Consider the following 92,585-nt stretch of genomic DNA (forward strand, 5'->3'; position numbering starts at 1 on the left):
CAAAACCCTGAAAAATCCTGATCTGGATTTTTCAGCAGCTCTGAAACCCTATGTTTTTATAGCTTATTCTCGCCTTCACTCAGAGAAAAAACTTTCAGCGCCAGCCTTTTGAAGCACCTCAAACTCGACTTGTGCCGTCAAATTGGGCGCTGCTGCCGCTTCGATCCGCGCTTTTTGCGCCGACTCGGGAGAATCCAGGCGGAATCGGCGTGAATCACTGCGACTCGTTTTGCGCACTTCCCATATAGATGACGGATTTCAGCGGTAGCTGGCCAAATACCAGATCAAACCGCCTATTGATTCCCCGCGGCCCCAGTCCGGTCTGCCTGTTCGGCTTTAACCCCGCCTTGATCATCGCGGCCGCAAGTTCATGCGGCTTTATAAACATGTCGGGGTCATGGGTGCCTTTGGGCAATAGACCCAACATATCCTCTGCCACCGTTATGGTCGCCAGCTTTGCAATCGGGTTGCGGTTGATCGTGTCATATAGAAAGATACCGCCCGGTTTGAGAACGCGGCAGACCTCTGACAACACTTTGGGCAGATCGGCCACGTGTTCCAACACATCCACACAGACAACAATGTCAAAGCTGGCGTCCGCGTAGGGCAGTGCCTCCCCTACCCCGACATCATAGGTAATGTTGCGATCTTGCGCGTGGGCACGGGCAGCGGCGATTGCGTCTTTTGCAGGGTCGATGCCTGTTACATCTGCGCCGCGGTCGTCGATCGCTTCGGCCATAAAGCCGCCAGCACATCCAAGGTCCAGGACGGCCTTGCCCTGCCATTCGGTGAGTTTGTCGAAATAGCGCAGGCGGGCGGGCACCATGTTCTTGAGCGTGCGGACCCAGCGGATGTCGTCAGACCACCACCGGGCCGCGACGTCGTCATATATATCCAGATTGTTGCGTTGTCTGTTCGTCATGCCTTGGCCCCTGCTGCATCTCTATGCCCTCAGACATAGGCCGCGCGGCAGGGGGACAAGCAGATCAGTCGTTTCGCCGCACGCGGGCTGCGGATTTATCAGCAAAGGCCGCAAGCCTTGCGCGGGCGTCTGGCTGTGTATTCACAACCCCTGCCACCACAGCCTCGGCATAAGCGGCGTCCATGGCCGACATATTCTGCATATGGCTCACGGCAGAGCAGATCGCAAAGTTCGACAGCGGCAGGTTTTGCGCCGCCTTGCGGGCCAGATCCATCGCGGCATCCAGACTGGAGCCGTCTACTATATACTGTGCCAATCCCAGATCGACAGCTTCCTGCCCCTGATAGACGCGGCCCGTCAGCATCATGTCGATCATCCGCGCCTTACCAACCAGATCGGTCACACGGATCGTGGCCCCGCCCCCGGTAAACAGACCACGCTGGCCTTCGGGCAGGGCGAAGTATGCGCTTTGGTCCATCACACGCACATGGGCCGAGCTTGCCAACTCCAAGCCCCCGCCCACCACGGCACCTTGCAACGCGGCGATGACAGGGACGCCTCCGTATTCCATTTTGTTGAACGCTTCGTGCCAGCGCAGGCAGACGTGCATGAAGTCTGCGGGGCTGCGGTCTTCATCGTGATGCTCGATCAGATCAAGGCCCGCGCAGAAGTGATCCCCCGCCCCCGCAAGCACCACGGCACGCACACCCGCACGGGGGGCTGCCGAGAAGAAATCAACCAGCTCTTCGATCGTGTCGATGTCCAACGCATTGCGCTTTGCGGGACGGTTGAGCGTCACCACCCAAACACCATCATCATGCACCTCAATCGCGAGGTTCTTGAAACGGGCAATATCAATGGTGAGCGTCATGGCGGTATCCCTATTCAATCAAATCAATTGTCAGACATTTGGTGTGCTATTTTGCAGGCGAACTCAAGGCCGAGTTACGTGCCGCTACGTCACGCTTCGGCTTCGGCTACGGCAAGGCGGGCCATTTCAAGTGCGGCTTCGCGCGTTTCGGCGACAGCGATAAACAGACCGTTGTGGCAAAACTTGGCGCCTTTGACGCCGCAAGCCTCTTCCAACTCGCCGTCCGTCAGCCCCGCCCATGCTTTGGGCAGGTCTGCGCGCTGCTCGAAGCTGTCGCCCTGGATGCGGATGCCGCCAATGGCCCAGTCGCTGTCACGCGGATTAACGACGAACAGCATATGGTCTGCGCCAGCGTCCTCAATCGCGGCGCGGAAGGGCATGCCCATGGGCAGTTCCAAAACGCGGTTCGGGCCTGCTTCCTCAATGGCCTTTGTCACCATCGCATGGGCGCGGCGTTTGGCGGCTTTGCCGTTGATCGACCCTTCGATGAATGCCCGCGCGATGGGCAAAGCCGCAACAAAGCCTGCGTCATCAGCGCCAGCGTCGTTGTTATCAAAGACAGGTTTCAGCGTTCCCAACAACGCCGGCAGTGTCAGGCTGGCCAATTGCCCCGCCGTGGCAGGTGCCAGCGCTCCGTTATCCACCAGATCAACGGGCACAACAAAGCTCTTGTCAAAGCTGGCGTGTACATCTTCTATATCCACTTCCGGCACATCCAGCGCGCGCAGATAGTCGCGGCCATATTGCGCCCAGATCAACCCGAACGAGCTGTAGGGCTGGCCGTCTTCGCGCAGCGGGTTGGGGCGTTGGTGATGATCGAAAATCTGTGCTTCGGCATCGAACACACGACCTACGTCATAGATGATCTTGCCGGGTGCGGGCGTCGTCCAATCGCGGTCACGGGTGCGCAGCAGCTCGGCTTGGGGAAACAAGCGTTGCAGGATGACCGTGGACAACAGCTCATCCGCGTGAAAGCCGCCGGAATGGGTGACGAGGTGGGTGATGGTCATCTGGCGTACTCTATATATAGGAGGGATCGGTTGCGGTAGTGAGTAGCGAGGGGCCGCACGGGGATCAATCCCTGACGCCTACCAGATCGCGCGATAAAGCTGCACGATCTCGTCTTGGGTCGGCACGCGGGGGTTGTTCTGCGGTGAGCCGGAGGCCAGCGCCTGCCCCGCCATCAGCGTCAACATCGCGTCATCCGCCACATGCCCGAGGCTGGAGGGATTTGGCACTTTGAGATCGTCGTTGAGACGGGTTAGCCCCTCGACCAGCTTTTCACTGGCCACTGCATCACTGTCGCCCCTCTGCGCCATGCCCATCACGCGGGCACAAGTGGCATAGCGCGCAGGTGCTGCGCCGATGGAAAAGCGTGTGAGTTCGGGCAGCAGCATCGCATTCGACAAGCCATGCGCCACATGAAAATGCGCGCCAATCGGGCGGCTCATCCCGTGGACGAGGGCGACAGAGGCGTTGGAAAAGGCCATCCCCGCCTGGGATGCGGCCAGCATCAGCGCACTACGCGCTTCGGCGTTTTCAGGATCGGCAACGGCAGTGCGGACATGGGTGGCAATTGCGGGCATCGCGGCCAGCGCGAATGCATCGGCATAATCAAACGCCTTGCGGCTCACGTAGGCTTCGATTGCGTGGGTCAGGCTATCAACGGCGGTATCCGCCGTGATGCGGGCGGGCTTGGTGATGGTGAACGTCCAGTCAATCAACGCCGCGGTTGCCACGCAGGCCAGACCCGACAGGTTGTATTTTTCGGGGCTTTGAGTGTCGGTAATGACGCACCAGCGTGTCAGCTCGGACCCTGTACCGCCTGTGGTGGGGATTGCGATGACGGGCGGGCCGCAGCGGTCAATCTGGCGGGGCGCTTTGTAATCGCGCACGTGGCCTTCGTTCACGCTCATGAAGCTGATGGCTTTGGCGGTGTCCATCGGGCTGCCGCCACCAAAGCCGATGATGCAGTCGAAATCCCCTGCACGCCACACAGCAAGGCCCGCGTCTACGCACAGATCTGTGGGGTCTTCGACCACGCCGTCAAAGATATCCGAGCGGATATGCGCGGCATCCAGACTATCGGTGATAACCTGCACATGACCAAGGGCGACAAGGTTGGTATCCGTCACGATCAGCGGGCGCGACAGGCCCAGCTGTGTCAGAACCTCTGCCACCTCTGCCGCCACGCCACCACCGATACGAATGATGCGGGGGGACTGAACGCGGCCGATGGTCTGAGGCGTCATCGGCGTTAGTGTGTCCAGGCGCCGCGACGGTCGGTCGCAAAATTCTCGGCGTAACCGCCCGCACGGATGTTCGGCTTGCGGCGGTTTGGCTCTTGGACCTGTGCGTCGATGCCGTTTTCCACGGCATAGTCGACCGCGTCTTGCTTGGTCGCGAATTCCAGCTTGATCTGGCTTTGCGTGTCCGACGACGAGGTCCAGCCCATCAGCGGATCCACTTCGCGTGCGCTGTCTTGTGCAAATTCCAGCACCCACTTGTTGGTCTTGGCAGTGCCAGAGGACATGGCAGTACGGGCAGGTTGGTAGATTCGCGCGCGCATGAAAGCTCTCCGTGGTTGGCTAAACCCGATATGGCACGCAGGCGGGCGCGGATCAAGAGCGCGCTCTGCTGACAGTTTCTGACATGTGAACGCGTGCCATGCCTTGAACACCCGCGCAAACACCGCATCTATAGAAGCAACACCAGCCGGAGACTGCCCCATGCCCTATGCTCATTCCGACAAAAGCGATGCAACGTCCAAGGCCGTGCTGGCCAACCCCGCCCCCGATGTGCGCACCCGCCCAAAGCTGGAAGGCGGGATCACGTTCAAACTGGCGACAGAGTTCGAACCCGCAGGCGACCAGCCCACCGCGATTGCGGAGCTGAGCGAGGGCATCCGCAACGGCGAGCGTGACCAAGTGCTGCTGGGCGCGACAGGCACCGGCAAGACCTTTACCATGGCCAAGATGATCGAGGAAACACAGCGCCCCGCGATCATCCTTGCGCCGAACAAAACGCTGGCCGCGCAGCTTTATGGTGAGTTCAAAGGTTTCTTTCCCGACAATGCGGTCGAATATTTCGTCAGCTACTATGACTACTACCAGCCCGAGGCTTATGTCGCCCGCAGCGACACGTTTATCGAAAAAGAGAGCCAGATCAACGAGCAGATCGACCGGATGCGCCACTCGGCCACGCGGGCCTTGTTGGAGCGGGATGATGTGATCATCGTGGCCTCTGTCTCGTGCATCTACGGGATCGGCAGCGTCGAAACCTATGGCGCGATGACGCAGGATTTGAAGGTCGGCAACTCATACGACCAGCGGCAGGTGATCGCCGATTTGGTGGCGCAGGCCTACAAACGCAACGATGCCGCCTTCCAGCGCGGCTGTTTCCGCGTGCGCGGCGATAGCCTTGAAATCTTCCCCGCCCACTTGGATGACCGCGCATGGCGCTTGTCCTTCTTTGGCGAAGAGTTGGAGGCGATTACCGAGTTCGATCCACTGACAGGGGAGAAGACCGGCACGATGCAGCAAATCCGCGTTTACGCGAACTCCCACTATGTCACGCCCAAGCCGACGATGAACCAAGCGGTGATCGGCATCAAGAAAGAGCTGCGAATGCGGCTGGATCAACTGGTGGCAGACGGCAAACTGCTGGAGGCGCAGCGGCTGGAGCAGCGCACCAACTTTGATCTGGAGATGCTGGAAGCCACAGGCGTATGCAACGGGATCGAGAACTACTCACGCTATCTGACGGGCCGCGCCCCGGGTGAGCCCCCCCCCACCCTGTTCGAATTCATCCCCGACAACGCGATTGTCTTTGCCGACGAAAGCCACGTCTCCGTTCCGCAGATCGGCGGCATGTATAAGGGTGACTTCAGACGCAAGATGACGCTGGCCGAACACGGCTTTCGCCTGCCGTCCTGTATGGATAACCGCCCCCTCAAGTTCGAGGAATGGGACGCCATGCGCCCGCAGTCGGTCTTTGTCTCCGCCACCCCCGCCGATTGGGAGTTGGAGCAGACGGGCGGTGTGTTCACCGAACAGATCATCCGCCCCACCGGCCTGATTGATCCCGTGATCGAGATACGGCCCGTCGAGATGCAGGTCGACGATCTGCTGGACGAAGTGCGCAAAGTTGCCGCCGACGGGATGCGGACACTGTGTACCACGCTCACCAAACGCATGGCCGAGGACCTGACCGAGTACATGCACGAACAGGGCATTCGCGTGCGCTACATGCACAGCGATATTGATACGATCGAGCGGATCGAGATTTTGCGCGATCTGCGCCTTGGCGCCTTTGACGTGCTGATCGGGATCAACCTGCTGCGCGAAGGTTTGGACATTCCCGAATGTGGGTTGGTCGCTATTCTGGATGCGGATAAGGAAGGCTTCCTGCGCTCGGAAACCTCCCTGATCCAGACCATCGGCCGTGCGGCGCGTAATGCCGAAGGCCGCGTGATCATGTATGCCGACCGCATCACAGGCTCGATGGAGCGTGCGATGGGTGAGACAGAGCGCCGCCGCGCCAAGCAGTTGGCCTATAACGAGGAACACGGCATCACGCCGATGACGGTGAAAAAGAATGTCGAGGATATTCTGGCAGGGCTCTATAAAGGCGACACTGACCAATCCCGCGTCACTGCCAAAATCGACAACCCTCTGGCGGGGGGTAATCTGCAAACCGTGCTCGAAGGGCTGCGCACCGACATGCGCAAAGCTGCCGAGAACCTCGAGTTTGAAGAGGCCGCACGCCTGCGTGACGAGGTGAAACGGCTTGAGGCGGTGGACCTCACTATCGCGGATGATCCGATGGCGCGGCAATATGCTGTGGAGAAGGCCGTGGTCGACGCCAAGAAATCATCGGGCCGCAGCACGATGGGTCGCGGCGGAATGCGCGGCGGGGTGAAACGGCGCGGACGGTAATGCAGACTGGCCGCTAAATCGGTACGGCGCGAAGCTTTTTGGAGAACTGCACCCGCCCGCCTTTCACAATCCGCCCCGTGACCAGCGTGTCGGTGCGCAGCTGCGGATAGGTTTTGCGCCAGTCGTGGAAGCGGTCGTTGGTGACGATCTGGATAGACGTCCCAACCGCCGCCTCTAGCAACAGCGCATCTGCCTGCGTCCCTTTGGGTGCGATAACGATCCGCGTCTGAGCGGACAATTCATCCAACATATCCTGCGTCAAATGCCGATGAATGCTGTGGTCGAAATAGACCGTCGGCACAAAACGGCGGGCTCGCAAAGCGCGGGTGACAAGCGATGGCATCGCCGCATCCCGCTGCCCGCCGCGCCAGAACACGACATTCGATCCATCCACGGCAATCTCGCCTTCCATATTCAAAACCCTAGCTTTTGGGGAACTATAACGCATTCCGCGTGTTGTGTTGCCGAGACGCAAAAAACAAAAGGACCACACGACATGGAATATGGCATACTCGCAACGTTGATTTTGATCGCCGACATTTACGCAATCTACAATGTTCTGACCTCCCGCGCATCAGGCTTGAGCAAGATCTTGTGGACCGTCGGCATCGTAGTATTCCCCGTGGTCGGCTTCATCGTATGGCTCATCACTGGCCCGCGCGGTGGCGCTGTCCGCGCATAGGCGTACTGACCCAGACCAATTGCCAAAAGGCGCGGCTGTATGGCTGCGCCTTTTTTTGTATTTTCAGCTTGGTAACTCTTTGTTAACGGCTGTTAACCAAACTGACGGGTAGGAGACCTACCCCCGTGCAAATCAAACTTATCTTTGTGGTGCTTTTGATGGTGCTGTCGCTTCCTGCAAACGCTGGCCCTTGGCTGCGCGAGAAAGGCAGCGTTTTCACCTCTGTTTCTGTGGCTACCACCTATAATCTGGATATGGGCAACCGGACGTATCTGGAATACGGGGCAACGGAAAAAACGACGTTGATTGTGGATGTCGGCATTCTGCGCCCGCGCCTTAACCCCAACGCGGGATATGCCACTTTATCCTTCCGCCGTGCGCTCAGCGCGCCGGATGCCACGTCGAAATGGGCCTATGAATTGGGCTTTGGCGCGGGGTGGATCGGCTCTGAGACGGCACCATTGCTGCGGGCGGGCCTGACGTGGGGCCGCGGGATGCAATGGGGGGACAAGTCCGGTTGGGCTACCGTGGATGCCTCAATGATCTGGGAATTCGGCTATGACCGCCACGCGACGAAGGTCGACGCGACCGTTGGTGTGAACTTTACCGATGTCACCACAGGCATGCTGCAACTCTATACCGCACATGTGGATTCAGACACGATCGCCACGATCGCGCCGTCGCTTGTGTTCAACCCGAAGGCCTCAAAATTCCGCATTCAGGTCGGCACCGAAAGCCAGATCGGGCAGATCAAAAACACAGCCCTGAAAATAGGGCTGTGGCGTGAGTTTTGATACGGCCCCGACGCCCTGCCACGCCGGAGCCAGCGTGGCCTAGACCACGTCGTTGTCCATCCGTGCGGTCACGGCAATCTTGCCGCGCACGGGTTCGGACCAGATGACATGCACTTGATCGGCATTGCCGCCCTGCTGCGCACGCACAAAGGGGTTGTCATAGTTCAGCGCGTTGGCTGCGTTGCGCACGCCGCCGCGCACGACCACCGCATCCACGCTGAGTGAGCGGGCAGAGAACGGCAGCCCGTCCCCGGTCTCGACCACCCATGTCTGCGCATTTGTGTTGTTCTGGTATTCGATCAGATGCGGGTTCGCGACAGGCGTACTGATCCCGTGGAACGAGTTCCCGACAAAACTGATGTTGCGCATGCGGGTATAGTTGAGATCCGCAAAGCTGGTGTCCACACGTTCTGCCCGCTGCACAAAACCGTTGATGCTGCGGAAGCGGTTGCCCGACACGTTCAGCCCGTTCACAAAATGCCCAGCGCCGTAGGGCTTGATGATCAGGAAGCTGAACGCGGTCGACACATTGCCAGACAGGAAGATGTTGCTGGTAATATCGAGCGCGCTGAACGAAAAGCCGCCGCTGAATTCTGGCGTGGGGTCACGCTCGTTCGTCCACTCAAAGAACGCGTTGTCCACATAGTTGTTGGTGAACACGACCGAGGCATAAGCCTCGGCCATTACCACGCCCGCCGAACGGATGCCCCCCGACACGGTATCCCCTTGGAAAAAGTGGTTTCCGACAATCAGGTGGTTCTGCCCCGTCATCACCGCAAAGTGGCGGAAGCGCTCGGCGCGGCAATTGCGAATCTTTGCGTCATTGGCGTTCACATTGAGCGCGATGGTTTTGCGTTGCGATACAGGCAAATCATTCTCGGACGACAGGAACTGGCACCGCTCGACAAACATGCCCTGACAGCCGCCCCCCATCGAGGTAATCCCGCGATCTTTTGGCGTCGTGATAAAACAATCGCGCACGGTGAAAATCGTGCCTGCATTGGCCAGCATTATTCCGCTGCACAGCTCTTGGCACTGGAATTCGATATTGTGCATCACAAACTTCGAAATCACATCAAAGCCGCTGAAATCGAGCATGTACTTATACCGCTCAAAGGCAAAGTTTTGCGTGCCTGCGGCATCATACAGCGGGCCATTCAACGTCAATTCGTTCGCCGCGATGTTCTTGTCGCGCACGTAAATCTCACGCCCCACGCCTGCGCCACTCACCCGTGAGCCGATAGCGATGTTGGCAACATTCGACACATTGGTCAGGGTGCGCGGGTTGTTGGGGTTATAGGTCGCCTGCTCGATCAGCGTCGTGGTGTCCCAATCGCCGCCCGTCAACGCGATCAATTGCCCGTTGTGGATGGCGCGCCGCGTCTCATAGCGCGTGCGGTTGGGCACGGCGGCTTGCAGGTCCACAGGCTCTGTCAGGGCGACCTTGCGGCCGCACAAGTCCAGCGATTCGTGATCCGAATTGTTCAGAAGCGCCTGAAACGCCTTGCGAAAAGCCAGCTCTTCATTCTCGAAAGCCTCAATGTAATTGGCCAGATCAAAGTTGCGGCGCAGCAGCAGAATGGCCGCCGTTGGCATGGTCAGACGCCCAACAAACTTCACCGGCGTATCAAAGGTCAGATTGCCAGTGATGTTAAACACGCCCTCCGAGATCAGCACAGTGCGCCCGTTGGCCGCCGAATTCGCCGCCTCGAACGCAGCGGTGTCATCGGCCACCCCGTCGCCAATCGCGCCAAAGTCGCGCACATCCACGGTTGAGACGAGATCACCCAGAAACAGGCTCGATACATCCGTGATCTCAAGGTCGTCGACCCGCACAACGCCGCCGTTCTGGCCCAGCAGATCGATGCCGAAATGCCCGTAGTCGGCAAACCGCCCCCAGACCATATCAACCCCGTCGCGGTTACCGATACCGACAATCGCGCTCACCTCGACCACGTCGCCATAGGATGTAATCGGAACCGTCTCCCCCACAGTCGTCACACCAGCCAGCGCGTTGCCATTGGCTTGCGCCGCAAAGGCCGCGATCCGGACCGAGGGGAGATTCCCGCTCAGCGCTTTGATACGCGCCGTAATCTTGATGTAGCAGCCCGGCTCAATCGGGGTCTGCCCCTTGTACCGCAGCCGCTGGGTGCTGTCGGTTTTCAGGATCTCGATAGCACCACCAAAATCCTGATCGGCAGGAATGAATGCGGCATTGCCCGAAGTGGCATAGCTTGGCGACCCTTGGGTACCATCGCCGTTGGAATAGGCCGCCAAGCCCTCGGAATAGGGGGCGGGCGTAAGTGTTGTTGTGGTCATAGGTATCCCTTTCGCGCTTCTCCGGCGCAACTGCCGGACATAAGCGAGGGAAGTACCAATCTGGGATTAAAGCGCCTCTATAGCACCGTAACGGTGGCGTTGCAGATCAAACCGCTGCCCCTGGCGCATCAAGGACTTGCACACCGTTGATGCGCCAGCCGTCTGTTGTCTCCAACATACGGTATTCCAGATAGTGAAACGCGCCTTTTGCGTCTGCGATCTGGATGCGCTGGAAATAGGTGCCGCCTTCTTCGCGCAGCTCCAGATAATCAATCGCGGCAGGGCGCCAGACCATCGGATAGCCTTGGGTCACCATGCGGCCAAAATTCTGCGGCGACTGGAACAAGCGCTGCAAATTAGGGCTGGCAAAGGTAAAGGCGGTGGCGAAATCATCGGCCTTGAACGCCTCGAACTGCTGGTTGATCGTTGCGCGAATATCTGCGTCTTGCGCAAAGGCGCTGAACGCGCCTGCCGCCACAATTACCGCTGCCAAAAGAACCGTTTTCATATCGTGTCCTCCGTCTTGTGTGGGACATGACGTAATCCACACAAGCCGAAGGGCAAGAAATCAGCCCGCGACCAGCTTGCCCGCCAGGGCATCATCAATAAGCGCAATCGTTTCATCCACACCGTAAAGTGCGATAAACCCTCCAAAGCGTGGCCCCTGCGACGCGCCCAAAAGAACCTCGTAGAGGGCCGTGAACCAGTCGCGCAGCGGATCGAACCGTTCACGACCGCAGGCAAAGACCTCGGACTGCAGTGCCTCGGCGTCCAGCCCCCCCTTCCATGCGGCAAGGCGCGTGCGCAAGTCGCTCAGGGCTTCACGCTCCAAATCGCTGGGCGCGCGGAAGGTTTTTTCCGGTTTCACAAAGTCATTGTAATAGCGCACGGCATAGCCCGCCGCGGCGTCCATACCGGGGTTGCTTTCTGGTGTGGCCTCGGGCGCATAGCGCTGGATAAAGCCCCAAAGCTGGTCCTTGTCCTCGGCCGAGGAGACAGAGGCGAGGTTCAGCAACATCGAGAAAGGAACAACCATATCGGACTTTGGCACATCGCCGCTGTGGATATGCCAGACGGGGTTGTTCAGCTGCGCTTTGATGTCTTGACCCTCATAGGCGCGCAGCTGCTGGTGGTATTCATCGACGGCCTTGGGGATCACGTCGAAATACATGCGCTTGGCCGTCTTCGGCTTGAGATACATGAAATACGATAGCGATTCCGCGCTTGCATAGGTCAGCCATTCGTCGATGGTCAGCCCGTTGCCCGAGGTCTTGGAAATCTTGTGACCGTCCTGATCCAGAAACAGCTCATAGCTGAAATGCTCGGGCGCACGGGCGCCGAGGATGCGGCAGATTTTGTCGTAGATCGGCGTGTTGGTCGAGTGATCCTTGCCGTACATCTCGAAGTCCACACCAAGGGCCGCCCAGCGCGCGCCAAAGTCGGGCTTCCATTGCAGTTTCACATTGCCGCCCGTGACAGGCAGGGTCATTTCCTCACCGTCTTCGGTGTCAAAGGTGATCGTGCCGGCTTTGGCATCGACGGATTTCATCGGCACATACATGACCCGACCGCTTTCCGGGTGGATGGGCAGGAAGATGGAATAGGTCTGGCGACGTTCTTCGCGCAAAGAGGCCAGCATGACCTCCATAATCTCGTCGTATTTTTCGACGGCGCGCATCAGGATTTCGTCGAACTGGCCCGTGCCATAGAATTCGGTGGCCGAGATAAACTCGTACTCGAATCCGAAGGTATCCAGAAACGTGCGCAGCCGCGCATTGTTGTGGTGGCCAAAGCTGTCGTGCGTGCCGAACGGATCGGGCACGGACGTGAGCGGGCGCTGCAAATGCTCGGTCAGGCTTTCAGGGTTGGGCACATTGCTGGGCACTTTGCGCATACCGTCCAGATCGTCCGAGAAACACACAAGCCGCGTGGGAATGTCGCTGATCACCTCGAACGCGCGGCGGATCATGGTTGTGCGTGCGACCTCACCAAAAGTGCCGATATGGGGCAGGCCCGAGGGGCCATAGCCCGTCTCGAACAACACATGACCTTTTTCGGGTGTCTTCCCGCCAAAGCGTTTGAGCACGCGGCGCGCTTCTTCAAAGGGCCACGCTTTGCTTTGCATTGCTGCATCCCGCATCTCAGACATATCAGACTTCCCGAAAATCATCTGCGCATTATCGCGCACCTGCGGCTTCATCTATTGCGCAAGGGCCATGCCGTCAATATTCTGCGATACGACCCGTCAGGCGCAAAGGATTACCCCCGATGACAAACGACCCTTCTTTGGCGCTGAGCGCGCAGGACAGTCTGGTAGCTGTTATGGTGGCGGTGTCCGCATCGGATGGCGACATGGGAACAACCGAACTGATCAAGATACAGACAGCGGTGAACATCCTGCCGATCTTTGCCGGTTTTGACATGGACCGGATCAAGACGGTGAGCCAGATGGTGTTTGATCTGTTTGAGTTGGAGGACGGGCTGGACGCCTTGTTTGGCCTGATCAAAGAGGCGTTGCCGGACCGTTTGAACGAGACAGCCTATGCGCTGGCTTGTGATGTGGCGGCTGCGGACGGAACGCTGGAAGAGGCAGAATTGCGGCTGCTGGAAGAGATCCGCTATGAGCTGGAGATTGACCGCTTGCATGCCGCAGCGATCGAGCGTGGCGCACGGGCGCGGCATTTGACCTGAGTGTTTGATGCGGGCGGTGTTGGGGGGGGGGAGGCCAGCCCCCTTGGCCCGTTGGTCCAATTCCCCCGAAGGATTTAAGGCCAGAAAAAATAGTGGGACGGCACGTTAGGCTCCGTACAGGACGCCCCAGCGTTCGATGAGCTGTTGCTGCATGCGTTTGGCGCGGCGGTTCCAGCTGATACCGCCTGCGGGCGCTTCGCGTTCGGCCCGCGTGAGGGTGGCACGGATGGATGTGTCGGCGGCAAAGATCGCAAAGGCCATTTCCGTGCCGTCCGGTCCCGTGAGATACCCCGCGAGAGACGAGACAAAATTGAGGGTGCCCGTTTTTGCATCAACCTTGATCGGGTGGTCTTTTATCACGCGGCGCTTTTCGTCGCGCATGGCGATGGGTTTTAGGATCTCGCGCAGGCCCTTGCTGTGGACCTCGACCAATGCCTTTACCATGTCGTTTGCCGTAACGCGGCTGTCATCCCCGAGGCCAGAGTGATCAACCAGTGAAACGCTTTGCATACCGATATTGGCGCGGGCCCAATCGTTCATGTGCTCTGCCGAGGCTTTGAGGCTGTCTACTTTGTGCCCCAGTGCATCTGTTGCCGCGAGGCCCATCATTTCTGCCGTCAGGTTTGTGGACCATTTCAGCATGTCGCGCAGGATGCGGCGCAGCGTGGGGCTTTGATGTCGAACGAGGACTTCGCCTGTGGGCTTGGTTGCGATCATTTTGGGCGCCCCGAGGCGGATGCCCTGAGAACCTGCGAGGCTTTGGAAGACCTCACCTGCGTAGAGGCCCGGTTTGCGCACAGGAAGCCAGCGCGATCCGCTGCCGCCCAATGCACCGCGTGCGACGGTCCATGCATCGATGCCGCCGCGGTCTTCGTAAGTGTAGACTGGCGATGACCTGTCGCGGATTTGCATCGCGGCCATGCGCACGGCGGGGCGATATTTCTCTGTGCGGCCTTCCATCGTGATGTTGTATTTGCCGCTGGCGCGTTTCCATTCGAAATGCACGCGGTTGTAGTTCAGCGCGAGGCCCGACACGCCGGGGTTATACCCCACCTGATCGGGTTGTTTGGGGTCAATGCGTGGCAGGCTGGGGATTGCGCCTTCGTACACTTTGAATGCGCCGCGCACCCCGATGATGCCTGCGGCCTTCAGGTCTGACGCCATCGCGGCCAGCGCATCAGTATCAAGTGTCGAATCGTTACCGCCCATCAGGACCAGATCGCCCATGATCTCGCCCTCGACGACGCCACCTGTGGCCAATAGCCGGGTTTCAAATCTGTGATCGGGCCCTAGCGCGTCCAGTGCGTAAAGCGCGGTGATCGCCTTGGCGACGCTGGCAGGCGGGCGGGCGACGGCGGCGTCTTGGGCCTCCAGACCTTGGCCCGTTGTGGCATTGGACACCGCAAACGAGACTTTGCCCCGAAGCTTTGCCTCGCCCAGAATTGTATCGGCGCTGCGCACGGCACGTTTGAAGAAATCTTCACCGCGCAGAACGGGGCGCAAAGAGGACACGGGCGGCGCAGCCATTGCGGGCGCGGCGCCCGCAATGGTCAGTGCAGCAGCCGATCCAAGGAACTGGCGTCTTGAGAATTTCCGTTTCATGGCCAAGACGTACCGCATCTGGCCGCCTGCCTACAAGCGCCGTTAAAATACCGTTCACCTCTGTGTCGTCGCGTGATAGCGCAAAGGCATGCAACGCGCTGTCCTGATCATGTTTTTAGCGATGTCGATGATCCCTGCGGGAGACAGCGCGGGCAAGCTGTTGTCAGGGACATATGCCGTTGCGCCGCTTTTTGTGGCGTGGTCGCGATTTGCGATTGGTGCGCTGCTGATTGCCCCGTTTGCCCCGCGCAGCGCGTGGGGGTTGCTGCGTGACTGGCGCATCTGGCTGCGGGCTTGTGTGTTGGCCGCAGGCATCAGCTGCATCCAGACCGCGTTGCAGACCGAAGAAATCGCCACAGTTTTTGCCGCGTTCTTTATCGGGCCGTTGGTCAGTTATGTACTGGCCGTGATTTTCCTGCGTGAACCCGTGACAACGGCGCGAACGGCCTTGGTGGTTGCAGGCTTCATCGGCGTGCTGATCGTTGTGAGGCCAGGAATGGGGGCCAGTGCGGGCGTGCTTTGGGCTGTTGCGGCGGGGTGTTGTTATGGAGTGTTTCTGACAATGTCACGCTGGCTGGGTGCGCTTGGCACGCCGATCGCGATGACGTTCATCCAACTGTTGATTGCGGCATTGTTGCTTGCCCCGTTCGGAATGCTCCACCTGCCGCAGATGTCTGGCGCGATCTCGGCGCTTACGGCTACTTCTGCGCTGTTCTCGATGTTGGGGAATCTGTTGTTGCTCTATGCTTACGGGCTCGCACCTGCCACGCGGCTGGCGCCGCTTGTGTATTTCCAGCTGGTGGCGGCCGTTGCTTTGGGCTGGCTAATCTTTGGTGATCTGCCCGATATGTGGACGTGGCTCGGGCTGGCCGTCATCCTGGGCGCGGGCCTCGCTTCGGCGCGGCTACGCTGACCAATCGCCTGCGGCACGGATCGCAGAGGACGACACATCCATCATCGGGACATTCACAAAGCACCACGCAGGCGCGTGGGCACGCGCAAGTCGCCGACTGAAACGCCCCGGTATCCGGTAGGGTGAAAACAGGGACGCCGCCCGACTTGTCCGCGCCGAGATACGATCACCAGGGCGGGCCAAAACCCCCATCGGCACAGACATGATGATATCGCGCCAATCCTGCCATAAATGGAATTGCGCCAGATTGTCCGCGCCCATCAGCCAGACAAACCGCTGCGCCGGATATAGCTGCTGCAACGCCCGCAATGTCTGCGCGGTATAGCGTGTGCCTAGACGCTGCTCGATCCCTGTGACCTGTACGCGGGGATGTTGCAGCACGTGCCGCGCTTGGTTGATGCGCGTCTGCATCGGGGCGGGGCCATGCTCTTTCAACGGGTTGCCGGGGCTGACCAGCCACCAGACCTGATCCAGCCCGAACCGTTTCAAAGCCTCACGCGTGATATGGGCGTGGCCTGCGTGAGCGGGATCAAAAGATCCGCCCAAAAGGCCGATCACCTGCCCTTTTGCAGCATATGGAATGTCATACCGCACTTGGGCAGCCCTTTCACAGACGGCGCGCAGATATCGCGGTGCCTGCCGCCCTACCTAACGGCAATGCTTGCGCAGGGCAAATAGCGCCAAACGGCGCAGCATCGCCATGTGCCGTTGATCTTGTAGCCTGCGGCAGATATTGCAGCATCAACACAAGACAAACATCAGGAGCGCATCATGGCCGCCTATCAATACGTCTATCACATGCAAGGGGTCTCCAAGACCTATCCCGGCGGCAAGAAATGCTTTGAGAACATCCACCTCAACTTCCTCCCCGGTGTGAAAATCGGTGTGGTCGGCGTCAACGGCGCAGGCAAATCCACGCTGATGAAAATTATGGCCGGTCTGGACAAGGACTATACAGGTGAGGCCTGGGTCGCCGAGGGCGCCAAAGTCGGCTATCTCCCGCAGGAGCCGAAGTTGGACGAAACCCTGACCGTGCGTGAAAACGTGATGCTGGGTGTTGCAGGCAAAAAGGCGATCCTTGATCGTTATAACGAGCTGGCGATGAACTACTCGGACGAAACAGCGGACGAGATGGCCGCCCTGCAAGACCAGATCGACGCCGAGAACCTGTGGGACCTCGACAGCCAGATCGACGTCTCGATGGAGGCACTGCGCTGCCCGCCCGATGACGCCGATATTGCCAACCTGTCGGGCGGCGAAGCACGCCGCGTGGCGCTGTGCAAACTGCTGCTCGAAGCGCCTGAAATGCTGCTGCTCGATGAGCCGACCAACCACCTTGATGCGGAAACGATCGCGTGGCTGCAACAGCACCTGATCGCCTATAAAGGCACGATCCTGATCGTCACCCACGACCGGTATTTCCTCGATGACATCACCACATGGATTCTGGAACTGGACCGTGGCCGCGGTGTCCCGAACGAGGGGAACTATTCGGACTGGCTGGAAGCCAAGGCCAAGCGTCTGTCGCAAGAATCGCGTGAGGACAAATCACGTCAGAAAACGCTTGAGCGTGAACTTGAGTGGATGCGCCAGGGCGCCAAGGCCCGCCAGTCGAAATCCAAAGCGCGGATCAAATCCTATAACGAATTGGCCGACCAGTCAGAGCGCGAAAAGCTGACGCGGGCACAGATCGTCATCCCGAATGGCCAGCGTCTGGGCGGCAAGGTGATCGACGTCGAAGGGCTGACCAAAGCAATGGGCGACAAGCTTCTGGTCGAGAATCTCGAGTTCTCACTGCCGCCCGGTGGCATTGTCGGCGTGATCGGCCCCAACGGTGCGGGCAAATCGACACTGTTCAAGATGCTGACAGGGCAGGAACAGCCCGACTCAGGCACGGTCGAGATCGGCGATACCGTTCAACTGTCCTATGTCGACCAGTCCCGCGATGATCTGAACCCCGATGACAACGTCTGGCAGGCGATCACCGGCGGGGCCGAATTGATTCAGCTGGGCGACGCCGAAGTGAACTCCCGCGCCTATTGCTCGTCGTTCAACTTTAAAGGCGGCGACCAGCAGAAAAAGGTCGGCCTGCTGTCAGGTGGGGAGCGCAACCGCGTCCACATGGCACGTCTGCTGAAATCAGGCGGCAACGTGCTGCTGCTCGATGAACCGACGAACGATCTGGATGTAGAAACGCTGCGGGCACTCGAAGACGCCTTGGTTGATTTTGCGGGCTGCGCTGTGGTCATCTCGCACGATCGCTTCTTCCTTGACCGTATCTGCACCCACATCCTTGCCTTTGAGGGCGAGGCCCATGTGGAGTGGTTTGAGGGCAACTTCGAGGACTATGAAGAAGACAAAAAGCGCCGTCTGGGTGCCGATGCCCTTGAGCCAAAGCGCCTCAAGCATAAGAAGTTCATGCGCTAGGCTGCGCATATTTCGCATTACTCTACAGATAGTTAGGGCGGCCATCAGGTCGCCCTTTTCTACGTCAATGGCAAAGCGGGCGGGCATTTCCCCCGTGGCACGCCAGCGCACGGCCCCCATATTACACATATGAACAGACGATTTTTCCTAAGCGCGCTTTCTGCCGTGACTGTCGCCCCTGCCCTGCCCGCACTGGCCGCGCCTGTCGCACCGCACCACATGAAAGTCGCAAGTATCATTGCGCGGGCGCACAACCGCTGCACGCCCGAAATGTTAGTGCGCCACCTAAAGGTCACACCAGACGTTGCCAGCGGCATTCAGGCGCAGCTGCTGCGCCAAGGGATCATCACCGCACCCGTTTCAGGCGTATCGCTTGCGACGAACCCCACCAACAGCCACTGCATCCCGAACGAAGCGATGAAGCCCAACAATCTGCTGCAAAAAGCCGCCAAGCTGCGCGAGAAACTGGCCGAACTGGAGGCAGAGGTTGCCCCCGCTCAGCCAGAAGAAATCCGAACCGACAGCCGCTTGAACAACCCGTCTACCTCGTAAGGGTCGGCCTGCACAGCCAGATCGGGACGGCGCTGGAAGCTGCGCATCGCATCCGCGGCGGCCTTTCCCGACCAAAACGGCGGCCCCTCTATCCGCTGAAGTTTCAGGGTCAGCGGCGTCGGCTGCCCCATTGTAAAATTGTCCCAGCTCTTTGCCAGTCCCGCGTTCGCGGCGCGTTGGGTTGCGCCCATGTCGATCTGCCCATGTGCATGCCCCACACCAATAAACGCGCCCCGCCCCGCATAGGCAAATCGTGTCTCGTCCGTATCCAGAACGTCACTCAATACGGCGGCTGCGGCCTCTATTCCTGCACGAAATTGCGCGGGCCTGCTGCCGCGGAAAAATCCCAAAGCATTGTCGATCTGGACGCTGAACATCGTCACCTCGTACAGCGCATCTGCACGGCGCAGCAGCTCGTTCTCCATTGCCAAAAACCCTTTGACACCCGCGTTGGGTTTCAGGTCAAAACGTGCGTCAAATGACACTTCGGTCAATTGGCTCAGCTCTCCGACGGCATCGGCGTGCATTGCCTCGCGTTGGCGGCTGTCGCCCAACATGGCGGCCAGCCTGATCCGCGTGACCAATTCGAGCGTGTCGAAAGGCTTGCTTACAAAATCTGTGGCACCCGCCTCGAACGCACGGGCCATCATGTCGCCTGCGCGGCTGGCCGTTATCATAAGGACAGGCGTTGCGCGGTATCTGGGCCGTTGGCGCAGACTGCGGCACACTTCTATGCCGCTGGTGCCGGGCAACATCACATCAAGCAAGAAGATGTCATAGGGCCGGCTCGCGACCTCGATCAATTCCAATGCGTCCTCGGCACTGGTGGCAAAGGTAATATCGTCCAGCCCGCTGCTCTCTAGCGCCGTACCCAACATGTCCAACACAACCGGATCATCATCAACCGCCAAAATACGCATCTTTGCGCCCCCTTATCGTCCACCAAACGTCACTCATGGCGCGGTATGCCGCACAATCTGGGCAAGCCTGCGGCACGCGGGTGATCTGCAAAGGAAAAATCCAGCCGTTTTTAGTTGAAAAAGCGGTATTCCACGACCTGTCTATAGGGAGTGTCAGGCTCCAGAATTGCGCTGGGGAATGCAGCATTGTTCGGCGCATCGGGCCATCCCTGCGCCTCAAGTGCGACGCCCGAACGGGGGCCTGCACCTGCCGCAATGCTGCGCCCGTCATATATGTGAAGGGCGGGTTGCGTGGTCCAGATCTCCATCCGTGGCGCGCCTGCGCCCGCGCTTAACCGTCCGGCAAATGCGAGCGGCCCACAGGGCGCGTCATGCAAACACAGGCTGTTGTCAAAGGCCGCATCCCCCAAAAGGCGCGGCTTGGTAAAGTCGAACGCCGTTCCCGCAACCGGCGCGATTTCACCCGTGGGCAGGGCATCCGCATCCGAGGGCAGGTACGATTGCGCAGGCGATTCCAGCGCGTGTTGGTCAATGCGCCCCGTCCCGCGCAAATTAAAATACGGGTGATGACACAGGTTCACCAAAGTCTGCGCATCGCTGTGCGCTTCAAGGGTAAGTGTCAACGTCGACGGAGCGCGTACCTCGTACCGCGCCGTGACCTCCAGCGTTCCGGGGTACCCGCCCGCGCCCGCCGGACTGGTCAACGACAAGGTAACGGACTCTGCGCAAAGCGCCGTGATCCGCCAGTCCTGATGCGAAAACCCGTCAGGCCCGCCGTGCAGATGATGCGGTGCCGCGTTCACAGGCAACTGCAAAGGCGCGCCCTCGATTGCTGTGCGCCCATTGGCGATCCGCCCCGCCACACGCCCGACAACAGCCCCCGCGTACAGCGCGCGCGCGCTGCCGCGATACGCCGCATCGGGAAGGGACAGGACAAGAGGATTCGCAAAAGGATCAAGGCGCAGATCCTGAAGTGTCGCGCCAAAGCGCAAAATTCGGGCGCGCAACAAACCTGCGCCAATCCACACCGCATCCTCTTCTGAGGGGGTCATATTATCATTTTTACGCAACATCTTAACCTCGCCTGGCCCGCCCCCACCCTGCACGACTACAACTGGCAGTTCTACGCCAATTGCCCTGTTGACGCTTGAAAAAACCGAAGGACCATGCCATATGAAGGGTCAGCTACGTTATCTTTATCCAGACCACTGTCTCCGCACCTGCGTTCAGTCTCTCGATTACAGACCGACCAAGCCGGGCCATCGCACTACCGCGGATGGCATACTACTTAGGAGACTACGGAATGGCTACTGGCACCGTAAAATGGTTTAACACAACAAAAGGCTTCGGCTTTATCGCACCCGATGGCGGCAGCAAAGACGTGTTCGTACACATCTCAGCTGTTGAGCGCGCTGGCCTCACAGGTCTGGCCGACAACCAGAAAGTGACTTTCGACATCGAAGCAGGCCGTGACGGCCGCGAGTCCGCGACAAACATCGCGCTTGCATAAATCCTTGGGCGGCTTTTTGCCGCTCACGTAGATTTCACAAAATTTTGACCGGCCATTCTGCAACGAGTGGCCGGTTTTTGCTTGCTTGGGCTTGATTAAACACGCCCGTTTACGCCATTAGTGGTAGAAACGCTGTAGAAGGACCCTACATATGCACCGTCGCACCTTTATCGCCAGCACTGCCGCTGCCACCGCACTGCCCCAGCTTGTGTCCGCCCAGGCGGCCGCTTTTGACCCGACGCCCCAAGAGGTTCGAATCAAGAAATCCTATAAAGTTGGCGAATTGCTGATCCTGCCGCGCAGCTACTACCTGTATTTCGTGACCGACAAAGGCATCGCCCGCCGCTACGGCGTTGGCGTCGGCAAAGCGGGTCTGGAATTCACAGGCTCCGCCACCATCGCGGTCAAGAAAGAGTGGCCCACATGGCGCCCCACCAACGAGATGATTGAACGGAACCCAGCCGCGTACAAACGCTTTATCGGCAACACCGAAGCGCAACCAGGCGGGCCAGACAACCCGTTGGGTGCCCGCGCACTGTACCTGTTCCAAGGCGGCAAAGACACTTATTTCCGCATCCACGGGACAACAGCACCAAAATCCATTGGCCGCTCAGTCTCCAACGGCTGTATCCGCATGCTGAACGCGCACGTCAAAGACCTGTACCAGCGTGTGCCAATCGGCACGACTGTTACCGTTCTTTAAGGGTACAATACTTCAGAAGATCAAAGGCCGGTGTTCTCACCGGCCTTTTTTTATTGCGATGAGATCAAGTCGAAGACACACCACCGCCCAACCACTCACACTCGGACGCTCCACGCAATTGCACCCATGGAATGGCGCCCAGCGAAAAACCCAAGCGACCAGAAACAAAAAAAGGGCCGGCACAACCGCACCGGCCCCTCTGTCATCAATCCGCAGCGTTTACTTCAGCGCAGCATCCGTGATCGCAGAGGTCCACGCGCCTTCAGGCTGCTTGGAGATCACCGGATCAGAACCACCCGCCAGCAGCGTATCGACTGTCCGCTGGAAGTCAGCCTCAACCAATGCGCCGTCCGACCCTGCAGTCAGTTTGGCGATCTCTTTCATCATCCGCACTTGGGCTTCTTCCGATTGCGCACCGGATTCGTCGTTCTCGATCACAATTGCGCCCGCTTCTTCTGGATTGTCTTCAGCGTACTTCCAGCCCTTCATCGAAGCCCGCACAAAGCGCACCATTTTGTCGACAAAAACCGGATCCTCAAGGTTCTCTTCCAGCACATAAATGCCATCCTCAAGCGTGGCGACACCTTGGTCTTCGTACTTGAACGTCACCAGCTCATCCGGGTTCACGCCCGCATCCAGAACCTGACCATATTCGTTATAGGTCATGGTCGAGATACAGTCCGCCTCACGCTGCAACAGCGGGTCGACGTTGAACCCTTGCTTGAGAACGGTAACGCCGTCCTCACCACCATCGGTGCTGATCCCTTCCTGAGACATCCACGACAGGAACGGGTATTCGTTACCAAAGAACCAGACGCCGATCGTCTTGCCTTTAAAGTCCTGCACACCCGTAATGCCGGTATCTTTCCAGCAGGTCAGCATCAGACCGGATGTCTTGAACGGCTGCGCGATGTTCACCACTGGCAGACCCTTTTCGCGCGCAGCAAGCGCACTTGGCATCCAGTTCAGCATCGCATCCGCACCTCCCCCTGCCAAAACCTGCGGCGGAGCAATATCAGGCCCGCCGGACAAAATCGTCACGTCCAGACCTTCCTCTTCATAGAATCCTTTGTCTGCAGCAACGTAATAGCCCGCAAACTGCGATTGCGTGACCCACTGCAATTGCAGCGTCACAGTGTTTGCGTGACCATCAGCAAAAGCAGGCGTGCCGCCCATCGTTGCGGCACATGCCGCTGCCATCATAAATTTCTTCATCGTTCGACCTCCAAGTCGGTTGGTTAATACTGTGCCCCGCTTAGGCGGGATCGTGGTTATCGTTGCGAAGGGTGCCAAAAAGTCACCCGCTTTTCTATCCAAGTCATAACGCCATAGAACGCACTACCCGCCAACGCCGCCACAACAATCTCGGCCCAGACCAGATCAAGCGCAAGCTGCCCAAAGCTGGTCGAGATGCGAAACCCCATCCCAACAGTAGGTGAGCCGAAAAATTCAGCAACAATCGCGCCGATCAGCGCAAGCGTGGTCCCGATCTTGAGCCCGTTAAAAATGAACGGCATCGCTGCAGGCAGGCGCAGCTTGAACAGTGTCGCCCAATACCCCGCCGCATAAGTCCGCATCAGATCGCGCTGCATAACGCTGGTATCTTTCAGCCCCGCAACCGTGTTCACAAGGATAGGAAAGAAAACCATAACCGCGACCACGGCCGCCTTGGATTCCCACCCACTCCCGAGCCATTTGACCAAAATCGGGGCCGTCCCCACAATCGGCAGCGCCGCCATAAAACTGCCCACAGGCAAAATTCCACGGGTCAGAAACGCCGACCGATCCGCAAGCACGGCCACACCAAACGCCGCCAAAGTGCCCGCGATATACCCGCTCAACGCACCCTTCAAAACAGTCTGCTGGAAATCCGCCCACAACATCGGACCTTCCGACATCAACCGTGCAACCACAGCCGAAGGCGCGGGCAGGATCACAGGGTTTACCTCAAACCCACGCACCAAAAGTTCCCAGACGATTACAATGGTCAGACCAAAAATCGCAGGCACCACGACCCGTACCCAAACGCGATCGGACGCAGGACCATTGGACAGCACAACATTCAGCCACCACCCAGCAGCCCAGATTACAATGGCCATAACAATCCACATCATGCTGCTGCCATCCCCATGCGCCGAAGGGTCAGCCGCTCAACCGCGCTGAAAATCCCGACCAAAGCCGCAGCCGTCAGCGCCGCTGCAAACAAAGCAGCCCAACTCACAAGCGGTTGGCCATATTGGTCCCCCACCAACATCCGCGCGCCAAACCCCGCTCGCGCACCCGTCGGCAGCTCCGCCACAATCGTCCCCACCAACGAGGCCGATATGCCAATTTTCAACGAGGCAAAAAGATAGGGCGCAGAAGCGGGCAACCGCAGCGCCCAAAACCCCTGCGACCCCGACGCATTGTAAGTCCGCAACAGATCAAGCTGCATCGCAGACGGGCTGCGCAACCCCTTCACCATGCCGACAACAACGGGAAAGAATGATAAATACGCCGCGATCAACGACTTCGGCAAAAGCCCCTGAACCCCCATCGAGCCCAAGACAACAATCACCATCGGTGCCAGCGCCAGAATAGGAATCGTCTGGCTTACAATCGCCCATGGCATGACCGAACGGTCCATCACCCGACTGTAAACAATGCCTACAGCCAGCAAAATCCCCATCCCAGTTCCAATCGCAAACCCCAACAATGTCGGCGCCAGCGTCACCCAGCCATGATAGACAAGCGACCTCTTCGACGTGATTTTCTTTTCAAAAATAGTCGCATACATCTCGCCCGCCACCTGATGCGGACTGGGCAACCTTGGTCGCTTGAACGTATAAGTCTGTGGAATGATCCCCACATTGCGCAGCGCAAGTGCCACACCACTTAGTTCCTGCCGCTCCTTGGGCGTTTCAGGTTGCACAACAACCCCGCTACGTTGCGCCTGATCCGCAACCAGATGCATGTTCATCGGCACAACAGCCAGCAACCAGATGCCCAAAATCGCACCAATAACACACAGAACCGGACCAACAGATCTCACACCGCCCCCCGCTTCATTTTGCCGGCTAAACTCAATCCCACAGACACCCCACACACACCATCAAAGTTCATCCCCAAGTGGGATGGCGGGCGGGGTGCCGCGGAACGCGCACGTCGCATGACATCACTCATCCAGATGCCCCGCACGCAGCCCCTCACGCACACGGTGCGCAATCTGCAAAAACTCGGGGCTGTCCCGAATGTCCAAGGGGCGCTCACGCGGCAAGGTACTCTCGATCACATCCGTAATCCGCCCGGGCCGCGGGCTCATCACCACAATCTTCGTGCTCAGATACACCGCCTCGGGGATCGAGTGCGTGACAAAGGCAATCGTCTTGCCCGTCCGGTCCCACAGTTTAAGCAATTGCTCATTCAAATGATCCCGCACAATCTCGTCCAGCGCACCAAACGGCTCATCCATCAACAAGATATCGGCGTTAAACGCCAGCGCCCGCGCAATGCTCGCCCGCTGCTGCATCCCGCCACTCAACTGCCACGGAAACTTCTTCTCGAACCCGCTCAGCTCCACCAGCTCCAGCACCTTCGCAACCCGCTCCGCATGCTCGGCCTTCGGCACGCCCATAATCTCCAGCGGCAACCGGATATTCCCGCCAATCGTGCGCCACGGGTACAGCCCCGCCGCCTGAAACACATAGCCATAGGCCCGCGCCTCACGCGCTTGCGCGGGGGTGACACCATTCACTGTAATCTCCCCCCCCGTAGGCTGCTCCAAATCCGCCATCACCCGCAGGAAAGTCGTCTTCCCACAGCCCGAAGGCCCAATAAAGCTGACAAAATCCCCCTGCTTGATGTCCAGATCAACACCCTTGAGCGCATGGACAGGGCCGTCATTCGTCTCGAAAGTCAGGTCGAGGTTTTTAGCTGAGATCACCTTTGTTGGATCGCTCATATTAGGACTCCTCCACAACGTCAAAACGTGTCGTTGGGAAAAACTTAGTTATCATATAAATCAGTAAACCACCCAAAGCAGCGCTAAACATGACTAACCTTTGAGTTTTCAAAGTCCGTTGCCAGTCTCCAAAACCCTCTGGCACACCACCCGTAAGTATTTCAAAAGAATATAAAAACCCACCATCGTTAAACACACCGACAACTATTGCGAGGGAGAAGCTAACAATAAGTGATGCAAGAATGATTTCTGGGTTAGGAAGACTCTTTCGCCTGCGCAAACAGGAATATCCAAACCAAATTCCAACCGCTCCGATGAAAAAGTCCCATATATCGAACACACCATCGGTGTAGATCGGCAGCAGCAGTAACGCTAGGACAGTTACGAGAACTCCCCTCAACCCCAACTCTTGGTAAAACAAATTCAAGGTATCAAATCCCCGCCGGAATATTCAACGGATCACGCTTGATCATCTTGGGCGAATTCAACTCTTTCCACTTACTCAGCGCCACATTTGCACTCGGGAATGCAGGCCGCGGTACAAACCGCCCGCGCCCGGGATTAGGCTGCGAGTTCTGCCCCCACGCCCAGATCACTTCCCCACGCGACAGCGTAAACCGCGACTGCGCCCGCACCTCGAACCCTTCAAACACGTTGTAATCCAGAACCGAATGGTGGTTCGCAGGCGAGATCGTCTTGGTGATCTTCGGATCCCAAACAACAATATCCGCATCCGCCCCTTCCACCAGCGCCCCTTTGCGCGGGTAGATGTTCAAAATCTTCGCAACATTGGTCGAGGTGGCAGCCACAAATTCGTTCATCGTCAACCGCCCCGTCTCGACCCCTTCGGTCCACAGCACGGCCAGGCGTTCCTCTAACCCGTTCGAGCCGTTCGGAATGATCCGGAAATCATCGCGCCCCGCCCGCTTCTGCTCGGTCGAGAACGCCGCGTGGTCCGTCGCCACCACCTGCAAGCTCCCCGCCTGCAAGCCAGCCCACAGACTGTCCTGATGGTCCTTGCTGCGGAACGGCGGTGACATCACCCGCCGCGCCGCATGGTCCCAATCCTTGTTGAAATACTCGCTCTCATCGAGCGTCAGGAACTGGATCAACGGCTCGCCGTAAACACGCATCCCCTTTTGCCGCGCACGGCGAATGGCCTCGTGCGTCTGCTCACAGGACACATGCACGATGTACAAAGGCACCCCCGCCGTATCCGCAATCGTGATCGCACGGTTGGCAGCCTCGCCCTCCAACTCGGGCGGGCGGGAATAGGCATGCCCCTCCGGCCCCGTAATCCCCTGATCGAAATACTTCTGCTGCAACTCGGCGACCAGATCACCGTTCTCCGCATGCACCATCGGCAGCGCACCCAGCTCCGCACAACGCTTGAAGGAGGCGAACATCTCGTCGTCTTCAATCATCAACGCGCCTTTATAGGCCATGAAATGCTTGAAGGAGTTCACCCCCATGTCTACCGCGTCTTTCATCTCGTTAAAGACGTTCTCGTCCCAACCCGTGATCGCCATGTGATAGCCCACGTCCGAGCAAATCTGCGGCGCGCTTTTCCGGTGCCACTCATTGATCGCATTCTTGATCGAGCCATCGGCGCCGGGCAGGCAGAAATCCACAACCATCGTGGTCCCGCCACAGGCCGCAGCCCAGGTCCCGCTCTCGAATGTCTCGGCGGCGGTGGTCCCCATGAACGGCATTTCCAGATGCGTATGCGGATCAATCCCGCCGGGGATCACATAGGCCCCCTCCGCGTCGATATACTCGTCGCCCTTCAGGTCCTCGCCAATGCGAACGATCTTCTCGCCCTCGATCAAAATATCCGCTTTCCACGTGCGGTCTGCCGTCACAACGGTACCGCCCTTGATAACCTTACTCATCTGAATCTCCCCAAAACCTAGCGATCAATTCGCCTATTTTTTCTGGCCATAAATCCTCCGGGGTCTGGGGCTGGCCCCAGTCCTCCCGCAGCCTCAAACGCTACCCAACAATCTCCGCCGTCTCGACAACCGCATGCATCAGCACATCTGCCCCCGCCATCGCCCATTCCTTGGTGATCTCTTCCGCCTCGTTATGGCTCAACCCGTCCACACACGGACACATCACCATCGCCGTCGGGGCCACACGGTTGATCCAGCACGCGTCATGCCCCGCGCCTGAAATCAGGTTCATGTGGGAATAACCCAGCCGTTCCGCTGCGTTGCGCACCGCCGTGACACACCCCTCGTCAAAGGCCACGGGATCAAACCCGCCGACCTTTTCAAACTCAATCTCCAGCCCCATCTCGTCGGCAACCCTCTGCCCCTCGACACGCAGCCGCGCCTCCATATCCTCGATCACGCTCAGATCGGGCGAGCGGAAATCAACCGTAAACACGACCTTGCCGGGGATCACATTGCGCGAGTTGGGGAAGACGTCGATATGGCCCGCAGCCCCGACGGCGTGGGGTGCATGGCTCCATGCGATCTCGTCCACCTTGTCCAATATCCGCGCCATACCCAGCCCAGCGTTCTTGCGCATCGGCATCGGGGTCGAGCCTGTATGCGCGTCCTTGCCCGTGACCGTCACTTGCGTCCACGATAGACCCTGCCCATGCGTGACCACACCGATGTCACGGCCCTCGGCCTCCAGTATCGGACCTTGTTCGATGTGCAGCTCAAAAAAGGCATGCATCTTGCGCGCGCCCACTTCTTCTTCGCCACGCCAGCCGATGCGCGTCAGCTCATCGCCAAAGGATTTGCCCTCGGCGTCCTTGCGGGCATAGGCCCAATCTTGCGTGTGGATGCCCGCAAACACACCCGACGACAGCATCGCAGGGGCATAGCGCGTGCCTTCTTCATTGGTGAAATTTGTCACCACAATCGGGTGCCTCGTCTGGATGCCCAGATCATTCATCGTGCGCAGAATTTCCAATCCGCCCAGAACACCCAGCACCCCGTCGTACTTCCCGCCCGTCGGCTGGGTATCAAGGTGGCTGCCAACATAAACGGGCAGCGCCTCAGGGTCCGTGCCTTCCCGACGGGCAAACATATTCCCCATCTGGTCAAGGCCCATGGTACAACCCGCGTCCTCACACCACTTCTGGAACAACGCACGCCCTTCGGCGTCCGCATCCGTCAGCGTCTGGCGGTTATTGCCCCCCGCCACACCGGGGCCAATCTGCGCCATCTCCATCAAGCTGTCCCAAAGACGGTCAGGGTTAACTTTAAGGTTCTGTCCCGGCGCTGGCATTGGTTGGCTCCTGTCTATGATCAGATCGCAATGCTGTTGCGACCGTAAATTTTACCAATTGGTAAAGAGACGATCACTCCTCCCTTCATGTCTGTCAAGAACTGCTTTAGAAACAGGCACAGAGGCTTTTGCGTTTTGCCTAATTTTACAGCATCTGGTGGAGCATACCGTGACGACCCCCCCAACCAAAAAGCCAAGCCGCATCCAAATGCGCAACCGCCGCCTGATTCTGGACGCCGCCCTTGTTGTGTTTTCGCGTGACGGTTACGGCGGTGCGACCCTCGACAGCATCGCCACAGGCGCTGGCCTTAGCAAACCCAACCTTCTTTATTACTTCGACAGCAAAACCGCGATCTATGTCACCCTACTGAGCCAACTACTAGAGACATGGCTGGACCCGTTGATCGAGCTTGATCCAGACGGTGATCCGGTTGAGGAACTGCTGGGATACGTTCGGCACAAACTGGACATGTCGCTGGAGCTTCCCGATGAAAGCAAACTCTTTGCAGGCGAAATGCTGCAAGGCGCGCCGCGTATCATGAACCACCTGCAAGATGAGCTGAAACCGCTCTTTGACCGCAAATGTGCGATCATCCAGAACTGGATCGACGCGGGCAAACTTGCCCCTGTTGACCCCCCGCATCTGATCTTTTCAATCTGGGCAGCAACGCAACACTACGCCGACTTCGGCGCGCAGGTCAGCGTCCTGCTGGGCGGCGAGAACCCCAGCGTCCGCGCCGCAGCCCATCTAGAGCAAATGTTCCGCAAGGTGCTCCAGCCGCAGACGCCCTAGGCGTTAACCACTCCGCATGATCTGACATGCCCGTTAATGGTTTGTTGAGAGATTCGGCACCAGTTTAGCCTTGGGTGGCGGGCTTTCTTTGCAGAGAAGGAAGCGAAAATGGCTTTGAATATTCCAATAAACTTGATGAGCGCAGGCACCCCGCCCGCGTCATCCCAGACCGCTGAGCCCCAGACAGGTCCGGAACAAAGCGCATCGGTGCAGCCCTCGGCGCAATCATCGGCAAGCGGCGATGCCGCCGGCAACAACAACAACAACAGCAGTGGCCAAGCCAGCAGCGAACAGCAGGCCGCCACGCGCAGGGCCTCACGGGCAGTGCCGGATTCGGTCGTGACCGCACAGGCAAAAGAAGGCGCAGCCGATGTTGTCGACGAAAGGCGGCAAGGGGCAGTACGGGCACAGGACGCGGCCCGCACCAAGGCGCTTATTGATGCGATTGCCGTGACCCCTGCCGACAAAGGCGGCCTGTTGGACCGCCCGAAAGAGGTCGACCGCTACGCACCGCCCGACCCTCTCCCAACCGCGCCAATCCTTGCAAAAGCACCGCCAACGGCGATTAAACCACCAGCGGAGTGAGCGCCGCGTCCCTTACTCCGCCGCAGTGGCCGAGGGATTGTTGGGATGCGTTGTCCAGTTGGCATAGACATCTTCAACAACCTTGCCTGTGCGCGGATCGGTTGTTCCGGGCTCCATCTCGACCATGGTGATGCAGTTTTCGACGGGGCAGACTTCGACACACAGGTTGCACGCAACGCATTCTTCGTCGATCACACTGAACGTGCGGTCCTCGGACATGGCAATCGCTTGGTGCGAGGTATCTTCGCAGGCGGCAAAGCAGCGCCCGCAGCTGATGCAGTCGTCCTGATTGATCGACGCCTTGCTCACGTAGTTGAGGTTCAGATACTGCCAGTCGGTCGTGTTGGGTACAGCAGCGCCCATAAAGTCCTGTATCGAGGTGTGGCCCTTTTCGTCCATCCATTCGGACAGACCGCTGATCATCTCTTGGACCACCTTGAAACCATAGGTCATCGCCGCCGTGCAGACCTGCACGTTGCCGCAGCCCATGGTGATAAATTCTGCCGCATCGCGCCATGTGGTGACACCGCCGATCCCGCTGATCGGCAGACCCGCCGTGGCGGGCGCGCGCGCGATTTCCGAAACCATGCTCAGCGCGATGGGTTTGACCGCAGGGCCGCAATAGCCGCCGTGCGATCCCTTGCCATCAATGCTTGGTTCGGGTGACATGCTGTCCAGATCGACCGAGATGATAGAGTTGATCGTGTTGATCAGGCTCACCGCATCCGCCCCGCCGCGCTTGGCGGCGGCGGCAGGTTGGCGGACGTCCGTGATGTTCGGCGTCAGCTTTACGATCACGGGTTTTGAGTAATACTGCTTGCACCACCGCGTGACCATTTCGATGTATTCGGGCACTTGGCCCACGGCCGCGCCCATGCCCCGCTCGCTCATGCCATGCGGGCAGCCAAAGTTCAGCTCGATCCCGTCGGCGCCTGTCGCTTCGACCTTTGGCAGGATGTCTTTCCACGCCTGCTCCTCGCACGGCACCATGATGCTCACGATCAGGGCGCGGTCGGGGTAGTCGGCTTTGACGCGGGTGATCTCGTCCAGATTGGTTTGCAGATCACGGTCGGTGATCAGCTCGATGTTGTTGAGGCCCAGCACGCGGCGGTCCGCCCCGTGGATCACGCCGTAGCGCGGGCCGTTTACATTGACGACAGGCGGGCCTTCCATGCCCAGCGTCTTCCAGACGACCCCGCCCCAGCCTGCCTCGAATGCACGCCGCACGTTGTATTCTTTATCCGTCGGCGGAGCCGAGGCCAGCCAGAACGGGTTGGGAGACTTAATACCCAGAAAGTCAGTTGTCAGATCAGCCATCCTATGCGCTCCCGCTCAAAACCATGTGAATATCCATCGCCGCATCGCGCCCTTCGGCCACGGCTGTCACCGTCAGGTCATCCCCGCCCGAGGCGCAATCGCCCCCTGCCCAGACACCCTGCACGCTGGTGCGGCCCGTGCCGTCCACCGCGATCTTACGCCCCTGCAAATCGGGCAACCCGTCCCCCTCCAGCGTCTGGCCGATGGCCTTGAACACCTGATCCGCCGCAAGGCGCAGGGTTTCTCCGGTGGGCTGCATGTCATCGCCGACATAGTCGAATTCGATCTCGCGCACAGAACCGTTGCCGTGCACGGCCTTCGGCGTCGCGTGGGTCACGATCCGCACGCCTTTGGAGGCAGCGAGGTCTTGTTCGAACACGCTCGCGTTCATTCGGTCGCGGCCACGGCGGTAGACCAGCGTGACGTTCAGCGCCCCCAGAAGTTTGGATTGCACAGCGGCATCAACGGCGGTCATCCCGCCGCCAATCACCACCACGTCACGGCCCACAGGCACGCTTGCCACATCGCTTGCCTGCCGCAGGTCAGCGATAAAATCGACCGCATCCAACACGCCTTCCTTATCCTCACCTGCTGCACCCAGCGCATTAACGCCCGTCAGCCCCATACCAAGGAAGACCGCGTCGAAATCACTGCGCAAGGCATCGAGGCTCAGGTCAGCGCCCAGCGCCTTGCCCGTCTCAATCGTGATACCGCCGATTTTCAGCAGCCAGTCGACCTCGCCCTGCGCAAAGTTGTCGGGGGTTTTGTAGGTCGCAATGCCGTATTCGTTCAAACCGCCCGCCTTGGCGCGTGCGTCATAGACCACAACATCGTGGCCCAGCATCGCGAGACGGTGCGCAGCGCTCAGACCCGCAGGGCCAGCGCCGACAACGGCAACGCGCTTGCCTGTTGGCTCGGCACGGGTGAAAGGGTGGATGCCCTGTTCTTGCAGATGGTCAGTGGCGAAACGTTGCAGCTGGCCGATCAGCACCGGCTTGCCCTCTGCCGCTTCGCGCACACAGGCCTCTTCACACAGCTGTTCTGTCGGGCAAACACGTGCGCACATGCCGCCCATGATGTTCTGGCTCAGGATCGTTTTGGCCGCCGCATCGGGCGTGCCTGTCGCGATCTGGCGGATGAACATCGGGATGTCGATATCCGTCGGGCAGGCCGTGATGCAGGGTGCATCGTGGCAAAAGTAACAGCGGTCGGCGGCAACAACGGCTTCATGCCCGCCCAGCGGCGGATGCAGGTCCGAAAAATGGGCCTCATAGGTTTCGGGGGGCAAGCGCCCTGCCTGCACACCCGCGTCAAATACCTTGTTTGCCATGCGCAATTCCTTTGCGAAAACCGTTCTTTCGCATCACGCTGGCATAGGTCTATTTTTTTATCAACTGGTAAAATTTATTCACAGGCATTTCCGCAGAAGGCCTGCCTAAAATTCAGGCACTGCGCTAGGGCGACACTTTGTCGATCAGTTTCAGGGCCTGTGGCCCGATGCCCTCGACGATCCGCAAGACCCCTTCGGGGTTGGGGTGGATGCCGTCATCCTGAAACCATTCGCGGGCCTGCGCAGGGCTGGGGATGGTGCCATCCTCGCTCAGACCGATAAAAAAGCTTTCCAGGAAAAGCGCGCCATAGGTCTGCGCCAGCTCGGGATACAAAGCGTCGAAATCCGCTTTGTACTCGGGGCCAAAGTTCCCCGGAGCCTGCATCCCGATCAACAACACCTCAACCTGCGCGGCCTGTGCGGCCTGAAGAATGCCCTCGATATTACTGCGGGCCTGCGCGGGGTCGAGCCCGCGCAACAAATCATTCCCGCCCAGTGTAACGATCAGCGCATCCACCTGCGGCTCCAACGTCCAACCGATCCGCGACAAGCCCCCCGCCGTGGTATCGCCAGACACGCCAGCATTGATCAACGTCACATCCACCGCGCCGTTTTCGTGCAGCCAGTTTTCTAGCTGCGGCACGAACCCGTCCTTTTGTTGCAGGCCGTAGCCTTGGGTCAGGCTGTCCCCAAGGGCGGCGATGACCACGCCGTCCGCCTGCGCAGCACCGCCGAAAAGCGCAGCCCAAATAAGAAGAATGCCTGTCAAAGCCTTGCGCATTCGCATATTCCCTCCATATCCCATTGAGACGCCACCAAAGGGCCCTCTCATGAGCTATCCAATATTCTCTCTTAAAGATGCAGCCCTACGCCTGAATGGCAATGCCGGACCCGTAGATATTCTGCACGGCATCTCGATGGAGGTCGCTGCGGGCGAAAGCATCGGGCTGATCGGGCCTTCAGGGTCGGGCAAATCATCGCTGTTGATGGTAATGGGCGGACTGGAGCAGGCAACAGGCGGCAGCGTCCAAGCGATGGGCGAGGATTTGACGGCGATGAACGAGGACGCGCTGGCGCGGTTTCGCCGTGACCGGATGGGCATTGTGTTCCAGTCCTTTCACCTGATCCCGACGATGACCGCATTGGAGAATGTCGCCACCCCGCTGGAACTGGCCGGTCACGAAGACGCCTTTTCCCGAGCTGAGGCCGCGTTGCAGACCGTGGGCCTTGGGGCGCGGATGGGGCACTACCCCGCGCAGATGTCGGGCGGCGAGCAGCAGCGCGTGGCCCTTGCCCGCGCCACCGCCCCGCGCCCTGCGATATTGCTGGCGGATGAACCGACAGGGAACCTCGACAGTGCCAATGGCGAGGCGATCATGGATCTGCTGTTTGATCTGCGCGACCGGCACGGCGCGACTTTGGTGTTGGTCACCCACTCGGACGCGCTGGCGGACCGCTGCGACCGTGTCATCACCCTGCGCGACGGGCGCATCGCAACATGAGCCTGCGTCTGGCCGCGACATTTGCCCGCCGTGAATTGCGCGGCGGGTTGCAAGGGTTCCGTTTGTTTCTGGCCTGTCTTGCGCTTGGGGTGGCCGCAATTGCGGCGGTCGGCTCTGTCCGTGCTGGGATCGAGGCGGGGCTGGCCCGCGAGGGTGCCGCCCTGTTGGGCGGCGATGCAGAGCTTGAGCTGACCTACCGTTTCGCAAATGACGACGAACTGGAGTGGATGAGCGCGCAAGCCACTGCTGTCTCCGAGGTTGCCGACTTCCGCTCAATGGCGGCGGCGGGCGACGACCGGGCACTGACGCAGGTGAAAGCGGTTGATGACCTATATCCGCTGGTCGGATCGGTCGCGCTTGATCCTGATATGCCGCTGGCTGATGCTTTGGCCGTGCAAGACGGCGTGCCGGGTGCTGTGATGGAACGGGCGCTCATCGACCGCCTCGGCCTTCGGCTCGGGGACGCCTTCGCTTTGGGCACGCAAGCCTTCACGCTGCGCGCTGAAATCACGCGTGAGCCTGACAGCGCGGGCGCGGGCTTTGCGCTGGGGCCGCGGACCTTGGTGCTGCGCGACAGCCTTGAGGCCTCGGGCCTGCTGGCCCCCGGTACGTTGTTCAACAGCAAATACCGCCTGACTCTGCCTGAAGGCACGGCCATCCCCGAACTGGAAGACGCCGCCGCCGAGACCTTTGCCAACAGCGGTATGCGCTGGCGCGATGCCCGCAATGGCGCGCCCGGTGTGGCGCAATTTGTTGATCGGCTGAGCGCGTTTTTGATCCTTGTAGGGCTGTCGGGTCTGGCTGTGGGTGGCGTTGGCGTATCAGCTGCGGTGCGCAGCTATCTAAGCCGCAAGACCGAAGTTATCGCGACCCTGCGTGCCCTCGGGGCCAACCGCTCGACCATCTTTCAGACCTATTTCATCCAGATCGGTATCCTGTCCCTACTGGGCGTCACCATCGGCCTGATCCTTGGCGCGGCGGCCCCCATTGCCCTTGCCCCCGTGCTTGAGGCGCGTCTGCCGATCCCTGCCGCCTTTGCCATCTATCCCGCCCCGCTGACCGAGGCGGCGCTTTATGGCCTGCTCACCGCGTTTATCTTCACCCTTTGGCCGCTGGCCCGCACCGACCGTGTGCGTGCTGCCACCCTGTTTCGCGATTCGTGGGACGGGGCAAGCCGCCTGCCCGCGCTGCCCTTTATCGCAGCCACGGTGAGTGCGGTGGTCGTCCTTGTCGCATTGGCAGGTTGGTTCAACGGCAACTGGTTCCTGACGCTGTGGACCTTGGGCGGGATTGCGGGCGCATTGGCGCTGCTGACGCTTGCCGCATTTCTGATCCGCATCGCGGCGCGCCGCCTCAGCCACCGTTTGCGCGGGCGGCCCCGCTGGCGGTGGGCGATGGCCGCGATTGGCGGCACAGGAGAGGGCGCGGGCGCTGTTGTGTTGTCTCTGGGTCTGGGTCTGTCAGTACTAGCCGCCGTGGGCCAGATCGACGGCAACCTGCGGCAGGCGATTGCGGGCAACCTGCCCGATGTCGCCCCCAGCTATTTCTTTGTTGATATCCAGAAAAACCAGATGGCAGGCTATACCGAACGGCTAGAGTCCGACCCCGCCGTCAGCCGCATCGACAGCGCACCGATGCTGCGCGGTGTTGTGACCATGATCAATGGCCGCCCCGCTGTGGAAACAGGCGGCGACCACTGGGCGCTGACGGGTGACCGTGGGCTGACATATGCGGCCCAACCCGGCGACAAGGCCGTGATCACCGACGGCGCGTGGTGGCCCGCCGACTACGCTGGCCCCCCGCAGATCAGTGTGGCGCGTGAAGAGGCCGAGGAGATCGGCCTGACTCTTGGCGACACCGTGACATTCAACATCCTTGGCCGCGACATCCAAGGCACGATCACCAGCTTTCAGGAGGTCGACTTTTCCACAGCTGGCCTTGGCTTTGTCTTTACCCTGAACCCTGCTGCGTTGCAGGGCGCGCCGCATACCTTCATCTCGACCGTTTATGCCGAGCCAGAGGCCGAGGCGCAGATTCTGCGGGATTTGGCGCAGGAGTTCCCCAACATCACAGCGGTCCGCGTGAAGGATGCGATCGCGCGGGTGGCCGATGTGCTGGCAGGGCTGGCAGCAGCCACATCTTATGGCGCTGCGGCTACGCTACTGACGGGCTTTCTGGTGCTGATCGGCGCTGCGGCGGCAGGGGCCGATGCGCGCACCTATGAGGCCGCGATGCTCAAGACAATGGGGGCCACGCGGCGGATGATCGCGGCCAGCTTTATCTTGCGGGCAGCCTTGTTAGGCTTTGCGGCGGGGGCGGTTGCCTTGCTGGCGGGTGGATTGGGCGGCTGGGCCGTCAGCACCTTTGTGATGAAAACCAGCTATTCGGTGATCTGGCCCTCAGCGCTCAGCATCATCGCGGGCGGTATCATTGCCACCGTGCTTGCGGGGCTGGGCTTTGCCCGCCGTGCGCTGCAAGCCCGCCCTGCCCAAGTCCTGCGCGGGCGGGAGTAACCGCCCCCAGTTCCCCCTTTGCCTCAATTGCACAGCGGCGTACCATAGATTGAAACAAGGAGTGCCCCCATGTCCGATACCGACACAACACCCGAACCATCTGTCCCTGCAACGCTGCCGCCTGCTCTGACGCCTGCACAGCGCCGCCAAGTCATCAATATCGTGCGCCGCGCCGCCCGCGCCGAGATCATGCCCCGCTTCCGCCGCCTCTCCGACGGCGAGATTCGCACTAAGTCGGGCGCCGATGATCTGGTCACCGATGCCGACACCCGTGCCGAGGCGATGATCACCCGTGCGCTGCAAATTGCATTCCCCTCTGCGCTGGTCATCGGCGAAGAGGCTGTCGCATCCAAACCCGCCGCGCTTGAGGGTATCGCCGAGGCGCAGCTGGCCTTTGTGATTGATCCCGTGGACGGTACATGGAATTTCGCCCGCGGCCTGCCAATGTTCGGGGTGATTATTGCCGCCACGCGTTTTGGCAAACCTGTATTCGGGCTGATCTATGATCCCGTCGGCGATGACTGGGCCATTGCGGACGAACAGATCACGCCGCAACTTCAACGCCCCATCGGCCCCGCAAAAGAGCTGAGGGTTGCGGACGCCAAACCGATGGAAGAACTGTCAGGGATCATCCCACTGCATCTGTTCCCCGCACAACACCGCGCCCAACTGGCCGCGACCTTCCCGGGGTTCGGGCGGGTCAACACATTGCGCTGTTCGGCGCATGAATACCGTATGCTGGCGCAGGGCCACATCGATTTCAGCCTGACCGCGCTGCTGCACCCGTGGGACCATGCGGCGGGCGCGTTGATTGCACAGCGGGCCGGCGCGCATGTGGAAATGCTCGACGGTGGTGACTATTCCGCCAGCCGCCACGAAGGCCATCTGCTGATCGCGCCAGACAAGGTGACATGGAGCAAGCTGAAAAAGCAGTTCAGCTTTTTGATCGCAGAGCCAGAGGCCGAATAGGCCCTAGCGGATGAACTTCTGATAGGCCGCTTCGGACATAAACTCGTCCAGAGCGGCCGTGTCCTCCACACTCATCTTGAACAACCAACCGTCGCCTTGGGCATCCTCGGACAAGGTTTCGGGCGCGTCGATCAGCGGGGTGTTCACCTCGGCGATCTCACCGTCCAGCGGGGCCAGCACGTCGATCGCGTCGTCGTCGCCCTCGATCACCACAACCGGATCATCGACCGAGACCACATCGCCCTCTTCAGGCAATTCGATATATTTGGGATCGCCCAACTGCTCAATCGCGTAAGAGCTGAGGCCCACGGTAATCTCGTCTTCGCCGTCCTCGACCCGCAGCCACAAATGTTCTTCGGTAAATTTCATCGCTATTGCCCTTCCGCGTTTGCCCCGTTTTGTCAAAGCTGCGCCGGTTTTTCAATCCGCTGCTTGTGCGCTTGCGCGGACGGTGCCGCGGTGATTAGGTAGATCGGAATTGATCAATGCAAAGGCCCCCAATGCATCCTTGTTTCTTCGGCTACGGCAGCCTCGTGAACCGCGACACCCACAGCTATACCGCCGCCTCGCGGGCGCGGCTGGCGGGATGGCGGCGTAGATGGGTCTATACCGAAAGCCGCGGCTTGGCGTTTCTGAGCGTGGTTCCCGATGCACACACCAGCATTGACGGGCTGATCGCCGAGGTGCCGAATGCCGACTGGGCCGCATTGGACGCCCGCGAATACGGGTATGAACGGATTGCTTCGGGCGACAGCGTGACCCACCCCCGCGATGCGGCAACGCAGGTTTCGCATTATTCCGTGCCGCAACATACCTGGGTCGCGGGCGCGGATCAGCACATCCTGCTCAGCTATCTTGATGTGGTGGTTCAGGGGTATCTGCGCGAATTCGGCGCAGGCGGTGTGGCCGAATTTTTCGCCACCACAGACGGGTGGGATACGACAGTCCTGAATGATCGCGCCGCGCCGAGGTATCCCCGCGCCCAAAGCCTGAGCACGCAGGAAACCGCATTGGTGGATCAGCATATGGCCCTGCGCAATGTCACCATCACGCAAGGCTAAGGCGGTTTAACCGCGGGCTTTGACGACCTGCAACAGCGGCATCACGGCGGACATATCCGGCCCGTGTGCCTGACCCGTCAGCGCCTTGCGCAGGGGCATAAACAGGCCTTTGCCCTTGCGGCCTGTCGCCTCTTTCACCGCCGACGTCCAAGCGCCCCATGTGTCGCCGTCAAAGGGTGCATCGGGCAGCAAGGTCATGGCTTGGGCCACAAAGTCGCGGTCCTCATCGTCGATGACGGGCTCCGCACCATTGGCGAACATGGTCCACCATGGGCCAAGGTCGTGCAGGGTTGTGATGTTGTCGCGGGTCACGTTCCAGAACTGCGTCGCCAGATCGTCAGGCACACCCAGCGCAGCAACCGCATCCGCCACATCCGCCACGTCCAGCGTTTGCAGATATTTCGCCGTCAGCGGCTTGAGGTCCTCTGCGTCGAACTTGGTCGGGGCCGAGCCAAATCGCGAGATGTCGAACCCTTCGATCAACGCATCCATTTCGGTGCGCAACTCAACAGGATCAGAGGAGCCAAGACGCGACATCAGGCTCAGCAATGCCTGCGGGGCAATCCCCGCCTCGCGCAGGTCCTTGAGCGCAAGCGTGCCAAGACGCTTTGACAACGCCTCACCCTGCGGGCCGGTCAGCAACGAGTGGTGCGCAAAAGACGGCACAGTGCCGCCCAGCGCCTGCATGATCTGGATTTGCGTGCCTGTATTGGTCACGTGGTCAGAGCCGCGCACGACGTGGGTCACGCCCATCTCTGTGTCGTCGACCACGCTGGCCAGCGTATAAAGGATTTGCCCGTCACCACGGATCAGCACAGGGTCAGACACAGACGCGCCGTCGATGCTCACATCACCAAGGATACCATCGTTCCAGACGATCCGCTCATGCTTCAGCTTGAAGCGCCAGACGCCATCGCCACGCTCGGCGCGCAGGGCGGCCTTTTCGTCGTCCGACAGCGCCAGTGCGGCACGGTCGTACACGGGCGGCTTGCCCATGTTGAGCTGTTTCTTGCGCTTGAGGTCAAGCTCGGTCGGGGTCTCGAAAGCTTCATAGAAGCGGTCCATATCGCGCAGCTCTTGGGCGGCAGCGTGGTATTTCTCCAACCGCAGGGATTGCCGCTCGACTCGGTCCCAATGGATGCCCAGCCACTCAAGATCGCGTTTGATTCCGTCGACATATTCTTCTTTCGAGCGGTTGGGATCGGTGTCATCGATCCGCAAAATGAACTCGCCCCCTGCTTTGCGGGCAATCAGGTAGTTCATCAGCGCGGTGCGCAGGTTGCCAACGTGAATCCAGCCAGTGGGGGACGGGGCGAAGCGGGTAATGGTTTTATCGGACATATATGCCTCCTGTTGCCGCGCTTGCTGTCACAGGCTTGCGGGTTTGTCCAGTTGGAGGTGGTTAACGCCCGCGACCCGCCTTCAGGCGATCAAGCGCATAGGACAGATGTTCGGTGCGAAAGGAATGACCGCCCTCGAACAGGCAAAGCTCTAATGCGGCGCCCGTGTCGTTGGTGCTGCGGGTACATTCAAGCGGGCCTTCTGTTGCCTCGCTCAGCGGGCCGAAGTTTCCGTGGTCGGAATAATGTGCCAGCGCTTGCGGCACCTCGCCCTGCTTTGTCGGGCCAATCTGACGCCCCAGCAACGGCACGGTTCCGTCACGATCTCCGTGAATGTGGATGATGCTGGCCACGGGAAAGGCGCAGCTGTAGGGCGGCTCAAGCCAGTAGGTGCCCGAAAACGGGACAAAGCCAGTGAATAACTCAGGCCGCGCGCAGGCAAGGCTCCAGACAAGCATCCCCCCCGCACTAAAACCCGAGGCGACCAGTTGCGCAGGATCAATCCCGAACCGCGTTTGGGTGTCTTTGATCACCTGCTCGATGTAGGCGAATTCGGCCGCCCCCGTGCTGTCAGGCGTGCGCGGACCATTGGGCAGGTCCCATGAACCGTTGACCCCCTGCAAAGCGATCAATGCAAGCCCCTGTTCATGCACCATACGGCGCAAACTGCCGTTGCGCATCACGCCCGCCGCAGTGCCACGGTAGCCATGCGCCCAGACCACTGCCCCCATAGGCGGGCCGCTCCCTTCGGGCAGTGAAATGCGGTAGACCCGCTCGCCCACAGTGCAGTCGCTGTCTGCCCCGCAGGCCTGCGCCATGGGCGCAAGGACCATCGCAAAAAGAATAAACAAAGACCGCATCTCTATCTCCAACACTATACCAAATGTGCACCGCGCAATGGGCTTCGCAAATCACAGCCGCGTGTGGCACACCTTAGGAACAGGCGCTCTACCTCTCCAAGTGTGCAGAGTTTTCAAAAACTCTGCACCCAAATTTTTCAAAAAATTTGGCGCACGTCCTCAGTTCGGGTCGCGCCAGCGGTTGGCAATGGGATAGCGACGGTCGAGCCAGAACGCCCCCTTCGTCAGGCGCGGGCCGGGTGCTGACTGAAAGCGTTTATACTCGGAAATATAGATCAGATGCTCGACCTTCTTGGCCACATCGCGGTCAAAGCCTGCGGCCACGCAATCGGCAATCGCGCCGTCATTATCCACCAATATCTCCAGCATCGCGTCCAGCTCTGGATAATCGGGCAGGCTGTCGCTGTCTTTCTGGTCCTCGCGCAGCTCGGCCGAGGGCGCTTTGGTGATGATGTTCTCGGGGATGACACGGCCCTCAGGCCCCCTCATCCAGTCGGCGTGGTTTGCATTGCGCCAGCGGCACGTCTCGAACACGCGCATTTTATACAGGTCCTTGATCGGATTATAGCCGCCCGCCATGTCGCCATAGATCGTGGCATAGCCCACCGCGACCTCGGATTTATTGCCCGTGGTCAGCAGCATTTCACCGAACTTGTTGCTCAGCGCCATTAACAACAGACCGCGCAGGCGGCTTTGGATGTTTTCCTCGGTCAGGTCGGGCTGGGTGCCCTCAAACAGCGGGGCGAGTGTTGCGGTAATCGCGTCACGCCCCTGTTTGATCGGAACATAGTCGTAACGTGCGCCCAATGCTTTGGCGCATTGCTCTGCATCATCCAATGACGCTTGCGACGTATATTCGGACGGGAGCATCACACAGCGCACGTTCTCCGCGCCCAGCGCGTCCACGGCGATTGTTGCAACCAGCGCCGAATCAATGCCGCCAGACATGCCCAGAAGCACCTTTTTGAATCCCGTCTTGCGCATATAATCGCGCAAGCCTTGCACCATCACGCGGTAATCTTGCGCGTAGGGGCCAGCGTGGGTGACCTTCTCACCCTCCACGATCCGCCAGCCCTCTGACCCACGCTCCAGATCGACATGTTGGGTCACGGCATCAAACGCTGGCATCTGGAACGCCAGCTTGCCACCGGGGTTCAGGCCAAAGCTGGCCCCGTCAAATATCTGGTCATCCTGACCGCCCACCATATTGAGGTAAATCAGCGGCAGGTCGGTCTCGACCACGCGGCTGACCATGTGGCTAAGGCGTGTATCGAATTTGCCGCGGTAGTAGGGCGATCCGTTTGGCACCAGCAAAAACTCGGCCCCTGTTTCGGCCAATGTCTCGGCCACGTCTTCGTGCCAGGCATCCTCGCAGATCGGGCTGCCGATGCGGGTGTTGCCCACGGAATAAGGACCGCCCAGCGGCCCGCTGTCGAAAATGCGCACCTCGTCAAAGACTGTCTCGTTGGGGAGGTGATGTTTCAGGACGCGTGACGCGACCTTGCCACCTTTGAGAATCAGATATGCGTTATAAAGCGCGTCGCCCTCGGCCACGGGTGCCCCGATAGCCAGCGCCGGACCGTCCGCACAATCGTGGGCCAGTGCCTCGATATGGGCATCGACATCACGCTGGAACGCGGGTTTCATCACCAGATCCTGCGCATTGTAGCCGGCGATAAACATCTCGGGCAGAGCTACCAGATCGGCACCCGCTGCACGCCCCTCTTCCCATGCAGCACGCGCTTGGGCGGCGTTGCCTGCGACATCGCCAACGGTCGGGTTAAGCTGCGCCAGGGTGATGCGAAACCGCTCTGCCATGATAGGTCCTCTCGAAATACACGTACCGATGTAGCAGATCACCGCCTAAGGGAAAGCCCGCAAGGCACAATCGCGGCAATTGGACATTGCCCCTTCGGGCCTGCCCGCCTACTCTGCGCTGGAACCTTGCGGGCGGTCCGTGCCCGCGCCAGATGACAGGACGCCCATGACCCGACCCACCCTGATCCTTGCCGCCGCCTTAGTGCCACTGATGTTGAGCCCTGCGTTTGCGCAGAACACCCAAGTATTGAGCAAGCAATATGATGATGGCGGCGTCTATGAAGGGACGTTCAAAGACGGCCTGCAACACGGCCAAGGCACCTATACCCTGCCCAACGGCTACGAATACACGGGCCAGTGGGTAGAGGGAGAGATCAAAGGCACAGGCACAGCACGCTTTCCCAATGGCTCGGTCTACGAGGGGGAGTTCTCGAAGGGCAAACCCGAAGGCATCGGCAAGATCATCATGGCCGATGGCGGCACCTATGAAGGCGAATGGCAGGCGGGCACTATCGTCGGCCAAGGCGTGGCCATCCACGCCAGCGGCGAACGCTATGAAGGCGGGTTCCGCAATGGCAAGCGCCACGGCAAGGGCGTGCTGGCGATGCCTTCCGGCTATGAATACAAAGGCGACTGGGTCGACGGCCAAGCCACTGGACAGGCCGTCATCAAGGACGCCGAAGGCGCGGTCTATGAAGGCACTGTCGTCAACGGCGCACGCGCCGGCGAAGGCAAGCTGACCCACCCCGAAGGCTTCACGCTGGAGGGGACATGGGCCGATGGCCAGCTCAACGGCAAAGGCAAGATCGTTCAGGCCAACGGCGACACCTACGAGGGCGATCTGGTTGCGGGCAAGCGCGAAGGCAACGGCACCTCGACCACCGCCGCGGGCGACACCTATACGGGCGCATTCCTGAACGACCGCCGCCACGGCACGGGCACGTTCAACAGCGCGGATGGCGACAAATACGAGGGCGCATGGGCCAACGGCTTTTACGACGGCCAGGGCGTGATTACCTACCCCGACGGATCGGTCCACACGGGCATGTTCAAAGAGGGGCTCGCCGAAGGGCCGGGCAAGGTGACATATCCCGACGGGTCAACCTATGAAGGGGATTGGGTCGCAGGCGTGATTGAGGGGCAAGGCATCGCAACCTACCCGGACGGCATCGTCTATGAAGGCGGGTTCGCGAATGCCCGCCCCGATGGCAAAGGCACGCTGACCTACAGTGACGGCCGCACCTATGTTGGCGACTGGAAGGCCGGCCTGCGCGATGGCACCGGCACCACAACCTACCCCGATGGCACCGTTTATGAGGGCCAGTTCAAGAATGGCCGCCGCGAAGGCACAGGCAAGATCGTAATGGCCAGCGGCTTTATCTACGACGGCGAATGGAACGGCGGCGAAATCGAGGGCGCAGGCACAGCCACCTACGCCAACGGCGATGTCTATGTCGGTCAATTCAAGGATGGCACACGTCAGGGTGCTGGCACGATGACATATGCCACGGGCGAAAAAGCCTCGGGTGAGTGGGAAAACGGCGCATTGGCAAACGCCGCGCAAACTCCAGCAGCGGAAACCGCCACCGATTAAGCGGGTGTTGCAAACCGCGCATCAAAGGCAGCACGCCCTTTCGGGGTGAACGTCACTGCGCGGCTTTTGCCGCTCCGCTTGGCCCAGCCCAGCGCCTCCATCCGCGCCAACATCGCACGGCCCAAGCTGCCTGACAAATGCGTGCGCCGTGCGCTCCAGTCCAGGCAGCTGCGGCACAGCACCGTGCGCGTTTTTTGCAGGCTGACCAGATCAATGCCAAACTCCGTCACGAAAGCGGCACCTGCCTCTGTCAATGACACCTTGTCCTCTGCTTCACGCAGATACCCGTTGCCCAGCATCGCATCATACATCGCAATGCCGCGTGCGCCCGCAAGATGGTTGTAACACACCCGCGCTTCGCGCAGCGCGTCGTCGCGTGGTCCGGTCCGCGTGCGCAGATGCCCCTGCCCAGCGGCAAGTCCCATCAGCGCCTCCAGCACGCCTGCCACCTCTGGCCCGCTGAGCGAAATGTATTTGTGCCGCCCCGATTTGCGCGCATGGGTCAGCCCGCCCGCTTCCAGCTTCGCCAGATGCGCACTGGCGGTTTGCACGGTTACGCCTGCCTCTGCCGCAAGCTCGGTTGCGGTAAGGGCCTTACCACTCATCAACGCGCCAAGGATGTTGGCGCGGGCGGGATCGCCGATCAGCGCGGCGATGCGGGCAATGTCCGGACCTTCTTTCATACTTCGACCGTAGGCGAAGCATCGGCGCACGGCAAGCTGCTAGGACACGGCAGCACATATGGAAGGACACGTCATGCTTACCTGCATTATCCGCTATCACATCGACCCCACCAAAAAGGCCCAGTTCGGAAAATACGCCCGCAATTGGGGCACCGCCATCCCGCGCTGCGGCGCCGACCTAGTGGGCTATTACGCCCCGCACGAAGGGTCCTCGACACTGGCCTACGGCATCTACAACATCCCGTCACTGGCGGAATACGAGACCTACCGCGCCCGCCTTGCCGCTGACCCGCTGGGCCGCGAGAACTATAATTTTGCCCAACGCGAGAAATTCCTCTTGCGCGAGGACCGCACCTTCCTCACCCTCGCCTCTGGCCCACACGGAGAGAAACGATGATCGCAGTGATATTCGAAGTCATGCCAGACCCCGACCGCAAGGCCGACTATCTGGACATGGCCGCCCAAATGCGCCCGCTGGTGGACGAGATCGACGGCTTTATTTCGGTCGAACGCTTCCAAAGCCTGACAAACCCCGACAAGCTGCTATCGCTGTCCTTCTTCCGCGATGAAGAAGCCATTGACCAGTGGCGCCGCCTGACCAAACACCGCGCGGCACAATCCGCAGGCCGCGCAGGCATGTTCACCGATTACCACCTGCGCATCGCCCATGTGATCCGCGACTACGGTCTGTTTGACCGCAGCGAGGCGCCCAGCGACAGCAAGGCCGAGCATGGATAAGGGGCCTAGACCACCTCACCCGAATCCAGCTTTGCCAGCACTGCATCCGCATCGGCCAGCACGGTCTTGCGCCGCTCCTCGTCCATACGGTCCCACGTGCGGTACATGTTCCCCATCCGCGCATTGTTTGAAAACCGCTCGCGGTGACGATCAAGGAAATGCCAGTAAAGCGTGTTGAACGGGCACGCCCCCTCGCCCGTTTTCTGGCTGACCTTGTATGCGCAGCCTTTGCAGTAATCCGACATGCGGTTGATATAAGCCCCGCTAGAGACATAGGGCTTGGACGCAATCACACCGCCATCGGCAAACTGGCTCATCCCGACGACATTGGGCGCTTCGACCCACTCGAACGCATCGGCATAGACCTCCAGATACCAATCCGAGACCTGACCCGGATCAATCCCCGCCAGCAGCGCAAAGTTGCCGGTCACCATCAGGCGCTGGATATGGTGGGCGTAGGCCTCGCGCGCGGTTTGACCTACGGCGGCCTCCATACAGGCCATCTTTGTCTCGCCGCCCCAATAGACGGCGGGCAGGTCGCGGGTCTGTCTCAAGCGGTTGCGCTTGGCATAATCGGGACCTTCCAGAAAATATATGCCGCGCACGTATTCACGCCAGCCGATGATCTGGCGGATGAACCCCTCTACCGCATTGATCGGGGCGTCCCCCGCGACATAGGCCGCCTCCGCCGCCTGACAGACCTCCAAAGGCTCCAACAATCCGATGTTCAGATAGGGCGAAATGATCGCGTGATACAGGAAGTCCTCGCCCCGCAGCATGGCATCCTGATAGTCGCCAAAGGTCGGCAGCGCATGTTTGATGAAATGCGCCAATGCCTCCAACGCCTGCGCCCGCGTCGTGGCAAACCAGAAGGGACGCAGATCGCCAAAGTGGCCGTCAAACTGCGCCTCGACCAGCCCCAGCACATCGCCCGTTACATTGTCCGGCTCAAACCTCAGCGGGCCCTTGGGGGCAATATCACCCGGCGCAGGCTTACGGTTGTCGTGGTCGAAATTCCACTGCCCGCCTGCGGGCTTGTCGCCCTCCATCAGCAAGCCCGTCTTGCGCCGCATCTCGCGATAAAAATACTCCATCCGCAGCGCCTTGCGGCCGTCGGCCCACGCCTCGAACTCGCCATGAGACGCCAGAAAGCGGTCATCGCCCAAAATGCGCGTTTTAATCGGCGCGTGGGTCAGCTTGTTGATCAAGCGCCATTCGCCCGGCTCGGTGCAAATCACCTCCTCTGCGCCCGTCTGCTCGGCCCGCCGCAAGAGTTCACCAACGATCGAACCTGCGTTGGCGGTGTCGTCCAACTGCGCATAGGCCACGGTCCAGCCCGCATCCTCAAGCGCCGCCGCAAACTTGCGCATCGCGGTAAAGACAAGCGCGATCTTCTTGGGATGGTGGCGCACATATGTTGCCTCCTCCATCACCTCGGCCATCACAACCGTATCGGTTTCCTTATCACCTTCAGCCAGCGCACTCAGATTTTGGGACAGCTGATCCCCCAATACCAAAATCAACCTACTCACCACACTACCTCCGCCCCGCTCCAATCGAAAAACCCACCTGTTTGTGCGGGACCTAAGCGCGCCATCACAGCCATCAAATTCTCCGCCGCCTCCGTTGCTGGCACAGCTGGATGCCGCCCCAGATATTTGGCCGTGAACGGCGTCTCAACCGTGCCGGGATGTAGGGCCACACAAGCCAACTCAGGGTGTGTGCGCGCCAGTTCAATCGCGGTGGTGTGCACGATCTGGTTCGCCGCGGCCTTGGCCGCACGGTAGCTGGTCCACCCGCCGATCCTGTTATCCCCGATCGAGCCGACACGCGCCGTCAACACAGCGCACACACTGCGCCCCTTGCGCGGCAGCAAACGCGCCGCGTGGCGCAGCACCAAGGCAGGCCCGATTGCATTTACCGCAAACTGGTCGGCCATCGCCTGCGCCGTTACCGCCCGCACCGTTTTCTCAGGGGCCGCACCATCAATTTCCAATGCACCTGTCGCCACAACGATCCCGCCAAACGGCCCCTCAAGCACGCCCAAATGCGCCTCAACCGACCCCTCGTCGGTGATGTCCATTCCGTCGCCCGACCGCGACAACCCGATAACATCCACCCCTTGCGCACGGTAGGCATCACACAGCGCACACCCGATACCGCCAGAGGCTCCAATAATCAAAACTCTATCCATATCCGCTCAAGTAAAGCGAACCGCGACAGTTTCAACGCCGTCCCCCATCTTCATTTTGCCCTTAAACTCACCGCAATTGCCCCTTGGCAGTTGCCAACAAAGGAATCTATTCACCCCCTTCCCATCTGAAAAACCGCCGCTATAACTGTGGCTATGAAAACGAATGCACATAGCGCCATTTGCCCGCAGACCACTGCGCCACAGCTACGTGCCCTCCTCCTGCTGCTAGCCCGCCTCTGAGCGTGCCTTCCGGCGCGCCCGCTCAGAGGGATGTGCCGCGCGCCAAAATCAGCAGACAAAAGAGAGCCAGACCATGACCAAACAAGATACCAATTCGCCCGCATCCGGCGCGTCCCAAGACCGCGTGTTGATCTTTGACACGACCCTGCGCGACGGCGAACAATCGCCCGGCGCGACAATGACCCACGCAGAAAAGCTCGAGATCGCGAACCTGCTCGACGAGATGGGCGTTGATGTGATCGAGGCAGGGTTTCCCATCGCCTCGGAAGGTGACTTTGCCGCCGTGTCCGAGATCGCGAAGCAAGCCAAGACCGCGCAAATCTGCGGGTTGGCCCGTGCGCAATTCGGCGACATCGACCGCTGTTGGGAGGCGATCAAACACGCCAAGAACCCGCGCATCCACACGTTCATCGGCACTTCGCCGCTGCACCGCGCCATTCCCAACCTCGACATGGACCAGATGGCCGAACGTATCCACGAGACAGTCTCCCATGCGCGCAACCTGTGCGAAAACGTGCAGTGGTCACCGATGGACGCCACCCGCACCGAGGCTGACTACCTGTGCCGCACCGTCGAGATCGCGATCAAGGCAGGCGCCACCACGATCAACATCCCCGACACCGTTGGCTACACCGCGCCCCGCGAAAGCGCCGAGCTGATCCGTATGCTGCTCGAACGCGTCCCCGGCGCGGACGAGATCATCTTTGCCACTCACTGTCACAACGATCTGGGCATGGCGACGGCGAACTCCTTGGCCGCGGTCGAGGCCGGAGCGCGCCAGATCGAATGCACCATCAACGGCTTGGGCGAACGGGCGGGCAATACCGCCCTTGAAGAAGTCGTCATGGCGTTGAAAGTGCGCAACGACATCATGCCCTACCGCACCCAAGTGGACAGCACCAAGCTGATGAACATCTCGCGCCGTGTCGCCACTGTTTCCGGCTTTGCCGTGCAGTTCAACAAAGCCATCGTCGGCAAAAACGCTTTTGCGCACGAGAGCGGGATTCACCAAGACGGCATGCTGAAAAACGCCGAGACGTTCGAGATCATGCGCCCCGAAGACGTGGGCCTGACCGAGACGAATATCGTTATGGGCAAACACTCGGGCCGTGCCGCGCTGCGGTCCAAGCTTGAAAACCTCGGGTATGAATTGGGCGACAACCAGCTCAAGGATGTGTTCGTGCGGTTCAAGGAACTGGCCGACCGCAAAAAGGAAATCTATGACGAGGATCTGATCGCGCTGATGCGTGTGGCCTCGGACCCAGAGAGCGACCGCATCAAGCTGAAGTCGATGCACGTCGTCTGTGGCACCGATGGCCCGAACGAGGCCAAGATGACCCTCACCGTTGACGGCGCCGAACACAGCACCGAGCAGTCGGGCGATGGCCCTGTGGATGCGTCGTTCAAGTGCATTAAAGCGCTGGTCGAGCATTCCGCACGCCTGCAACTCTACCAAGTGGCCGCCGTGACGGAGGGTACAGACGCCCAAGCAACTGTATCTGTGCGGCTTGAGGAAGAGGGGCGCATCGTCACGGGCCAATCGGCAGACACCGACACCGTCGTAGCCTCCGCCCGCGCCTATATCCACGCACTCAACCGCCTGCTGGTGCGCCGCGAAAAGGGCGGCAGCGACAAGCCCGAGGTAAGCTACAAAGACGCGGGTTAAGTGATCGGGAGGCAGGGCGCGCGTCCTGTCTCCTGCATTTATGTTTCGCTGTTGTAAGTATACACCGAATGACCGCTCTGCGGACTTTTCTGCTATATGGTGCAGGACCTTCGATGTCAGCCTTACGAATTCAGGGTTTCGATTGCTTTAATCACCACCGTCTCAACCACCGTCGCTATCCCAGTCGCCGTTCGGTTCGGAGGGGTCTTGAAATGAGCTTCGCGCACCTCCGTGCCACTCACTCCAAACCTACATACCATCATCTCGTTTGCGGAGTGATTTGCGACGAACGCGATTTCGATAGAAAGTGAAGGCTATGACAGCTGCAACCAAGATTGCGCCAAAAGCACTGAACTGCCATCCATCTTCAGAATTCCAACTAAGCAACTTACGATCCTGTCTGCATATCTCGCTTTAGTTCTTAGCAGACATGGGTTCAACGTGCAGCATTGATCAACATGGGCTCAAAGCGGTTATTCGCTGCATAAGGTCGACTATGCGCTATCGGCCGTCTCCCGATTCGCCACCACCCGCTCAGCTATCGCGGTACGGATTCTTCGCCCCGCGATCCGCGCTCAACGATCCCTGCGACCGCTCGACAATCATCACCGCCGCATCCGCGAGATGCTCGCGCCCGATCGCCTTGTCGCCGCGTGCCACGCGCAGCTTGTGCGCTTCCAGCATCACCTCGGCGTGGCTGGACCCGCGTGGCGGGATGAAAGTGTAGCACGCCAGCTCGATCAGCAATCCCAGCGGGTCCTTGAAATAGATCGAGTGCATAAAACCGCGGTCTTTGACGCCTGAATTACCGATGCCCCGCGCCTTGAGCCGCTCCAGCACTTGGTCGAACATGGCGCGGTCCACCTCGAACGCCACATGGTGCACGCATCCCGCATCCGTCGGCGTGCGGGAGTGGACAGGCCTGCGCGTTTCGTTTGTGAAAATAGTCACCAGCCGCCCGTCGCCGGGGTCGAAATACAAATGCCCTTCGTCTGCGTCATCCAGATTGGGCTGGTCGAACAGGAACGGCATGCCCAGCACACCCTCCCAAAAATCAATGCTGGTCTGGCGGTCCGCGCCCATCATGGTGATGTGATGCACGCCAAGCGTTTGTATTTTCTTCATTCGGGTTTGCTCCTTCACTGCGCCATAAGATGCAGCGCAAACCCGTTAGGTCAAGCGGCGCAAAGATGCCGAAGAACCGTGAAGACCCCCTTTAATCCGCCGCACCGCTTGCCTATAAGGGCGCAGCTTGTCTCCTGCGGTGCGGGGGTCTCAGGCATGCACGAATTTTGTAAGGACCTGCTCTTCATGTCGATCTTTGGTAACCTGCGCGGCCTGTTTTCGTCTGATATGGCGATTGATCTGGGGACCGCCAACACGTTGGTCTATGTGAAGGGTAAGGGGATTGTTCTGTCGGAACCGTCGGTTGTGGCCTATCACGTCAAGGACGGCGTGAAAAAGGTGCTGGCCGTGGGCGAAGATGCCAAGCTGATGCTGGGCCGCACCCCCGGCAGCATCGAGGCGATCCGCCCGATGCGTGAAGGTGTGATTGCGGACTTTGACACCGCCGAAGAGATGATCAAACACTTCATCCGCAAGGTTCACAAACGCTCGACCTTTTCCAAACCCAAGATCATCGTCTGTGTGCCCCACGGTGCGACCCCTGTTGAAAAACGCGCGATCCGCCAATCGGTGCTGAGCGCGGGTGCCCGCCGTGCGGGCCTGATCGCAGAGCCTATTGCGGCCGCAATCGGTGCTGGCATGCCCATCACCGACCCCACAGGCAACATGGTTGTCGACATCGGCGGCGGCACCACCGAAGTCGCGGTATTGAGCCTTGGCGATATCGTCTATGCCCGCTCGGTCCGCGTGGGCGGTGACCGCATGGACGAAGCGATTATCAGCTACCTGCGCCGTCAACAAAACCTGCTGGTGGGTGAAACAACGGCAGAGCGGATCAAGACCTCGATCGGCACGGCACGTATGCCCGACGACGGGCGCGGCACCTCGATGCAGGTGCGCGGACGCGACCTGCTGAACGGTGTGCCGAAAGAGATCGAAGTGACCCAAGCGCAAGTTGCCGAAGCCCTGGCCGAGCCTGTGCAACAGATCTGCGAAGCCGTGATGACCGCGCTTGAGACAACGCCGCCCGATCTGGCGGCAGACATCGTTGACCGTGGCGTAATGCTGACCGGTGGTGGTGCGTTGCTGGGGGATCTCGACCTTGCGCTGCGCGAACAGACGGGGCTTGCCGTCTCGATTGCGGATGAATCCCTGAACTGTGTGGCCCTTGGCACAGGCAAAGCGCTTGAGTACGAGAAGCAGTTGCGTCACGCTATCGACTACGACAGCTGACGCAAGGCCACGCTAAGGAGGGCGTTTCGCCACCATGGCAAAAGACAGATCACAGTCTGGTGACTACACTGGCCCGCTGCGGCGGTTGCTGACGGCTGTGCTGGTGGTGGTGCTGGCGGCGGTGTTCATCCTATGGCGCATCGACAGCCCGCGGGTCGAGCGTTTTCGCGCTCAGGTAACCGACAGGCTGGTCCCCAATTTCGATTGGGCCATGGCCCCTGTAACAGGCACCATCAACCTGCTGCGCGACTTCCAAAGCTACCAACGCCTGTCCGAACAAAATCAGGAATTGCGGTCCGAACTGCGCCGCATGCAAACCTGGAAAGAGGCGGCCTTGCAGCTTGAACAAGAGAACGCCCGCTTGCTGGACCTGAACAAAGTGCGCCTTGATCCGCGCCTGACTTACGTCACCGGCGTGGTGCTGGCCGACAGCGGGTCGCCGTTTCGGCAATCGGTCTTGCTCAACGTCGGGGCACGGGACGGCGTGATTGAAGGCTGGGCCACGATGGACGGGATCGGGCTTGTGGGGCGTATCTCTGGCGTGGGGGAAAACACCGCGCGGGTGATCCTGCTCACCGATGCATCGAGCCGTATTCCATCAGTCATCCAGCCCTCGGGCCAGCGGGCGATTGTGGCGGGCGACAACTCGGCTGCGCCACCGATTGATTTCCTGGAGAACCCCGGGCTGGTGCGCCCCGGTGATCGCGTCATCAGCTCGGGCGATGGGGGGATTTTTCCTGCGGGTCTGTTGATCGGACAGGTCGCCGCCGATCCGGGTGGCCGATTGCGCGTGCGCCTTGCCGCCGATTTCGAGCGGTTGGAGTTCTTGCGCGTGCTGCGCCATCACGGCACCGAACAGGTCGTCAATACGCCCGCCATGATCACCGACGCCGAAGCAGCGCCCCCACCCCAAGGCCCACCGGCCCCCGAGGCCGAATAACCCATGGACGAGCTGTCCCCCGCCCGCCTGTGGATCATGCGGATTGCATTTATCTTGCTGGGCCTTGTGATCGTCTTCTTTCATCTGTTGCCCATCGACACGCAGCCGGTCACCCTTTTTGCGCCTGAACTGTCGCCCCCATTGGCCACGATCGACCCCGCCGAAGCGCGGCTGCGCGCCTTGCTGGATCAGGGCAGTGACCGCATATGGGTGGGGCCGGATTTGCTGATTGCGTTTGCTTTGGCGTGGTCGCTGCGCAGGCCCGAATATGTGCCGCCTTTGCTGTTGGCTGGTCTGTTTTTGCTCAGCGATTTGTTGCTGCAACGCCCGCCGGGTCTGTGGGCATTGTTGGCGCTGCTGGCCTGCGAGAACCTGAAATCGCGCAGCCGCAACCTGCGCGATGCTACCTTCGGCGCGGAATGGATCGCGGTGGCCGTTCTGCTGATCGGCATTTTGATCCTGAACCAGGTTGTGCTATCTATGCTGCTGGTGCAGCCGCCCCAACTGCGGCTTAGCCTGCTGGAGCTTGGCACGACGATATTGATCTACCCCGCTGCGGTTTTCGCGACCCGAACGCTGATGGGGGTGCGCCGTGCAGCGCCGGGCGAATACGACACTTTCGGCGGACGCATTTAACTGAACGAGGCATCCTGAATGAGACGGTCCAGAGCAGAAACAGACACCAGCCACACCAAGCTGAGCCGCCGCGCCGCCTTGCTGGGCGGGGCGCAACTGTTGTTTATGGGCGGGCTTGCTGCACGGATGCGCCATCTGCAGGTGGATCAGGCCGACCAGTTCCGCCTGCTGGCCGAAGAAAACCGCATCAACATCCGTCTCATCCCGCCAAAACGCGGCGAGATTTTCGACCGTAACGGCATGCAGCTGGCACAGAACGTCCCCAGCTACCGCATCGTGATGGTGCGTGAAGACGCGGGCGACCCCGAAGATGTGATGATGCGCCTTGCCCATCTGATCAACCTCACCCCCGAGCAGACCGAGGCCGCGCTGAGCGAAATCAAACGCTCGGCCCCGTTTCTGCCTGTGACCATCGCCGAAGACGTCAGCTGGGACGCGGTGAGCGCGGTATCCGTGAACGCTCCCGCCCTGCCCGGCGTCTCACCCGAGGTGGGCAGCACGCGGGTCTATCCGCGCGGGTCGGACTTTGCCCATGTTGTGGGCCGTGTGGGCCGCGTTAGCCAAAAAGACCTTGATGCGCTGGAAGACCCTGACGCGCTGCTGCGCATCCCGCGCTTCCAGATCGGCAAGATCAACGTAGAGGCCCGCGAGGAAACGCTGCTGCGCGGCGTGGCGGGCACCAAACAGGTCGAGGTAAACGCAACAGGCCGCGTCATGCGCGAGCTGGACCGCCGCGAGGGCCAGTCAGGCGCCGCGATCCAGCTGACGATTGATGCAAAGTTACAAAACTATGTGCAGGCCCGCCTGACGGGTGAAAGCGCCGCTGTGGTCATCATCGACTGCGAAAAGGGCGACATCCTCGCCAACTCCTCAGCGCCGTCATATGATCCGAACCTGTTCATCGGCGGGATTTCCTCCAAGGACTACGACCCGCTGCTCAATGACAAATACCGCCCGCTGGTCAACAAGACCGTGCAAGGTGCCTACCCCCCCGGATCGACCTTCAAGATGATGACCGCCATGGCCGCGATCGAGGCGGGGATTATCGGACCCGACGACACGGTGCATTGCCCCGGCCACCTTGAGATCGGCGGGCGCAAGTTCCATTGCTGGAAACGCTCGGGCCACGGGTGGGTCGATCTTGAGAACTCGCTGAAACGCTCTTGTGACGTGTACTATTACGATCTGGCGCTGAAGGTCGGGATCGAAAAGATTTCGGCCATGTCCAGACGCTTTGGCCTGGGAATACGGCATGATCTTGCGCTTAGCTCGGTCAATTCGGGGCTGACCCCGACAAAGGACTGGAAGCTGCAGAATCGTGGCGAGGATTGGGTAATTGGCGATACAGTCAACGCATCAATCGGTCAGGGTTTCATGCTGGCCTCGCCGATGCAGTTGGCGGTGATGACCGCGCGGCTGGCCACGGGGCGCGATGTCACGCCGCGGCTGATTAAAACGGTCAACGGGGTCGAACAACCCGTCAAAGGCAACACGCCGCTGGACATGAAAGAGGGCAACCTGCGCAAGATGCGCAAATCCATGTATGCGGTGGTCAACGACAGGCGGGGCACGGCCTATCGCAGCCGCATTATCGCCGAAGGCATGCGCATGGCGGGCAAAACAGGCACCTCGCAGGTCCGCTCGGCCGTGGTGAACAACAACGAAGTCCCGTGGGAGCAGCGCGACCATGCGCTGTTTGTGGGCTTTGCCCCCTATGACAACCCGCGCTATGCCTGCGCGGTCCTGGTCGAACATGGCGGCGGCGGCTCAACAGCGGCCGCGCCCATCGCCCGCGATGTCATGCTGCAAGCCCTTTATGAGGGCGAGCCCCCGTTGGAGGCCTATCCTTCGGGTGATCGCGGCAGCAAACGCGCCCTGCAGAAACGCCTGCGCAATGTGCAGCCCCAGGCGCGGATTAAAACCGCCAAGGATCAGGCATGAGCTATCTTGAATATACGGTCAAATCGGTTCCCACCGGTCTGCGCAAGATATTGTTCCTGAACTGGCCCCTGATCTTGCTGATCACGGCTGTCGCGGGCTGCGGGTTTATCATGCTTTATTCCGTTGCGGGCGGCGGCTACAGCCCTTGGGCAGAGCCGCAGATGAAACGGTTCGGCCTTGGGCTGGCCCTGATGATCGCCGTCGGGTTGGTGCCGATCTGGCTGTGGCGCAACCTTGCTGGTCTGGCCTATGGCGTCTCGGTCATCTTGTTGATCGGGGTAGAGCTGTTCGGCTCTGTCGGGATGGGCGCCCAACGCTGGATCGAGCTGGGCGTGATACGGCTGCAACCCTCCGAGATGACCAAGATCACATTGGTGATGTTTCTGGCCGCCTACTACGACTGGCTTCCCGCCAAAAAGATTTCACGCCCGCTCTGGGTTTTGCTGCCTGTGCTGATCATCGTGGTGCCAACCGCGCTGGTGCTGCGCCAGCCCGACCTTGGGACCTCGATCCTGTTGCTGACGGCAGGGGGCGGGTTGATGTTTCTGGCTGGTGTACATTGGGCCTATTTCGCGACCGTGATCGCCGCAGGCGTCGGGCTGGTCACGGCTGTGTTCCAGTCCCGTGGCACGCCGTGGCAGATGATCAAAGATTACCAGTTCCGCCGAATCGACACTTTCCTTGACCCCAGTACCGACCCGCTGGGCGCGGGCTATCACATCACGCAATCCAAGATCGCGCTGGGATCAGGCGGCTGGACGGGGCGCGGTTTCATGCAGGGCACGCAGTCGCGGCTGAACTTTCTGCCCGAGAAACACACCGACTTTATCTTCACCACACTGGCCGAGGAATTCGGTTTTGTCGGCGGCATCTCTTTGCTGCTGCTTTATGCGATGATCATCGTCTTCTGCGTCGTCTCGGCGATTATGAACAAGGACCGCTTTGCCTCGCTTCTGACACTTGGCATCGCGCTGAACTTCTTTTTGTTCTTCGCGGTCAACATGTCGATGGTCATGGGGCTGGCGCCTGTTGTCGGTGTGCCGCTGCCGTTGGTGAGCTATGGTGGCTCAGCGATGTTGGTGCTGATGCTGGCCTTTGGTCTGGTGCAATCGGCGCATGTGCACAGGCCGCGCTAGGCTCTTTGCAGGGCGGGCGCGCTGGGGTATCTGTGGGCGGTAATCCAGCCAAAGGTGCCGCCTATGTCGATTTTCCACTTTGCCTTCAACATCACCGACCTTGATGAAACCCGCGCATTCTATGGCGGGCTGCTGGGTTGTAGCGAAGGGCGCAGCACCGACACGTGGGTGGATTTCGATTTCTTCGGGCACCAGCTGTCGTGCCATTTGGGCACGCCGATGGCGGTGGCCGCGACAGGGCTGGTGGGGGATCACAAGGTTCCCATGCCGCATTTCGGTGTCGTGCTGGACTACACCGACTGGCGGGCGCTGGCCGATCATCTGACAGCGCAAGGCGTTGACTTTGTGCTTGAGCCCCAGACGCGGTTCAAGGGTGAGGCGGGCGAGCAATCGACCATGTTCTTTATGGATCCTTCGGGCAACCCCATCGAGATCAAAGGCCTTGCCGACATGGACGGAGCATTCGCCACATGATTAACGTTCTTTTCGCCGCCCGCACCGAGCGCTGGGAAACTTACGAAGCCCCCCTGCGCACCGCCTTGGCACGGGCAGGCATCGACGCGCATCTGGCCCAAGACATTACCCCCGCAGAGGTCGACTATATCGTCTATGCGCCCAACAGTGATCTACAGGATTTCACCCCCTATACCCGCGCCAAAGCGGTGCTGAACCTTTGGGCAGGAGTTGAACAGGTTACGGGAAACAAGACGCTGCGCATTCCGCTGGCGCGGATGGTGGACCATGGCCTGACCACTGGCATGGCCGAATGGGTGACAGGGCATGTGATGCGCTATCACCTTGGGATGGACGCGCATATCGTGAACCCTTCGCACGCGTGGGCGCCCGAAACCCCGCCGCTCGCCGCGCAGCGCGAGGTAGCGATCCTTGGGCTTGGCGCTTTGGGGACGGCCTGTGCGCAAATGCTGCTGGGTCTGGGTTTTCGTGTGACGGGCTGGTCGCGCAGCCCCAAGGACGTGGCGGGTGTGACCTGTTTGCATGGTGATGACGGTTTGGCTCAAGCGCTGAAACGGGCAGAGATTGCCGTGACCTTGCTGCCCGATACGGCGGCCACGACCAACCTGCTGAACGCTGATACTTTGGCGCAGATGCCCAAGGGGGCATACCTCATCAACCCCGGCCGTGGTCCGCTGATCGACGATGACGCACTACTGGCAGCACTAGACGCAGGCCAGATCGCCCACGCCACACTGGATGTTTTCAGGACCGAGCCGCTGCCGCAGGGCCACCCCTATTGGGCGCATCCCCGCGTCACCGTCACGCCCCATATCGCGGCGGAGACGCGGGCAAGTACCGCCAGCGAAACCATCGTGGAAAACATCCGCCGTGGTGAGGCGGGCGTGCCTTTCATCAACCTTGTGGACCGCGAGTTGGGGTACTAAGCCGCCAACCCGCGCCCTTTCAGCAGCGCCTCGACCCCGGGCAAACGGCCGCGGAAGGCGATATATAGATCGGCGGGATCGACACTGCCGCCGGTGGACAGAATGTTATCCTCAAGCGATTTCGCGCGCTCGGGGTCAAATGCCCCGCCCGCTTCCTCAAAGGCCTCGAAAGCATCGGCGTCCATCACCTCGGACCACATATAGCTGTAGTAGCCGCTGGAGTATCCATCGCCCGAAAAGACATGCGCGAACTGCGGCGTGGCGTGGCGCATGGTGATGGCAGCGGGCATACCAATGCCGTCCAAAACCTGCGCCTGCATCTGCATCACATCCGCTGGCGGCGTGCCTTCGTGAAACGCCAGATCCACCAGCGCAGAGGCGACGTATTCAACCGTGGCAAACCCCATATCAAAGGTCGCAGCGCCCAGCACCTTGTCCAGCATCTCTTTTGGCATCGCCTCGCCCGTGGTGGCGTGGGTCGCGAATTCTTGCAGCACTTCGGGCACTTCGAGCCAGTGTTCATACAGCTGGCTTGGCAGCTCGACAAAGTCGCGGGCGACCGAGGTGCCCGAGATGCTTTCATAGGTCACATTAGACAGCATCTGGTGCAGCGCATGGCCAAATTCGTGAAACAGCGTGCGTGCATCGTCGTATGACAGCAGCGCAGGATCGCCCTTGGCGAAGTTGCACACGTTGATCACAATCGGGGTCTGCACAGTCGGGAACTTGGCCTGCGCCCGCATGGCCGAGCACCACGCGCCCGAGCGTTTTGACCCGCGTGCGAAATAATCTCCGATGAAAACCGCCACATGCTTACCGTCCCGCGTGACCTCCCACGCACGGCAGTCGGCATGATAAAGCGGCACGTCGAGCGGTTTGAACGCCAACCCGAACAAACGGGTGGCACAGGCAAAAGATGCCTCGATCATGCGGTCCAGCTGGAAGTAGGGTTTCAGCGCGGCCTCATCCAGATCATGCTCGATTGCGCGGCGTTTTTCCGCGTAATAGCGCCAGTCCCACGGGGCCAGATCGCCGTTCACACCGTCCTCGTGCATCATGCGGGTGAGGATTTCGGCATCCGCGTTGGCTTGGGCTTTCGCAGGTTCCCAGACTTGCATCAGCAGGTCGCGCACGGCGGCAGGTGTCTTGGCCATTTCTGTCTCAAGCTTGTAGTCGGCAAAGCTGTCATAGCCCAGCAGGGCGGCGCGTTCTTTGCGCAGGGCAAGCGTCTCTGTCGCGATGTCGCGGTTGTCCGTCTCGCCCCCGTTGGCGCCGCGTGCTTCCCATGCTTTGAACGCCGTCTCGCGCAGGTCGCGGCGCGGGCTGAACTGCAAGAACGGCGTGATGAGCGAGCGTGACAGCGTGACAACAGGGCCGCCTGCACCCTTCTCTTCTCCCGCTGCACGGGCCGCATCGACCACGAAATCGGGCAGACCTTCAAGATCGGCCTCCTCCAGCTTCATGAACCAGCTCCGCTCATCCGCAAGCAGGTTTTGCGTGAATTCCGTGCCCAGCACGGCAAGGCGGCCTTTGATCTCTTTCATCCGCTCTTCGGCCTTGCCGGTCAGGGCAGAGCCTGCGCGGACAAACCCACGGTGGGTCAGCATCAACACGCGCAACTGCTCGGGCGTGAGGTCGGCGGCCTCGCGGCCTTCCCATACGGCGTTGACGCGGGCGAACAGGTCCTTGTTCGCCGAGATTTCCGAGAAATGCGCCGAGAGCATTGGCGAGAAATCGCGCTGCAACGCCTCACGGGCGGGGTTGCTATCGGCGCCTGCGACGGTGAAAAACACGCCCAGCACGTTATCAAGCGTTTGGCCCACGGCCTCCAGTGCCTCGATTGTATTGGCGAAGGTTGCGGGGTCGGGATTGGCGGTGATCGCCGCGATCTCGGCGTTGTGATCCTTTAGCGCCTGTTCCAGCGCGGGCGCAAAATCATCATCGGAAATCGTGTCAAACGGGGCGAGGCCAAACGGCGTGGACCAGTCTTGCAGCAGCGGGTTCATAGAAGTCTCCTTTGGACCTCAACCTAAGCCGCATGGGCGCGGATGCAACGGCTAGCCGCGTGCGGCGGCACAAATCGGGCAATCGGCGCGGGGGCTGATGCGGATGCTGCGGCTTTCGGCGTAAAGCGCGTCATAAATCACCATTTGCCCGCGCAATGGCGTGCCCGCCCCCGTGATCAGTTTGACCGCCTCCATCGCCATCATCGCCCCGACCACACCGGGCAGCGGGCCGATCACGCCTGCCTCGGCACAGCTGGGGGCCAGATGCGGGGCGGGGGCTGCGGGAAAGATACATTGATAACACGGCGCGCCATGGGCGGGGTCAAACACGCTTAGCTGCCCTTCCCATTGACTGAGCGCACCCGAGATCAGCGGCACGCCAGCGGCGACACAGGTGGCGTTTACCAGATAGCGGGTGTCGAAGTTATCGGTGCCGTCCAGCACCAGATCGTATTCGGCAATCAGCTCGGGCGCGATTTTGTCGTCGAGTTTGCGGTTATAGGGGCGCACCTCGACAAAGGGGTTCTGCGCTTCCATTTCGGCTTGTGCCGAGAAAACTTTGGGCATGCCGATGCTGGCGTCTTTGTGGATGACCTGTCGGTGCAGGTTCGTGTTCTCGACGGTGTCGGCGTCGATCACGCCGATCCTCCCCACACCCGCCGCAGCGAGATACAGCAGCGCAGGCGCGCCCAAGCCACCTGCCCCCACCATCAGAACGCGTGCATTTCTGAGCGCCTTTTGTCCAGCGCCGCCCACTTCGCGCAGGGCGATGTGGCGGGCATAGCGGTGTAGCTCGGTCTCGGAAAACTTGTCGGATTTGGCTTGTGTAGTGGGTACGGCCGCGTCGACGCCCGTGCGGTCGCGCAAACGGCCAATAACTCGGGAATAGGCCCAGATCACTCCCGCGATACCGACCAATATCATCCACGGTGCCGCACTGTTGCCCGTTGCTGCACGCAGGCTGTGGCCGTCGGGGAAGATTAGCTGAATGCCGATCACCGCGATCAGCAACAAGCCGATCATGCTCCACCTTGCGGGGCGCGGCGTACGCATCATCGCGCCGATCCCCCAGATCACCGCTGCAAGAATAATAACAAGCACGTATCGCCCCCGCTTTTCGAAAACTGCCCGCTGCCAGACAAGGCAAACGGTGTAGCAGACATAGCCCGACTAACGGCCAAGACCACGCGGCACAAGCTTTGCCACGTTCAACCGCAACTTCCAATATGGCGTGTTAATTCGTGCCCGACGCCTGCGCTCCGGCCAAGGGGAGCGTCACCGCAAATGTCGCCCCCGCACCAAGCACGCTGAATGCCTCGATCTGGCCACCCAGCAACTGCGTCAGGTCACGGCAAATCGCAAGCCCCAAACCAGTGCCCCCTTCGGCGCGGGTAAAGGAGTCGTCAACCTGACGGAACCTATCGAACACGGAAACAAGATCGGCTTGCGCAAGACCCACGCCCGTGTCGGCAACTGACAAGACATACATCCCTTCGGCACCGCAAGACGCCGAAATTGTAATGCGCCCTTCGCCGGTGAAGCGGACAGCGTTATCGACAAGATTATTGATGATTTGGGACAGGCGGATGTCATCAACCACAACGGTATCAGGCAGGTCTTCGGACACGATCACCTCAATCGCAAGCGGCTTGCTATGCGTTTCGATGATACCTTTCGCCATGGTGTGCCATTGCTCCATCAACGGCTTTATCTCGACCGTCCGCTCCCACAAGGTGACCGCATTCGCCTCGAGTTTGGTCAGCTCAAGCACATTGGTCAGCAGCTTCAACAGCCGCTCCGAGGCGGCTTTGCCCGCTTGGATCAAGTGGTCTTGTGCGGCGGGCAGTTTGGCGCGGTCAAGCAGCATCAAGATGCCGCTGATCGCCGTGAGCGGTGTTCGGACTTCGTGACTCATTGTGGACAGGAACGCCGACTTCATTGCGCCCACCGTTTCCGCCTGCTTGCGCGCCGCTTCCAGATCGACGTTCATCTGCTTGAGAACGACCGCGTCGCGGCGCAACGCCTGCGTTGCCATATCGGCAAAGCGCAAGCCGCGCCTGTTCGCCCGCGCAAGCAACAAGAACATCGTCAGCACCGCAATATCAATCGCAATCGCCCCCGCCAGAATGTAGGTTGGGTTTTTCGGGAAGTTGAGCGCCCGAAACTCCAGCCCTGAGCGAATATCAATGTCCCACGTGCGCCCGTAGACATCCATCGAAACGCGCTTGGCCCCTAAGGGATCAGCGTCGAAATCCGCGCTGTCGGAGTTAAGCTCGTCGTAAATCACCTCGGTATCATCGGAAATGCGGATCAAGGTTCGGCGCCGTTCTTGGCCCAAGGTGCCTTCGATCAATTTGGACACGATGAAAGGCGCATAAACCGCCCCCGTAAAGCGGGCCTGTCGTTCGGATTGTGACACGGGTTCCGGCTGTTGGTAGGTCGGGGCGAAAAACAAAAAACCGGGCGTGCGGGCGGCGTCCTGAACCAGAACAATCGGGCCCGTGATTTGGGGTGTGCCTGTGTCCCCTGCCTTGTTCAGACTTAGGTGGCGGTTTTTTTCATGCACCATATCAAGGCCGACGGCTTGGGCGTTGGCCTCAACCGGATAGATATAGGTAATCGGCTCGAACATGTTCTTCCCGTGTTCTGGGTGAACCCTGAAATAAGGCCGGTCGATACGCTGCTTCGCAAGGTAGCTCTCTAGGTCCTCGGGGGGGACTATGTGGATCCGGCCAATGCCGTTGATGCCAGGATACAGATGTTCAATGTCCAGACTGCTGGCAAACACGCGCCATTCATCCCAGCTGAACGCGCCGCCGTTCGCCCTGAGCGCGGACACCCCCGCCAGCAAGGCCAGCTCGTACTTTTGCAACCGCTCGCGCATCAGTTCGGGGATGTGATCGGCGGCGACTTCAAACCGGCTTTGCGTGCGTAAATCGATCAGATGTTTGGAGAATTGCCACGCTGCGATTGTCAGGAAGATCGACAGCGCGATGGCCACCCAATGCGCATAAGTCAGCCGGCTTCCCCGGGTGAGGGCATCGCGTTCTTTTTCAACACATCCAGGGAACGCTTCATGCGCTTGGGGCGTCGTAATCGCTCGAATTCGGTCAGCCACTTTGGGCCCCAATCTATAAAAGCATCGCTAGAAAATAGAGTTGGCGTGCCCGTAATCTATGGTTGAATAGTGTTTCAAGCAAGCGATGCTTTTGTGATGAGGCTTAGCGCGGCACCTCGCATCAGCCGTCTGGATTGCCCTTGATGCGAAACTGCACGTCATAAGGGACGCATCCAACCCGCGCAGGTTGAGCGTTGCTTTGGCGAAAGATAAGCACTACTGTCGGTAGAAATAGTTAAGCGGTAAGGGTAGTGAATGCGTAAAAAAATCCTGATTGTCGAAGACGACAGCTTTACCCGTTTCATGATGAAACAGATCATCGGCACGCTTGATCTTGGGCCTGATGTGGACGTCGCCGAAAACGGAACATCGGGCTGCGATTTGTTGGAACAGACACCGGATCAATACGCGCTGGTTTTAATGGATATTCACATGCCAAAGCTGTCGGGGCTGGACGCGACGAAGCGGATCAGAAACAGCGAAAGTGACCCCCCTAAAAACATCCCGATCTATGCAGTGACGGCGGATTCCAACTTCCACCACCCGCTCGCGGTTGAACAATATGGCATGGACGGCTTCATCTCCAAACCCATCTCGCCCGGTGACTTGATCGGTCTGGTAGAGAAATACTGCGCTCCCGCAGGCGATCTGGACAGGCAGTCAACCAGTGCCGGTTGATCCAAACCCGCCCGCGGCACGGGTGGTTTGATCAAGCGCGTCGACCTCTGTGATCTGCGGTCGCAGGATCGGCGCAATCACGGCTTGGGCGATGCGATCACCATGGGCAATCACAAAGGCTGTGTTGCCTGCGTTCCACAATGCGACCTTTACCTCGCCGCGATAATCCTCGTCGACCGTGCCGGGGCTGTTTGGCACCATGATCCGCGATTTGGTCGCCAATCCCGATCGGGGCCGGATCTGCATTTCAGTCGCGGGTTCCAGTGCCACGGCAAAGCCTGTGGGCACCAGCACCACCGCATCGGGGGCCAGCGTTATTGGCCCGTCAGGCAAACACGCCCGCAGGTCCATGCCCGCCGCACCAACTGTTGCATAGGCGGGTAAGGGCAGGTCGTTCAAAGGCAGGCGCAGGAATTTGACAGGCATTGAACCCTCGCGGCAATGTGCGTTTCAGGAGGTGATAGTATCCGCAATCCGTTGCGCAAGCTGCGCGGCGACGGCATCTTTGCCCATGCGCGGCCACTCTTCTGCGCCAGTGTCGTCAATCAGCGTGACAGCGTTTTCATCGCCCCCCATGATCCCCGTTTCAGGCGAGACATCATTGGCCACGATCCAGTCACACCCCTTACGCAGGCGCTTGGCTGTGGCGTTGGCGATCACATCGTTTGTCTCGGCCGCGAAGCCTACAACCAGCGGCGGGCGACCTGTTTTTAGGTGACTCACCCCATGCAGGATGTCGGGATTTTCAGCAAAGGAAAGCTCCGGCAGGCCGTCCTTGGTTTTCTTCAACTTGCGGTCCGAGGCAGAGGTAACGCGCCAATCGGCAACCGCTGCCGCGAAGACCGCCGCATCAACGGGCAAGGCCGCCTCGACCGCGTCTTTCATCTGTTGAGCGGTTTGCACGGCCACCACTTCAACGCCTTCGGGCGGGGAGACATCAGCAGGACCTGTCACAAACACAACATGCGCGCCAAGGGCCGCCAAGGCCCGCGCAACCGCCGTGCCCTGCGCCCCGCTGGAGCGGTTGGCAATATAGCGAACGGGGTCGATCGGCTCATGCGTGGGACCGGAGGTGACCAGCACACGCCGCCCTTTCAGCGGCCCATCGGTCAGGGCGCTCTGCACGGCCTCCACAACCTCCATCGGTTCGGACATGCGGCCAGGGCCGTGTTCGCCGCAGGCCATGTCGCCCTTGTTCGGGCCGACAACGGCGATCCCGTCAGCGCGCAGGGTGGCAAGGTTGCGCTGGGTTGCGGCGTGCTCCCACATGCGCACATTCATCGCAGGCACGATCATCACGGGCGTGTCTGTGGCCAGCAGCAAGGTCGAGGCCAGATCATTCGCGAGCCCGCCCGCCATCTTGGCCATCAGGTCCGCCGTTGCAGGGGCCACAACCACCAGATCGGCAACTCGGCTGAGTTGGATGTGACCCATCTCGGCCTCGTCATCCAGATCGAACAGATCACGATGCACCTTGTTGCCCGCCAAAGCCGAGACCGACAGCGGGGTCACGAATTCTTCGCCAGCGCGGGTCAGGACAGGGGTCACAACAGCGCCGCGTTCGCGCAGGCGGCGGATCAGGTCCAGCGATTTGAACGCCGCAATGCCGCCGCCGATAATAAGCAAGATATGTTTGCCAGCCAGCATGATACGCCCCTTGATTGGCCAATGTCGCTGCTCAACATAGGCGCGGGCCGCGCCCAGCGCCAGTGGTTACTGGGTGAAGGCCGCGCAAGGATCGCCGCGCTCCGGCGCGGGCGCATCGAGGGTCAGGCTGAAAGCGCCTTGCACATCCGCGCCGTCTTCGCCTTGGGCCAATGTGAACACTGCGACATCAGGGGCGGCGGTTGCGATTAATGCGGGCACGCCCCAAGCCGCGCGAGCATGGCCGTTGCCCGTGATCACCACAACAGGCCCACCAGTTGCCCGCAGGGCGCGAAGCGAAACATCAGCCAAGGTCATGTCCCGCAACCGTTGGGCATCAACCATGACAGGCAACATCTCTTCGGGTAATGCACCGCAATGCGCTGCGGCTTGCACCGCTTCGCGGGCGGTTTGAAGGGACCCGTCGGGGGCTGTGTCCGAACCAAAACGCTGGGCGAGCGGATGATCCGCCAGCGGAGCTTCAAGAGCGCGGCGCAATTCGCTGCGTGGCACACCCGCACCATAGATCACGGCGTCAGGCGATGCCGCAAATATCGGATAATACATATCAAACGAAGGCCACGCCGTGCCCGACCAACCTATCAACGCATCAAGCTGCGCCTGACTGGCCCACGGCGCTGCGGCCTGTGCGCCTTGTTGAGGGGTCAACATCTCAAAGACCAGCGCGGCGGGGTCCAGGGCCGCAACCCACACCGCCTGACGGGCGTGGTGGTCGGGATTGTCATGCTGCTCGCCCAAGATCACAATCTGTGCATCCCGCGCCATTTGCGGAACTTCCGCAGCCCCGCCAGAAGCAAAAAGCGCAGCCCAAAGGGCCACGCTTGCACTCGCACATTTGGAGGGCACTGGTATCATGTGAGGAAATGAAACACTTCCTGAGACTGCATTTCAAGAGATTTGCGCATTTTCTGGAAGGCTGCGGCCTCCAGCTGCCGCACGCGCTCTTTGCTCAGGCTCAACTCCTGTCCAAGGCTTTCCAGCGTACGGGGCGCATCGCGCAGCTTGCGTTCGCGTACGATAAATTGCTCGCGGTCATTGAGGGCTGTCATCGCCGACAGCAACCACGCCCGAAGTTGTGCCGTGTCATGGGTATGCTCGACATTCTCGGCGGCTTGCGCGCTATCGTCTTCCAGCGCGTCAATCCATTCGCGGCCCTCGTCCTCGGCTGATTGTGTCGCGTTCAGCGAATAATCAGAGCCGGACAAGCGCCCTTCCATCATCTCAACGTCATGCAACGGCACGCCAATCTCGGTCGAGATCATCTGCCGCAGCTGGTGACGATCCAGTTCTTCACCCGCCGAGGCGGCCTCCCGCTCCAGCCGTGCTTGCACGCGCCGCATGTTAAAAAACAGGGATTTTTGCGACGACGTCGATCCCGTGCGCACCATCGACCAGTTGCGCATCACATGGTCCTGAATAGACGCTTTGATCCACCAGACGGCGTAGGTCGAAAACCGCACACCGCGGTCAGGGTCGAACTTGTCCGCCGCTTTCATCAGGCCAAGGCCCGCTTCCTGAATAAGGTCATTCATCGGCGCACCGTAGCGTTTGAACTTGGAAGCCATCGAAATGGCCAGCCGCATGTAGGCCGTAATCAGACGGTGCAGCGAAGCCTCGCACCGTTCGTCACGCCACGCATAAGCCAGCTTGAGTTCCGTTTCAGCGTCCAACAGCTCCGCCTTCATCGCGGTGCGGGTGAGTGTGAAGTCTTGCGCAGTTCCAATCGCCATCTATCTCGTCTCCCAAGGATCAAATGGTCACCTTGTGGCGACGCTTTGTATTTACTACGCATGGAAGTGCACATTGGTTCACGAGGGGGTGCGAAAAATGTTGCCAAAGGGCAGTTTTATTCTGGGTGGCGCCGCGTCAGGAAAGTCCGCGTGGGCGGAAAACCACATCCTTTCCAGTGGGTTGAACCCCATCTACCTTGCAACGGGGCGCGTTGAAGATGACGAAATAAAAAATCGGGTCAAAGTGCATAAAGACCGTCGTGACGCCCGTTGGCACACGATTGAAGAGCCGCTCGACCTTGGTCCTGTCCTCGAAAAACTCACACCCCAAACCCCCGTTCTGATTGATTGCGCGACCATGTGGCTGAGCAACCAGATGATGGAGGAGGCGGATTTGGCAGCGGCGACAACACGGCTTTTGACAGCGCTGGAGAGTTGCGCTGCCCCTTGGGTCATCGTCTCGAACGAGGTGGGGCACGGGATCGTGCCGGAGAACAGATTGGCCCGCCAGTTTCGTGAGGCGCAGGGGCGGCTGAACATCGCGCTTGCAGCGCAGGCCGATCTGGCGGTGATGGTGGTGGCGGGGCTGCCGCAAGTTTTGAAAGGACCACTGGAATGACGACATGGCATTGGGTGCGGCATGGCCCCACGCACGAGAAATCCTTTGTCGGGTGGCGCGATGTGCCTGCCGATCTGTCCGACACAGCTTTGATTGCCCGTGTGCGCGATCATCTGCCTGACGATGCGTTGGTTGTAAGCTCGGATCTGGTGCGCTCAACCGCGACGGCGGATGTGTTGCAGCAAGATGGCCACATCCGCCTGCCCCATGAACCCGACCTGCGCGAGATCGACTTTGGCGTCTGGGACGGGATGCGGTTTGATGCGGTGGCTGCGCGTGATCCCGAACTAAGCCGCGCGTTCTGGGACCAACCCGGCGACATCCGCGCCCCCGAGGGCGAAAGCTGGAACCAGACGATGGCGCGGGTCAGCAAGGTTGTGGACCGCCTGAGCGCCGCGCATCAGGGCCGCCACATCATTGCCGTTGCGCATTTCGGCGTCATCCTGACCCAAGTGCAGCGGGCGATGCGGGTGTCGGCCTATGAAGCGATGGCGCATAAGATCGACAACATCTCGGTCACCACCCTAACCCACCGCGGGAACGAAAACTGGGACATCGGCGCGATCAATCACCTTCCGTGATACGGGCGGCCACACATATGAATTTGTGCGGCCTGCATGGCAGCTCTAAGATTTTGCCATGACTTATGATTTATATATCGGCAACCGCACATTTTCGAGCTGGTCTTTGCGGGGCTGGCTGATGCTGCAGAATTTCAACCTGCCCTTCCGCGAGCATGAGGTGGATCTGTTCGGGGGCACAATGGCTGGCGACATGGCGCCACTGGCCCCTGCGCGTCTGGTCCCTGCCCTGCGCACGCCCGAAGGGGATGTGATTGGTGAAAGTCTTGCCATCGCCGAAACCCTTGCCGAACGGCACCCCGAGGCGCAGATGTGGCCCGCAGACCCAACCGCCCGCAGCCGTGCCCGCTGGCTATGTGCCGAGATGGCCTCCGGCTTTGGCGCGCTGCGCGGGGAGTGCGCGATGCAACTGGCCCATGTGGACGCCGACTTTGCGCCCTCTGACAAGGTAAAGGCCGATCTGGCACGGATCGAAACACTGTGGGCTTTTGCACGGGAGAAGGCAGGCGATGGGCCGTGGCTCTTTGGGAAATATTCGCTGACGGATGCGTTTTATGCGCCTGTTTGTGCGCGAATTGTCGGGTATAATTTGCCCGTATCAGACGCCGCACGCGCTTATTGCAGAACAACGCTCAACGATACGGCCTTCCGCAAATGGCGCCGCGAAGGGCTCAAGCACAGTTATGATCCCTTCCCCCATCCGCCTGTCGGACGCCGCGACGACTGGCCTGTGCCTGAGTGACGGGACGCGTTAACTATTCTTAAACCATCCGGCCTGTACCGTTAACCTCTGGGTAAGGGTCGGAGGAATAACATGGTCGCACGCGCATACAGCGTTGCATTTCAAGGCGTTGAGGCACGGATCGTCGAAGTGCAATGCGCCGTTACACCCGGCTTGCCTGCGTTTTCCATCGTCGGCTTGCCCGACAAAGCCGTGTCCGAGGCCCGCGACCGCGTGCGCACGGCGCTGACATCAATGGCGATTGCCCTGCCGTCCAAACGGATCACAATCAACCTCAGCCCTGCGGACCTGCCCAAAGAGGGCAGCCACTTTGACCTGCCCATTGCGATGGCGCTGCTTGCCGCGCTTGAAATCATACCCAAGGACGTGGTGGAAACGGTGGTATCCTTGGGCGAGCTATCGCTGGACGGATCGCTGGTGCCCGTGGTCGGCGCGTTGCCCGCGGCGATGGCCGCAGCGGATGAGGACCGCAGCCTGCTGTGTCCCGCAGGATCAGGGGCAGAGGCCGCATGGGTGAATGCCTGCCAAGTCATCGCCGCCCCGTCACTTGGCGATGTGGTGCGCCATTACTCGGGCCAATCCCCGCTACGCCCAGCCGAGCCGGGCGAGGTTGCGCCGATGGTTCACACGCATGATTTGCGCGAGGTAAAGGGGCAAGAGCGTGCAAAACGCGCACTTGAGGTCGCCGCCGCAGGACGGCACCATCTAATCATGGTCGGCACGCCTGGGTCTGGTAAATCCATGCTGGCAGCGCGATTGCCCAGCATCTTGCCTCCGCTCACCGCGGCAGAAGCGTTGGAAACGTCGATGATCCACTCGCTTGCCGGATTGCTGGACGAAGGCGGCATTTCGCGGCAGCGGCCCTATCGCCCGCCGCACCATACCGCCTCGATGGCGGCGATTATCGGGGGCGGGCGCAATGCCAAACCCGGTGAGGTCAGCCTTGCCCATAATGGCGTTCTGTTCATGGACGAGTTTCCCGAGTTCGCCCGCAATGTGCTGGAAACCCTGCGCCAACCCATCGAGACAGGCGAGGTGATGATCAGCCGCGCCAATGCGCATGTGAAGTATCCCTGCCGCTTTATGCTGGTCGCGGCGGCGAACCCGTGCAAATGTGGTTATCTGCCTGATCCTGCCCGCGCCTGCGCCCGCGTACCGCAGTGTGGAGAGGACTACCTTGGCCGCATCTCCGGCCCCTTGATGGACCGGTTTGATCTGCGGGTGGACGTGCCGCCCGTGGCCTACACAGATCTGGATTTACCGCCCTCTGGCGACAGCTCTGCAACCGTCGCGGCCCGCGTGGCGGCGGCCCGTGCGGTGCAAGAGGTGCGATTTGCCGACCACCCCGACATCATTTGCAATGCCGATGCGCAGGGCGAGGTACTCGAGCAGATGACCGCCCCCGACGCGGAAGGCCGCGACCTGTTGTTGCGCGCCGCCGAACGGTTCAGCCTGTCGGCCCGCGGCTATCACCGCGTGTTGCGCGTGGCCCGCACAATTGCCGATCTGGACGGGTCAGCGCAGGTGCGCAAACCGCATATTGCCGAGGCCGTCAGTTTTCGGATGCCCAGCCCTGCCGTTGCCTGATCCAACCTGCCAACAGGTCCAGCGTGCGCCGCCCTTCAGGCAGCATGTTGTGGAAAATCGGCCAAACATGCGGCAAATCACGTTCCACCACCAACGTGGCATCGACACCTTGTGCACGCATTCGGTCAACCAGCCTGCGCCCGTCATCCAGCAGAATTTCGGTATCACCCACGGTGACCCATGCAGGTGGCGCACCGTCGAAGCCACCGAACAAGGGGCTGACGCTTGGCTCTTTTGGCGAGGCATCGCGCAAAAACATCTCGCTCAATGTATCTGCTGTTTCTGCGGGCAGGACCGCGTCGGCCCGCGCATTAGCGCGAAAACTGTCACCGCTGTACGTCAGATCGGTGAGCGGCGAAAAGCCAAAGACAGCCCCCGGCAAAGGGGCGCCCTGTGCGCAAAGGGACGCGACCAGACCAAAGGCCAGCGCACCGCCGGCACTGTCGCCACCGATGACAACATTTCGCGGCTCTACACCGCTGGCGATCAGCCCATCCCATGCGGCGCGCACATCATCTGGCGCGGCAGGAAAAGGCGCTTCGGGTGCCAGCCGATATTGCGGTAAGACCGCACGCGCCCCGATGCGGTGCGCAAGCTTGGCCGCCATTGCGCGATGCGTCGTGGGGCTACCAAAGACAAAACCGCCCCCGTGGATGTAGAAAAGCACACGATCTGTCGCTGCGCCCTTGGGCGCAAGCGACAGGCACGGCACATTGTTCAGGCTGACTTTTTCACTGGCCGTACCACGTGGCGCGTAGAAAAACATGCGGGATTGCATGTCCAAAGCGCGGCGCAATTGCTGCGGCGTGCCGTTGCGCATCCGCCGTTTTTCGATTGTGCGCAGCCACGGGTTCAGCAGCCTCCGCACGGCGCTCATGCGCGTTTGGCCTCAATCACTTCCCAGATTTTCGCTGCAATGTTGACGCAGTCAAACCGCTCAAGCTCTTGGATACCGGTGGGCGAAGTCACGTTGATTTCGGTCAGGTAGTCGCCAATGACGTCGATGCCGACAAACACCTGGCCCTTTTCCTTGAGCACCCCGCCAATTCGCGCACAAATCTCCAGATCACGCTCCGTCAGGCCGACCTTTTCAGGCCGCCCGCCGACATGCATGTTCGAACGCGTCTCACCTGCGGCAGGCACGCGGTTGATCGCACCAACAGGCGCGCCATCCACCAAAATCACACGTTTGTCGCCCTTGGAGACATCCGGCAGGAACTTTTGCACGATCAAGGGCTCACGCGAGAAACCGGTGAACAATTCATGCAAAGAACTGAGGTTGCGATCATCGCGGGTAAGCTTGAACACCCCCGCGCCGCCGTTGCCATAAAGCGGTTTGAGGATGACATCGCCGTGTTTTTCCTTGAAAGCTTTGATCGTTTCAAGGTCGCGTGCAATCGTTGTTGGCGGCGTCAGATCGGGGAAGTCGAGAACCAGCAATTTTTCAGGATAATTGCGCACCCAAAACGGATCATTGACCACAAGTGTCGTGTCCGAAATCCGATCCAGAAGATGGGTTAAAGTGATGTAATGCATGTCAAATGGCGGATCCTGCCGTAACCAGACCACATCGAACTCTGCCAGATCGACCTCCCGCATCTCTCCCAAAACAGCCGGATCGCCCGGCACCCGCTGCACAGTCATATCCTGCCCGCGGGCTGTGATACGCCCTTCTTGATAGGCGATATTATCAGGTGTGTAGAAAAACAGCGTGTGGCCCCGTTTCTGGGCCTCTTCAGCCAAACGAAAGCTGCTGTCTGCGTCGATATTAACGTCCCCGATCGGGTCCATTTGGAAGGCGATTTTCATAGGTACATCCTTGCTGTTGCCATCTTGATGGCAAAGCAAGCCGCCCTACGCAATGCCCTCAGAGGTGGGCAAAGGCATTTTCAATTATTTGTGTTTCCCCATGACCGTTAACAAGCGCCACATCAAACCGGATATCTGTCAGCCCGCCGCGTGGCTGCGTGCCCAGATATTCTTCGGCACAATTGTAGATTCGTTGAATTTGTTTGCGGCTTATCCGCTGGGCCGCCCGGTCAAAGCTGCGGCTTTGCTTCACCTCGACAAAGATAAGGCCATCGCCATCCCGCACGATCAAATCAATTTCACCGCCCTTTCCACGCCAACGTTGATTGGCCAAGGGGAACCCGCGACGTTCGTAATCTTGGGCGATGCGGCCTTCTGCGGCCACACCTGCATGATACGACATTGCCCCTGCATGGCTGCGCTGCGCGGTTTGTGTCATCTTTTACCCACCTTCATCCGTGTTGAGTGCAAGCGCCGCTTGATAGACCTGTCTGCGTGGTAACGCATGCGCCTTTGCCACAAGGTCGACCGCATCCCGCATAGACAGCTTTTCCAAAGCAGCCTTAAGCGACGTTTCTAGATCATCAGAGTTAACAGTTTCTAAATCGCCCCGATCAATCAAAACAACAATTTCGCCTTTGGGTGTATTTTCGGCGTAATAATTCGCGAGTTCATCCAGCGTACCGCGCCTGACCTCTTCGAATTTTTTGGTGAGCTCGCGGCATACGGCGGCGGGGCGCGTCGAACCCAATGCTGTCTTTGCATCGCGCAGCATTGCGCCAATCCGTTTAGGCGATTCGTAAAATACCAGCGTCGCACGGACATCGCGTAACGCCTCTAGCGCGCTTAGCCTTGCCGCTTTGGCGTTCGGCAAGAACCCGGCAAAGTGGAACGCGTCTGTCGGCAATCCGCCCAGCGCCAAAGCCGTCAAAACCGCAGATGGGCCCGGTGCGCAGGTGACATTAACTCCTGCCTGAGCCGCTGCACGCGACAGCTCGAACCCTGGATCAGCGATCAAGGGCATACCCGCTTCGGAGGCGTAAGCAACGGATTTGCCTTCTTTTGCAGCCGTGACCAGCCGTGCGACAGCTGCATCCCCTGAATGATCGTGCAGCGCCGTAATCTTGCGCCCCTCCAGAGGAATCCCGTGGATGTCCATCAGCCTGAGCAAGCTGCGTGTGTCTTCGGCCGCCAGCATGTCGGCACTCGCCAGAACGTCCAACGCCCGTAGTGTAATGTCGCGGGCTGTGCCTATTGGGACACCCACAAAGGTAATTCCGGCCGCTAAGCTCTGCTTATGAATATTCAACGCTGGACCCCTTCCCACTAGACGATATGATTGCGCCAACGACAGTGCCGGCAGCTGCCCGCACCATAGATAGGGGAGTACCGTTACCATGTTTGCCATTCCAAGCACCATCCGAAAGCCCTTCCGGCTGCTGATTCTACCACTTTTTGCGATGATGCTCTCTGCGTGTGATCCAGCCGCCTTTGCGGGTCTTGGCGGGGGAAGCGGGCCGAAGATTGATCCGAACGCGCCCGTTCCTGTGGCTTTGCTTATCCCGCGTGGCGGGTCGGCCTCGGATAATCTGCTGGCCAAGAACCTGGAGAACGCCGCACGGCTGGCGATCAGCGATCTGGACGGTGTGAAGATTGACCTGCGCGTCTACGGCACGGCAGGCAAGGCGGGCACGGCGGCAACAGCCGCTTCCCAAGCGGTCGCCGACGGTGCGAAAATCATCCTCGGGCCTGTCTACGGCGAAGCGGCGAATGCGGCGGGCGTTGCGGTGGCCGAAGCTGGGGTGAACGTTCTTTCCTTCTCGAACAACACCACAATCGCGGGCGGCAACGTCTTTGTGCTTGGGCCAACATTCGACAATACGGCGAACCGTCTGGTGTCCTACGCCAAGCGCAACGGCAAAGATAAAATCGTTGTCCTGCATGCCAACAACATCGGCGGCCAATTGGGCCGTAACGCGATCCAGCAAGCAATCGCAGCCAATGGCGCCACGCTGTCCGGCTCGGTCGACTATGCGCTGAGCCAGCAAGCCGTGACTGCCGCCATCCCAAAAGTAAAAGCGATGATGTCCAACACAGGTGCGAATGCCCTGTTCTTGACAGCCAACTCCTCCACCGCTTTGCCGCTTTTGTCGCAAATGCTGCCCAGCGCGGGCGTCACCAATGCGAAGTCGCAGTACATCGGTCTGACCCGTTGGGACGTTCCCGCACAGACCTTGGGGCTGGACGGCATTCAGGGTGGCTGGTTCGCCCTGCCCGATCCAGGTGCGACGGCTGCGTTCTCTGCGCGGTATAATGCCGCCTACGGCAGCAAGCCGCTTGATATTGCAGGGCTCGCGTTTGACGGGGTCGCTGCGGTTGCATCACTGGTGAAAAGCCGCAAGGGTAATGCGTTGACAACAACGGCGTTGACGCAGGGTGCGGGCTTCCGTGGCGCGGGCGGCATCTTCCGTCTGCTGCCGGACGGGACCAACCAGCGCGGCCTCGCCGTGGCGACGATCCGCAGCAAACAGGTTGTCTTGCTTGAGGCCGCCCCGCAGGCCTTTGGCGGCGCAGGTTTCTGAGCCGATTGATGACCGACACCCAAACAACCGGCACAGGCGGCGCTCCGACGCCCCGCCTGTGCGCTCTTGCTGACGAAATCTATGATGCGGCGGCCATCGACGCCGAACTAGCCGCGGCGGCCCGATCTAAGGATGCCCGCAACACCTGCGTGAAAATCCTGAACTCGGCCCAGGCCCGAGGCCGCGCAACAATCGCCCAAGCCTTTACCGCAGCCCCTTTTGACGCAAAGGCGATGACCGCCTCCTACAGCTACCTTACGGACGGGTTGGTGCGGTCGGTCTATACGCTCACGACCAACCACCTGCACCCGAACAAAGACGCCCCCACCGCGCTGAGCGTGATTGGCGTGGGCGGCTACGGGCGCGGTGAGATGGCGCCGTTTTCAGACGTGGACCTACTGTTTCTGGTTCCCTCGCAGATCACCCCGTGGGCCAGCACCGCGATCGAGACGATGCTGTATATCCTATGGGACCTGAAGCTGAAGGTCGGCCACTCCAGCCGCACTGTTCGCGATTGCGTAGAGCTTGCAACAGAAGATTTCACAATACAAACCGCGTTGCTGGAACACCGCTTTATCTGCGGCGATGTGGATTTGGGACAAACCCTCGGAGAAACGCTGCGCAGCGATCTCTTCTCCGGCTCGGGCCGTGCGTTCATCGAGGCAAAGCTGGAAGAGCGCGACGCACGCCATGTCAAACAGGGCCAGCGCTATGTGGTTGAGCCGAACGTCAAAGAGGGCAAGGGCGGCCTGCGCGATCTGCAATCGCTTTATTGGATTGCCAAACTCATCCACAATGTCAGCCGCGCTGCCGAGCTGGTCGAAAAAGGCGTGTTCCGCGCCGAAGAATATGAGACCTTCGCCGCCGCCGAGAATTTTCTGTGGGCCGCACGCGGGCATCTGCACCTGCTGACCAATCGGGCCAGCGAACAACTGACCTTTGATATGCAGGTCAGTGTGGCCGAGGCGATGGGATACCGTGACCGTGACGGACGCCGCGCTGTCGAGGTGTTCATGCAGGACTACTTTCTGCATGCCACTGCGGTTGGCGACCTGACCCGCATCTTCCTGACCAAACTGGAAGACATGCACGTCAAATCCGAACCCTTGCTGGAGCGCCTGTTCCGCCGCAAGCCCCGCGTCAGGGCGGGCTATACCGTCACCCACAACCGCATCGCACTGGAAGATGACGCGGCTTTCTTAAGTGATCCGATCAATATCCTGCGCCTGTTCGAGGAAGCCTTGCGCACGGGCATGTTGATCCACCCCGATGCGATGCGCACAGTCAAAGCGAACTTGCATCTGATCGACGACACCCTGCGCACCACGCCAGAGGCCCGGCGCATCTTCCTTGATCTGCTGCTGAAACACGGCAACCCCGAACGCGCCTTGCGCCGCATGAACGAATTGGGCGTGCTTGCCGCCTTCATCCCCGAATTCGAGCCGATCGTGGCGATGATGCAGTTCAACATGTACCACAGCTATACCGTGGACGAACATACGATCCAGACCATCGCCCATCTTGCCATGATCGAGAAAAGCGAGCTGGAAGAAGAGCTGCCCGTTGCCTCGTCGATCCTGCAAAAAGGCGTGAACCGCAAAGTGTTGTATGTGGCCTTGCTGTTGCATGACATCGGCAAAGGCAGACAGGAAGACCATTCGATACTTGGAGCCTCTATTGTGCGCAAGGTTGCCCCGCGTCTGGGGCTAAAGCAGGACGAGGTGGATACGGTTGAATGGCTGGTGCGCTATCACCTGCTGATGTCCGATATGGCGCAGAAACGCGACATTGCCGACCCGCGCACCGTGCGCGATTTTGCCAAAGCCGTGCAAACGGTCAAGCGGCTGGACCTGCTGTGCGTGCTGACCGTCTGCGACATTCGCGGCGTGGGGCCGGACACATGGAACAACTGGAAAGCCTCGCTGATCCGCGCCCTTTACCGCCAGACCGAGAGGGCGCTGGAGACGGGGCTGGAAGACCTCAACCGCCAGAACCGCGGGGCCGAGGCCAAAAAGACATTGCGTGCCGCCCTGCCCGACTGGCCGAAAAAGGCGCTCCAGCGTGAAACCGCGCGCCATTACGACCCCTATTGGCAGGGTCTGCACGTGACTGCGCATATCGCCTTTGCCAACCTCTTCCGCGATCTGGACGAAAACAAGATCAACATCGACCTGCACCCGGACGAGGACCGCGATGCCACGCGTGCGTGCTTTGTCATGCCCGACCACCACGGCATATTCAGCCGCCTGACCGGCGCGCTGGCGCTGGTGGGGGCCAATGTCGTGGATGCCCGCAGCTACACCACCAAAGACGGCTATGTGACCGATGCGTTCTGGATTCAAGACAGCGAAGGCAACGCCTATGAGGCGTCGAAACTGCCTCGCCTGCGCCAGATGATCGAAAAGACCCTGCGCGGAGAGGTCATCGCACGTGATGCGCTCAAATCCCGCGACAAGGTCAAAAAGCGCGAGAAAGCGTTCCGCGTGCCGACTTCGATCACCTTCGACAATGAAGGCTCCGAGATTTACACCATCATCGAGGTCGACACCCGCGACCGCCCCGGGTTGCTGCATGATCTGGCCCGCACACTGGCAGAGCTGAACGTCTATATCGCCAATGCGGTGATCGCGACTTACGGCGCGCAGGTGGTCGATACCTTCTATGTCAAAGACATGTTCGGGCTGAAATACCATTCCGAAGCAAAACGGCGCACGTTGGAAAAACGCCTGCGTCAGGCCATCGTAGAAGGGGTGGCGCGCGCGGATAACTGAACCAGCAAAGGCGACATTGTTTGAGCCACCACCGCACCATCGCGCTGATCCCGTGGTTTCAGTTTTTCAACAGCCTGCTGTTCTGGCAGGCGGTGTGGTTTTTGTATTTTCAGGCCAAACTGTCGGGCGCCGAGGCGATCGTTCTGTATTCCGTCTATGACATCTCGACCACCGTGCTGGAGGTGCCTTCGGGGTATTTCTCCGACAGGATCGGGCGGCGGGCGACGCTGCTGTTGTCGGCGGCGTGTTATTTGCTGGGCTGTCTGGCGCTGGCCGTCGGCGCCAGCTTTGGGATGTTTGCCTTGGGGCAGTCGTTGATCGGCGCGGGTTCTGCGTTCAAATCGGGCACCGACAGTTCGCTGTTGTTTGAATCGCTACAAGCGACAGGCCGCGCAGACGAGGTTGAGGCGCAAGAGCTGCGGGCATGGCGGTTCTCGCTTGCGGGGTTCGCGATGTCCGCGCTGATCGGCGGCGCGATGAGTCTGCATTCCGTCACCCTGCCTTTCTACGCTACCGCCGCCTCCTTTGCCGTGGCTTTCGTGCTGGTGCTGTTGATGGCGGAACCTGCCCGACAAGAAGCCCGCGCCCAAAGCCTGCGTAGCCAGATCGCGGCGCTGAAATCGGCGCTGCTGCATCCTGTGTTGGCGTGGTTCTTTGTTCTCACGGTGCTGATGTATGCCTTTAGCCACCTGCCCTTTGTCTTTGGCCAACCCTTCATCCTGACCGCGCTGGACGGGTTGGGGATCGCCGCGCAGGCGCCTTTGGTCAGCGGTGCGGTGACCTGCGTGATGATGCTGTTGTCGGGTGTGGCGTCCTTGTTTGCCGTACGGATGCGCCATGCGTTGGGGTTGCCTGTTCTCGTGCTGCTGGCTTTTGGCTTGCAGATCACGCTGGTGGGGGCGCTGGCGCTCAGCACATCCGTGCTGGTGATTGGCGTGTTGCTGTTGCGGATTGTGCCGGACTCGCTGGCCTATCCTTTCATCCTTGCCCGCATCCAGCCTCTGCTGGAAAGCGGAACGAGGGCCACATATCTGTCGCTCAAAAGCCTTGGCGGCAAGGTCTTCTTTGCCGCGACACTGTTTTTGGCGGCGACCTCGGCGCAGCAAGCGGGCGTGCTGCCTGCGGCAGATCTTCAGCGTATTCTTGGATGGTATGCAGTGGCAGGATTGGCGTGCCTTGGACTGCTTGCGCTTGCAGCGACGAGGGTCCAGATCACCCCGCCTCAAAAAACCGAGTGATCGACAAGGGGCGCGTGGCCGTCTTCAGCGATGAGCGTTTCGCAGAAAGCGAAGAGCGTTTGCGTGCCCGTCTCGGGCGTGGCATTCGCGTCATAGCTGAGACGCTCCGCGTCCCACACCAGCACTGATACAGTCGCTGCGCAAGCGCTGCAAAAGAGAATTGCGCATCGCCCCACAGACCGCTAGGCCAAGGCAACACGTAAAAGAGGCGCACCCCATGAAACCTATCCGTCTGATGACCGGCTTTTTCACCGTGGGTGTGTGGACGCTGCTCAGCCGTGTGCTGGGGTTCCTGCGCGAGGTGATGATCCTGTCGCTGATCGGACCTGGGCCGCTGATGGACGCGTTTGTGGCCGCCTTTCGCCTGCCAAACATGTTCCGCCGCTTCTTTGCCGAAGGGGCGTTTAATGCGGCGTTTGTGCCGATGTTCTCAAAACGGTTGGAAGGTGCGGACGGCGCGCCGGAGTTTGCGCAGAATGCCTTTGCGGGATTGTTCTTTGTCGTTACCCTTCTTACGGCGCTGGGGATGGTGTTTATGCCCGCTCTGGTTTGGCTCACCGCCGAAGGTTTTGCGGGTGACGGGCGGTTTGATCTGACCGTAGGCTACGGGCGCATTGTCTTTCCATATATCCTGTTCATGTCCCTGTCGGCGCTGTTTTCGGGCATCCTGAACGCGACGGGGCGGTTTGCCGTGGCAGCAGCGGCGCCTGTCTTGCTCAATATCTTTGTGATTGGGGCGCTTGGTATTGCCGCGCTGACAGGGGCAGAGGCGATCAGCTGGCTGATCTGGGCCATTCCAATAGCAGGCGTTGCGCAGTTGGCGCTGACGTGGCGGGCGGCGGCGCAAGCGGGGTTCAAACTTCGTCCTGCGCGCCCGCGCTGGAACGCGGATATGCGTGATCTGGTGGTGATTGCATTGCCTGCCGCACTTGCCTCGGGGGTGATGCAGATCAACCTTGTGGTGGGGCAGCTTGTCGCCTCGCAATATGAAAACGCGGTGAGCTGGCTGTTTGCGGCGGATCGTTTGTACCAACTGCCCCTTGGAGTGGTCGGCATTGCCGTGGGCATCGTGCTGTTGCCCGATTTGTCGCGCCGCCTGCGGGCGGGCGATGATGCAGGCGCAAAGACAGCGCTCAGCCGTGCGGCAGAGATTTCGCTGGCCCTGACCATCCCGTCGGCGATCGCCCTGATCGTGATCCCCATCACGCTGGTGTCCGTGTTGTTCGAGCGCGGTGCGTCAGACACGGACGACAGTGCGGCGATTGCGACTGCGGTGATGATCTATGGCCTTGGCCTGCCCGCATTCGTTTTGCAAAAGATCGTGCAACCGCTGTATTTTGCCCGCGAAGATACCAAGCGTCCGTTCTATTTCGCGCTGGTGGCGATGGTTGTGAACGCGGGTCTGGCCGTGGGGCTGGCGGGGTATGTCGGCTGGCTTGCCCCCGCGATTGCCGCAACTGTGGCGGGCTGGGTGATGTATGCGCTGCTGGCCATTGGCGCACGCCGCTTTGGCGATGCAGCACAGGTCGATGCGCGGTTCCGCAAACGGATCTGGCGGATCATCGCAGCCTCGGTGATTATGGGCGCGGCCTTGTGGTTCTTTAACCTGCAACTCAGCAGCCTGCTGTCCCTACCGTGGTGGCGCGGCATCGGCTTGATCATTCTGATCGGTGTGGGTGCGGTCAGCTACTTTGGCGCGGGCCAGATGTTGGGCGCGTTCAAACTGTCCGAGTTCAAGGCCGCGGTGCGGCGCGGCGGCTAACGCTGGCGCAGCTTACCCAGAATACGCGCCCACTCCCCCGGCGCGAACAGAAAGCTGAGCACAAAGCCGCAGACAAAACCCGACAGCTCCGCCACCCAGCCGTAGCCGACCGATGAAAACAGGCTCCAGACCAGTTGCAGGCCCATGAGCATGGCAATGAGGGTGAATGCCTCCATCTGCTTGCCGCCACTGGCGGCCAGCTTGCGCCACATCAGGAAACTATAGCCGCCGATCAGGCCATAGACAGGCGGATAGGCCCCGACCAGCCAGACAGGATCATCCAGCACCAGTGCATAGATCAACGCGCCCCCAATGCCCGAGCAGACAAACAGCGCCAGCATGGCAAACTGGCCCATCACCTCGGCGCAGAGCTTGCCCAGCGCCAGCATCAGAACGATAGCGATCAGCGCGTGGGTAAAGCTGAGGTGGATGAACGGATAGGTGATAAACCGCGCCAGATGTTCGGGCGGGAAGTAACGCTGTGCCAGCATCGCGTCGAACAGATCACCCGAAAAACCCCAGTCGCGCACCAGACCCAGACGCCAGCCAATGGCCGACGGGCCACCGACCAGCCCCGCCTCACCCGCGCTTAGTGCGAGTTCGATCCCGCCCGCAATCAGGAACAGGATCACCACGATAAACGGCAGCTTGTTAAACGGTGGCTCAAAATCGGGATCATGTTGGTCGGACATCGGGTAACTCTCGGGCTTGGTTGACGGGAACCTGCGCCATGGGTAAGCCCATTGCCACAGCATATCCAGCCCCAAGCGGAGCATTCCATGACCGATACCACATTCACCCCCCGCGTTTTCTCTGGCATCCAGCCTTCGGGGGGCCTGACACTGGGCAACTATCTGGGCGCGATCAAGCGGTTCGTGGATATGCAGGATCAGGGCGACTTTGAAACCGTCTATTGCATGGTAGACCTGCACGCGATCACGGCCAAGCTGCTGGACCCTGCCACCCTGCGCCACAACACGCGTGAATTGGCGGCGGGCTTTATCGCCTCGGGGATCTCTCCTGAAAAATCCATTCTGATTAACCAGTCCCAAGTGCCCGAGCACGCGCAGCTGGGCTGGATCTTTAACTGTGTCGCCCGCATGGGTTGGATGAGCCGTATGACCCAGTTCAAAGACAAGGCCGGCAAAAACGCCGAGGCCGTGTCGCTGGGGCTGTTCGCCTACCCTGCACTGATGGCCGCCGACATTCTGGTGTACCACGCAACCCACGTGCCCGTGGGCGAGGACCAGAAACAGCACCTCGAGCTGACCCGCGACATCGCAAATAAATTCAACCACGACTACGGCGTAAACTTCTTCCCCGAGGTCGAGCCCGTGATCGAGGGCGCCGCCACACGCGTGATGAGCCTGCGCGACGGCTCTAAAAAGATGTCCAAGTCCGACCCATCGGATGCCAGCCGCATCAACATGACCGATGACGCCGACACGATTGCCAAGAAAATCCGCAAGGCCAAGACCGACCCCGACGCCCTCCCCTCCGAGATCGAAGGGCTGGCCGACCGCCCCGAGGCGCGCAATCTGGTGAACATCTATGCCGGACTGAGCGAACAAACCGTCGAGCAGGTTTTGGCAGATGTCGGCGGTCAGCAATTCGGGACGTTCAAACCCGCTTTGGCAGAGCTCGCCGTCTCCAAGCTCGCCCCGATCTCGGGCGAGATGGCGCGGCTGATGGCGGACCCTGCCGAGATTGACCGCCTGTTGGCAAAGGGTGCAGGCCAAGCGCGGGAGATTACCGCGCCGATCCTGAAAAAGACCTATGAGATTGTCGGGATGGTTGGCTGAGGGCACGCCTGCCCACTTGCGTCTTTCGGGCCTAAACTTGCGTCAGGAAATTTGCTTTCGTGACACGTGAAGGCATGGCATTATGGTGCCCACTCTCTGAGGAAAGGCACAGCTTGCTATGATCACGCCCGTTACCTTTGACTTCGACCTGTCCGACCTCGACACCGATGACACATCGCTTGACCGCACGACAATCACCGCGCTGAATGATGGCGGGGTTATGGTAACGTCTACGGTGTTTTCGGGGTCTAGCTATGCAGTCGTGGCGGGCATTATGAACGCCGACGGATCGACCCGCGTTCCCTTCTTTGAGGTAAGCCCCGATAACGGCGGGCGCCAGATCGACAGCGATGCCACATTGCTCAGCAATGGCAACGTGGTGGTGGCATGGCACGCAAGCTATGACGGGCGTTTGCCCAACCGATACGATGCGAATGGCGCCGTGACAGCGGTCATTAGTCCGCAGGGTGATATTCTGTCAGAAACCTTCCACGGCTATGGCCGTGAGCCAAGCGTGACGGCGCTGGCGAATGGCAGCTATGCAGTGGCATGGTGGGCGTCAGAACGTTGGGCGCCTTATGGGGACGGCGATGGCAACGGCATCTTTGGCCAGCGCATCAATGCCGATGGCACCCATGCGACCGCACGCACACAGATCAACGTCACAACCGACGACCAACAGGATTTCCCGACCCTCACCACCCTGTCCAATGGCAACATCGTTGCCAGCTGGTTTGACGAGGACTATGACGACTTTGAAACGATGTACGTCAGGGGCATCATCCTCAACTCGAACATGGTCGCCCTCACCCCCGAGCGTGAGCTGTTCACCCTGTTCCCCGGCGGCAGTGGCAATATCGACCTGGAGCCTTTGCCCAACGGCCGCTTTGTCGCGGCATCAACCGAAGGCGTGCGGATATTCAACGCAGACGGCACACTCAGCAGCACGTTGGACCTGTTCCCGTCGCCGCCCCTGTCAGACCCGCGTATTGATGTCTTTGACAACGGTGATTTCGTCGTCGTATGGGCCAGCCCGCTGATATCCGACCCCATAGGCGATAGCGACGCAGGTCAAATTCTGCTCCAGCGTTTCCATGCAGACGGCACACCCGCCAGCACGATTCTGCGCGTGGACTTCAACCCAGATGACGCGCAAGAACGACCCGATGTGGCGGCCCTGCCCGACGGGCGCATTGCCGTAACGTGGTATGACACCGCAGCCGACGATCAGACATCGGGCACCCCGCCGTCTCAGGGGCGTATCCTGACCGGGAATGATCAACTGACAGGCCCGCAGGACGATATTCTGTTCGGGACGAACACGGCGGATTACATGCGCGGCTGGGCGGGGAATGACATTCTCAACGGGAATGCAGGCAATGACACGATTGATGCGGGTGCGGGCGCGGACCGCGTTGTCGGCAATCTGGGTGATGACCTGCTGATCCTGCGCGGCTTTGGCGCATTTGAGGAGGATCTGGTTGCCTTCAACGTTTCGAGTGCGACACAGATTGGCACGCAGGCCCAAGTCAGCCTTGATCCCTATCTGCGGGTCGAGGACGTGACGCTGGGCGGTGGCGGTTTTGATACGATCCGGCTGGAGGACGAAGACGGGGTCGCTTTTTTCCTGCACGACGCGTTCTCGGAGTTTTATCAGGGGACGGTCCTGCGATTGGACAGCTTCGGGCGGGGCAGCACCACACGTTTTGACGGAATTGAGCGGATTGTATCCGCGTCTTTCGGGGATGACTTGATTGATCTGACCAGCCCCGACTATTCGCTGGCGGATCAACAGATCGAGATTGACGCAGGTGAAGGGTTCGACATCATCTGGGGCTCTGACGCGGATGAGACGATATTGGGTGGGCGCGGCAATGACACGCTGTTCGGCGGGACGGGTACCGATGTCCTGACGGGCGGCTTTGGCGCGGATGTGTTTGAGTTCACGCGCACATCGACGGACGTGACAATTACAGATTTCGACGCCAGCCTGTCGGATAGCTTGCTGTTCTACAATGCGGGTGGGGCAACATTTGATGCAAGCTCTGCCGTGTTGTCGGGTAATCAGCTGAGCATCACCTACGCGGATGCGGACACAGGCGCCGACAACACCTTGTCGATCACCATTCTGGGTGCGACTGCCGATGTGCTGTCTGCCATTGAGGTCTTGTAAGACAAAGCGCCCGAAGGGAACCGATGGCTGCGAGCCACAAGGCATCCTGCAAAGCCGAGTAAGCGGAACAGCGGCATGTGCGATGCAGGGATAGCGTTGGACAATCCCCGCCCGCTTTGCCACCCTGCCCGCAGCTAAAGGAGGCCACGATGGCAACGGGATTTTTCTGGGATGAAAAGACATTTTGGCACGCAGGGGGCAACTATGCCATGACGCTGCCCTTGGGCGGCTTGGTGCAGCCGCTGGCCGCAGGCGGCCTGCCCGAAAGCCCCGAGACAAAGCGCCGCTTCAAGAACCTGATTGACGTGACGGGCCTGTCGGCCGAGCTGGACATGCGCAGCGCCGCCCCCGCCAGTCGCGAAGAGTTGCTGCGCATCCATCCCGCCGCCTATCTGGACCAGTTCAAGGCAACCTCCGATACGGGCGGCGGCGAGTTGGGGCACCACGCCCCCTTTGCCAGCGGCGGGTATGAGATTGCCACGCTGTCGGCGGGTCTGGCGACACAAGCGGTGCGCGATGTGCTGCGCGGCGATCTGACCAATGCCTATTCTCTCTCGCGACCGCCGGGGCATCATTGTGAGCCAGACAAACCGATGGGATTTTGCCTGCTGGCCAATATCGCTATCGCTGTCGAGGCGGCCTTGGCCGAGGGCCGCGCCAAGCGCATCGTGATCCTGGATTGGGACGTGCATCACGGCAACGGATCGCAGGCGTGCTTCTACGACCGTGACGATGTGCTGACCATCTCGCTGCATCAAGAGGGGAACTACCCGCTTGATAGCGGTCATCTGGCGGAGCGTGGCGCGGGAGCAGGCGAAGGCTTCAACCTGAACCTGCCGCTGCCTGCGGGGCTGGGCCATGAGGGGTATCTGCATGCCATCGACCATGTGGTAATCCCGCAGATCACCGCCTTTGCGCCCGACCTGATTATTGTCGCCTGCGGCTATGATTGCGCGGCCCCTGACCCGCTGGCCTCGATGCAGGCGATGGCGGCGACGTTCCGCGCCATGACCGAGCGGATGAAAGCCACGGCCGAGGATGTCTGTGACGGCAAGCTGGTAGTCGTACACGAAGGCGGCTATTCCGAGGTCTACGTCCCCTTTTGCGGCCATGCCGTGCTGGAGGCGATGAGCGAGAGCAGCGTGCACGCGCCCGACCCGCTGGAACGGAACCTGAAAGCGCGCCAGCCCAACGCGCGCATGTTGGCGTTCCAGAAGCAATTGATCGACGATATGGCCACAGAGCTGGGGATATAGACTATGCCGACACCGAACCCGCAGGCACTTGAGTTCCTGCAAACCCGCCGTTCGCGCCCTGCCAAAACGCTGGACGCGCCTGTGCCGGACCGTGAGGCCCTGACAGAGCTGCTGCGCGCCGCGGCCCGCACGCCGGATCACGGCAAGCTGGAGCCGTGGCGGTTTATCGTCGTGGACCGTGCCGCGATGGCGCCGCTGGCCGAGCTGGCGCAAACACGCGGAGAGGCGCTGGAGCTTGCGCCCGAGCAGATCGCAAAGGGGCGTGCCCAGTTTGATCAGGGCCATCTGGCCGTGGTCGTGGTCGAGGTCCAAAAACCGTCGCAGAAAATCCCCGCGCTTGAGCAAACCTACAGCGCGGGTGCTGTGTGTCTGGCCTTGCTCAACGCAGCGCTTGCCGCAGGTTGGGGGGCGAACTGGCTCAGTGGCTGGGCCAGCCATGACCGTATGTTTATGGAGCAAGGCTTTGCCCTTGCCCCGCATGAACGTATCGCGGGCATCATCCACATCGGCACCGAAAAATCCGCCCCGCCAGAACGGCCCCGCCCCGATTTGGAGGCAATCACCACGTGGCTGTAGACATGATTATCAAAGCATTCAGCCTTGCGCTGGGGCAGCTGAGCGACCCGCGCTTTCGCCGTGTGCTGTTGTTGGGCATTGGTGGTGCGCTGGCGCTTCTGGTGGGGTTCGCATGGCTCTTGTCAGCTGGCGCTGCGGCCTTGGTCGGCGACAGCATGACCATCCCTTTTGTGGGCGAGGTCCAGTGGCTTGATACGGTGTTCAGCTGGGGCGCTGTTGTGGTGGTGATGGGGCTGTCGGTGTTTCTGATGGTGCCTGTGGCCAGTGCGATCACCTCGTTCTTTCTGGACGATGTCGCAGACGCGGTTGAGGCCGTGCACTACCCGCATATCCCGCAGCAGCCCCGCACGCCCCTGTCAGAAGCCTTCCGCGACACGTTGGGGTTTCTCGGGCTGGTGATCGGGGTGAACCTGCTGGCGCTGGTTCTCTATGCGCTTTTTGCACCTGTGGCGATTTTCATCTTCTGGGCTGTGAACGGCATGCTGTTGGGGCGTGAATACTATACCCTCGCCGCCATGCGCCGTGTCGGGCGCAAACGCGCCAAACAGCTACGCCGCAAGCATTTTATGACCATCTGGGCAGGTGGTATTCTGATGGCGATCCCGCTGTCTGTGCCCCTGCTAAACCTTGTAATCCCTGTGTTGGGGGCGGCGACGTTTACCCATCTGTTCCAGATGTTGCCGCAGGGGCCCCGCGGCCCCACCAGTCCTCCAGATTATCCACGCTGATCACACCCGACAGGATGATCGCCACGAACGCGCCCCAGATCACGAAAGAGATCAACGTGCACCACAGCGCCTTTTTCTTGAGGTGGTGATGTTCGGGCGCGCCTGCATGCGTGCCCGGAACCACGTCCTTCAGATCACCCTGTGTTTGCACACGAATTGGCAGTATAATCAGGAACAGCATGAACCAGACAACGGCATACAGAACAATGGCAGAGACGATCCCCATGGCTCAGACCTGCTCCAGCTCGACCAGTGCGCCGTTGAAATCTTTGGGGTGCAGGAAGATCACAGGCTTGCCATGCGCGCCGATCTTTGGCTCACCATTGCCCAGCACACGCGCGCCGGTTGATTTCAGGTGGTCGCGGGCGGCGATGATGTCGTCGACCTCGTAACAGATGTGGTGGATGCCGCCTGCGGGGTTTTTATCAAGGAACCCCTGGATCGGAGAGCCTTCGCCCAGCGGGTACAAAAGCTCGATCTTGGTGTTGGGCAGTTCGATAAAGATGACCGTGACGCCGTGATCAGGTTCGTCCTGCGGCGCACCTACATTGGCACCAAGGGCATTGCGGTATTGGTCGGCTGCGGCCTCTAGGTCCGGCACGGCAATCGCTACATGGTTCAAACGGCCTATCATCGGTCTCTCCTACATGTGGTTTGTGACCTTATGCGCTGCAAATGCGCAGCGCGCAATGCGGCGCGTTAACGCCCCATTAGGGATGCCTGCGTAACGATAGGTTATAGGGATAGAATCGGAGAGCAACATGGATACCAATGACCCTTTTGCGGCCAATTATCCGGCCCCAACCGCCGCACGCCCCCTGCTGGGCCTAACCGTTCTTGTCGTCGAAGACAGCCGCTACGCCTGTGAAGCGATGCGCCTTTTGTGCCTGCGCTCCGGCGCACGGATCAGGCGCGCCGATTGTATCCGCTCTGCCCGCCGCCACCTTCAGGTCTATCGCCCTTCTGTTGTGGTCGTGGACCTCGGGCTGCCTGACGGCAACGGGGCTGACCTGATTGCCGAACTCGCCGCCGTCGAGACAGAGCGCAGTGTCGTACTTGCCACTTCGGGGGATGACATGTTGGAGGCAGAGGCAATGGCGGCTGGCGCCGAAGGGTTCCTGCAAAAGCCGATCACGTCACTGGCGGTGTTCCAGCAAATGATACTGGCCACCCTGCCCGCCGATCGCCAACCCCCAGGATTGCGCAGCGTTGTGGATGAACATGTCTCACCGGACGAGCTGGCCTATCATGACGATATAACCTACGCGGCCGAGCTTTTGGACGATTCTCCTAGCGATCAGGCGCTTGATTACATCGCACAGTTTCTGGAGGGGGTGGCGCGCTCTTTTGCGGACACACGGATGGAAACTGCGGCGCGGGCGCTTGCGGGTCGCCGTGCGGCGGGGCTGACCGCGTCTTCCGAAACCGCACAGATTGCAGGGCTTATTCAGGAACGTCTGGTCACACGGGTCGCGATTTAGCGGGGTTTCACGACCAAAGGATCATCAGCTGCACGCACAAGGCGCGTCATATCCGACAGGCTTTCGCGCTGCCGTCCCTCTGCATCAAAATTCGCAGGGTCCAACCATGCGGCATAGGCTTCTTTTAACGCGGGCCATTCCGCGTCAATCGCAGCGAACCATGCGGTATCGCGGTTGCGCCCCTTGGTGACCATCGCCTGACGGAAAACACCCTCATAGCTGAACCCGAACCGCTGCGCGGCGCGGCGTGACCCAAGGTTCAGCGCGTTACACTTCCATTCATACCGCCGGTAGCCCGCCTCGAAAACCTGCGCCATCATGTGATACATCGCCTCTGTCGCTGCGCGGGTTTGCTGTAACGCAGGGCTGAAGTTGATGTGCCCCACCTCGATCGAGCCAGCATCAGGGGCGATCCGCAAGTAGCTGGCCACGCCTTCCCACTGTCCCGTTTCCAAGTTCTGAATGGCGTAAAACCGTGGGTCGTCCAACTTTGCATGGTCGCGGACCCAGCGATGGTACTGCGATGCAGAGGAAAACGGACCATAGGGCAGGTAGTCCCAAACATGATCGTGATCCGCAAAAGACCGAAACAGTAACGCGGCATGTGCTTCGGCATCCAAACGCTCTAGCCGGACATATCGTCCCTCAAGCGTAGTCCATGAGGGCACAGCGGGCGGCGTCCAGTTTTCGACAATTGCGCCAAGCTGCGCTGCGGAGGGGGCATGTGTATTCATAAATCATTGATAGGGTGCCAGACGCTACAGGCCAAGCCCCGATTAAGCCACTGTAAGTGCATCAAATTGAAGATACTACTGCCCGCGCCCCTCCCAATCGTGCCTTATTTCGGCACTAAACTTGCCCCTGCGAAGATAAATAGGAGCGTGTGTATGAGACAGTTTTTCAGCCGGTATATTCGGGGGACATCGGGTGCGGTTACCGTGGATTGGGTTGTCCTGACGGCGGCTGTTGTCGGGCTGGGCATCTCGGCAGCTGTTAACATCGCCAATGGGACGACCGAAATGGGCAGCAACGTAGGAGAGTTCCTCGCGACTGAGCGTCCGTTCATCCAGAACGAATAAGGCGCCGTGATTTCTCACAGCGCCTTTGACTTAGTCCTGTGGAATCACCCGCAGGCCCAGCTCCATCAGCTGGTCGGGCATGGGGTCGTTCGGCGCGTTCATCATCAGATCTTCGGCGCGCTGGTTCATTGGGAAAAGGATAACTTCGCGGATGTTGCTTTCTTCTGCCAGCAGCATCACGATGCGGTCGATACCAGCAGCACAGCCGCCGTGCGGAGGCGCGCCGTATTGGAACGCATTCACCATGCCACCGAACCGCTTGCGCACTTCGTCTTCGCCGTAACCCGCAATCTCGAACGCTTTAAACATGATTTCAGGGCGGTGGTTCCGGATCGCACCGGACACAAGCTCGTAACCGTTACACGCCAGATCATATTGATAGCCCAGAACATCAAGCGGGTCGCCGTTCAGCGCGTCCATCCCGCCCTGGGGCATTGAGAAGGGGTTATGTTCGAAATCGATCTTGCCCGTTTCTTCGTCTTTTTCATAAATCGGGAAATCCACGATCCACGCAAAGGCAAAGCGGTCCATATCGGTGAGGCCCAGCTCTTCCCCGATCACGTTACGGGCACGGCCAGCCACTGCTTCGAACGCTTTTGGCTTGCCACCAAGGAAGAAGGCGGCGTCGCCCACGCCCAGACCAAGCTGCTGGCGAATTGCTTCGGTCCGCTCTGGCCCGATGTTCTTTGCCAGAGGGCCCGCGGCCTCCATCCCTTCGCCCTGATCGCGCCAGAAGATATATCCCATACCGGGCAGACCTTCTTTTTGGGCAAAGGCATTCATGCGGTCACAGAATTTGCGGCTGCCGCCTTTTGGCGCTGGGATGGCGCGGATTTGCGTGCCTTCCTGCTCCAGCAGTTTTGCAAAGATCGCGAAGCCCGAGCCAGCGAAATGCTCTGACACGACTTGCATCTTGATCGGGTTGCGCAAGTCGGGTTTATCCGAGCCGTACCAGAGGGCCGCATCCTTATACGAAATCTGAGGCCAGTCCTGATCCACGGCCTTCCCGCCGCCGAACTCTTCAAAGATACCGGTCAGAACAGGCTGGATCGTGTCGAAAACGTCCTGCTGCTCAACAAACGACATCTCGAGGTCAAGCTGGTAAAAGTCTGTAGGAGAACGGTCTGCACGCGGGTCTTCATCGCGGAAACAAGGTGCGATCTGGAAGTATTTGTCAAAGCCCGAGACCATCAACAGTTGCTTGAACTGCTGTGGCGCCTGCGGCAATGCATAGAATTTCCCGGGGTGCAGACGCGATGGCACAAGGAAGTCACGCGCACCTTCAGGGCTGGAGGCCGTGATGATCGGGGTCTGGAATTCCTTGAACGACTGATCCCACATCCGCTTGCGGATGGAGGTCACAACATCAGACCGCAGCACCATGTTGCGCTGCATCTTCTCGCGGCGAAGGTCGAGGTAGCGATACCGCAGGCGGGTTTCTTCAGGGTATTCCTGTTCGCCAAAGACTTGCAGGGGAAGGTCCCCATTCACGCGGCCCAAAACCTCAATCTCACGAATAAAGACTTCAATCTCACCTGTGGGGATCTTGGTATTGATCAGGCTCGCATCGCGTGCCTTCACCTCGCCATCAATTCGGATGCACCATTCAGCGCGGACCTTTTCGACGTCAGCGAACGCGGCGGAGTCGGGGTCACAGATCAATTGCGTTATGCCGTAGTGATCGCGCAGGTCGATAAACAGGACGCCGCCGTGGTCACGTACCCGGTGAACCCAACCAGACAAACGAATTTTATCGCCAACATGGCTGGCGTTTAGGTCGGCGCAAGTTTGGCTTCTGTAGGCGTGCATGTTGTTCTCACTTTTGTTGAGCGCAATATGAGTTGCGCCGAAATCTGGGCTTGCTTTGTTGCGCCGAGATACATCGCGGGTTGGGTTCAAAGTCAAGGGTATGCGGCGATAATGGCAATGATATTGGTGTTATGGAGCTGTTGCTTTTCGTGG

At 60.1% G+C, this 92,585-nt stretch carries 90 protein-coding genes; 42 read left to right on the forward strand and 48 right to left on the reverse strand.

Annotated elements, in window-relative coordinates:
• Positions 1-214: 214 nt before the first annotated feature.
• The 5 genes from ubiG to ABMC88_RS16145 all read right to left on the reverse strand — a co-directional run bounded on the left by ubiG (position 215) and on the right by ABMC88_RS16145 (position 4,362).
• Positions 215-922: a bifunctional 2-polyprenyl-6-hydroxyphenol methylase/3-demethylubiquinol 3-O-methyltransferase UbiG gene (gene ubiG / locus ABMC88_RS16125; protein WP_349577915.1), complete on the reverse strand. Its 708-nt coding sequence runs from the start codon at positions 920-922 to the stop codon at positions 215-217.
• Positions 923-986: 64 nt separating this feature from the next.
• Entirely contained in the window at positions 987-1,793 is an 807-nt protein-coding gene (locus tag ABMC88_RS16130) for a crotonase/enoyl-CoA hydratase family protein (protein ID WP_349577916.1), read from the reverse strand.
• A gap of 89 nt (positions 1,794-1,882) precedes the next feature.
• On the reverse strand, positions 1,883-2,803 hold the full coding sequence (locus ABMC88_RS16135) for an MYG1 family protein (RefSeq protein ID WP_349577917.1): 921 nt from the start codon (positions 2,801-2,803) through the stop codon (positions 1,883-1,885).
• 78 nt (positions 2,804-2,881) lie between these two features.
• Positions 2,882-4,045, reverse strand: coding sequence for an iron-containing alcohol dehydrogenase (locus ABMC88_RS16140; RefSeq protein ID WP_349577918.1), 1,164 nt, complete (start codon positions 4,043-4,045; stop codon positions 2,882-2,884).
• 5 nt (positions 4,046-4,050) lie between these two features.
• Complete coding sequence (locus tag ABMC88_RS16145; protein WP_349577919.1) at positions 4,051-4,362, reverse strand: ETC complex I subunit; 312 nt, start codon at positions 4,360-4,362, stop codon at positions 4,051-4,053.
• Between the two features lie 160 nt (positions 4,363-4,522).
• Here ABMC88_RS16145 and uvrB point away from each other — a divergent pair, with 160 nt between their 5' ends.
• Entirely contained in the window at positions 4,523-6,730 is a 2,208-nt protein-coding gene (gene uvrB / locus ABMC88_RS16150) for an excinuclease ABC subunit UvrB (protein WP_349577920.1), read from the forward strand.
• 13 nt (positions 6,731-6,743) lie between these two features.
• Here uvrB and ABMC88_RS16155 read toward each other — a convergent pair whose 3' ends face one another.
• A complete protein-coding gene (locus tag ABMC88_RS16155; protein WP_349577921.1) occupies positions 6,744-7,142 on the reverse strand; it encodes an NYN domain-containing protein in 399 nt (132 codons plus the stop codon).
• A gap of 84 nt (positions 7,143-7,226) precedes the next feature.
• On the opposite strand from ABMC88_RS16155, the gene ABMC88_RS16160 reads away from it, so the two are divergent.
• Both ABMC88_RS16160 and ABMC88_RS16165 read left to right on the forward strand, forming a co-directional pair.
• A complete protein-coding gene (locus ABMC88_RS16160) occupies positions 7,227-7,412 on the forward strand; it encodes a PLD nuclease N-terminal domain-containing protein (RefSeq protein ID WP_349577922.1) in 186 nt (61 codons plus the stop codon).
• 125 nt (positions 7,413-7,537) lie between these two features.
• Positions 7,538-8,206: a hypothetical protein gene (locus ABMC88_RS16165; protein WP_349577923.1), complete on the forward strand. Its 669-nt coding sequence runs from the start codon at positions 7,538-7,540 to the stop codon at positions 8,204-8,206.
• Between the two features lie 39 nt (positions 8,207-8,245).
• On the opposite strand, the gene ABMC88_RS16170 is transcribed toward ABMC88_RS16165, so the two are convergent.
• The 3 genes from ABMC88_RS16170 to ABMC88_RS16180 form a co-directional block, all read right to left on the reverse strand.
• On the reverse strand, positions 8,246-10,525 hold the full coding sequence (locus tag ABMC88_RS16170; protein ID WP_349577924.1) for a glycosyl hydrolase family 28-related protein: 2,280 nt from the start codon (positions 10,523-10,525) through the stop codon (positions 8,246-8,248).
• 106 nt (positions 10,526-10,631) lie between these two features.
• Entirely contained in the window at positions 10,632-11,033 is a 402-nt protein-coding gene (locus ABMC88_RS16175; RefSeq protein WP_349577925.1) for a DUF4864 domain-containing protein, read from the reverse strand.
• A gap of 60 nt (positions 11,034-11,093) precedes the next feature.
• A complete protein-coding gene (locus ABMC88_RS16180) occupies positions 11,094-12,674 on the reverse strand; it encodes a lysine--tRNA ligase (protein ID WP_349577926.1) in 1,581 nt (526 codons plus the stop codon).
• 119 nt (positions 12,675-12,793) lie between these two features.
• On the opposite strand from ABMC88_RS16180, the gene ABMC88_RS16185 reads away from it, so the two are divergent.
• Entirely contained in the window at positions 12,794-13,216 is a 423-nt protein-coding gene (locus ABMC88_RS16185) for a tellurite resistance TerB family protein (protein ID WP_349577927.1), read from the forward strand.
• Positions 13,217-13,321: 105 nt separating this feature from the next.
• Here the strand turns inward: ABMC88_RS16185 and dacB are convergent, their stop codons facing one another.
• Positions 13,322-14,818: a D-alanyl-D-alanine carboxypeptidase/D-alanyl-D-alanine endopeptidase gene (gene dacB / locus ABMC88_RS16190; protein WP_349578000.1), complete on the reverse strand. Its 1,497-nt coding sequence runs from the start codon at positions 14,816-14,818 to the stop codon at positions 13,322-13,324.
• Between the two features lie 88 nt (positions 14,819-14,906).
• On the opposite strand from dacB, the gene ABMC88_RS16195 reads away from it, so the two are divergent.
• Positions 14,907-15,731: a DMT family transporter gene (locus ABMC88_RS16195; protein WP_349577928.1), complete on the forward strand. Its 825-nt coding sequence runs from the start codon at positions 14,907-14,909 to the stop codon at positions 15,729-15,731.
• Here ABMC88_RS16195 and ABMC88_RS16200 read toward each other — a convergent pair.
• Entirely contained in the window at positions 15,723-16,325 is a 603-nt protein-coding gene (locus tag ABMC88_RS16200) for a nicotinate-nucleotide adenylyltransferase (RefSeq protein ID WP_349577929.1), read from the reverse strand. The two genes, ABMC88_RS16195 and ABMC88_RS16200, sit on opposite strands and share 9 nt — an antisense overlap.
• Positions 16,326-16,502: 177 nt before the next feature.
• On the opposite strand from ABMC88_RS16200, the gene ettA reads away from it, so the two are divergent.
• Positions 16,503-18,158 carry an energy-dependent translational throttle protein EttA gene (gene ettA / locus ABMC88_RS16205; protein WP_349577930.1) on the forward strand — a complete coding sequence of 552 codons (1,656 nt, stop codon included), beginning with the start codon at positions 16,503-16,505 and terminating at the stop codon, positions 18,156-18,158.
• Between the two features lie 129 nt (positions 18,159-18,287).
• Entirely contained in the window at positions 18,288-18,710 is a 423-nt protein-coding gene (locus ABMC88_RS16210) for a hypothetical protein (RefSeq protein ID WP_349577931.1), read from the forward strand.
• Here the strand turns inward: ABMC88_RS16210 and ABMC88_RS16215 are convergent.
• On the reverse strand, positions 18,656-19,630 hold the full coding sequence (locus ABMC88_RS16215; RefSeq protein ID WP_349577933.1) for a response regulator: 975 nt from the start codon (positions 19,628-19,630) through the stop codon (positions 18,656-18,658). The genes ABMC88_RS16210 and ABMC88_RS16215 overlap by 55 nt on opposite strands.
• Positions 19,631-19,740: 110 nt before the next feature.
• Positions 19,741-20,682: an aldose epimerase family protein gene (locus ABMC88_RS16220; protein WP_349577934.1), complete on the reverse strand. Its 942-nt coding sequence runs from the start codon at positions 20,680-20,682 to the stop codon at positions 19,741-19,743.
• 251 nt (positions 20,683-20,933) lie between these two features.
• Between ABMC88_RS16220 and ABMC88_RS16225 the strand changes: the two genes are divergently transcribed.
• Together ABMC88_RS16225 and ABMC88_RS16230 are read left to right on the forward strand one after the other, a co-directional pair.
• Complete coding sequence (locus ABMC88_RS16225) at positions 20,934-21,140, forward strand: cold-shock protein (RefSeq protein ID WP_007117950.1); 207 nt, start codon at positions 20,934-20,936, stop codon at positions 21,138-21,140.
• Positions 21,141-21,291: 151 nt separating this feature from the next.
• Positions 21,292-21,843 (forward strand): L,D-transpeptidase, encoded by a 552-nt coding sequence (locus ABMC88_RS16230; RefSeq protein ID WP_349577935.1) that lies wholly within the window; start codon positions 21,292-21,294, stop codon positions 21,841-21,843.
• Positions 21,844-22,062: 219 nt separating this feature from the next.
• Here the strand turns inward: ABMC88_RS16230 and ABMC88_RS16235 are convergent, their stop codons facing one another.
• The 7 genes from ABMC88_RS16235 to ABMC88_RS16265 form a co-directional block, all read right to left on the reverse strand.
• Positions 22,063-23,058, reverse strand: a complete 996-nt coding sequence (locus tag ABMC88_RS16235) for an ABC transporter substrate-binding protein (RefSeq protein WP_349577936.1) — start codon at positions 23,056-23,058, stop codon at positions 22,063-22,065.
• A gap of 56 nt (positions 23,059-23,114) precedes the next feature.
• Positions 23,115-23,957: an ABC transporter permease gene (locus ABMC88_RS16240; protein ID WP_349577937.1), complete on the reverse strand. Its 843-nt coding sequence runs from the start codon at positions 23,955-23,957 to the stop codon at positions 23,115-23,117.
• Positions 23,954-24,874, reverse strand: a complete 921-nt coding sequence (locus ABMC88_RS16245) for an ABC transporter permease (protein WP_349577938.1) — start codon at positions 24,872-24,874, stop codon at positions 23,954-23,956. The genes ABMC88_RS16240 and ABMC88_RS16245 overlap by 4 nt, the downstream gene beginning before the upstream one ends.
• A 123-nt stretch (positions 24,875-24,997) precedes the next feature.
• Positions 24,998-25,783: an ABC transporter ATP-binding protein gene (locus ABMC88_RS16250; protein WP_349577939.1), complete on the reverse strand. Its 786-nt coding sequence runs from the start codon at positions 25,781-25,783 to the stop codon at positions 24,998-25,000.
• A gap of 1 nt (position 25,784) precedes the next feature.
• Entirely contained in the window at positions 25,785-26,210 is a 426-nt protein-coding gene (locus tag ABMC88_RS16255; RefSeq protein WP_349577940.1) for a hypothetical protein, read from the reverse strand.
• A 4-nt stretch (positions 26,211-26,214) separates the two neighbouring features.
• Positions 26,215-27,675, reverse strand: coding sequence for a dihydropyrimidinase (hydA, locus tag ABMC88_RS16260; RefSeq protein WP_349577941.1), 1,461 nt, complete (start codon positions 27,673-27,675; stop codon positions 26,215-26,217).
• A gap of 100 nt (positions 27,676-27,775) precedes the next feature.
• Complete coding sequence (locus tag ABMC88_RS16265; RefSeq protein WP_349577942.1) at positions 27,776-29,026, reverse strand: Zn-dependent hydrolase; 1,251 nt, start codon at positions 29,024-29,026, stop codon at positions 27,776-27,778.
• Between the two features lie 208 nt (positions 29,027-29,234).
• Here ABMC88_RS16265 and ABMC88_RS16270 point away from each other — a divergent pair, with 208 nt between their 5' ends.
• Both ABMC88_RS16270 and ABMC88_RS16275 read left to right on the forward strand, forming a co-directional pair.
• The gene (locus ABMC88_RS16270) at positions 29,235-29,819 is read left to right on the forward strand and encodes a TetR family transcriptional regulator C-terminal domain-containing protein (RefSeq protein ID WP_349578001.1); all 585 of its coding nucleotides are present in this window, start codon (positions 29,235-29,237) and stop codon (positions 29,817-29,819) included.
• A gap of 108 nt (positions 29,820-29,927) precedes the next feature.
• Positions 29,928-30,404 carry a hypothetical protein gene (locus ABMC88_RS16275; protein WP_349577943.1) on the forward strand — a complete coding sequence of 159 codons (477 nt, stop codon included), beginning with the start codon at positions 29,928-29,930 and terminating at the stop codon, positions 30,402-30,404.
• Between the two features lie 12 nt (positions 30,405-30,416).
• Here ABMC88_RS16275 and preA read toward each other — a convergent pair whose 3' ends face one another.
• The 3 genes from preA to ABMC88_RS16290 form a co-directional block, all read right to left on the reverse strand.
• Positions 30,417-31,721, reverse strand: coding sequence for an NAD-dependent dihydropyrimidine dehydrogenase subunit PreA (preA, locus tag ABMC88_RS16280; RefSeq protein ID WP_349577944.1), 1,305 nt, complete (start codon positions 31,719-31,721; stop codon positions 30,417-30,419).
• A gap of 1 nt (position 31,722) precedes the next feature.
• Positions 31,723-33,051, reverse strand: coding sequence for an NAD(P)-dependent oxidoreductase (locus ABMC88_RS16285; RefSeq protein ID WP_349577945.1), 1,329 nt, complete (start codon positions 33,049-33,051; stop codon positions 31,723-31,725).
• A 124-nt stretch (positions 33,052-33,175) separates the two neighbouring features.
• On the reverse strand, positions 33,176-33,832 hold the full coding sequence (locus tag ABMC88_RS16290) for an arylesterase (RefSeq protein ID WP_349577946.1): 657 nt from the start codon (positions 33,830-33,832) through the stop codon (positions 33,176-33,178).
• A gap of 49 nt (positions 33,833-33,881) precedes the next feature.
• Here ABMC88_RS16290 and ABMC88_RS16295 point away from each other — a divergent pair, with 49 nt between their 5' ends.
• The 3 genes from ABMC88_RS16295 (at position 33,882) to ABMC88_RS16305 (ending at position 38,035) form a co-directional block, all read left to right on the forward strand.
• Positions 33,882-34,553, forward strand: a complete 672-nt coding sequence (locus tag ABMC88_RS16295) for an ABC transporter ATP-binding protein (protein ID WP_349577947.1) — start codon at positions 33,882-33,884, stop codon at positions 34,551-34,553.
• The gene (locus tag ABMC88_RS16300; protein ID WP_349577948.1) at positions 34,550-37,066 is read left to right on the forward strand and encodes an ABC transporter permease; all 2,517 of its coding nucleotides are present in this window, start codon (positions 34,550-34,552) and stop codon (positions 37,064-37,066) included. Before ABMC88_RS16295 ends, ABMC88_RS16300 begins: the two co-directional genes overlap by 4 nt.
• A 69-nt stretch (positions 37,067-37,135) precedes the next feature.
• Positions 37,136-38,035 carry an inositol monophosphatase family protein gene (locus ABMC88_RS16305; protein ID WP_349577949.1) on the forward strand — a complete coding sequence of 300 codons (900 nt, stop codon included), beginning with the start codon at positions 37,136-37,138 and terminating at the stop codon, positions 38,033-38,035.
• 3 nt (positions 38,036-38,038) lie between these two features.
• Here the strand turns inward: ABMC88_RS16305 and ABMC88_RS16310 are convergent, their stop codons facing one another.
• Positions 38,039-38,404, reverse strand: coding sequence for a glycine cleavage system protein H (locus ABMC88_RS16310; RefSeq protein WP_349577950.1), 366 nt, complete (start codon positions 38,402-38,404; stop codon positions 38,039-38,041).
• 131 nt (positions 38,405-38,535) lie between these two features.
• Between ABMC88_RS16310 and ABMC88_RS16315 the strand changes: the two genes are divergently transcribed.
• Positions 38,536-39,096 (forward strand): gamma-glutamylcyclotransferase family protein, encoded by a 561-nt coding sequence (locus ABMC88_RS16315; protein WP_349577951.1) that lies wholly within the window; start codon positions 38,536-38,538, stop codon positions 39,094-39,096.
• Positions 39,097-39,102: 6 nt separating this feature from the next.
• Here ABMC88_RS16315 and gltX read toward each other — a convergent pair whose 3' ends face one another.
• The 3 genes from gltX to ABMC88_RS16330 all read right to left on the reverse strand — a co-directional run bounded on the left by gltX (position 39,103) and on the right by ABMC88_RS16330 (position 43,114).
• Positions 39,103-40,437 carry a glutamate--tRNA ligase gene (gene gltX / locus ABMC88_RS16320; protein WP_349577952.1) on the reverse strand — a complete coding sequence of 445 codons (1,335 nt, stop codon included), beginning with the start codon at positions 40,435-40,437 and terminating at the stop codon, positions 39,103-39,105.
• A gap of 61 nt (positions 40,438-40,498) precedes the next feature.
• Positions 40,499-41,296, reverse strand: a complete 798-nt coding sequence (locus ABMC88_RS16325) for a CE1 family esterase (RefSeq protein WP_349577953.1) — start codon at positions 41,294-41,296, stop codon at positions 40,499-40,501.
• 159 nt (positions 41,297-41,455) lie between these two features.
• A complete protein-coding gene (locus ABMC88_RS16330) occupies positions 41,456-43,114 on the reverse strand; it encodes an NAD+ synthase (protein WP_349577954.1) in 1,659 nt (552 codons plus the stop codon).
• A gap of 166 nt (positions 43,115-43,280) precedes the next feature.
• On the opposite strand from ABMC88_RS16330, the gene ABMC88_RS16335 reads away from it, so the two are divergent.
• Positions 43,281-44,708: an MORN repeat-containing protein gene (locus tag ABMC88_RS16335; RefSeq protein WP_349577955.1), complete on the forward strand. Its 1,428-nt coding sequence runs from the start codon at positions 43,281-43,283 to the stop codon at positions 44,706-44,708.
• Here ABMC88_RS16335 and ABMC88_RS16340 read toward each other — a convergent pair.
• Complete coding sequence (locus ABMC88_RS16340) at positions 44,705-45,391, reverse strand: ArsR/SmtB family transcription factor (RefSeq protein WP_349577956.1); 687 nt, start codon at positions 45,389-45,391, stop codon at positions 44,705-44,707. The genes ABMC88_RS16335 and ABMC88_RS16340 overlap by 4 nt on opposite strands.
• A gap of 73 nt (positions 45,392-45,464) precedes the next feature.
• On the opposite strand from ABMC88_RS16340, the gene ABMC88_RS16345 reads away from it, so the two are divergent.
• A complete protein-coding gene (locus ABMC88_RS16345; protein WP_349577957.1) occupies positions 45,465-45,788 on the forward strand; it encodes an NIPSNAP family protein in 324 nt (107 codons plus the stop codon).
• Positions 45,785-46,129: an antibiotic biosynthesis monooxygenase family protein gene (locus ABMC88_RS16350; protein ID WP_349577958.1), complete on the forward strand. Its 345-nt coding sequence runs from the start codon at positions 45,785-45,787 to the stop codon at positions 46,127-46,129. The genes ABMC88_RS16345 and ABMC88_RS16350 overlap by 4 nt, the downstream gene beginning before the upstream one ends.
• A 5-nt stretch (positions 46,130-46,134) precedes the next feature.
• On the opposite strand, the gene ABMC88_RS16355 is transcribed toward ABMC88_RS16350, so the two are convergent.
• Both ABMC88_RS16355 and ABMC88_RS16360 read right to left on the reverse strand, forming a co-directional pair.
• Entirely contained in the window at positions 46,135-47,661 is a 1,527-nt protein-coding gene (locus ABMC88_RS16355) for a cryptochrome/photolyase family protein (RefSeq protein WP_349577959.1), read from the reverse strand.
• Positions 47,658-48,323 carry an SDR family NAD(P)-dependent oxidoreductase gene (locus ABMC88_RS16360; RefSeq protein WP_349577960.1) on the reverse strand — a complete coding sequence of 222 codons (666 nt, stop codon included), beginning with the start codon at positions 48,321-48,323 and terminating at the stop codon, positions 47,658-47,660. Before ABMC88_RS16360 ends, ABMC88_RS16355 begins: the two co-directional genes overlap by 4 nt.
• Positions 48,324-48,636: 313 nt before the next feature.
• Between ABMC88_RS16360 and ABMC88_RS16365 the strand changes: the two genes are divergently transcribed.
• Positions 48,637-50,229: a 2-isopropylmalate synthase gene (locus ABMC88_RS16365; RefSeq protein ID WP_349577961.1), complete on the forward strand. Its 1,593-nt coding sequence runs from the start codon at positions 48,637-48,639 to the stop codon at positions 50,227-50,229.
• Between the two features lie 534 nt (positions 50,230-50,763).
• On the opposite strand, the gene ABMC88_RS16370 is transcribed toward ABMC88_RS16365, so the two are convergent.
• Complete coding sequence (locus ABMC88_RS16370) at positions 50,764-51,354, reverse strand: VOC family protein (protein ID WP_349577962.1); 591 nt, start codon at positions 51,352-51,354, stop codon at positions 50,764-50,766.
• Between the two features lie 186 nt (positions 51,355-51,540).
• Between ABMC88_RS16370 and ABMC88_RS16375 the strand changes: the two genes are divergently transcribed.
• From ABMC88_RS16375 to ABMC88_RS16405, 7 genes are all read left to right on the forward strand, one after another.
• Complete coding sequence (locus ABMC88_RS16375; protein WP_349578002.1) at positions 51,541-52,587, forward strand: rod shape-determining protein; 1,047 nt, start codon at positions 51,541-51,543, stop codon at positions 52,585-52,587.
• A 34-nt stretch (positions 52,588-52,621) separates the two neighbouring features.
• A complete protein-coding gene (mreC, locus tag ABMC88_RS16380) occupies positions 52,622-53,527 on the forward strand; it encodes a rod shape-determining protein MreC (RefSeq protein ID WP_349577963.1) in 906 nt (301 codons plus the stop codon).
• A gap of 3 nt (positions 53,528-53,530) precedes the next feature.
• On the forward strand, positions 53,531-54,163 hold the full coding sequence (locus ABMC88_RS16385) for a rod shape-determining protein MreD (RefSeq protein ID WP_349577964.1): 633 nt from the start codon (positions 53,531-53,533) through the stop codon (positions 54,161-54,163).
• A gap of 18 nt (positions 54,164-54,181) precedes the next feature.
• Positions 54,182-56,104, forward strand: coding sequence for a penicillin-binding protein 2 (mrdA, locus tag ABMC88_RS16390; RefSeq protein WP_349577965.1), 1,923 nt, complete (start codon positions 54,182-54,184; stop codon positions 56,102-56,104).
• Positions 56,101-57,240: a rod shape-determining protein RodA gene (gene rodA / locus ABMC88_RS16395; protein WP_349577966.1), complete on the forward strand. Its 1,140-nt coding sequence runs from the start codon at positions 56,101-56,103 to the stop codon at positions 57,238-57,240. The genes mrdA and rodA overlap by 4 nt, the downstream gene beginning before the upstream one ends.
• A 63-nt stretch (positions 57,241-57,303) precedes the next feature.
• Entirely contained in the window at positions 57,304-57,714 is a 411-nt protein-coding gene (locus tag ABMC88_RS16400) for a VOC family protein (protein WP_349577967.1), read from the forward strand.
• Positions 57,711-58,640 carry a 2-hydroxyacid dehydrogenase gene (locus ABMC88_RS16405; protein WP_349577968.1) on the forward strand — a complete coding sequence of 310 codons (930 nt, stop codon included), beginning with the start codon at positions 57,711-57,713 and terminating at the stop codon, positions 58,638-58,640. Before ABMC88_RS16400 ends, ABMC88_RS16405 begins: the two co-directional genes overlap by 4 nt.
• Here the strand turns inward: ABMC88_RS16405 and ABMC88_RS16410 are convergent.
• The 3 genes from ABMC88_RS16410 to ABMC88_RS16420 all read right to left on the reverse strand — a co-directional run bounded on the left by ABMC88_RS16410 (position 58,637) and on the right by ABMC88_RS16420 (position 63,647).
• Positions 58,637-60,646 (reverse strand): M3 family metallopeptidase, encoded by a 2,010-nt coding sequence (locus ABMC88_RS16410; RefSeq protein WP_349577969.1) that lies wholly within the window; start codon positions 60,644-60,646, stop codon positions 58,637-58,639. The two genes, ABMC88_RS16405 and ABMC88_RS16410, sit on opposite strands and share 4 nt — an antisense overlap.
• 51 nt (positions 60,647-60,697) lie before the next feature.
• Positions 60,698-61,702: a HesA/MoeB/ThiF family protein gene (locus tag ABMC88_RS16415; RefSeq protein ID WP_349578003.1), complete on the reverse strand. Its 1,005-nt coding sequence runs from the start codon at positions 61,700-61,702 to the stop codon at positions 60,698-60,700.
• A 178-nt stretch (positions 61,703-61,880) separates the two neighbouring features.
• Entirely contained in the window at positions 61,881-63,647 is a 1,767-nt protein-coding gene (locus tag ABMC88_RS16420) for a CHASE domain-containing protein (protein WP_349577970.1), read from the reverse strand.
• A gap of 372 nt (positions 63,648-64,019) precedes the next feature.
• Here ABMC88_RS16420 and ABMC88_RS16425 point away from each other — a divergent pair, with 372 nt between their 5' ends.
• On the forward strand, positions 64,020-64,442 hold the full coding sequence (locus ABMC88_RS16425; RefSeq protein WP_349577971.1) for a response regulator: 423 nt from the start codon (positions 64,020-64,022) through the stop codon (positions 64,440-64,442).
• On the opposite strand, the gene dut is transcribed toward ABMC88_RS16425, so the two are convergent.
• The 4 genes from dut to ABMC88_RS16445 all read right to left on the reverse strand — a co-directional run bounded on the left by dut (position 64,425) and on the right by ABMC88_RS16445 (position 67,837).
• Complete coding sequence (gene dut, locus ABMC88_RS16430) at positions 64,425-64,868, reverse strand: dUTP diphosphatase (protein ID WP_349577972.1); 444 nt, start codon at positions 64,866-64,868, stop codon at positions 64,425-64,427. The genes ABMC88_RS16425 and dut overlap by 18 nt on opposite strands.
• A gap of 24 nt (positions 64,869-64,892) precedes the next feature.
• On the reverse strand, positions 64,893-66,089 hold the full coding sequence (coaBC, locus tag ABMC88_RS16435) for a bifunctional phosphopantothenoylcysteine decarboxylase/phosphopantothenate--cysteine ligase CoaBC (protein ID WP_349577973.1): 1,197 nt from the start codon (positions 66,087-66,089) through the stop codon (positions 64,893-64,895).
• 66 nt (positions 66,090-66,155) lie between these two features.
• On the reverse strand, positions 66,156-66,926 hold the full coding sequence (locus tag ABMC88_RS16440) for a ChaN family lipoprotein (protein ID WP_349577974.1): 771 nt from the start codon (positions 66,924-66,926) through the stop codon (positions 66,156-66,158).
• Positions 66,927-66,958: 32 nt separating this feature from the next.
• The gene (locus tag ABMC88_RS16445; RefSeq protein ID WP_349577975.1) at positions 66,959-67,837 is read right to left on the reverse strand and encodes an RNA polymerase factor sigma-32; all 879 of its coding nucleotides are present in this window, start codon (positions 67,835-67,837) and stop codon (positions 66,959-66,961) included.
• A 97-nt stretch (positions 67,838-67,934) separates the two neighbouring features.
• Between ABMC88_RS16445 and cobU the strand changes: the two genes are divergently transcribed.
• From cobU to ABMC88_RS16465, 4 genes are all read left to right on the forward strand, one after another.
• Positions 67,935-68,456, forward strand: a complete 522-nt coding sequence (cobU, locus tag ABMC88_RS16450; protein ID WP_349577976.1) for a bifunctional adenosylcobinamide kinase/adenosylcobinamide-phosphate guanylyltransferase — start codon at positions 67,935-67,937, stop codon at positions 68,454-68,456.
• Entirely contained in the window at positions 68,453-69,037 is a 585-nt protein-coding gene (locus ABMC88_RS16455; RefSeq protein ID WP_349577977.1) for a histidine phosphatase family protein, read from the forward strand. Before cobU ends, ABMC88_RS16455 begins: the two co-directional genes overlap by 4 nt.
• 58 nt (positions 69,038-69,095) lie before the next feature.
• Positions 69,096-69,779, forward strand: a complete 684-nt coding sequence (locus ABMC88_RS16460) for a glutathione S-transferase (protein WP_349577978.1) — start codon at positions 69,096-69,098, stop codon at positions 69,777-69,779.
• A 72-nt stretch (positions 69,780-69,851) separates the two neighbouring features.
• A complete protein-coding gene (locus ABMC88_RS16465) occupies positions 69,852-71,366 on the forward strand; it encodes a YifB family Mg chelatase-like AAA ATPase (protein WP_349577979.1) in 1,515 nt (504 codons plus the stop codon).
• Here the strand turns inward: ABMC88_RS16465 and ABMC88_RS16470 are convergent.
• From ABMC88_RS16470 to rsmI, 4 genes are read right to left on the reverse strand one after another with little or no spacing between them, the layout of a single operon-like run.
• Positions 71,332-72,243: an alpha/beta hydrolase gene (locus tag ABMC88_RS16470; protein WP_349577980.1), complete on the reverse strand. Its 912-nt coding sequence runs from the start codon at positions 72,241-72,243 to the stop codon at positions 71,332-71,334. The two genes, ABMC88_RS16465 and ABMC88_RS16470, sit on opposite strands and share 35 nt — an antisense overlap.
• Complete coding sequence (gene gshB / locus ABMC88_RS16475) at positions 72,240-73,175, reverse strand: glutathione synthase (protein WP_349577981.1); 936 nt, start codon at positions 73,173-73,175, stop codon at positions 72,240-72,242. The genes ABMC88_RS16470 and gshB overlap by 4 nt, the downstream gene beginning before the upstream one ends.
• Before the next feature lie 58 nt (positions 73,176-73,233).
• The gene (locus tag ABMC88_RS16480) at positions 73,234-73,614 is read right to left on the reverse strand and encodes a YraN family protein (protein ID WP_349577982.1); all 381 of its coding nucleotides are present in this window, start codon (positions 73,612-73,614) and stop codon (positions 73,234-73,236) included.
• A gap of 3 nt (positions 73,615-73,617) precedes the next feature.
• A complete protein-coding gene (rsmI, locus tag ABMC88_RS16485) occupies positions 73,618-74,484 on the reverse strand; it encodes a 16S rRNA (cytidine(1402)-2'-O)-methyltransferase (RefSeq protein ID WP_349578004.1) in 867 nt (288 codons plus the stop codon).
• 88 nt (positions 74,485-74,572) lie between these two features.
• Here rsmI and ABMC88_RS16490 point away from each other — a divergent pair, with 88 nt between their 5' ends.
• The 3 genes from ABMC88_RS16490 to ABMC88_RS16500 are packed head-to-tail and all read left to right on the forward strand — an operon-like array spanning position 74,573 to position 79,766.
• Positions 74,573-75,757 carry a penicillin-binding protein activator gene (locus ABMC88_RS16490; protein ID WP_349577983.1) on the forward strand — a complete coding sequence of 395 codons (1,185 nt, stop codon included), beginning with the start codon at positions 74,573-74,575 and terminating at the stop codon, positions 75,755-75,757.
• A gap of 8 nt (positions 75,758-75,765) precedes the next feature.
• Positions 75,766-78,528, forward strand: coding sequence for a [protein-PII] uridylyltransferase (locus tag ABMC88_RS16495; protein ID WP_349577984.1), 2,763 nt, complete (start codon positions 75,766-75,768; stop codon positions 78,526-78,528).
• Between the two features lie 20 nt (positions 78,529-78,548).
• Complete coding sequence (locus ABMC88_RS16500) at positions 78,549-79,766, forward strand: MFS transporter (RefSeq protein ID WP_349577985.1); 1,218 nt, start codon at positions 78,549-78,551, stop codon at positions 79,764-79,766.
• Here ABMC88_RS16500 and ABMC88_RS16505 read toward each other — a convergent pair.
• Positions 79,751-79,891, reverse strand: coding sequence for a hypothetical protein (locus tag ABMC88_RS16505; protein WP_349577986.1), 141 nt, complete (start codon positions 79,889-79,891; stop codon positions 79,751-79,753). The genes ABMC88_RS16500 and ABMC88_RS16505 overlap by 16 nt on opposite strands.
• 92 nt (positions 79,892-79,983) lie before the next feature.
• On the opposite strand from ABMC88_RS16505, the gene murJ reads away from it, so the two are divergent.
• Complete coding sequence (gene murJ / locus ABMC88_RS16510) at positions 79,984-81,528, forward strand: murein biosynthesis integral membrane protein MurJ (protein ID WP_349577987.1); 1,545 nt, start codon at positions 79,984-79,986, stop codon at positions 81,526-81,528.
• On the opposite strand, the gene ABMC88_RS16515 is transcribed toward murJ, so the two are convergent.
• Positions 81,525-82,220 carry a rhomboid family intramembrane serine protease gene (locus ABMC88_RS16515; protein ID WP_349577988.1) on the reverse strand — a complete coding sequence of 232 codons (696 nt, stop codon included), beginning with the start codon at positions 82,218-82,220 and terminating at the stop codon, positions 81,525-81,527. The genes murJ and ABMC88_RS16515 overlap by 4 nt on opposite strands.
• An 87-nt stretch (positions 82,221-82,307) precedes the next feature.
• On the opposite strand from ABMC88_RS16515, the gene trpS reads away from it, so the two are divergent.
• From trpS to ABMC88_RS16540, 5 genes are all read left to right on the forward strand, one after another.
• Entirely contained in the window at positions 82,308-83,330 is a 1,023-nt protein-coding gene (gene trpS, locus ABMC88_RS16520; protein ID WP_349577989.1) for a tryptophan--tRNA ligase, read from the forward strand.
• A gap of 118 nt (positions 83,331-83,448) precedes the next feature.
• Complete coding sequence (locus tag ABMC88_RS16525; RefSeq protein WP_349577990.1) at positions 83,449-85,503, forward strand: calcium-binding protein; 2,055 nt, start codon at positions 83,449-83,451, stop codon at positions 85,501-85,503.
• Positions 85,504-85,652: 149 nt separating this feature from the next.
• Complete coding sequence (locus ABMC88_RS16530; protein WP_349577991.1) at positions 85,653-86,759, forward strand: class II histone deacetylase; 1,107 nt, start codon at positions 85,653-85,655, stop codon at positions 86,757-86,759.
• Positions 86,760-86,762: 3 nt separating this feature from the next.
• Complete coding sequence (locus ABMC88_RS16535; protein WP_349577992.1) at positions 86,763-87,335, forward strand: nitroreductase family protein; 573 nt, start codon at positions 86,763-86,765, stop codon at positions 87,333-87,335.
• A gap of 2 nt (positions 87,336-87,337) precedes the next feature.
• A complete protein-coding gene (locus ABMC88_RS16540) occupies positions 87,338-88,063 on the forward strand; it encodes an EI24 domain-containing protein (protein ID WP_349577993.1) in 726 nt (241 codons plus the stop codon).
• On the opposite strand, the gene ABMC88_RS16545 is transcribed toward ABMC88_RS16540, so the two are convergent.
• Positions 87,993-88,289 carry a DUF1467 family protein gene (locus tag ABMC88_RS16545; protein WP_349577994.1) on the reverse strand — a complete coding sequence of 99 codons (297 nt, stop codon included), beginning with the start codon at positions 88,287-88,289 and terminating at the stop codon, positions 87,993-87,995. The genes ABMC88_RS16540 and ABMC88_RS16545 overlap by 71 nt on opposite strands.
• 3 nt (positions 88,290-88,292) lie before the next feature.
• Entirely contained in the window at positions 88,293-88,697 is a 405-nt protein-coding gene (gene mce / locus ABMC88_RS16550) for a methylmalonyl-CoA epimerase (RefSeq protein ID WP_349577995.1), read from the reverse strand.
• A gap of 127 nt (positions 88,698-88,824) precedes the next feature.
• Here mce and ABMC88_RS16555 point away from each other — a divergent pair, with 127 nt between their 5' ends.
• Positions 88,825-89,544, forward strand: a complete 720-nt coding sequence (locus ABMC88_RS16555) for a response regulator (RefSeq protein ID WP_349577996.1) — start codon at positions 88,825-88,827, stop codon at positions 89,542-89,544.
• Here the strand turns inward: ABMC88_RS16555 and ABMC88_RS16560 are convergent.
• The gene (locus ABMC88_RS16560) at positions 89,541-90,278 is read right to left on the reverse strand and encodes a GNAT family N-acetyltransferase (protein WP_349577997.1); all 738 of its coding nucleotides are present in this window, start codon (positions 90,276-90,278) and stop codon (positions 89,541-89,543) included. The two genes, ABMC88_RS16555 and ABMC88_RS16560, sit on opposite strands and share 4 nt — an antisense overlap.
• A gap of 153 nt (positions 90,279-90,431) precedes the next feature.
• On the opposite strand from ABMC88_RS16560, the gene ABMC88_RS16565 reads away from it, so the two are divergent.
• Entirely contained in the window at positions 90,432-90,623 is a 192-nt protein-coding gene (locus ABMC88_RS16565) for a hypothetical protein (RefSeq protein WP_349577998.1), read from the forward strand.
• 30 nt (positions 90,624-90,653) lie between these two features.
• On the opposite strand, the gene aspS is transcribed toward ABMC88_RS16565, so the two are convergent.
• A complete protein-coding gene (gene aspS, locus ABMC88_RS16570; RefSeq protein ID WP_349577999.1) occupies positions 90,654-92,432 on the reverse strand; it encodes an aspartate--tRNA ligase in 1,779 nt (592 codons plus the stop codon).
• Positions 92,433-92,585: the final 153 nt, after the last annotated feature.

Source organism: Sulfitobacter aquimarinus (assembly GCF_040149565.1).
Taxonomy (GTDB): Bacteria; Pseudomonadota; Alphaproteobacteria; order Rhodobacterales; family Rhodobacteraceae; genus Sulfitobacter; species Sulfitobacter aquimarinus.

Bases quoted from the DNA above. Each gene is read 5' to 3' on its own strand.
- ubiG (WP_349577915.1), bottom strand. From the start codon at position 922: ATGACGAACAGACAACGCAACAATCTGGATATATATGACGACGTCGCG.
- ABMC88_RS16130 (WP_349577916.1), bottom strand. From the start codon at position 1,793: ATGACGCTCACCATTGATATTGCCCGTTTCAAGAACCTCGCGATTGAG.
- ABMC88_RS16135 (WP_349577917.1), bottom strand. From the start codon at position 2,803: ATGACCATCACCCACCTCGTCACCCATTCCGGCGGCTTTCACGCGGAT.
- ABMC88_RS16140 (WP_349577918.1), bottom strand. From the start codon at position 4,045: ATGACGCCTCAGACCATCGGCCGCGTTCAGTCCCCCCGCATCATTCGT.
- ABMC88_RS16145 (WP_349577919.1), bottom strand. From the start codon at position 4,362: ATGCGCGCGCGAATCTACCAACCTGCCCGTACTGCCATGTCCTCTGGC.
- uvrB (WP_349577920.1), top strand. From the start codon at position 4,523: ATGCCCTATGCTCATTCCGACAAAAGCGATGCAACGTCCAAGGCCGTG.
- ABMC88_RS16155 (WP_349577921.1), bottom strand. From the start codon at position 7,142: ATGGAAGGCGAGATTGCCGTGGATGGATCGAATGTCGTGTTCTGGCGC.
- ABMC88_RS16160 (WP_349577922.1), top strand. From the start codon at position 7,227: ATGGAATATGGCATACTCGCAACGTTGATTTTGATCGCCGACATTTAC.
- ABMC88_RS16170 (WP_349577924.1), bottom strand. From the start codon at position 10,525: ATGACCACAACAACACTTACGCCCGCCCCCTATTCCGAGGGCTTGGCG.
- ABMC88_RS16175 (WP_349577925.1), bottom strand. From the start codon at position 11,033: ATGAAAACGGTTCTTTTGGCAGCGGTAATTGTGGCGGCAGGCGCGTTC.
- ABMC88_RS16180 (WP_349577926.1), bottom strand. From the start codon at position 12,674: ATGTCTGAGATGCGGGATGCAGCAATGCAAAGCAAAGCGTGGCCCTTT.
- ABMC88_RS16185 (WP_349577927.1), top strand. From the start codon at position 12,794: ATGACAAACGACCCTTCTTTGGCGCTGAGCGCGCAGGACAGTCTGGTA.
- dacB (WP_349578000.1), bottom strand. From the start codon at position 14,818: ATGAAACGGAAATTCTCAAGACGCCAGTTCCTTGGATCGGCTGCTGCA.
- ABMC88_RS16195 (WP_349577928.1), top strand. From the start codon at position 14,907: ATGCAACGCGCTGTCCTGATCATGTTTTTAGCGATGTCGATGATCCCT.
- ettA (WP_349577930.1), top strand. From the start codon at position 16,503: ATGGCCGCCTATCAATACGTCTATCACATGCAAGGGGTCTCCAAGACC.
- ABMC88_RS16210 (WP_349577931.1), top strand. From the start codon at position 18,288: ATGAACAGACGATTTTTCCTAAGCGCGCTTTCTGCCGTGACTGTCGCC.
- ABMC88_RS16215 (WP_349577933.1), bottom strand. From the start codon at position 19,630: ATGCGTATTTTGGCGGTTGATGATGATCCGGTTGTGTTGGACATGTTG.
- ABMC88_RS16220 (WP_349577934.1), bottom strand. From the start codon at position 20,682: ATGACCCCCTCAGAAGAGGATGCGGTGTGGATTGGCGCAGGTTTGTTG.
- ABMC88_RS16225 (WP_007117950.1), top strand. From the start codon at position 20,934: ATGGCTACTGGCACCGTAAAATGGTTTAACACAACAAAAGGCTTCGGC.
- ABMC88_RS16230 (WP_349577935.1), top strand. From the start codon at position 21,292: ATGCACCGTCGCACCTTTATCGCCAGCACTGCCGCTGCCACCGCACTG.
- ABMC88_RS16235 (WP_349577936.1), bottom strand. From the start codon at position 23,058: ATGAAGAAATTTATGATGGCAGCGGCATGTGCCGCAACGATGGGCGGC.
- ABMC88_RS16240 (WP_349577937.1), bottom strand. From the start codon at position 23,957: ATGATGTGGATTGTTATGGCCATTGTAATCTGGGCTGCTGGGTGGTGG.
- ABMC88_RS16250 (WP_349577939.1), bottom strand. From the start codon at position 25,783: ATGAGCGATCCAACAAAGGTGATCTCAGCTAAAAACCTCGACCTGACT.
- hydA (WP_349577941.1), bottom strand. From the start codon at position 27,675: ATGAGTAAGGTTATCAAGGGCGGTACCGTTGTGACGGCAGACCGCACG.
- ABMC88_RS16265 (WP_349577942.1), bottom strand. From the start codon at position 29,026: ATGCCAGCGCCGGGACAGAACCTTAAAGTTAACCCTGACCGTCTTTGG.
- ABMC88_RS16270 (WP_349578001.1), top strand. From the start codon at position 29,235: ATGCGCAACCGCCGCCTGATTCTGGACGCCGCCCTTGTTGTGTTTTCG.
- ABMC88_RS16275 (WP_349577943.1), top strand. From the start codon at position 29,928: ATGGCTTTGAATATTCCAATAAACTTGATGAGCGCAGGCACCCCGCCC.
- preA (WP_349577944.1), bottom strand. From the start codon at position 31,721: ATGGCTGATCTGACAACTGACTTTCTGGGTATTAAGTCTCCCAACCCG.
- ABMC88_RS16285 (WP_349577945.1), bottom strand. From the start codon at position 33,051: ATGGCAAACAAGGTATTTGACGCGGGTGTGCAGGCAGGGCGCTTGCCC.
- ABMC88_RS16290 (WP_349577946.1), bottom strand. From the start codon at position 33,832: ATGCGCAAGGCTTTGACAGGCATTCTTCTTATTTGGGCTGCGCTTTTC.
- ABMC88_RS16295 (WP_349577947.1), top strand. From the start codon at position 33,882: ATGAGCTATCCAATATTCTCTCTTAAAGATGCAGCCCTACGCCTGAAT.
- ABMC88_RS16300 (WP_349577948.1), top strand. From the start codon at position 34,550: ATGAGCCTGCGTCTGGCCGCGACATTTGCCCGCCGTGAATTGCGCGGC.
- ABMC88_RS16305 (WP_349577949.1), top strand. From the start codon at position 37,136: ATGTCCGATACCGACACAACACCCGAACCATCTGTCCCTGCAACGCTG.
- ABMC88_RS16310 (WP_349577950.1), bottom strand. From the start codon at position 38,404: ATGAAATTTACCGAAGAACATTTGTGGCTGCGGGTCGAGGACGGCGAA.
- ABMC88_RS16315 (WP_349577951.1), top strand. From the start codon at position 38,536: ATGCATCCTTGTTTCTTCGGCTACGGCAGCCTCGTGAACCGCGACACC.
- gltX (WP_349577952.1), bottom strand. From the start codon at position 40,437: ATGTCCGATAAAACCATTACCCGCTTCGCCCCGTCCCCCACTGGCTGG.
- ABMC88_RS16325 (WP_349577953.1), bottom strand. From the start codon at position 41,296: ATGCGGTCTTTGTTTATTCTTTTTGCGATGGTCCTTGCGCCCATGGCG.
- ABMC88_RS16330 (WP_349577954.1), bottom strand. From the start codon at position 43,114: ATGGCAGAGCGGTTTCGCATCACCCTGGCGCAGCTTAACCCGACCGTT.
- ABMC88_RS16335 (WP_349577955.1), top strand. From the start codon at position 43,281: ATGACCCGACCCACCCTGATCCTTGCCGCCGCCTTAGTGCCACTGATG.
- ABMC88_RS16340 (WP_349577956.1), bottom strand. From the start codon at position 45,391: ATGAAAGAAGGTCCGGACATTGCCCGCATCGCCGCGCTGATCGGCGAT.
- ABMC88_RS16345 (WP_349577957.1), top strand. From the start codon at position 45,465: ATGCTTACCTGCATTATCCGCTATCACATCGACCCCACCAAAAAGGCC.
- ABMC88_RS16350 (WP_349577958.1), top strand. From the start codon at position 45,785: ATGATCGCAGTGATATTCGAAGTCATGCCAGACCCCGACCGCAAGGCC.
- ABMC88_RS16360 (WP_349577960.1), bottom strand. From the start codon at position 48,323: ATGGATAGAGTTTTGATTATTGGAGCCTCTGGCGGTATCGGGTGTGCG.
- ABMC88_RS16365 (WP_349577961.1), top strand. From the start codon at position 48,637: ATGACCAAACAAGATACCAATTCGCCCGCATCCGGCGCGTCCCAAGAC.
- ABMC88_RS16370 (WP_349577962.1), bottom strand. From the start codon at position 51,354: ATGAAGAAAATACAAACGCTTGGCGTGCATCACATCACCATGATGGGC.
- ABMC88_RS16375 (WP_349578002.1), top strand. From the start codon at position 51,541: ATGTCGATCTTTGGTAACCTGCGCGGCCTGTTTTCGTCTGATATGGCG.
- mreC (WP_349577963.1), top strand. From the start codon at position 52,622: ATGGCAAAAGACAGATCACAGTCTGGTGACTACACTGGCCCGCTGCGG.
- ABMC88_RS16385 (WP_349577964.1), top strand. From the start codon at position 53,531: ATGGACGAGCTGTCCCCCGCCCGCCTGTGGATCATGCGGATTGCATTT.
- mrdA (WP_349577965.1), top strand. From the start codon at position 54,182: ATGAGACGGTCCAGAGCAGAAACAGACACCAGCCACACCAAGCTGAGC.
- rodA (WP_349577966.1), top strand. From the start codon at position 56,101: ATGAGCTATCTTGAATATACGGTCAAATCGGTTCCCACCGGTCTGCGC.
- ABMC88_RS16400 (WP_349577967.1), top strand. From the start codon at position 57,304: ATGTCGATTTTCCACTTTGCCTTCAACATCACCGACCTTGATGAAACC.
- ABMC88_RS16405 (WP_349577968.1), top strand. From the start codon at position 57,711: ATGATTAACGTTCTTTTCGCCGCCCGCACCGAGCGCTGGGAAACTTAC.
- ABMC88_RS16410 (WP_349577969.1), bottom strand. From the start codon at position 60,646: ATGAACCCGCTGCTGCAAGACTGGTCCACGCCGTTTGGCCTCGCCCCG.
- ABMC88_RS16415 (WP_349578003.1), bottom strand. From the start codon at position 61,702: ATGATGCGTACGCCGCGCCCCGCAAGGTGGAGCATGATCGGCTTGTTG.
- ABMC88_RS16425 (WP_349577971.1), top strand. From the start codon at position 64,020: ATGCGTAAAAAAATCCTGATTGTCGAAGACGACAGCTTTACCCGTTTC.
- dut (WP_349577972.1), bottom strand. From the start codon at position 64,868: ATGCCTGTCAAATTCCTGCGCCTGCCTTTGAACGACCTGCCCTTACCC.
- coaBC (WP_349577973.1), bottom strand. From the start codon at position 66,089: ATGCTGGCTGGCAAACATATCTTGCTTATTATCGGCGGCGGCATTGCG.
- ABMC88_RS16445 (WP_349577975.1), bottom strand. From the start codon at position 67,837: ATGGCGATTGGAACTGCGCAAGACTTCACACTCACCCGCACCGCGATG.
- cobU (WP_349577976.1), top strand. From the start codon at position 67,935: ATGTTGCCAAAGGGCAGTTTTATTCTGGGTGGCGCCGCGTCAGGAAAG.
- ABMC88_RS16455 (WP_349577977.1), top strand. From the start codon at position 68,453: ATGACGACATGGCATTGGGTGCGGCATGGCCCCACGCACGAGAAATCC.
- ABMC88_RS16460 (WP_349577978.1), top strand. From the start codon at position 69,096: ATGACTTATGATTTATATATCGGCAACCGCACATTTTCGAGCTGGTCT.
- ABMC88_RS16465 (WP_349577979.1), top strand. From the start codon at position 69,852: ATGGTCGCACGCGCATACAGCGTTGCATTTCAAGGCGTTGAGGCACGG.
- ABMC88_RS16470 (WP_349577980.1), bottom strand. From the start codon at position 72,243: ATGAGCGCCGTGCGGAGGCTGCTGAACCCGTGGCTGCGCACAATCGAA.
- gshB (WP_349577981.1), bottom strand. From the start codon at position 73,175: ATGAAAATCGCCTTCCAAATGGACCCGATCGGGGACGTTAATATCGAC.
- ABMC88_RS16480 (WP_349577982.1), bottom strand. From the start codon at position 73,614: ATGACACAAACCGCGCAGCGCAGCCATGCAGGGGCAATGTCGTATCAT.
- ABMC88_RS16490 (WP_349577983.1), top strand. From the start codon at position 74,573: ATGTTTGCCATTCCAAGCACCATCCGAAAGCCCTTCCGGCTGCTGATT.
- ABMC88_RS16495 (WP_349577984.1), top strand. From the start codon at position 75,766: ATGACCGACACCCAAACAACCGGCACAGGCGGCGCTCCGACGCCCCGC.
- murJ (WP_349577987.1), top strand. From the start codon at position 79,984: ATGAAACCTATCCGTCTGATGACCGGCTTTTTCACCGTGGGTGTGTGG.
- ABMC88_RS16515 (WP_349577988.1), bottom strand. From the start codon at position 82,220: ATGTCCGACCAACATGATCCCGATTTTGAGCCACCGTTTAACAAGCTG.
- trpS (WP_349577989.1), top strand. From the start codon at position 82,308: ATGACCGATACCACATTCACCCCCCGCGTTTTCTCTGGCATCCAGCCT.
- ABMC88_RS16525 (WP_349577990.1), top strand. From the start codon at position 83,449: ATGATCACGCCCGTTACCTTTGACTTCGACCTGTCCGACCTCGACACC.
- ABMC88_RS16530 (WP_349577991.1), top strand. From the start codon at position 85,653: ATGGCAACGGGATTTTTCTGGGATGAAAAGACATTTTGGCACGCAGGG.
- ABMC88_RS16535 (WP_349577992.1), top strand. From the start codon at position 86,763: ATGCCGACACCGAACCCGCAGGCACTTGAGTTCCTGCAAACCCGCCGT.
- ABMC88_RS16540 (WP_349577993.1), top strand. From the start codon at position 87,338: ATGATTATCAAAGCATTCAGCCTTGCGCTGGGGCAGCTGAGCGACCCG.
- ABMC88_RS16545 (WP_349577994.1), bottom strand. From the start codon at position 88,289: ATGGGGATCGTCTCTGCCATTGTTCTGTATGCCGTTGTCTGGTTCATG.
- mce (WP_349577995.1), bottom strand. From the start codon at position 88,697: ATGATAGGCCGTTTGAACCATGTAGCGATTGCCGTGCCGGACCTAGAG.
- ABMC88_RS16555 (WP_349577996.1), top strand. From the start codon at position 88,825: ATGGATACCAATGACCCTTTTGCGGCCAATTATCCGGCCCCAACCGCC.
- ABMC88_RS16560 (WP_349577997.1), bottom strand. From the start codon at position 90,278: ATGAATACACATGCCCCCTCCGCAGCGCAGCTTGGCGCAATTGTCGAA.
- ABMC88_RS16565 (WP_349577998.1), top strand. From the start codon at position 90,432: ATGAGACAGTTTTTCAGCCGGTATATTCGGGGGACATCGGGTGCGGTT.
- aspS (WP_349577999.1), bottom strand. From the start codon at position 92,432: ATGCACGCCTACAGAAGCCAAACTTGCGCCGACCTAAACGCCAGCCAT.